The sequence below is a fragment of the Acidovorax sp. 107 genome (assembly GCF_003058055.1).
Taxonomy (GTDB): Bacteria; Pseudomonadota; Gammaproteobacteria; order Burkholderiales; family Burkholderiaceae_C; genus Acidovorax.
Genome location: NZ_QBTZ01000001.1, coordinates 59,661 through 169,875 on the forward strand (window position 1 = coordinate 59,661; position 110,215 = coordinate 169,875).

Annotated in this window: 104 protein-coding genes and 1 riboswitch (2 of these 105 only partly in view); of the genes, 54 read left to right on the plus strand and 50 right to left on the minus strand. The window is 65.7% G+C overall.

Features of this window, described 5'->3' with window-relative positions; translation table 11 throughout:
* The 3 genes from uvrA to C8C99_RS00280 form a co-directional block, all read left to right on the plus strand.
* On the plus strand, positions 1-1,926 hold the 3' end of the coding sequence (gene uvrA / locus C8C99_RS00270) for an excinuclease ABC subunit UvrA (protein ID WP_108624576.1). 3,948 nt of this gene lie to the left of the window's left edge; 1,926 of the gene's 5,874 nt are visible here — the last part of the coding sequence; its start codon lies beyond the left edge, outside the window; the stop codon is at positions 1,924-1,926.
* Positions 1,927-2,125: 199 nt separating this feature from the next.
* The gene (locus C8C99_RS00275; RefSeq protein WP_056638953.1) at positions 2,126-2,632 is read left to right on the plus strand and encodes a hypothetical protein; all 507 of its coding nucleotides are present in this window, start codon (positions 2,126-2,128) and stop codon (positions 2,630-2,632) included.
* Positions 2,633-2,844: 212 nt separating this feature from the next.
* Entirely contained in the window at positions 2,845-3,198 is a 354-nt protein-coding gene (locus tag C8C99_RS00280; protein ID WP_108624577.1) for a hypothetical protein, read from the plus strand.
* Positions 3,199-3,272: 74 nt separating this feature from the next.
* On the opposite strand, the gene ctlX is transcribed toward C8C99_RS00280, so the two are convergent.
* Positions 3,273-4,211, minus strand: a complete 939-nt coding sequence (ctlX, locus tag C8C99_RS00285) for a citrulline utilization hydrolase CtlX (RefSeq protein ID WP_108624578.1) — start codon at positions 4,209-4,211, stop codon at positions 3,273-3,275.
* Between the two features lie 126 nt (positions 4,212-4,337).
* Between ctlX and C8C99_RS00290 the strand changes: the two genes are divergently transcribed.
* The 3 genes from C8C99_RS00290 to C8C99_RS00300 all read left to right on the plus strand — a co-directional run bounded on the left by C8C99_RS00290 (position 4,338) and on the right by C8C99_RS00300 (position 7,438).
* A complete protein-coding gene (locus tag C8C99_RS00290; protein ID WP_015015737.1) occupies positions 4,338-4,769 on the plus strand; it encodes an Lrp/AsnC family transcriptional regulator in 432 nt (143 codons plus the stop codon).
* Positions 4,770-4,909: 140 nt separating this feature from the next.
* Complete coding sequence (locus C8C99_RS00295) at positions 4,910-5,872, plus strand: tripartite tricarboxylate transporter substrate binding protein (RefSeq protein ID WP_108624579.1); 963 nt, start codon at positions 4,910-4,912, stop codon at positions 5,870-5,872.
* A 72-nt stretch (positions 5,873-5,944) separates the two neighbouring features.
* The gene (locus C8C99_RS00300; RefSeq protein WP_108624580.1) at positions 5,945-7,438 is read left to right on the plus strand and encodes an NYN domain-containing protein; all 1,494 of its coding nucleotides are present in this window, start codon (positions 5,945-5,947) and stop codon (positions 7,436-7,438) included.
* A gap of 3 nt (positions 7,439-7,441) precedes the next feature.
* On the opposite strand, the gene C8C99_RS00305 is transcribed toward C8C99_RS00300, so the two are convergent.
* The gene (locus C8C99_RS00305; protein ID WP_108624581.1) at positions 7,442-8,509 is read right to left on the minus strand and encodes a PfkB family carbohydrate kinase; all 1,068 of its coding nucleotides are present in this window, start codon (positions 8,507-8,509) and stop codon (positions 7,442-7,444) included.
* A 136-nt stretch (positions 8,510-8,645) separates the two neighbouring features.
* Here C8C99_RS00305 and C8C99_RS00310 point away from each other — a divergent pair, with 136 nt between their 5' ends.
* The 5 genes from C8C99_RS00310 (at position 8,646) to C8C99_RS00330 (ending at position 13,227) form a co-directional block, all read left to right on the plus strand.
* A complete protein-coding gene (locus C8C99_RS00310) occupies positions 8,646-9,659 on the plus strand; it encodes a sugar ABC transporter substrate-binding protein (RefSeq protein ID WP_108624582.1) in 1,014 nt (337 codons plus the stop codon).
* An 81-nt stretch (positions 9,660-9,740) separates the two neighbouring features.
* Positions 9,741-10,700, plus strand: coding sequence for an ABC transporter permease (locus tag C8C99_RS00315; RefSeq protein WP_108624583.1), 960 nt, complete (start codon positions 9,741-9,743; stop codon positions 10,698-10,700).
* Positions 10,701-10,702: 2 nt separating this feature from the next.
* Positions 10,703-11,509: an ATP-binding cassette domain-containing protein gene (locus tag C8C99_RS00320; protein WP_108624584.1), complete on the plus strand. Its 807-nt coding sequence runs from the start codon at positions 10,703-10,705 to the stop codon at positions 11,507-11,509.
* A 10-nt stretch (positions 11,510-11,519) separates the two neighbouring features.
* Positions 11,520-11,972, plus strand: a complete 453-nt coding sequence (locus C8C99_RS00325; RefSeq protein WP_108624585.1) for an RbsD/FucU family protein — start codon at positions 11,520-11,522, stop codon at positions 11,970-11,972.
* A gap of 13 nt (positions 11,973-11,985) precedes the next feature.
* Complete coding sequence (locus C8C99_RS00330) at positions 11,986-13,227, plus strand: ROK family transcriptional regulator (protein ID WP_108624586.1); 1,242 nt, start codon at positions 11,986-11,988, stop codon at positions 13,225-13,227.
* A 180-nt stretch (positions 13,228-13,407) separates the two neighbouring features.
* On the opposite strand, the gene C8C99_RS00335 is transcribed toward C8C99_RS00330, so the two are convergent.
* From C8C99_RS00335 to C8C99_RS00360, 6 genes are all read right to left on the minus strand, one after another.
* On the minus strand, positions 13,408-14,217 hold the full coding sequence (locus tag C8C99_RS00335; protein ID WP_108624587.1) for an HAD-IIB family hydrolase: 810 nt from the start codon (positions 14,215-14,217) through the stop codon (positions 13,408-13,410).
* A gap of 50 nt (positions 14,218-14,267) precedes the next feature.
* Positions 14,268-16,106 carry a beta-galactosidase gene (locus C8C99_RS00340; RefSeq protein ID WP_056638920.1) on the minus strand — a complete coding sequence of 613 codons (1,839 nt, stop codon included), beginning with the start codon at positions 16,104-16,106 and terminating at the stop codon, positions 14,268-14,270.
* Positions 16,107-16,186: 80 nt separating this feature from the next.
* On the minus strand, positions 16,187-17,185 hold the full coding sequence (locus tag C8C99_RS00345) for a glycosyltransferase family 2 protein (protein ID WP_056638915.1): 999 nt from the start codon (positions 17,183-17,185) through the stop codon (positions 16,187-16,189).
* Positions 17,182-17,532: a hypothetical protein gene (locus C8C99_RS00350; protein WP_056638912.1), complete on the minus strand. Its 351-nt coding sequence runs from the start codon at positions 17,530-17,532 to the stop codon at positions 17,182-17,184. Before C8C99_RS00350 ends, C8C99_RS00345 begins: the two co-directional genes overlap by 4 nt.
* A gap of 35 nt (positions 17,533-17,567) precedes the next feature.
* Positions 17,568-18,941 carry a hypothetical protein gene (locus tag C8C99_RS00355; RefSeq protein WP_108624588.1) on the minus strand — a complete coding sequence of 458 codons (1,374 nt, stop codon included), beginning with the start codon at positions 18,939-18,941 and terminating at the stop codon, positions 17,568-17,570.
* A 4-nt stretch (positions 18,942-18,945) separates the two neighbouring features.
* A complete protein-coding gene (locus C8C99_RS00360; protein ID WP_056638905.1) occupies positions 18,946-20,574 on the minus strand; it encodes a peptide chain release factor 3 in 1,629 nt (542 codons plus the stop codon).
* 175 nt (positions 20,575-20,749) lie between these two features.
* A riboswitch (S-adenosyl-L-homocysteine riboswitch) is annotated at positions 20,750-20,829 on the plus strand.
* Between the two features lie 73 nt (positions 20,830-20,902).
* Here C8C99_RS00360 and ahcY point away from each other — a divergent pair.
* The 4 genes from ahcY to C8C99_RS00380 all read left to right on the plus strand — a co-directional run bounded on the left by ahcY (position 20,903) and on the right by C8C99_RS00380 (position 24,881).
* Positions 20,903-22,336 carry an adenosylhomocysteinase gene (ahcY, locus tag C8C99_RS00365; protein WP_056639071.1) on the plus strand — a complete coding sequence of 478 codons (1,434 nt, stop codon included), beginning with the start codon at positions 20,903-20,905 and terminating at the stop codon, positions 22,334-22,336.
* A gap of 150 nt (positions 22,337-22,486) precedes the next feature.
* Positions 22,487-23,473: a TlyA family RNA methyltransferase gene (locus C8C99_RS00370; protein WP_056639068.1), complete on the plus strand. Its 987-nt coding sequence runs from the start codon at positions 22,487-22,489 to the stop codon at positions 23,471-23,473.
* Entirely contained in the window at positions 23,470-24,321 is an 852-nt protein-coding gene (gene metF / locus C8C99_RS00375; RefSeq protein ID WP_056638901.1) for a methylenetetrahydrofolate reductase [NAD(P)H], read from the plus strand. The genes C8C99_RS00370 and metF overlap by 4 nt, the downstream gene beginning before the upstream one ends.
* A complete protein-coding gene (locus C8C99_RS00380; protein WP_056638899.1) occupies positions 24,321-24,881 on the plus strand; it encodes a septal ring lytic transglycosylase RlpA family protein in 561 nt (186 codons plus the stop codon). The genes metF and C8C99_RS00380 overlap by 1 nt, the downstream gene beginning before the upstream one ends.
* A 31-nt stretch (positions 24,882-24,912) precedes the next feature.
* On the opposite strand, the gene C8C99_RS00385 is transcribed toward C8C99_RS00380, so the two are convergent.
* Positions 24,913-25,800 (minus strand): 23S rRNA (adenine(2030)-N(6))-methyltransferase RlmJ, encoded by an 888-nt coding sequence (locus C8C99_RS00385; RefSeq protein ID WP_056638896.1) that lies wholly within the window; start codon positions 25,798-25,800, stop codon positions 24,913-24,915.
* A gap of 247 nt (positions 25,801-26,047) precedes the next feature.
* Between C8C99_RS00385 and C8C99_RS00390 the strand changes: the two genes are divergently transcribed.
* The 7 genes from C8C99_RS00390 (at position 26,048) to mdtD (ending at position 32,560) form a co-directional block, all read left to right on the plus strand.
* On the plus strand, positions 26,048-28,009 hold the full coding sequence (locus C8C99_RS00390) for a serine/threonine-protein kinase (RefSeq protein ID WP_056638893.1): 1,962 nt from the start codon (positions 26,048-26,050) through the stop codon (positions 28,007-28,009).
* A gap of 351 nt (positions 28,010-28,360) precedes the next feature.
* On the plus strand, positions 28,361-28,792 hold the full coding sequence (gene rplM, locus C8C99_RS00395) for a 50S ribosomal protein L13 (protein ID WP_056638890.1): 432 nt from the start codon (positions 28,361-28,363) through the stop codon (positions 28,790-28,792).
* Between the two features lie 11 nt (positions 28,793-28,803).
* Positions 28,804-29,196 (plus strand): 30S ribosomal protein S9, encoded by a 393-nt coding sequence (rpsI, locus tag C8C99_RS00400; RefSeq protein WP_005798582.1) that lies wholly within the window; start codon positions 28,804-28,806, stop codon positions 29,194-29,196.
* A 155-nt stretch (positions 29,197-29,351) separates the two neighbouring features.
* A complete protein-coding gene (locus C8C99_RS00405; RefSeq protein WP_056638887.1) occupies positions 29,352-30,062 on the plus strand; it encodes a DUF6776 family protein in 711 nt (236 codons plus the stop codon).
* Between the two features lie 144 nt (positions 30,063-30,206).
* Complete coding sequence (locus tag C8C99_RS00410) at positions 30,207-30,605, plus strand: polymer-forming cytoskeletal protein (protein WP_056638884.1); 399 nt, start codon at positions 30,207-30,209, stop codon at positions 30,603-30,605.
* Positions 30,606-30,665: 60 nt separating this feature from the next.
* Positions 30,666-31,031, plus strand: coding sequence for an iron-sulfur cluster insertion protein ErpA (erpA, locus tag C8C99_RS00415; protein WP_056638881.1), 366 nt, complete (start codon positions 30,666-30,668; stop codon positions 31,029-31,031).
* Positions 31,032-31,138: 107 nt separating this feature from the next.
* Positions 31,139-32,560 carry a multidrug transporter subunit MdtD gene (gene mdtD / locus C8C99_RS00420; protein ID WP_108624589.1) on the plus strand — a complete coding sequence of 474 codons (1,422 nt, stop codon included), beginning with the start codon at positions 31,139-31,141 and terminating at the stop codon, positions 32,558-32,560.
* A 32-nt stretch (positions 32,561-32,592) separates the two neighbouring features.
* Here mdtD and C8C99_RS00425 read toward each other — a convergent pair whose 3' ends face one another.
* A complete protein-coding gene (locus C8C99_RS00425; RefSeq protein WP_056638874.1) occupies positions 32,593-33,702 on the minus strand; it encodes an anhydro-N-acetylmuramic acid kinase in 1,110 nt (369 codons plus the stop codon).
* 37 nt (positions 33,703-33,739) lie between these two features.
* Positions 33,740-35,110, minus strand: coding sequence for a M23 family metallopeptidase (locus C8C99_RS00430; protein ID WP_056638869.1), 1,371 nt, complete (start codon positions 35,108-35,110; stop codon positions 33,740-33,742).
* Positions 35,111-35,314: 204 nt separating this feature from the next.
* Here C8C99_RS00430 and tyrS point away from each other — a divergent pair, with 204 nt between their 5' ends.
* Positions 35,315-36,547, plus strand: a complete 1,233-nt coding sequence (tyrS, locus tag C8C99_RS00435) for a tyrosine--tRNA ligase (protein ID WP_108624590.1) — start codon at positions 35,315-35,317, stop codon at positions 36,545-36,547.
* Between the two features lie 91 nt (positions 36,548-36,638).
* Here the strand turns inward: tyrS and C8C99_RS00440 are convergent, their stop codons facing one another.
* Positions 36,639-37,640 (minus strand): LysR substrate-binding domain-containing protein, encoded by a 1,002-nt coding sequence (locus C8C99_RS00440; RefSeq protein WP_108624591.1) that lies wholly within the window; start codon positions 37,638-37,640, stop codon positions 36,639-36,641.
* Between the two features lie 135 nt (positions 37,641-37,775).
* Between C8C99_RS00440 and C8C99_RS00445 the strand changes: the two genes are divergently transcribed.
* Both C8C99_RS00445 and C8C99_RS00450 read left to right on the plus strand, forming a co-directional pair.
* Positions 37,776-38,315 (plus strand): DUF2917 domain-containing protein, encoded by a 540-nt coding sequence (locus C8C99_RS00445; RefSeq protein WP_108624592.1) that lies wholly within the window; start codon positions 37,776-37,778, stop codon positions 38,313-38,315.
* Positions 38,316-38,420: 105 nt separating this feature from the next.
* The gene (locus tag C8C99_RS00450) at positions 38,421-38,798 is read left to right on the plus strand and encodes a DUF2917 domain-containing protein (protein WP_108624593.1); all 378 of its coding nucleotides are present in this window, start codon (positions 38,421-38,423) and stop codon (positions 38,796-38,798) included.
* 140 nt (positions 38,799-38,938) lie between these two features.
* Here the strand turns inward: C8C99_RS00450 and C8C99_RS00455 are convergent, their stop codons facing one another.
* Complete coding sequence (locus tag C8C99_RS00455) at positions 38,939-39,562, minus strand: TetR/AcrR family transcriptional regulator (RefSeq protein ID WP_108624594.1); 624 nt, start codon at positions 39,560-39,562, stop codon at positions 38,939-38,941.
* Positions 39,563-39,752: 190 nt separating this feature from the next.
* Between C8C99_RS00455 and fabF the strand changes: the two genes are divergently transcribed.
* The gene (fabF, locus tag C8C99_RS00460; protein WP_108624595.1) at positions 39,753-41,027 is read left to right on the plus strand and encodes a beta-ketoacyl-ACP synthase II; all 1,275 of its coding nucleotides are present in this window, start codon (positions 39,753-39,755) and stop codon (positions 41,025-41,027) included.
* Positions 41,028-41,057: 30 nt separating this feature from the next.
* Here fabF and C8C99_RS00465 read toward each other — a convergent pair whose 3' ends face one another.
* Complete coding sequence (locus C8C99_RS00465; RefSeq protein WP_056638854.1) at positions 41,058-41,456, minus strand: BLUF domain-containing protein; 399 nt, start codon at positions 41,454-41,456, stop codon at positions 41,058-41,060.
* Between the two features lie 138 nt (positions 41,457-41,594).
* Between C8C99_RS00465 and C8C99_RS00470 the strand changes: the two genes are divergently transcribed.
* The 3 genes from C8C99_RS00470 to C8C99_RS00480 all read left to right on the plus strand — a co-directional run bounded on the left by C8C99_RS00470 (position 41,595) and on the right by C8C99_RS00480 (position 44,910).
* Entirely contained in the window at positions 41,595-42,350 is a 756-nt protein-coding gene (locus tag C8C99_RS00470; RefSeq protein WP_056638851.1) for a Crp/Fnr family transcriptional regulator, read from the plus strand.
* A 165-nt stretch (positions 42,351-42,515) separates the two neighbouring features.
* Complete coding sequence (gene glmU / locus C8C99_RS00475) at positions 42,516-43,934, plus strand: bifunctional UDP-N-acetylglucosamine diphosphorylase/glucosamine-1-phosphate N-acetyltransferase GlmU (RefSeq protein WP_108626985.1); 1,419 nt, start codon at positions 42,516-42,518, stop codon at positions 43,932-43,934.
* A 181-nt stretch (positions 43,935-44,115) separates the two neighbouring features.
* Positions 44,116-44,910, plus strand: a complete 795-nt coding sequence (locus C8C99_RS00480) for an ATP-binding protein (RefSeq protein WP_199226265.1) — start codon at positions 44,116-44,118, stop codon at positions 44,908-44,910.
* Between the two features lie 80 nt (positions 44,911-44,990).
* On the opposite strand, the gene C8C99_RS00485 is transcribed toward C8C99_RS00480, so the two are convergent.
* The 3 genes from C8C99_RS00485 to C8C99_RS00495 form a co-directional block, all read right to left on the minus strand.
* The gene (locus C8C99_RS00485; RefSeq protein WP_146185994.1) at positions 44,991-45,629 is read right to left on the minus strand and encodes a hypothetical protein; all 639 of its coding nucleotides are present in this window, start codon (positions 45,627-45,629) and stop codon (positions 44,991-44,993) included.
* Positions 45,630-45,806: 177 nt separating this feature from the next.
* On the minus strand, positions 45,807-46,859 hold the full coding sequence (locus C8C99_RS00490) for a diguanylate cyclase (RefSeq protein WP_108624598.1): 1,053 nt from the start codon (positions 46,857-46,859) through the stop codon (positions 45,807-45,809).
* Between the two features lie 265 nt (positions 46,860-47,124).
* Positions 47,125-47,613: an Lrp/AsnC family transcriptional regulator gene (locus C8C99_RS00495; protein ID WP_108624599.1), complete on the minus strand. Its 489-nt coding sequence runs from the start codon at positions 47,611-47,613 to the stop codon at positions 47,125-47,127.
* Positions 47,614-47,757: 144 nt separating this feature from the next.
* Here C8C99_RS00495 and glmS point away from each other — a divergent pair, with 144 nt between their 5' ends.
* Positions 47,758-49,689: a glutamine--fructose-6-phosphate transaminase (isomerizing) gene (gene glmS / locus C8C99_RS00500; RefSeq protein WP_056638834.1), complete on the plus strand. Its 1,932-nt coding sequence runs from the start codon at positions 47,758-47,760 to the stop codon at positions 49,687-49,689.
* A gap of 367 nt (positions 49,690-50,056) precedes the next feature.
* On the opposite strand, the gene C8C99_RS00505 is transcribed toward glmS, so the two are convergent.
* Positions 50,057-50,353 carry a hypothetical protein gene (locus C8C99_RS00505; RefSeq protein ID WP_233247133.1) on the minus strand — a complete coding sequence of 99 codons (297 nt, stop codon included), beginning with the start codon at positions 50,351-50,353 and terminating at the stop codon, positions 50,057-50,059.
* Between the two features lie 559 nt (positions 50,354-50,912).
* Here C8C99_RS00505 and C8C99_RS00510 point away from each other — a divergent pair.
* The 3 genes from C8C99_RS00510 (at position 50,913) to C8C99_RS00520 (ending at position 53,550) form a co-directional block, all read left to right on the plus strand.
* Positions 50,913-51,452 carry a DUF1003 domain-containing protein gene (locus C8C99_RS00510; RefSeq protein WP_158274145.1) on the plus strand — a complete coding sequence of 180 codons (540 nt, stop codon included), beginning with the start codon at positions 50,913-50,915 and terminating at the stop codon, positions 51,450-51,452.
* A gap of 194 nt (positions 51,453-51,646) precedes the next feature.
* Positions 51,647-52,801 (plus strand): DUF3182 family protein, encoded by a 1,155-nt coding sequence (locus C8C99_RS00515; RefSeq protein ID WP_108624601.1) that lies wholly within the window; start codon positions 51,647-51,649, stop codon positions 52,799-52,801.
* Complete coding sequence (locus C8C99_RS00520) at positions 52,798-53,550, plus strand: S9 family peptidase (protein ID WP_056637523.1); 753 nt, start codon at positions 52,798-52,800, stop codon at positions 53,548-53,550. Before C8C99_RS00515 ends, C8C99_RS00520 begins: the two co-directional genes overlap by 4 nt.
* A 546-nt stretch (positions 53,551-54,096) precedes the next feature.
* Here the strand turns inward: C8C99_RS00520 and C8C99_RS00525 are convergent.
* The 3 genes from C8C99_RS00525 to C8C99_RS00535 all read right to left on the minus strand — a co-directional run bounded on the left by C8C99_RS00525 (position 54,097) and on the right by C8C99_RS00535 (position 56,177).
* The gene (locus C8C99_RS00525; RefSeq protein ID WP_056637520.1) at positions 54,097-54,615 is read right to left on the minus strand and encodes a hypothetical protein; all 519 of its coding nucleotides are present in this window, start codon (positions 54,613-54,615) and stop codon (positions 54,097-54,099) included.
* 18 nt (positions 54,616-54,633) lie between these two features.
* Positions 54,634-54,957, minus strand: a complete 324-nt coding sequence (locus C8C99_RS24370; RefSeq protein WP_082576700.1) for a heavy-metal-associated domain-containing protein — start codon at positions 54,955-54,957, stop codon at positions 54,634-54,636.
* Between the two features lie 311 nt (positions 54,958-55,268).
* Positions 55,269-56,177: a LysR family transcriptional regulator gene (locus tag C8C99_RS00535; RefSeq protein ID WP_108624602.1), complete on the minus strand. Its 909-nt coding sequence runs from the start codon at positions 56,175-56,177 to the stop codon at positions 55,269-55,271.
* Positions 56,178-56,290: 113 nt separating this feature from the next.
* Between C8C99_RS00535 and C8C99_RS00540 the strand changes: the two genes are divergently transcribed.
* The 4 genes from C8C99_RS00540 to C8C99_RS00555 all read left to right on the plus strand — a co-directional run bounded on the left by C8C99_RS00540 (position 56,291) and on the right by C8C99_RS00555 (position 59,479).
* Positions 56,291-57,277 (plus strand): 2Fe-2S iron-sulfur cluster-binding protein, encoded by a 987-nt coding sequence (locus C8C99_RS00540; protein ID WP_056637513.1) that lies wholly within the window; start codon positions 56,291-56,293, stop codon positions 57,275-57,277.
* Between the two features lie 84 nt (positions 57,278-57,361).
* Complete coding sequence (locus C8C99_RS00545) at positions 57,362-58,627, plus strand: aromatic ring-hydroxylating dioxygenase subunit alpha (protein ID WP_056637510.1); 1,266 nt, start codon at positions 57,362-57,364, stop codon at positions 58,625-58,627.
* Between the two features lie 4 nt (positions 58,628-58,631).
* Entirely contained in the window at positions 58,632-59,123 is a 492-nt protein-coding gene (locus C8C99_RS00550; RefSeq protein ID WP_056637508.1) for an aromatic-ring-hydroxylating dioxygenase subunit beta, read from the plus strand.
* An 11-nt stretch (positions 59,124-59,134) separates the two neighbouring features.
* Complete coding sequence (locus C8C99_RS00555) at positions 59,135-59,479, plus strand: non-heme iron oxygenase ferredoxin subunit (RefSeq protein WP_108624603.1); 345 nt, start codon at positions 59,135-59,137, stop codon at positions 59,477-59,479.
* A gap of 359 nt (positions 59,480-59,838) precedes the next feature.
* On the opposite strand, the gene C8C99_RS00560 is transcribed toward C8C99_RS00555, so the two are convergent.
* The 9 genes from C8C99_RS00560 to C8C99_RS00600 all read right to left on the minus strand — a co-directional run bounded on the left by C8C99_RS00560 (position 59,839) and on the right by C8C99_RS00600 (position 71,161).
* Positions 59,839-60,135 (minus strand): DUF4148 domain-containing protein, encoded by a 297-nt coding sequence (locus tag C8C99_RS00560; RefSeq protein ID WP_056637503.1) that lies wholly within the window; start codon positions 60,133-60,135, stop codon positions 59,839-59,841.
* A gap of 270 nt (positions 60,136-60,405) precedes the next feature.
* The gene (locus C8C99_RS00565; RefSeq protein ID WP_056637500.1) at positions 60,406-60,996 is read right to left on the minus strand and encodes a DUF2894 domain-containing protein; all 591 of its coding nucleotides are present in this window, start codon (positions 60,994-60,996) and stop codon (positions 60,406-60,408) included.
* Positions 60,993-61,661, minus strand: coding sequence for an OmpA family protein (locus tag C8C99_RS00570; RefSeq protein ID WP_056637497.1), 669 nt, complete (start codon positions 61,659-61,661; stop codon positions 60,993-60,995). Before C8C99_RS00570 ends, C8C99_RS00565 begins: the two co-directional genes overlap by 4 nt.
* Positions 61,658-64,327 carry a DUF802 domain-containing protein gene (locus C8C99_RS00575; protein ID WP_056637493.1) on the minus strand — a complete coding sequence of 890 codons (2,670 nt, stop codon included), beginning with the start codon at positions 64,325-64,327 and terminating at the stop codon, positions 61,658-61,660. The genes C8C99_RS00570 and C8C99_RS00575 overlap by 4 nt, the downstream gene beginning before the upstream one ends.
* The gene (locus C8C99_RS00580) at positions 64,324-65,124 is read right to left on the minus strand and encodes a DUF3348 family protein (protein ID WP_056637490.1); all 801 of its coding nucleotides are present in this window, start codon (positions 65,122-65,124) and stop codon (positions 64,324-64,326) included. The genes C8C99_RS00575 and C8C99_RS00580 overlap by 4 nt, the downstream gene beginning before the upstream one ends.
* Before the next feature lie 258 nt (positions 65,125-65,382).
* Complete coding sequence (gene boxA, locus C8C99_RS00585; RefSeq protein ID WP_056637487.1) at positions 65,383-66,660, minus strand: benzoyl-CoA 2,3-epoxidase subunit BoxA; 1,278 nt, start codon at positions 66,658-66,660, stop codon at positions 65,383-65,385.
* A gap of 148 nt (positions 66,661-66,808) precedes the next feature.
* Positions 66,809-68,236 carry a benzoyl-CoA 2,3-epoxidase subunit BoxB gene (boxB, locus tag C8C99_RS00590; protein WP_056637484.1) on the minus strand — a complete coding sequence of 476 codons (1,428 nt, stop codon included), beginning with the start codon at positions 68,234-68,236 and terminating at the stop codon, positions 66,809-66,811.
* Between the two features lie 41 nt (positions 68,237-68,277).
* Positions 68,278-69,948 carry a 2,3-epoxybenzoyl-CoA dihydrolase gene (gene boxC / locus C8C99_RS00595; RefSeq protein ID WP_056637480.1) on the minus strand — a complete coding sequence of 557 codons (1,671 nt, stop codon included), beginning with the start codon at positions 69,946-69,948 and terminating at the stop codon, positions 68,278-68,280.
* A 271-nt stretch (positions 69,949-70,219) separates the two neighbouring features.
* Positions 70,220-71,161, minus strand: a complete 942-nt coding sequence (locus tag C8C99_RS00600) for a helix-turn-helix transcriptional regulator (RefSeq protein WP_056637477.1) — start codon at positions 71,159-71,161, stop codon at positions 70,220-70,222.
* A 191-nt stretch (positions 71,162-71,352) separates the two neighbouring features.
* Here C8C99_RS00600 and C8C99_RS00605 point away from each other — a divergent pair, with 191 nt between their 5' ends.
* From C8C99_RS00605 to C8C99_RS00620, 4 genes are read left to right on the plus strand one after another with little or no spacing between them, the layout of a single operon-like run.
* On the plus strand, positions 71,353-71,820 hold the full coding sequence (locus C8C99_RS00605; protein WP_108624604.1) for a DUF4863 family protein: 468 nt from the start codon (positions 71,353-71,355) through the stop codon (positions 71,818-71,820).
* Between the two features lie 55 nt (positions 71,821-71,875).
* Positions 71,876-73,426: a 3,4-dehydroadipyl-CoA semialdehyde dehydrogenase gene (locus C8C99_RS00610; RefSeq protein WP_108624605.1), complete on the plus strand. Its 1,551-nt coding sequence runs from the start codon at positions 71,876-71,878 to the stop codon at positions 73,424-73,426.
* A 48-nt stretch (positions 73,427-73,474) separates the two neighbouring features.
* Entirely contained in the window at positions 73,475-75,028 is a 1,554-nt protein-coding gene (locus C8C99_RS00615; RefSeq protein ID WP_108624606.1) for a benzoate-CoA ligase family protein, read from the plus strand.
* On the plus strand, positions 75,025-75,855 hold the full coding sequence (locus tag C8C99_RS00620) for an alpha/beta fold hydrolase (RefSeq protein WP_108624607.1): 831 nt from the start codon (positions 75,025-75,027) through the stop codon (positions 75,853-75,855). The genes C8C99_RS00615 and C8C99_RS00620 overlap by 4 nt, the downstream gene beginning before the upstream one ends.
* 59 nt (positions 75,856-75,914) lie before the next feature.
* Here C8C99_RS00620 and C8C99_RS00625 read toward each other — a convergent pair whose 3' ends face one another.
* Positions 75,915-76,607, minus strand: a complete 693-nt coding sequence (locus C8C99_RS00625; RefSeq protein WP_108624608.1) for a Crp/Fnr family transcriptional regulator — start codon at positions 76,605-76,607, stop codon at positions 75,915-75,917.
* Positions 76,608-76,745: 138 nt separating this feature from the next.
* On the opposite strand from C8C99_RS00625, the gene C8C99_RS00630 reads away from it, so the two are divergent.
* From C8C99_RS00630 to C8C99_RS00640, 3 genes are read left to right on the plus strand one after another with little or no spacing between them, the layout of a single operon-like run.
* Positions 76,746-77,738, plus strand: a complete 993-nt coding sequence (locus tag C8C99_RS00630; protein ID WP_108626988.1) for a Bug family tripartite tricarboxylate transporter substrate binding protein — start codon at positions 76,746-76,748, stop codon at positions 77,736-77,738.
* Between the two features lie 10 nt (positions 77,739-77,748).
* Positions 77,749-78,714 (plus strand): 3-hydroxyacyl-CoA dehydrogenase NAD-binding domain-containing protein, encoded by a 966-nt coding sequence (locus C8C99_RS00635; protein ID WP_108624609.1) that lies wholly within the window; start codon positions 77,749-77,751, stop codon positions 78,712-78,714.
* 48 nt (positions 78,715-78,762) lie between these two features.
* Positions 78,763-80,562, plus strand: a complete 1,800-nt coding sequence (locus C8C99_RS00640; protein ID WP_108624610.1) for a feruloyl-CoA synthase — start codon at positions 78,763-78,765, stop codon at positions 80,560-80,562.
* A 120-nt stretch (positions 80,563-80,682) separates the two neighbouring features.
* Here C8C99_RS00640 and C8C99_RS00645 read toward each other — a convergent pair whose 3' ends face one another.
* From C8C99_RS00645 to C8C99_RS24300, 4 genes are all read right to left on the minus strand, one after another.
* The gene (locus C8C99_RS00645; RefSeq protein WP_056637466.1) at positions 80,683-81,159 is read right to left on the minus strand and encodes an HU family DNA-binding protein; all 477 of its coding nucleotides are present in this window, start codon (positions 81,157-81,159) and stop codon (positions 80,683-80,685) included.
* Between the two features lie 206 nt (positions 81,160-81,365).
* On the minus strand, positions 81,366-82,007 hold the full coding sequence (locus C8C99_RS00650; protein WP_108624611.1) for a hemolysin III family protein: 642 nt from the start codon (positions 82,005-82,007) through the stop codon (positions 81,366-81,368).
* A 10-nt stretch (positions 82,008-82,017) separates the two neighbouring features.
* On the minus strand, positions 82,018-82,176 hold the full coding sequence (locus tag C8C99_RS24005) for a hypothetical protein (RefSeq protein ID WP_199226267.1): 159 nt from the start codon (positions 82,174-82,176) through the stop codon (positions 82,018-82,020).
* Positions 82,151-82,282 carry a hypothetical protein gene (locus tag C8C99_RS24300; protein WP_255357408.1) on the minus strand — a complete coding sequence of 44 codons (132 nt, stop codon included), beginning with the start codon at positions 82,280-82,282 and terminating at the stop codon, positions 82,151-82,153. The genes C8C99_RS24005 and C8C99_RS24300 overlap by 26 nt, the downstream gene beginning before the upstream one ends.
* Before the next feature lie 185 nt (positions 82,283-82,467).
* Here C8C99_RS24300 and C8C99_RS00655 point away from each other — a divergent pair, with 185 nt between their 5' ends.
* Positions 82,468-83,472: a M14 family zinc carboxypeptidase gene (locus C8C99_RS00655; protein ID WP_056637462.1), complete on the plus strand. Its 1,005-nt coding sequence runs from the start codon at positions 82,468-82,470 to the stop codon at positions 83,470-83,472.
* 1 nt (position 83,473) lies between these two features.
* The gene (locus tag C8C99_RS00660; protein ID WP_108624612.1) at positions 83,474-84,259 is read left to right on the plus strand and encodes an alpha/beta fold hydrolase; all 786 of its coding nucleotides are present in this window, start codon (positions 83,474-83,476) and stop codon (positions 84,257-84,259) included.
* A gap of 6 nt (positions 84,260-84,265) precedes the next feature.
* On the opposite strand, the gene C8C99_RS00665 is transcribed toward C8C99_RS00660, so the two are convergent.
* The 3 genes from C8C99_RS00665 to C8C99_RS00675 all read right to left on the minus strand — a co-directional run bounded on the left by C8C99_RS00665 (position 84,266) and on the right by C8C99_RS00675 (position 87,607).
* Positions 84,266-85,018 carry an SGNH/GDSL hydrolase family protein gene (locus tag C8C99_RS00665; protein WP_108624613.1) on the minus strand — a complete coding sequence of 251 codons (753 nt, stop codon included), beginning with the start codon at positions 85,016-85,018 and terminating at the stop codon, positions 84,266-84,268.
* A 115-nt stretch (positions 85,019-85,133) separates the two neighbouring features.
* Complete coding sequence (locus tag C8C99_RS24340; protein WP_108624614.1) at positions 85,134-86,423, minus strand: SPOR domain-containing protein; 1,290 nt, start codon at positions 86,421-86,423, stop codon at positions 85,134-85,136.
* Between the two features lie 203 nt (positions 86,424-86,626).
* The gene (locus C8C99_RS00675) at positions 86,627-87,607 is read right to left on the minus strand and encodes a YcjF family protein (protein WP_108624615.1); all 981 of its coding nucleotides are present in this window, start codon (positions 87,605-87,607) and stop codon (positions 86,627-86,629) included.
* 235 nt (positions 87,608-87,842) lie between these two features.
* Here C8C99_RS00675 and C8C99_RS00680 point away from each other — a divergent pair, with 235 nt between their 5' ends.
* From C8C99_RS00680 to C8C99_RS00690, 3 genes are all read left to right on the plus strand, one after another.
* Positions 87,843-89,009 carry an acetyl-CoA acetyltransferase gene (locus C8C99_RS00680; protein ID WP_108626989.1) on the plus strand — a complete coding sequence of 389 codons (1,167 nt, stop codon included), beginning with the start codon at positions 87,843-87,845 and terminating at the stop codon, positions 89,007-89,009.
* A complete protein-coding gene (locus C8C99_RS00685; protein ID WP_108624616.1) occupies positions 89,006-90,514 on the plus strand; it encodes an AMP-binding protein in 1,509 nt (502 codons plus the stop codon). Before C8C99_RS00680 ends, C8C99_RS00685 begins: the two co-directional genes overlap by 4 nt.
* 524 nt (positions 90,515-91,038) lie before the next feature.
* Positions 91,039-91,686, plus strand: a complete 648-nt coding sequence (locus C8C99_RS00690; protein WP_108624617.1) for a DsbA family oxidoreductase — start codon at positions 91,039-91,041, stop codon at positions 91,684-91,686.
* A gap of 123 nt (positions 91,687-91,809) precedes the next feature.
* On the opposite strand, the gene C8C99_RS00695 is transcribed toward C8C99_RS00690, so the two are convergent.
* From C8C99_RS00695 to cphA (C8C99_RS00705), 3 genes are all read right to left on the minus strand, one after another.
* The gene (locus C8C99_RS00695) at positions 91,810-92,307 is read right to left on the minus strand and encodes a CreA family protein (protein ID WP_108624618.1); all 498 of its coding nucleotides are present in this window, start codon (positions 92,305-92,307) and stop codon (positions 91,810-91,812) included.
* Positions 92,304-94,883 (minus strand): cyanophycin synthetase, encoded by a 2,580-nt coding sequence (gene cphA, locus C8C99_RS00700; protein ID WP_108624619.1) that lies wholly within the window; start codon positions 94,881-94,883, stop codon positions 92,304-92,306. Before cphA (C8C99_RS00700) ends, C8C99_RS00695 begins: the two co-directional genes overlap by 4 nt.
* A 98-nt stretch (positions 94,884-94,981) precedes the next feature.
* A complete protein-coding gene (gene cphA / locus C8C99_RS00705) occupies positions 94,982-97,189 on the minus strand; it encodes a cyanophycin synthetase (protein ID WP_108624620.1) in 2,208 nt (735 codons plus the stop codon).
* A gap of 237 nt (positions 97,190-97,426) precedes the next feature.
* Between cphA (C8C99_RS00705) and C8C99_RS00710 the strand changes: the two genes are divergently transcribed.
* From C8C99_RS00710 to C8C99_RS00720, 3 genes are all read left to right on the plus strand, one after another.
* Positions 97,427-99,733: an ABC transporter ATP-binding protein gene (locus C8C99_RS00710; protein ID WP_056637439.1), complete on the plus strand. Its 2,307-nt coding sequence runs from the start codon at positions 97,427-97,429 to the stop codon at positions 99,731-99,733.
* Positions 99,734-99,754: 21 nt separating this feature from the next.
* Complete coding sequence (locus tag C8C99_RS00715) at positions 99,755-100,252, plus strand: DUF1854 domain-containing protein (protein ID WP_056637665.1); 498 nt, start codon at positions 99,755-99,757, stop codon at positions 100,250-100,252.
* Between the two features lie 433 nt (positions 100,253-100,685).
* Positions 100,686-101,117, plus strand: a complete 432-nt coding sequence (locus C8C99_RS00720) for a hypothetical protein (protein WP_056637437.1) — start codon at positions 100,686-100,688, stop codon at positions 101,115-101,117.
* A gap of 294 nt (positions 101,118-101,411) precedes the next feature.
* Here C8C99_RS00720 and C8C99_RS00725 read toward each other — a convergent pair whose 3' ends face one another.
* From C8C99_RS00725 to gspF, 3 genes are all read right to left on the minus strand, one after another.
* A complete protein-coding gene (locus tag C8C99_RS00725) occupies positions 101,412-101,825 on the minus strand; it encodes an EF-hand domain-containing protein (RefSeq protein ID WP_108624621.1) in 414 nt (137 codons plus the stop codon).
* Between the two features lie 211 nt (positions 101,826-102,036).
* Positions 102,037-102,963 carry a 5'-nucleotidase gene (locus C8C99_RS00730; protein ID WP_108624622.1) on the minus strand — a complete coding sequence of 309 codons (927 nt, stop codon included), beginning with the start codon at positions 102,961-102,963 and terminating at the stop codon, positions 102,037-102,039.
* 4 nt (positions 102,964-102,967) lie between these two features.
* Positions 102,968-104,200 (minus strand): type II secretion system inner membrane protein GspF, encoded by a 1,233-nt coding sequence (gene gspF, locus C8C99_RS00735; RefSeq protein ID WP_108624623.1) that lies wholly within the window; start codon positions 104,198-104,200, stop codon positions 102,968-102,970.
* Between the two features lie 241 nt (positions 104,201-104,441).
* Here gspF and C8C99_RS00740 point away from each other — a divergent pair, with 241 nt between their 5' ends.
* Complete coding sequence (locus tag C8C99_RS00740; protein ID WP_108624624.1) at positions 104,442-105,191, plus strand: SDR family NAD(P)-dependent oxidoreductase; 750 nt, start codon at positions 104,442-104,444, stop codon at positions 105,189-105,191.
* Between the two features lie 15 nt (positions 105,192-105,206).
* On the opposite strand, the gene C8C99_RS00745 is transcribed toward C8C99_RS00740, so the two are convergent.
* Positions 105,207-106,235, minus strand: a complete 1,029-nt coding sequence (locus C8C99_RS00745; protein WP_108624625.1) for an LLM class flavin-dependent oxidoreductase — start codon at positions 106,233-106,235, stop codon at positions 105,207-105,209.
* A 204-nt stretch (positions 106,236-106,439) separates the two neighbouring features.
* Between C8C99_RS00745 and C8C99_RS00750 the strand changes: the two genes are divergently transcribed.
* The gene (locus C8C99_RS00750; protein ID WP_015015652.1) at positions 106,440-106,925 is read left to right on the plus strand and encodes a CZB domain-containing protein; all 486 of its coding nucleotides are present in this window, start codon (positions 106,440-106,442) and stop codon (positions 106,923-106,925) included.
* Positions 106,926-106,997: 72 nt separating this feature from the next.
* Here C8C99_RS00750 and C8C99_RS00755 read toward each other — a convergent pair whose 3' ends face one another.
* The 5 genes in view from C8C99_RS00755 to C8C99_RS00775 are tightly spaced (at most 60 nt apart) and all read right to left on the minus strand, a layout consistent with a single transcriptional unit that may run on beyond the window.
* Positions 106,998-107,423, minus strand: coding sequence for a hypothetical protein (locus tag C8C99_RS00755; RefSeq protein ID WP_146185996.1), 426 nt, complete (start codon positions 107,421-107,423; stop codon positions 106,998-107,000).
* 40 nt (positions 107,424-107,463) lie between these two features.
* Positions 107,464-108,012, minus strand: a complete 549-nt coding sequence (gene ruvC, locus C8C99_RS00760) for a crossover junction endodeoxyribonuclease RuvC (protein WP_056637423.1) — start codon at positions 108,010-108,012, stop codon at positions 107,464-107,466.
* Between the two features lie 57 nt (positions 108,013-108,069).
* A complete protein-coding gene (locus C8C99_RS00765; RefSeq protein ID WP_108624627.1) occupies positions 108,070-109,062 on the minus strand; it encodes a phosphatidate cytidylyltransferase in 993 nt (330 codons plus the stop codon).
* A gap of 60 nt (positions 109,063-109,122) precedes the next feature.
* Complete coding sequence (locus C8C99_RS00770) at positions 109,123-109,884, minus strand: 1-acyl-sn-glycerol-3-phosphate acyltransferase (RefSeq protein ID WP_108624628.1); 762 nt, start codon at positions 109,882-109,884, stop codon at positions 109,123-109,125.
* Between the two features lie 54 nt (positions 109,885-109,938).
* Positions 109,939-110,215, minus strand: partial view of a helix-turn-helix domain-containing protein gene (locus tag C8C99_RS00775; RefSeq protein ID WP_233247134.1) — the 3' end only. It continues 635 nt past the right edge of the window; only the last 277 of its 912 coding nucleotides appear in the window; its start codon lies beyond the right edge, outside the window; its stop codon occupies positions 109,939-109,941.

Genomic DNA, 110,215 nt, shown 5'->3' on the forward strand with positions numbered 1-110,215 from the left:
AAGGTGTTTGACGACTCGGTGCAGGACGACAAGGAAAAAGGCCGCGAGCAGACCTTTGCCGAGCCCGAGGTGGAAGACCTGGTCGACACGGCCTGCCCCACCTGCAGCGGCACGCGCCTGAACGCCACGGCCCGCGCTGTGCGGTTTGCAGGCGTGGGTATCACCGACATCGCTGCGCTGTCCGTCTCCGACGTGCGCCGCTGGGTGGAGACCTTGCGCGTGGAAGGCGGCATGACAGCCCGCGAGGCCGACATCGCCCGCGACCTGGTGCCCGAGATCCAGAGCCGCCTTGAATTCCTGGAAGAAGTGGGCTTGGGCTACCTCACGCTCGACCGGGGCGCGCCCACGCTCAGCGGGGGCGAGGCGCAGCGCATTCGCCTGGCCGCGCAGCTGGGCAGCAACCTGCAGGGCGTGTGCTACGTGCTGGACGAGCCCACCATCGGGCTACACGCGCGCGACAACCAGATTTTGCTCAACGCCCTGCACAAGCTCGGCGACAAGGGCAACACGCTGGTGGTGGTGGAGCACGACGAAGACACTATCCGCCGCGCCGACCACATCATCGACATTGGCCCGAGCGCCGGTAAGCGCGGTGGCCGCCTGGTGGCGCAAGGCTCGGTGAACGACCTCACGGCCGCAGAAGATTCACAAACCGGCCGCTACCTGCTGCATGCGATGAAGCACCCGCTGCAACTGCGCCGCAGCATGGTGGCGGGCGAGGTGAGTGCCGAAGCCACGGCGGCCTTTGCCCAGGCCGAGGCGGCAGCGCCCACCGGCCGCCAAAGCGCCGCCGTGAAGAAGCGCGCCGCCCAGGCCGCAGCGCTGGCGGCCGATGCACTCACCGAGGCCAAGGAGCGCGCAGCCATGCGCTGGCTGACGGTGCATGGCGCGCAATTGCACAACCTGCAGAACGTGACCGCCACGGTACCGCTGCACCGCCTGGTGGCGGTGACAGGCGTGAGCGGCTCGGGCAAGTCCACCCTGGCGCGTGATGTGTTGCTCGCCAACGTGCAGGCCTGGGTGCAGCAGCGCAGCACCAAGGCTGGGCGCGACGCGATGGACGCAGGCAAGGCGCCACCACTGGTCGGTTGCACGGGCCTGTCTGGCTTCGAAAGCATCGACCGCGTGCTCGAAGTGGACCAGACGCCCATCGGCAAAACACCGCGCAGTTGCCCCGCCACCTACATCGGCTTCTGGGACACCATCCGCAAGCTGTTTGCCGAAACGCTGGAGGCCAAGGCGCGCGGCTATGCGGCCGGGCGCTTCAGCTTCAACACCGGCGAAGGCCGCTGCCCCAGCTGCGAAGGTGCAGGCGTGCGCACCATCGAGATGAGCTTTCTGCCCGATGTGAAGGTGCCCTGCGAAACCTGCCACGGCGCGCGCTTCAACCCCGAAACGCTGGCCGTGACCTGGCGCGGCAAGAGCATTGGCGATGTGCTGCAGATGGAGGTGGACGAGGCGGTGGACTTTTTCGCCACCATGCCTAGCATCGCGCACCCGTTGCAGCTCTTGAAGGACGTGGGCCTGGGCTACCTCACGCTGGGCCAGCCCTCGCCCACGCTCAGCGGCGGCGAGGCGCAGCGCATCAAGCTGGTGACCGAGCTGACCAAGGTGCGTGACGAGGTCGGCCGCCGGGGGCAGAAGGCGCCGCACACGCTGTATGTGCTGGACGAGCCCACCGTGGGCCTGCACATGGCCGATGTGGACAAGCTCATCCGCGTGCTGCACCGCCTGGTCGATGGAGGTCACAGCGTGATCGTGATCGAGCACGACCTGGATGTGATTGCCGAGGCCGACTGGATCCTGGACCTGGGGCCGGAGGGCGGCAACGCCGGTGGCCGCATCGTGGCAGCCGCTACGCCCGAAGAGGTGGTGGCGGCTGGCACGCACACGGGCAAGGCGCTCGCGCCGGTGCTCGCCCGCTGAGGCGTGCGGGCGTTGTGATGAGGGGGCTGAGGGCAGGGTACTGGGCCCAGCCTGGTGGATGGCGCACAGCCCTGCCGGCCCCTGTCCTACACAGTGCGCTGAACATGGCGCACGCGCTGCATGGAATGGGCTTCCTACGATGGGCTGCAGGGGATCGGCTCCCCACCTTTCATCCACATATTCAAGGACGCCCTTCACCATGAACGCTTTCAAATTCCTCAAGACCTGCACGGCCCTCGCGGCCACCTCCGTGCTACTGGTGGCCTGCGGTGGCGGCAATGACGACGACCCATCGCCCAGCAACGAGCCCGGCGTGCTCACGGTGAGCAATGCGACCGTGGACGGCCTCAACGGCGTGTACGGCAACGGCGCGCTCAACCTCACCGATGTGGACAAGAAGAACCCTGTCGGTTCGGTGCCCGAGTTGTGCACCTTCCGCTTTGACGGCGCCAACAAGGTGGGCTCGTCTGCCACGGCCTTCGGCGATATCCGCTATCGTCCCGACGCCACCAGCCTGCACCAGGTGTTCCTGACGTTCGATGGCAAGGAATACGGCAGTGGCGAACCTGCCGACACGGCCGTGGTGCGCGAGAGCGACCAGGTGCGCTTCACCGGCAAGACGCTCACCGCCTCGGATGGTTCCGGCGCCACGCTGCGTGTGAGCGGCATTGTGCCCATGCGTCCGAACCGTCCTTCGGGCTGCTGACGCCAGGGTTCAGACCCTTTCACTGCTTGTCTCCCTCCCTGGCCCCTGGGGCCAGTTCAGCCCCTGCTGCGAGTGCGGCGGGGGCTTTTTTATGGTGCACGGGCTGGGTGCACGCCTGCCGCGCGATCTCGGCGTGCAGAGGCTCGCTGGCGGCACAATCCACCGGTGCAAGTGCGGCGCTGTGGCCGCGTCGCACTCCCCACCCGCCGCCCATGCCCGCACAACCCCCTGTCCCACCCACCGTGGTGTGGCTCCACCCCGAAGCGCCCGCCAAGCCGGCAGAAGGTGCGCCTTGCAATGGCTGTGGTCTGTGCTGCCTGGCCGAGCCTTGCCCGTTGGGTGTACTGGTCTCGCGCCGCCGCCGGGGCGCATGCGCGGCCCTGCGCTGGGACAATGCGGACCAGCGCTATTGGTGCGGCATGGTGGCCGACCCAGCCGGGGTGACGGGCATCACCCACCCCTGGGCGGTGCGTGCGATGTCGGCACTGGCGCGGCGCTGGATTGCGTCGGGCATTGGCTGCGATGCCCGGCTGGACGCGCAGGCGATGCCGCCTGACGGTCGGTAGGAATGTATTGCTATCAATTAAGTAGCTTTCTTGGTATATCCGACTGGCGCTACCGGTCGATTTGACTGAAATTCTCATGTCCCCACGCTGCGCCGTGCCAGATGCACGCCCGCCAGCATGCAGCGCACCGATCCGCCCGCCTGTTCGATGGTGGGCACCGCCAGCGGCAGCAGGCGCGCGCTGTGCTCGATGGTGGCCCGCTGCGCCGGTGTGAGGCTGGCCGCTGCCCGTGCAGACAATGCCAGCACCCGGCCCTGGGTACCCTGCAGCTCCAGCGCGTTGCCGGCAAATTCTCCAATCTGGTGGGGGCTCAGCTCGATGAGCTCCCGCCCCGTTTCGCGCAGCCGCGCGCACACGGCGTTGCGCCGCGCCGGGTCGGTGATCAGGTGAAAACCGCCCAGCGCAAAGTCAGTGCCCACACACAGCATCACATTGGTGTGATAGCACGGGTGGCCCTGGGCATCGGCCGTGGCAAAGGCCATGGGCTCGTAGTTGAAGTGTGTGCAAAAGCGCTCCAGGGCCACGGGGTCGGCGCGGTTCGATTGCGCGGTGTAGGCAATGCGACCGATGTGGTCGAGCACCATCGCCCCGGTGCCTTCCAAGAACATGCCGTCCGCCTCCAGGCCCGAGTAGTCGATCACGTCCTGCACGCGGTATTCGGCCTTGAGCAGCTCGATCACATCGCTGCGCCGCTCGCGCCGGCGGTTCGGTGCATACATCGGGTAGATGGCCACATGCCCGCCCGCATGGGTGGAGAACCAGTTGTTGGGAAACACCGCGTCGGGCGTGTCCCGCTCACCGGGGTCGTCGAACAGGTGCACGCGCACACCCGCGTCCTCAAGGCGCTCTGCCGCGGCCGTGACCTCGGCCAATGCGCGGCGTGAGGTTTCGCTCATAGCGTGCTGCGCGGTGCGCACCTGAAAGGCGTTGTCGGCGGCAGTTTCGGGGTTGGGGTGAAAGCGATGCGGGCGCACCATCACTACGGCGCTGGGGGCTTGGACTGAGGCATGCATGGCGGAGCGGGGTTGTGAAAGAGGAGGGGCGACCTGGAATTTTCTTGGCAGCCCTCGCTATCCTCTAGCCTCAGAACTGGTCAAAATGACGCAGAAATTGCCTTTCTGCCAGTTCTGAAACTCACTATGACCAAGCTCGACGACACCGACCGCGAAATCATCAGCATCCTGCGTGCCGACGCCCGCACCCCGGTCGCCACGCTGGCGCAAAAGCTGCGCGTGTCACGCGGCACAGTGCAAAACCGCCTGCACAAGATGGAGGAGAGCGGCGTCATCACCGGCTACACCGTGCGCCTGCGGCCCGACTCCGAGCCCCAGCGCATCCGCGCCTGGATGAGCATTGCCGTGGAGGGCAACGCCGCCCCCGCCGTGATCCGCGCGCTGCGCGGCGAGCCCACGGTGGGCACGCTGCACACCACCAACGGCCGCTGGGACATCGTGGCCGAGGTGCGCGCCGAGAGCCTGGAGGCGTTTGACGCAGCCCTGGGCCGCATCCGCCTCACGCCCGGCATTGCCAACACCGAAACCAGCATCCTGCTGTCCACCTACAAGGCGTGACGCGGCGCCGGCGATGCACTGGCTCAAGGGCTGCGTGCTGGCGCCTTGGTGACGTTGGCTAGGGGGTTTCCGCATACCCTCCCCGCGCGGCCTGCAGTCCAATAGCGAGTCCGTGTTTTCGCTTTTTCAGGAGCCCCGCCATGCAACGTCGCCAGATCATCCAATGGGGAGCCGCCAGCCTGGTCGCCCCCGCATTCCTGGCACAGGCCCAGAGCTTTCCCAACAAGCCCATCAAGCTGGTCATCGCCTTCCCGGCCGGTGGCCCCACCGACATCACCATGCGGTCGCTGGCCGACAACGCCAGCAAGATCCTGGGCCAGCCCGTGATCGTGGAAAACAAGCCCGGTGCAGGCGGCACATTGCCCGCACAGCAGCTGCAAACTTCTCCAGCCGATGGCTACACGGTGGCGCAGATTCCGCTGGGCGTGTTCCGCCTGCCTTACACCACCAAGATCAACTGGGACCCGGTCAAGGACATCAGCTACGTGCTCAACGTCACCGGCTACGCGTTTGGCCTGGTGGTGCCCGCCGACTCGCCGCTCAAGACCTGGACACACTTCGTAGCCTGGGCCAAGGCCAACCCGGGCAAGCTGAGCTACGGCTCCACCGGCACCATGACCAGCCCGCACCTGACCATGGAACTCATCGCGCAGCAGCTGGGCATCGAGCTGCTGCACGTGCCCTACAAGGGCAGCGCCGACCTCATGCAGTCCATCCTTGGCGGGCAGATCATGGCGGCAGCCGACTCCACCGGCTTTGCGCCGCAGGTCGAGGCCGGCAAGCTGCGCGTGCTCAACACCTGGGGTGCCGAGCGCCTGGCCAAGTTCCCCGATGCGCCCACGCTCAAGGAGCTGGGCCTGAACCTGGTGCAGAACTCGCCGTTTGGCATTGGCGCCCCCAAGGGCACGCCCGATGCGGTGGTCAAGCGCCTGCATGACGCCTTCAAGCAGGCCATGGAGCAGGACAGCTACAAGACGGCCCTCGCCCGCTACGACATGGTGCCGATGTACATGAGCACGTCGGCGTACAAGAAGTTTGCGCAGGACACCTTCACCCGCGAGAAGGCGCTGGTCGAGAAACTGGGCTTGGCCAAACCCACCTGAGGCCACGCCCTTTGGAGGGGGCAATGCGTTCCGTGTGATGATCCGCAGCATTGAACGGAACTCACACACGATATGGCATCCCCCTCCGACAGCATCAGCATGGCCCTGTTCTGCGACTTTGAAAACGTCGCCCTGGGCGTGCGCGATGCTCAGTACGAAAAGTTCGACATCAAGCCCATCCTGGAGCGCCTGCTGCTCAAGGGCTCCATCGTGGTCAAGAAGGCCTATTGCGACTGGGAGCGCTACAAGGGCTTCAAGGCCACCATGCACGAGGCGAATTTCGAGCTGATCGAAATCCCACACGTGCGCCAGTCGGGCAAAAATTCGGCCGACATCCGCCTGGTGGTGGACGCGCTGGACCTTTGCTACACCAAGTCGCACGTCAACACCTTCGTCATCATCAGCGGTGACTCGGACTTCTCTCCGCTCGTGTCCAAGCTGCGCGAGAACAACAAGCAGGTCATCGGCGTGGGCGTGAAGCAGTCCACATCCGACCTGTTGATCGCCAACTGCGACGAGTTCATCTTTTACGACGACCTGGTGCGTGAAAACCAGCGTGCCCAGGCCCGCCGCCAGAGCCCTGGCAGCAACCCGCCGCCCGCGCCCCGCCGCAGCCCCGAAGAAGAACGCAGCCGCAAGGAAAGCCAGGACGCACGCCGCACCCAGGGCGTGGAGCTGGCCGCCGAGACCTTCGAGGCCCTGCTGCTGGAACGCGGCGACACCGGCAAGATCTGGGCCTCGGTGCTCAAGGAGGCCATCAAGCGCCGCAAACCCGATTTCAGCGAAGGCCGGTATGGCTTTCGCACCTTCGGCAACCTGCTCGAAGAAGCGCAGGCACGTGGGCTGCTGGAGTTTGGGCGCGATGAAAAATCGGGTGCGTACGTGTACCGCAGCCATGGTGGGCCGAGCGCTCCAGCCGCGCCCGTACGGCCTGAAGGGGCGGCCAGTGAGCGCACCGGCCAGAGCGGAGCTACACGGCACGATTTCCATGCGGTGGCGACGGCACCCGATCTGCGTTCTGACAGCGAAGAAGGGCAGGGCGCGCCGGGCCGCAGCCGAGGGCGCCGTGGTGAGGGTACGGATCGCGCAGACCGCGTAGACACTCGCCCCACGCAGCGCAATCAACACCCTGAGTCCGAGCAGGTCGATACTCCCGCTGAGCGTCCGGCCAGCCGTTACTTCAGCCAGTCCGTGGCCCCCGAGGCTGCGCTGCCTGAGCCGGTGATCGACACTACCCCGCTGCAAGAAATGCGCTCCGAAGTGGAAGAAGGTGAGGACACGCCGAAAGTCGGAGCATCCACCGAGGCCGATGGCCCGGAGGCCTCCACCCCTCGCCGCAGCCGTGCGCGCAGTGGAGATGGCGCAAAGCCCGGCGCCAGCCCCCGCAAGGCAGCCGCGCCCCGTGCACGCAGCGCGCGCGCTGGAGGGGATGCGGTAAGTGCCGAGTCCTCTAGTGCCGCGCCAGAGGCCTCTGACGCCGAGGCAGAAGGCACCACGCCCGCCAAGGCGCCCGCTGCCCGTCCCCGCAGCCGGGCCCGCAAGCCGGCTACCAAACCCGCTGAGTAAGCGTTAGCGGGCTGCGGCGGTGGCCGCGCGCCGCAACGCCAGCCTGTCCCGCACCTCTTCGTAGCGCGGCGGCGTGCAACCCGCCCGCTCCACACAGTGGCTGGCGCTGGCCAGCGCGTGGTGCAGCACGGCGCGTAGCCGGGCTTCCGTGATGGGCGCCGTGATGCCCACCGCACGCAGGGCCAGCGCTTCCTCCCCCCGCTCGGGCCCGGCCAGCAGGGCGGTGATCAACCCCGCCAAAAAGCAGTCGCCCGCACCCACCGTGTCCACCACCGTGATTGGCGCCTCCTCGCGCGCATGCACGGCCAGCCCATCACGCTGCAGCAGCCAGGCGCCGCCTGGCCCCAGGGTCAGGGCCAGCCATTGCGCCTGCGTCCGCAGCTGCAGGGTGTGGGCGCGTTCCAGCGCGGTGGCGCCCGGCACGGCCAGCGCTTCCAGGTCGTCGTCGCTCACCTTGATGAGGTGGGCGTGTTGCAGGGCGGCCATCACATTGGCGCGGTAGGCGTCGGCGTCGTCCACGGCCGACAGGCGCAGGTTGGCGTCGACCACCACCATGCGGCCCGCTGCGCGCTGTGCTGCCAGCCAGGGCTGGTAGATGGCAGCGTCTTGCGCCACCAACGCCAGGCAGCCCGTGGCCACCACCTGCAGGTCGGGTAACGCAGCGCAGGCGGCCGTCAGCGCCGCTGCCGTCACCTGGCGGTCGGCCACGCCATCGCGGTAGAAGCTGTAGCTGGCCTTGCCCTCGGCATCCAGCGCGGCCAGGGCCAGCGCACTGGGCGCACGCACTGGCGCAGGGGTGGCCAGGGCCACGCCCGCATCGTCCAGGCCACGCGCCAATTGCCGCCCCAGCATGTCGCCCGATAGCGGGTTGAGGTACTGCGTGCCCACGCCCTGCAGGCCCAGCGCGCGGGTGAGGTTGTAGACCGCGCCGCCCGCGCAGGGCTTCAGGCGGCCATCGGGCTCTTCGATCAGGTCAAACAAAGCCTCCCCCGCCGTGGCCACCCGCAGCGGCGATGCGGTGGGTGCGCTGGAGGTGGGGGCAGAACCGGCGGGCTGGATAGGGAAAACCATAAGTAAATCCACTTGATTTATTAACTTGTGGGCCACTATAGTTCGATCCCATCCACCCGACAAGAGTGGTTCACCTGCCAGCCGCGCAGCACGGGGCCGACAGGAATCTGCCATCCCAACACCCGGAGACAACGCCATGCAACGCACCCCCGCTTTCGCGCTTTCTGCCCTTGCCCTCACCGGCGCCCTGGCCTGTGGCCTGGCCCAGGCGCAAGCATCCGAGCCCGTCATCGGTCTCATCACCAAGACCGAGACCAACCCCTTCTTCGTGAAGATGAAAGAGGGCGCCACGGCCGAGGCCAAGAAGCTGGGCGCCAAGCTGGTGTCGGCCGCGGGCAAGACCGATGGCGACAACGCGGGCCAGGTCACGGCCATGGAGAACCTGATCGCCGCCGGCGCCAAGACCATTCTCATCACCCCCAGCGATGCCAAGGCCATCGTGCCTGCCATCAAGAAGGCGCAGGCCAAGGGTGTAATGGTGATCGCGCTGGACAGCCCCACCGAGCCCATGGAAGCGACGGACGCGCTGTTTGCCACCGACAACTACAAGGCGGGCGAGCTGATCGGGCAGTACGCGAAGGCCGCTGCTGCGGGCAAGAAGCCCGTGATCGCCACGCTGGACCTGTTCCCCGGCCACCCCGTGGGCGCGCAGCGGCACAACGGCTTCTTGAAGGGCTTCGGCCTGCAGGCCAACGATGCCAAGAGCAATGAGCTGTCGCGCCCCGCCGAAGTGGTCTGCATGGCCGACAGCTTTGGTGACCGCGCCAAGGGCCAGACCGGCATGGAAAACTGTCTGCAGAAGAACCCCGACATCAACATCGTCTACACCATCAACGAGCCCGCCGCCGCCGGTGCCTACAACGCGCTCAAGGCCGCAGGCAAGGAGAAGAACGTGCTCATCGTCTCGGTGGACGGCGGCTGCGCAGGCATTGCCGACGTGGGCAAGGGCGTGATCGCCGCCACCAGCCAGCAGTACCCGCTGCGCATGGCCGCCATGGGCGTGGCGGCTGGTGTGGAATACGCCAAGACCGGCAAGAAGGTCAGCGGCTACACCGACACCGGCGTGACGCTGATCGCTGCCAAGCCCATGGCGGGCGTGGACAGCAAGGATGTGAAGACCGGCACCGACCTGTGCTGGGGCGCCAAGTAAGCCGCCTCTGCTGAATAGGCGCCAGGCAAGCCGCAACGGGCCTGCCTGAGCGTCCCCTTTGTCCACCCGCACGGAGCCGCCATGTCCTCGACCGCTTCCAAACTACCGCCGCTGGCCACGCTGGGGCCGTTTATTGCGCTGATTCTCGCGTGCGCGTTTTTTGCCACGCAGAGCGAGCGTTTTCTGTCGGCGCAGAACTTCGCGCTCATCCTGCAGCAGGTCATGGTGGTGGCGGTCATCGCCATTGGCCAGACGCTGGTCATCCTCACGGCGGGCATTGATCTGTCGTGCGGCATGGTGATGGCGCTGGGCGGCATCGTGATGACCAAGATGGCGGCGGACTACGGCTTCTCGGCCCCCGTGGCGATTGCCTGCGGCATGGCGGTGACCATGCTGTTTGGTCTGGTCAACGGCCTCTTGGTCACCAAGATCAAGCTGCCGCCTTTCATCGTCACGCTGGGCACGCTCAACATCGCGTTTGCCGCCACGCAGCTGTACTCGGGCGCGCAGACCATCACCGACATCCCTGCGGGCATGACAGCGCTGGGCAACACCTTCCAGCTGGGCCAGACCGCCATCGTCTGGGGCGCGGTGCTCATGCTGGTGCTGTACCTCGTCACCTGGTTTGCGCTGCGCGAGACCGCGCCGGGCCGCCATGTGTACGCCGTGGGCAACAGCCCCGAGGCCACGCGCCTCACCGGCATTGCCACCGACAAGGTGCTGCTGGGCGTGTATGTGCTGGCGGGCCTGTTCTACGGCATCGCATCGCTGCTGTCGGTGGCGCGCACCGGCGCGGGCGACCCCAATGCGGGCCAGACCGAGAACCTGGACGCCATCAGCGCCGTGGTGCTGGGTGGTACCAGCCTGTTTGGCGGGCGCGGCGTCATCCTGGGCACGCTGGTGGGTGCGCTCATCGTGGGCGTGTTCCGCAACGGGCTCACGCTGATGGGCGTGTCGTCGGTGTACCAGATCCTGGTCACCGGCATCCTCGTGATCCTGGCCGTGGCCACCGACCAACTCTCGCGCAAAGGAGTGCGTTGATCATGAGCAACTCCACCCACACAACGAGCGCCCCGCTGGTCATGCAGGCCAAGGGCCTGGTCAAGCGCTACGGGCAGGTCACCGCGCTCGACGGCGCGGACTTTGAACTGCGCGCTGGGGAGATCCTGGCCGTGATCGGCGACAACGGCGCGGGCAAGTCCAGCCTCATCAAGGCGCTGTCGGGCGCCACGGTGCCGGACGACGGCGAGATCCTGCTCGACGGCCAGCGCATTCAGTTCAAGAGCCCCATCGACGCGCGCCGCGCGGGTATCGAAACCGTGTACCAGGACCTGGCCGTGGCCCCGGCCATGACCATTGCCGAGAACCTGTTCCTCGGACGCGAACTGCGCCGCCCTGGCTTGCTGGGCAGCGCCCTGCGCATGCTCGACAAAAAGAAGATGCTCGAAGAAAGCGTGGCCCGCATGGCCGAGCTGAAGGTGGGCATCCGCTCCATGACGCAGGCGGTGGAGACACTCTCGGGCGGCCAGCGCCAGTGCGTGGCCGTGGCGCGTGCGGCAGCGTTTGCACGCCACGTTGTCATCATGGACGAGCCCACCGCTGCCCTGGGCGTGAAGGAGGGCAACATGGTGCTGGAGCTGATCCGCCGCGTGCGCGACAAGGGCCTGCCCGTGATCCTCATCAGCCACAACATGCCCCATGTGTTCGAGATTGCCGATCGCATCCACATCGCCCGCCTGGGCAAGCGTGCGGCCGTGGTCAACCCGAAAAAGATCAGCATGAGCGACACCGTGGCCGTGATGACGGGGGCGATGGCCGCGTCTGACCTGCCCGCCGACTGCCTCGCCTGATCACACTTCCATGCTCAAAAACATCGACCCCCTGCTGACCCCCGATCTGCTCAAGGTGCTGGCCGAGATGGGCCACGACGACGCGATCGTGCTGGCCGACGCCAACTTCACCGCCATGAGTCTGGGCGCGGGCAAGCCCGTGCTGCGCCTGCCCGGCATTGGCATGGCGCGCGCTGTGCAGGCCGTGGCCAGCGTGTTGCCCCTGGCGCAGGACGTGGCCCACCCCGTGGCCTACATGCAGGTGGGCGGTACCGAGGTGCCGTACCGATCGGCCCTGCAGCGCGAAACCCTGGACGTGCTGGCACGCGAGGGCGTGGCCAGTGAGCAGGCCGAGGGCGTGGAGCGTTTTGCGTTCTACGAGCGCGTCAAAAAGGCCTATGCGATCGTTGTGACGGGCGAGCTGCAGCCCTGGGGCAACTTCCTGCTGCGCAAGGGCGTCATCGGCGACACTCTGAACGCCTGACCGATTTATCACCATGCTGGACACCGAAGCATCTCCACCTGCCGTTGACAACACCGCCGCCAGCCCCGCGCTGCTGCGCCAGCGCGGCTCCAACCATGTGGGGCTGCGCCAGTTCAACGAGCGCGTGGTGCTGCAGGCCCTGCGCACCCACGGCAGCCTAGCCAAGGCCGAGATGGCACGCGTCACAGGCCTCACAGCACAGACCATCGGCCTCATCACCGCCCGGCTCGACGAAGACCAGCTGCTGCGCCGCGAAGCGCCCGTGCGCGGCCGTGTGGGCCAGCCCTCGGTGCCGATTGGCCTGAACCCCGACGGCGCCTTTGCCATCGGCATCAAGATCGGCCGCCGCAGCGCCGATTGGCTGCTGGTGGACTTCACCGGCCACGTGCGCGAGCGCATCGTGCTCGACTACGCCTTCCCCGACATCGAGGTGCTGCTGCCCGCCATCCGCACGCACCTCAACCAGTTGCTCGACGGCCTGGGCTCGCTGCGCTCGCGCGTGGTGGGCGTGGGCGTGGCTGCGCCGTTCCAGTTGGGCGGCTGGCACCGCATGCTGGGGCTCACCGAAGCGCAGTCCGAGGCCTGGAACAACATCGACCTGGCCGAGCAAGTGCAGCAGATGACCGAGCTGCCCGTGAGTTTTGCCAAAGACACCTCCGCCGCCTGCGTGGCCGAGCTGCTGCAGGGCCGTGGGCGTGACATCTCCAGCTTTTTGTACCTCTTCATGGACACCTTTGTCGGCGGCGGGCTGGTCATCAACTCACACCTGCACCGGGGCCTGCATGGCAACGCAGGCGCCGTGGCCTCGCTGCCGCTGTCACCCGCCCAGCCGGGCCAGGCGCCCGCGCAGCTCATCAGCCAGGCCTCCCTGTGGGAACTGGAGCAGCGCTTTCGCGAACACGGCCTCGACCCCATGGCCGCCTACGACAAGCGCGTGCTGCAGGCACCGTGGCTGGAACACAGCCGGGGCTGGATCGCGCGCGCGGCTGCGGGTTTGGCGCATTGCATCGTCTCGGCCACCGCTTTTTTGGATCTGGATGCCGTGGTGGTCGATGGCGCTGCGGCCCCCGAGCTGCTGCAGGCGCTGTGCGAGGGCGCGCGGCACGCGCTGGCCGACTACAACTGGGAAGGCCTGCACCAGCCACCCCGGCTGGAGCTGGGCACCATGGGCTCGGACGCACGGGCTCTGGGTGGGGCGTTGCTGCCGCTGCACGCGTGTTTTGCGCCGGATACGGACATCTTCCTCAAGGCCTGATGGTTTGCTATTAAAATAATAGCTATTGCGGCATGTTTCACAAGCGCATGCGAGCGTTTTCAATCAAAACGACTTCCTGGCAGCCGCGCGCACAGTGATCCGTCGTGGGGTGGCTGGCTTCATCGCGTCAATCAGCCAGGGGCGGTGGCGATCCCACCCTGCCGCTTGATTTGCTCGTCGTTAGCGTCCCGCCAGAATCGCCCGCGCCACTTCCGCAAACCCCGCGCCCCGCTCGCTTTGGGTTACATAACGCGGCAGGTGCGTGAGCTGCGGCACAAACCGCGCAATGTTGGCCACGCCCACGCTGTGGGTGAAGTGCTGGAACATCGCCTGGTCATTGCCCGAGTCGCCCACAAACACCCAGCGGTCCAGATCCTGCGCCAGATCGCGACCCAGCAGCTCGCGCACGATCCAATTGGCGCCCTGCCATTTGTTGAAGTCCCCAAAGCAGCCGTGGATGTGGATGCTGCTTACCGTGGTCTGCATGCCTTCGCGCTGTAGCAGGGCCAGCACCCGCTGCACGGTCTCGGGCGCGTGCCGGTCGAATTCGGCGTAGTCAAAAGCCAGGTCGGTCTCGCGCCCAGCGCTGTCGCGGCTCAGGGCGACGCCTGGAACTTCGGCCGCCACCTGGGCAGCGATCTCGCGCATGCGAGCCTGATTGGAACTGCGCGTGGCGGCGTCCTGCTGGTAGCGCTTCACCAGCGTTGGTTGAGAGGCGAAGCCGCGGGTAAATGCCACAGCCCCGTTCTCCGCCACCATGGCGTCCACCGGCCAGGTTGAACCGGCAGGCCCGGCCATGAACGGTTCGCACCAGCCTATCGGCCGCCCGGTGATGGGGATGACCACCAGGCCCGCAGCCTTCAGGTCTGCCAGCGCCTGGAGTGCGTCGGACGTGATGGCGCCTTCGGTGGTGAGGGTGTCGTCGATGTCGGTGAGGATGCCTTGGAGCGGAGCCCGCGCCAAGGCGGGCCATTGGGTCAGCGGCTGCATGAAAGAGAACGAAGGTGTAGGGCGATCCAGTGCAAGGGCTTGGGCCGGAATCATTTCCTGGCGTATTCGGTAATGGCCTGGTAGAAGCGGTCGGACCCGTCCTTCGGGTTGTCGGGCCTCAGCTCCATGCGGTTCACGCCATGTTCGGCTCCGCCCTTGAAGCGATCGGGTATCACTGAGAAGTAATAGGGGCTGATGAAGCGGGCGCCCGCGTCATAGTGGGACTGCATGGCCGCTAGGTGCACGCCGTTCCCTTTCCATTGTTGCGGGTTGAATTCGGGCACGCCGTAATCGGTGACCTTGTTGCGTGTCATGAAATCGCGCAACCACGCGCTGTCGGTGGCGCCGCCGTACATGTTCAAGCCCTGTTTCCACGGCGCACTGCCGTTCAGTGTCTGTCCCGCGGCAAACAGCTGGGGGTTCCAGGAAGAGTTGACGTTGGGCACAATCTGATGGGAATAAAGCTTGTCTGCAGGCAGCCCGGCCTTGAGCGCCCACTGGTGGAAATCGCTCAGGAAGTCGTACACCTGCGATTCGCGGTAGCTGTTCCAGTCGCGCGCCACCGGGTTGTAGTACACATCCTGCAGGGGCTTGGGCAGGTCAAGCCACGAGCGCACGCCAGTAAGGGCTTTGGCATTCTTGAGGGACGGCAGTTCTGCCGTCCTGGTCGATACCACCCGCCCTTGGTCGCGGGGCACCACCACGAATTCCACCTCGGCTAGTTGGTAACGGCTGGTGCCGGATGTGGCGACGACCTGGGCACGGTGTCGGCCTGGAAGCAGGCCGCTGTAGTCGAAGTCATGGCGAAAGCCGGTATTCGGGCTGGCGATGGCGGTTTCGGCGCGGTACACGTCCAGCCGGTTCAGGCCGTAGGGAACAGGGCCGATAAGCCGGCCGTCGACGTACAGGTCCAGTTGTTGAATGGCCTTGTTGGGGTCCCAAAGCCAACCGGCAATAGGTAGCGTGCCGTCCGCGAATGCATCGTAATGCTCACCAAAGGAGGTGAGTTTTTCCTTGCGGATATTCTTTGAAGGCGCTTGGATGGCATCAAAGGACGCGTACGACAGCCCCGTCTGGGCGTTGAACCGTTCGATGGTCTGGTATCTGGCGCGCAGCCATTGGCGAAAGCCCGCCACCGAAGCGGGGCTGTAGTCCGTGACTTGGATGTCCTGGTAGGTACCCATGCCGCTCTCGAAATCAGGGAACATGTGGTGCAGTTCGCCCGCCAGGGTGTAGGCCACAACGCGGCTCTGTACTGCCTTGGGCAGTTTTCTGATGCGCTGCGCCACGTAGTGCAGGGCATCACGCCGGTATTTGTTGACGGGGATGGTCACATCCGTCGACAAGGTGTAGGGCATGATTCGGTAGCCGAAATAGTTCAGCTCGAGTGGTTTGCCGTCGCGCAACTGCATGAGGTTGCGGGGATCGCGCCGCAGTTCTTCGGTGATGGGGCCGATGGAGTCGAAGTGGTCGGCCGAGAAGTAGATGACCACCGGGCGCTGCACCTTGCTGATGACGCCCAGAAATTCATCCACACGCGCCGGATCAATGGCCCATCCCTTGGGGGTGGAACGGTACAGCCCCAGCAGTTGGAGTGTGGCGGTGTAACCCACCTGCACCGCGCCCTGGGGCCCGCCAGGCTCTAGCTTGTCCAGCAGCCGGGAAATGGCGGGAGCGCCGTCGAGCTTGCGTTCCCGGCAATAGGCGTAGGCTTCGTCGATGGAGCGCAGCTGAGGCTGCGCGACGGCTTCGTCGCAGAGAAACATGCCCTCGACGGTCGGTGCAATGACGAAGGGCGGGCGGGAGCCCTGCGCACTCGCGTTGAGGGCCATGGCAGCCATCAGCGCCAAACTGGCGCATCTCACGTTCTTGAACAGGAAGAGATGCATGAACGGCGCGTGGCGCAGGGATGATGGGAGGGGATTGTGCAACCCGTCGTCGCATGATCGACGCCGGTACGGCGGGGTTGTCAACGGGGGGGCGTGGAGACGTCTTCCAGCGACAGGCTCAATGGATCGGTCGGTAAGTTGCTCACGTCGTAGTGCAAAAAAGCAATCAGGCACTGTATGCCGATAAAAACGGGCAGTGCGGCAAGCATGACGGTGCCGCTGGTTGCTGGATGGCTGGTGCTGGCGCTGGCAATCCAATGCCATGCGCCAAAAGCAGAACCCGCCAGCACAAGCAGCGTTCCAAAGATGCTGTAAAGCGTGCCGACGTTGAAGTCCCGCACCAAGTAGCTATAGACATATCGTCGCCACAGCCGTGACGCATGTTTGCGCAAGAATTCGGGGAGAACCTTGCCAACCTGAAGATGAGACTGCTCGTCGGCATACACCGCGTCCATGGGCACGTCCTTGACCACGGCACGCACCGTGTTCAGGCGAAACAGCATGTCTGTTTCGAAGAAATAGCGCTGTTCCAGCTTGTCCAGTGGCAGCTCCGACAGCACGCAGGTGCGCGCGGCTGTGTATCCGTTGGTCGGATCCATGATGTTCCAGTAGCCGCAGCTGAGCTTGGTCAGAAAGGACAGCACCGCATTGCCGAACAGCCGCACCGGCGGCATACCTTGTATCGATTCTGGCCGGAAGAAACGGTTGCCCTTGGTGTAGTCGGCCTCTCCTCGCAGCAGTGGGCGCACGAAATGCGGCAGAAGCGCAGGGTTCATCTGGCCATCGCCGTCGATCTTCACCACGATGTCCATGCCATCAGCAATGGCTGCCTTGTAGGCGGTGACGATGGCTCCACCCACACCGCGGTTTTGCGGGTTGTAGAGCACACGTACCCGTGGATCGCGGTTGTGCTCTTCGATGAAGCGGCCGCTACCATCGGGGCAGGCGTCGTCCACAGCGTAGATGGCTTCCACCTCCGGGCCGATGGCGTTGATCACATCCAGTACGTGCTGGGTGACCTTGTAGCAGGGGATGGCGACCGCGATCTGTCCCGCCTGGGGTGTTATGAGCGGCATCATGCAGATTTCGCTGCGAGCGCCACGCCCAAGAGAATCAGTGCGCCGCCTGCCAGGGTCTGCAACGTGACGGCCTCACCTAACCACAAGCGCGCAAGCAGTGGCACGACTATAAAGGCCAGACCCATGAAAGGATAGGCCAGCGATAGCGGTGCAATGCGTAAGACCCAGACCCAGCCGAACGTTGTTAATGCATATAGAGCTAGGGCAACTAAGAGCCAGACATTCGACGCCCAGTCATACCAGCTAGGCGAAGCGGGGAGGCTCAAGGCGGCTTTTTTAAACAGCAATTGCCCCAACGATATACCGAGGACACAGGTGAGGGTCGCAAAAATAGTAGTGAGCTGCATTGTTGGGCAGCAAGCCAGCACGCTGCTGCCTTGCGCTAAGAGTCAGTATTTGAGCCTATCCCGAGAAACGCTGGAATCAGCACAAGCGGCATTGTAAAAAAAGGTAGCAAGTACCGATATTCCCCTGCAATCGAGAACAGCGTGATGGCGCCAAGCTGGATACCCATGGGGACGCCAACGAGCAATAGGGCGCGTTCACGCCGACGCCAGCCTGCAACCAGTGCCCACAGGGTCAGCGCTATGCCCACGAAAGGCGTCCACAAAAGCCACCTCCATTCGTAAGAGCACTCATATGCACGAAAAAGCCAAGTCTCGGCAGTCCCCCAGTCGTGCAGCCTGAAAAGGGACTTAGCTTTGAGTTGCGCCAGTACATGCACTGCATAGCTATGCGCAGGGAGGCCGCCTTGCGCAAAGGCCGACGTCAACATCACATTCAGCCGACTGCCCGCAAACCTTGGAATGTTGTGCCAAATGTTGTAGGTCAGGAACTGCCGGACCAGTGCCTTGCGGTCCTCCTTGGGCAGGCCCATCACGCGTGGACCCTGTGGGTTGAAAACGAGCGGGTCCCAATAGTCGGGGTCGTAGTACCGCACTACTTGGTCATAAATCCCTCGCCGTTGCAGCAGTTGTACCGTATCGGGGAGCACGCGGGGCTTGCTCGTCCAAAGATTCATGGGACGGGGTTGAAGGAAATTGGCTGTCTCGAAGATGGCCAATGGAAAGAGCACCCCGTGGCTGGGGATGTCGCGGCGCGTTTGGGTAGCCACAATGTTCAGGCCGATGGATGTCAGTAGGATGACTGCAATCCACACTCGGCTGCGTCGGTCGACCCACAGCAGTGCAATCGCTACCGGGGCCAAGAAGATGATGCCGTTGGGCCTTGCGAACGCGGCAAACGGCAGGGTGGCCGCGGTGACCAGCAGTCCTGCCGTGCTCATTCGGCCTGTCTTCACGGCCAGCCACAACTCGAACAGCAAGCCGGCGACTGCTATGGCGTAGTATCCGTCCGGGTACAGGGTGCCTGCGAAATACACCATATGCGGAGTGGCACAGACGAGTAACAGAAGCGCTACACAGCTCTTGCGTAAGCCCTGCTGCCAGTACCAAGCCAGAATCCGTGAAAACACAAGCACCGCCAGTCCCATCAGGATGGCAATCGGTACCTCAACCCGGCGCGTGCCTTCATAGCAAAGCCTTACAAACCAATACCACAGTGCTGGTTTGCCGGAATGCTGGTTCGCTGGATGTTCGATCTCGAGCAGGACAGCAAGGCTGTCTTCGCCGAGCACTCCAGGCCAGAATGCCAGTAGCCAGCTGCCATATATTAACGCCAGCATGCTGGCGAACGAGACGAATGGTCGCCAAGGGAAGGGCAATTGCGAGCCCCAGGTTGTGTTATCGCCGCTCATTGGCTCAATTGGCATTGCCGAGCGCCAACCCCGCATGCTCCCGCAGCGGATGGAAATGGATCTTGGGAAACCGCTCCTGCGCCAGCCGCACGTCATACGGTGACGTGCACAGATACGCCAGCGTGTCCGCCGCATCGTGCGCCAGGCGCAGCGGGTAGGCGTCGGTGAAGGCGCGCAGGTCGGCCGCGTTGTCCGCAGTGATCCAGCGCGCGCCGGTGTACTGGCAGCCTTCCAGGCGCACGTCGGCGTCGTACTCGGCCTTCAGGCGGTGCTGTACCACTTCAAACTGCAGCTGGCCCACGGCGCCCAGCAGCATATTGCCGCCGGCATCGGGCTTGAAGACCTGGATCGCGCCTTCCTCGCCCAGCTGGGCCAGGCCCTGCTGGAGCTGCTTGGTGCGCAGCGGGTTCTTGAGAACCACGGTCATGAACATTTCGGGCGCGAAGAAGGGCAGGCCGGTGAACTGCAGGCTGGCGCCGTCGGTGATGGTGTCGCCCAGCTGCACACCGCCGTGGGTGGTAAAGCCGATGATGTCGCCCGCGTAGGCTTCTTCGACCGCCTCGCGGCGCTGGGACATGAAGGTGACGACCGAGGTGGGGCGCAGCTCCTTGGCGGTGCGTTGCACCTTGAGTTTCATCCCCGGCATGTACTTGCCCGAAGCCACGCGCACGAAGGCGATGCGGTCGCGGTGGTTGGCGTCCATGTTGGCCTGCACCTTGAACACCACGCCGGAGAAACCTTCGTCCTCGGGCTGGATGGTCTTGACCACGGGCTGCTTGTTCACTTCCAGCGTGCTCACGCGCGGGCCGGGCGGCGGGGCCATGTCCACCAGGGCGTCCAGCACTTCCATCACCCCGAAGTTGTTCACGCCGGAGCCGAAAAACACGGGGGTTAGCTTGCCAGCCAGGAAGGCCTCGTGGTCCCAGGCGGGGGAGGCGCCGGTGGCCAGCTCCATGCTGTCCATGGCTGCGTCGAACTCGGCGCCGAAGCGCGCGCGCAGTGTGTCTACGTCAGACAGCGGGATGGCCTCGAAGTCCTGCGGGCGGCGCTCGCTGCCGGACTCGAACACCGTCATGGTCTTGGTGCGCAGGTTGATGATGCCGCCGAAGCTCTTGCCCTGGCCCACGGGCCAGGTCATGGGGCAGCAGGGCATGCCCAGCTCGCGCTCGACCTCGTCCATGATGTCCAGCGGGTCGCGCACTTCGCGGTCCATCTTGTTGACGAAGGTGATGATGGGTGTATCGCGCTGGCGGCAGACCTCGATCAGGCGGCGCGTCTGCGCTTCCACGCCATTGGCCGCGTCGATCACCATCAGGGCGGAATCGACGGCGGTGAGCACGCGGTAGGTGTCTTCCGAGAAGTCCTTGTGGCCGGGTGTGTCGAGCAGGTTGATCACGTGGTCACGGTACAGCATCTGCATGACCGAACTGGCGACCGAGATGCCGCGCTGCTTTTCGATTTCCATCCAGTCGGACGTGGCATGGCGGCTGGCCTTGCGGCCCTTGACGGCGCCGGCGATCTGGATGGCGCCCGAGAACAGCAGCAGCTTTTCCGTCAGCGTCGTTTTACCGGCGTCGGGGTGGGAAATGATGGCAAAGGTGCGGCGGCGCCGGGTTTCTGGGGCGTAGGACACAGGGGTTCCTGAATGGGATGGGGCGGGGCAGCGTGCCCTGCACAAGAATCTTCGGGCCGGGGCCTGCGGGAGGCCGCTAGATCGGCAGTCGCGGGATTTTACTGTTCCGTATAAGGTCGGGGATAGATTCCCCCGGTGGCGTAGCGTCGGGCGAGCACTTGCTTTTATAATCCACCGATCCGAGGAGCGTTGCAGCGTCCCCAGCAAAGGCGGGGCGTGAGGCTCGGAGTCATCTAGCAACGACGCTCATCCACTTCGCGTGCGATGAGTCGTATCGACCATCCCCTGCGCGCAGTGGCTTTTCAAACATGCTTTGGAGCACACCATCATGAACGCACGCGTCAACGCCCCGGTCAACACCGACTGCATCATTGCCGACATCGGCCTGGCCGAATGGGGCCGCAAGGAAATCCGCATCGCCGAGACCGAAATGCCCGGTCTCATGGCCATCCGCGAAGAATTCGCGCCCAAACAGTCGCTCAAGGGTGCGCGCATCACCGGTTCGCTGCACATGACGATCCAGACCGCCGTGCTGATCGAGACCCTGCAGGCGCTGGGTGCCGACGTGCGGTGGGCATCGTGCAACATCTTCTCCACTCAGGATCACGCCGCGGCCGCGATTGCTGCTGCTGGCACGCCCGTGTTCGCCATCAAGGGCGAGACCCTGGCCGAATACTGGGACTACACGCACCGCATCTTTGACTTTGGCCCCGCAGGCACTGAAGGCGAAGGCCCCAACCTGATCCTGGACGACGGCGGTGACGCCACGCTGCTGATGCACCTGGGCAAGCGCGCCGAGAAGGACGCCTCGCTGATCGCCAACCCCACCAGCGAAGAAGAAACCTGCCTGTTCGCCTCCATCAAGGCCAAGCTGGCGGTGGACCCGACGTGGTACAGCCGCAAGATCGCGCAGATCATCGGCGTGACCGAAGAAACCACCACCGGCGTGCACCGCCTGAAGGAAATGTCGGCCAAGGGTTCGCTGATGTTCCGTGCGATCAACGTGAACGACTCGGTGACCAAGTCCAAGTTCGACAACCTATACGGCTGCCGTGAGTCGCTGGTGGACGGCATCAAGCGCGCCACCGACGTGATGATCGCTGGCAAGGTGGCTGTGGTCGCTGGCTACGGCGACGTGGGCAAGGGCAGCGCCCAGGCCCTGCGCGCCCTGAGCGCCCAGGTGTGGGTGACCGAGATCGACCCCATCAACGCCCTGCAGGCCGCAATGGAAGGCTACAAGGTCGTGACCATGGAATATGCCGCCGACAAGGCCGACATCTTTGTGACCACCACCGGTAACAAGGACGTGATCCGCCACGAGCACATGCTGGCCATGAAGGACCAGGCCATCGTCTGCAACATCGGCCACTTCGACAACGAAATCCAGGTCGCTACGTTGGAGCAGTACCAGTGGGAAGAGATCAAGCCCCAGGTGGACCACGTGATCTTCCCGGACGGCAAGCGCATCATCCTGCTGGCCAAGGGCCGCCTGGTGAACCTGGGCTGTGGCACGGGCCACCCCAGCTTCGTGATGTCGTCCAGCTTTGCCAATCAGACCATTGCCCAGATCGAACTGTTCACCCACAGCGACTACTACGAAAACGGCAAGGTCTATGTGCTGCCCAAGCACCTCGACGAAAAGGTGGCGCGCCTGCACCTCAAGAAGGTGGGCGCCATGCTGACCGAACTGACCGACGAGCAAGCCGCCTACATCGGCGTGCCCAAGCAAGGCCCTTACAAGCCTGACACCTACCGCTACTGATCCCGGTGCTGCGCGCCCTGGCGATGGGGCGCGCGCAGGGTGGTCTGGCGCCGTGATGCTGAGCAATGTCTGATTGCTCATAAATTGATAGCTGTTGGCGCTTGATTCAATAGCGCTACCAGCCGATTTGACTCAAAAAGGATGGGCGCGATGCGCGCAGATGTGTTTTTGGTGGAACGTGGCCACGCTGCCACGCGCTCGCAGGCGCAGCGCCTGATTGCCTCGGGGGTGCAGTGGCGCCTGTCGCCGCTGGCGACGTGGCAGAAGGTGGTGAAGAACGGCGACGACATCCCGTCGGTGGCCGAGGTGCAGCTGCTGGACGATGCAGAAGCCAAGTACATCTCGCGCGGCGGGCTCAAGCTCGAAGGCGCGCTCAAGGCACTGGGTCTGCCGGTGGCCGGCCTGCGTTGCCTGGATGTGGGGCAGAGCACGGGCGGCTTTACCGACTGCCTGCTGCAGCAGGGCGCCGCCCAGGTGATTGGCGTGGATGTAGGCCACGCCCAGTTGCACGACCGGCTGCGCAACGACCTGCGCGTGGTGTGTGTGGAGGGCGTGAACGCCCGCTCGCTCACGGCCGACGCCTTGGTGCAGGCCTGTGAGTTGGCCCTGTCCGAAGTCATCGTGCCCGAAGAAGACAACGAGACCCAGCCCGAGGCGCCCTACAGCTGGATGCGCAACGGCGGCCTGGTGGACGAGGCGTACGACGACAGCGACGATGCCAAGGACCAGGACATTGAGGCCTTCAAGACCGAGCGCGCGCAGCGCGCCCAGGGCACGCTGCCCGTGGAACGCCGCCGCCGGCCCGAGTGCGCCGACGTGGACATCACGCCCAGCTTTGCGCTGGTGACGGGCGATCTGTCGTTCATCTCGCTCACCCTGGTGCTGCCTGCGCTGGTGCCTTTGCTGGCGCCCCAGGGTGACCTGGTCATGCTGGTCAAGCCCCAGTTCGAGCTGCAGCCGGGGCAGGTGGGCAAGGGCGGCATCGTGCGCGACGAGTCCTTGTATGCGGTGGTGGAGCAGCGCATCCGCGACTGCTGCGCCACGCTGGGCCTGGAGGTGCAGGCGTGGATCGACAGCCCGATCCAGGGTGGCGACGGCAACCGGGAATTTTTTGTACACGCAAGGAGAGCCGCATGAATGCAGCCCACACGCAAGGCACCGGGTTCCCGGTGAGTTTCGAGTTTTTCCCGCCCAAGACGCCCGAAGGGGTCGACAAGCTGCGCGTGGCGCGCCAGCAGCTGTATGCACTGCATCCGGACTTCTGTTCGGTGACCTATGGCGCAGGGGGCTCCACGCAAGAAGGCACGTTCGGCACGGTGCGTGAGATCCTGTCCGAAGGCGTGGGCGCTGCATCGCATTTTTCGTGCATCGGGGCCACGCGCCAGTCGGTGCACGAGCAGTTGGCCACCCTCAAGGCCATGGGCGTCAAGCGCCTGGTGGCACTGCGCGGCGACCTGCCCAGCGGCTACGGTGTGGGCGGGGAGTTCCAGTACGCCAGCGACCTGGTAGCCTTCATCCGGGCCGAAACGGGCCGGGACTTCCACATCGAGGTGGCGGCCTACCCTGAGGTGCATCCTCAGGCCAAGTCGCCCGAGGCGGACCTGCAGGCCTACGTGACCAAGGTGCGGGCGGGGGCGGACTCTGCCATCACCCAGTATTTTTACAACAGCGACGCGTATTTTCGCTTTGTGGAGGACGCGCATCGCCTGGGCGCTGACGTGCCGGTGGTGCCGGGCATCATGCCCATTTCCAGCTCCACGCAGCTGATGCGGTTCTCGGACGCCTGCGGCGCCGAGATCCCGCGCTGGATCCGCCTGCGGCTGCAGTCGTTTGGGGACGACACCGCCAGCATCAAGGCGTTTGGCCTGGATGTGGTGACCGACCTGTGCGACCAGCTGCGCAGTGCTGGGGTGCCCGCGCTGCACTTCTACACGATGAACCAAAGCGCCGCGACGCTGGAGATCTGTCGCCGGCTGGGGATCTGATGGCAGGGGGCGCCCGGCCTCCCGCCGCCCTGCGCGTGCTGGCCCGGGGGCTGTTTGTGCGCACGGCGCTCGGCCTGTGGCTGTTGTGCAGCGCCCTCGCGGCTGCGCACGCCCAAGGGCTGCAGGCAGAGCCGGACGCGCTGGCCCCCAACCTGCTGTCCGTGCCGGGGGAGGCGATGCTGATCGATCCTCCCGCCAAACCGGAGCCCAGCACTCCTGGCGGGTCGCCGCTCAGCCTGGAGGCGGATGAGGTGGGGCTGGCCTCGTGGTACGGGGCGCAGTTCCACCGGCGGCGTACCGCCAGTGGAGAGTTGTTTGACATGCGTGCGCTCACAGCCGCGCACCCCACGCTGCCCTTTGGCTCACGCGTATGCGTGCGCAGTCAGGCCACGGGGCGCACGGTGATCGTGCGCATCAACGACCGCGGGCCGCACACCCGCAACCGGGTGATCGACCTGAGCCGGGGCGCTGCGGAGGCATTGGGCATGGTCGGCTTGGGGCTCAAGCCGGTGGAGCTGTTTGCCCTTCAGGACGACGACAAGGATTGCCCGGCGCCTTGACGCCCGGCAGAAGGAGGGTCTACAGGGCCGCTCAGCCGCCCGATTCGAGCGTGTGGGTCGCGTGTTTGTCCTGCGCCAGCAGCTCGGCCATCTGGGGCAGGGCGTCTTTGAGTGCAGCCTTCAGCGTGTAGGGCGGGTTGATCAGGAACATGCCGCTGGCCGGCAGGCCGGGGCGCTTGGTATCGCCCGTGACGGTTTCCGTGATCTTGCTCGACTTGACGGTGAGCGTGGCGTGCAGCCAGCTCTTGCCCGCCTTGGTGGCCAGCGTCTTCAGGCGGCGGGGCAGGTCGTGGGCTTCGGGGCGCGGAATGATGGGGTACCAGAACGCATAGGTGCCGGTGGCAAAGCGCTTGAGCGAGTCGGCCGCCATGTCGAGCACCTTGGCGTAGTCGCTCTTGATTTCATAGCTGGGATCGCACAGCACCAGGGCACGTCGGGCAGGTGGGGGCAAAAATTTCTTGATGCCCTCAAAACCGTCTTCGTGCAGCACAGCGACCTGGCGGCCAGCCTCTAGCTGGGCCACGTTGCCGGCCAGCGCGCGCAGGTCGGTGGGGTGCAACTCGAACAGCTTGAGCTTGTCGTGGTCGCGCAGCAGGCGCTGGGTGATGAAGGGCGAGCCGGGGTACACGCGCAGCGCCTTGCCCTGGTTGAAGTCGCCCACCATGTCCACGTAGGCCTGCAGGGCTGGGGTGAGGGCAGGCGTGGTTGGAGCAAACAGCCGGGCCACGCCGTCGGCGGCTTCGCCGCTGGTGCTGGCATAGTCCCCGTCCAGCCGGTACAGCCCCGCGCCTGCATGGGTGTCCAGCACGGTCAGCGCCGCGTCTTTCTCGGTAAGGTGTTGCAAGGCGGCAATCAGGACGGTGTGCTTGAGCACATCGGCATGGTTGCCTGCGTGGAAGGCGTGGCGATAACTGAACATGGCCCAATGGTAACGACTGTGTTGTGCAAAGGGTCGGCGCCCCTGTCCCGGCGCGGCACAATCGGGGGGTGCACGCGGTGGCGGGGGACGTGATGTTTTTGGCAGACAGGCGGCCCTTTGTTAGCCATTTGTTGCCATATCCGGGGCGGCCATGCTTCATGATCGCGCCTGCACTGGGCCCGCTTTCCGCCGTCGCCCTTCTTGATTATTTGCTTTTGACATTGCCAGCCCGCCCCGTCTCCTGCCCATGACCGCAAGCTCCAGCACAGCCCCCGCCAGTGGTGTCAGCCATGTCGATGCGCTGCCGCCCGGCACCCGCCTGGCGGAGTTCGAGATCCTCGCGTTGCTGGGGGTGGGCGGTTTTGGCATGGTCTACAAGGCGTTTGACCACTCCCTGCACCGGGCGGTGGCCATCAAGGAATACATGCCCTCGGCACTGGCCGGGCGGGCCGAGGGGCAATCGCTGTGGGTGCGGTCCTCGTCCGACCAGCAGACCTTCCAGGCTGGTTTGGTGTCGTTTGTGGGTGAGGCCCGCCTGCTGGCGCAGTTTGACCATCCGTCGCTGGTCAAGGTTTTCCGCTTCTGGGAGGCCAACAACACGGCCTATATGGTCATGCCGCTCTATTCGGGCATGACGTTCAAGCAGGCGCGTGCCCAGATGCGCACACCCCCGCCAGAGATCTGGCTGCGCAAGCTGCTGTGGTCGGTGCTGGACGCGCTGCGCGTGCTGCACGACGGCAACACGCTGCACCGCGACATCTCGCCCGACAACATCTTCCTGCAGGACAACGGCCCGCCGGTGCTGCTGGACCTGGGTGCCGCCCGGCACGCCATCAACGACCAGGACCGCAAGCACACGGCCGTGCTCAAGGTGAACTACGCCCCCATCGAGCAGTATTCCGATGGCGACGAGGAACTGCGCCAGGGGCCTTGGAGCGACCTGTATTCGCTGGCGGCCGTCATGCACGGCTGCCTTGCCAACGACACGCCCCTGCCTGCCACGCTGCGTTCCATCCGCGACCGCATGGTGTCGTTCTCCCGCATTGCCAAAACCGTCAAGCGGCAGTTTGGCGTGGAATATTCGGCACCTTTTGTGGCGGCGATTGCCCAGTCGCTGGCCCTGCGGCCCGAGGACCGGCCGCAGAGCATCGATGCCTTTCTCCAGACCATGGAGATGACCTCGGCACCCGAAGACGTGCAGCATTTCGACTTCCGCGCGGAATTGGGCGATATCTGGGTGGAGCCTGCCGACCAGCCCGGACCCGGCGTGCCCACACCCACCGTGGACGTGACTTCGTCCCCGAAGATCGGGGGCGAGGTGCCGGCCAGGCATGCGGATGTGGCTGCGGCGGTTGCGCCATCGGATGCCAGTCGCCCCGGCGACGACTTTGGCGCGGACACGGTCATGCTTGCCGGCCCGGATACGGTGGCGGCCGATGGCGGAGACACGGTGTTCATCGATGCCGGCGACACCGTGGCGGCCGACGACGATTCGCGTTTTGAAGACCTGCCGCACCACCGGTCCCCGGGTGTGGGCGGGCCGCGCGCTGCCGACAGACGGTCTGAGCCTTTGGCGCGTGACGCAGTGCGCGGCAGTGGCAAGGCTGCTCCATCGTCACGGCGGTCGTCCTTGGTGGCGGGCATTGTGGTGGCGGCGCTGGTCGCCGTAGTGGCCGGAGCGGGCTGGCGCTGGAGCCAAGGCCGCCAGCCGCCCCGCGACGACATCATCACCGAGATGGCGGAGCGGCCTGCAGCCGCTGCCCCCGCTGATACGCCGCTGACGGAGGCCTCTGCACCTGTCGTCGGCGGGAGCGATGTGCAAGCCGCGGCCCAGCTGAGCGCGGTTGCCACCGCCAGCACAGCCTCTGCCGCCTTGCCTGCCCCCGCCTTTGTAGCGGCCTCTGCACCCAAGGTGACGCCGCGAGCCGCCAAGCGCACCGGTGCGGAGCCTGCGCCCGCGCCCATCGTGGTGCATGAAGAGCCCGTGCCTGCGCCGCCGCCTGTGGTGGCCGAGCCCAAGCCCCGCCCTGCGCCGCCGCCCCGGCAACCCTCCCCGCAAGAGGTCTGCGCCGACGCCAACTTCCTGGCCCGCCCGATGTGTATCCACCAGGAATGCCAGAAGCCGTCACAGGCCAATCAAACCGTCTGCGTGGAAAACCGCCGCCGCTACGAGGCCGAGGAGCAGCGCCGCCGCCAGACGCCGAATTAACGGGGGTGTTGCGCGCCATCCGGCGCCGAAGCCCGCGTCTTTTCGGCACAGGCTGCGTTCCCAATTGGCCCGATACCTGCAGGTGTCGCTGGGCTTGGCGGCTTGCAGTAGCCAAAAATCCCACGGATTTCAACCAGCCGTCGGCACGGAACACTGCCCCAGCCGCACCGGGCACCCGAGGGCAGTCGCAGGGGGCTCTTGCGTGAAAGTATGGCTCGTTCGTATAATGGAAGGCTTCGCAGCGCTTATGTGGTCCCGCGGCGAAGACTTCTTGCCACCTAAGAGGCTTCCTTCAGAGAAGCACCGACCGTGGAAAAGGACCCGCCAAACCCTCTTTTGAAGAGAAAACTCATGACAACTACTTTCAGCGCAAAGCCCGCTGAGGTCGTGCACGAGTGGTTTGTGGTTGACGCGACCAACAAGGTCCTCGGACGAGTAGCCAGCGAAGTTGCTCTCCGTTTGCGCGGCAAACACAAGGCCATTTACACGCCTCACGTCGATACCGGTGACTTCATCGTCGTTATCAACGCAGCCCAACTCAAGGTCACCGGCACCAAGTCCCTGGACAAGGTGTACTACCGTCACTCGGGTTATCCCGGCGGTATCACGGCCACGAACTTCCGCGACATGCAAGCCAAGCACCCCGGCCGCGCGCTGGAAAAGGCTGTTAAGGGCATGCTGCCCAAGGGCCCCCTTGGCTACGCGATGATCAAGAAACTCAAGGTGTACGGTGGTGCTGAGCATCCCCACACCGCCCAGCAGCCCAAAGTGCTGGAAATCTAAGGAGCCTTGAGATGATTGGTGAATGGAACAATGGCACCGGCCGTCGCAAGTCCAGCGTCGCCCGCGTGTTTCTGAAAAAAGGCTCTGGCAAGATCACGGTGAACGGCAAGGACATCCAGTCCTACTTCGGCCGCGAAACCTCGATCATGATTGCCAAGCAACCCCTGGCGTTGACCAACCATGTCGAAACCTTCGACATCCAGATCAACGTGCACGGTGGTGGTGAATCCGGCCAAGCTGGCGCTGCCCGCCACGGCATCACCCGCGCCCTGATCGATTACGACGCATCCCTCAAGCCCGTCCTGAGCCAAGCCGGCTTCGTGACCCGCGATGCGCGTGAAGTCGAACGTAAGAAGGTCGGTCTGCACTCCGCACGCCGCGCCAAGCAGTTCTCCAAGCGTTAAGCTATGGCCCTGCCGGATGCTGCCCTGGGCAGCATCCCCTGCAAGGCACTCCCAGTGGGTGCTTTACAGAGAAAAACCGCCTTCGGGCGGTTTTTTCGTTTATGGTGCGCTCTTTTCTTTGGGGAGAGGCCTTCCATGGCCCGCCTGTCGAGCCTATGCGCTTTCGCCTGCTTCGCCGTCGGTTGACCATCAGCGCCCCCCGGGTGGCCATCCGCAGCGCCTTGCCGTGGCCCTTTCGGTGGCTGGCCCTGGCCGTGGTGACGGGTTTTTGCGCCGCCGTGGCGTTGTGGGCCTTTGAGTTTGGCAAGTCGATTGCGGGGCTCGATACTGTCTCGCGCGACGAAGTGGTACAGATGAAGGCGGAGATCAGCCGCCTGCGCGAAGAAGGCCAGGAGCGCCAGACCGTTGCCTTGACCGCCGAGAGCCTGCTGGCGACGGAGCGCGCGGCCAAGGAGAGCCTGATGGCCCAGGTGCGCCAGCTCGAAACCGACAACCGCACGCTCCGAGAGGACCTGGGCTTCTTTGAAAAGCTGATCCCTGCGGCCAAGACCGATGGGCTGGCCATTCGCGCGCTGCAGGCCGAGGTGCTGGGCGGGATGCAACTGCGCTGGCAGGTGCTGGTGATCCAGGCGGCCCGCAATGCGCCGGAATTCAACGGGCGACTGGAGCTGGTGCTGGCGGGCACGCTGGATGGCAAGCCTTGGTCGCAGACCCAGCCGCCCCAAGGGCAACCGTTGCAGGTCAGGCAGTACCGCCGCATCGAGGGCGTGCTCGATCTGCCCCCCCAGGCCGTGGTAAAAACCGTGACCGCCCGCGTGCTGGAGGGCACCACCGTTCGCACCAGCCAGACCATGGCCATCGAATAGCGTGGCGGTGGTGATAACGCCTCCGCAAGGCCCTGACGCACTCGCCAAGGCAGCCTGCGCCGCCCATCGCCACTGCACGATCTGGCGACCCTTCAATCCGCAAGTGGGCCTGAAGGCCTGCTTGCTCTTCCAGGAGTCCTCCCCATGTTTTCGCGTAAAAAGCAGCCGCCCATCAAAAGCCTGGTGGCGCAGGGCACCAAGATCGAGGGCCATGTGCATTTTGCCGAGGGCATGCGCATTGACGGTGATGTGGTCGGCGATATCCGGGCTGTGGCGGACCAGCCCAGCATCCTGGTGATCTCCGAAACCGCGCGGGTCGAGGGGGCGGTGCACGCCGACCATGTGATCATCAACGGCCAGGTGCTGGGCCCCGTGCATGCGCGCGAACTGCTCGAGTTGCAGCCCAAGGCGCAGATCACGGGCAATGTGCACTACAAGGCCCTGGAGATGCACCAGGGCGCCGTGATCGCCGGGCAATTGATTCCCATGGCCGTGCTGATCGAGGAAAAGCCCCCACTGAAGTTAGCGTCAAACAGCCAGTGACCTGAATTCCCGAGAGCTTTGCAGTAGTATTCCCTGCAAACCCTGAACCCGGAGTACCCCATGAGCGCAGTTGCCGAAAACATCCAGTCCGAAATGCCCGCCCCCATCCTGTTCACTGACAGTGCGGCGGCCAAGGTGGCGGACCTGATTGCCGAAGAGGGCAACCCCGACCTGAAGCTGCGGGTGTTTGTGCAGGGTGGCGGTTGCTCTGGCTTCCAGTATGGCTTCACCTTTGATGAAATCACCAACGAAGACGACACCACCATGACCAAGAACGGTGTGTCGCTGCTCATCGATGCCATGAGCTACCAGTACCTGGTCGGCGCCGAGATCGACTACAAGGAAGACCTCCAAGGCGCTCAGTTCGTCATCAAGAACCCGAACGCCAGCACCACCTGCGGTTGCGGATCGAGCTTCTCGGCTTGAGGGGCGCCGTGCCAGGCAAAGACCTGCACCCTGAATGAAACAACCGCCTTCGGGCGGTTTTTTCATGCCAATGGTTCTGTTGTTTCCCCTTGAAAGCCTTGCAACCCATGCACCAGGAACCCTCTCAGAAAGTGCTGCTGTGGCTGGTGGCCGTCGGCTTCTTCATGCAGACGCTGGATGCCACCATCGTCAACACCGCGTTGCCTGCCATGGCGCTGAGCCTGGGCGAAAGCCCGCTGCGCATGCAGTCGGTGGTGGTCGCGTATTCGCTGGCCATGGCGATGCTCATCCCGGCGTCGGGCTGGGTGGCTGACCGGTTTGGCGCGCGCCGGGTGTACTTTCTGGCCATTGTCTTTTTTGTGGCGGGCTCAGTGTTCTGTGCGCTGTCGCACAGCCTCACCCAGCTGGTGGCCGCCCGGGTGCTCCAGGGGCTGGGGGGCGCGCTGCTGCTGCCCGTGGGGCGGCTGGTGGTGCTGCGCACGTTCCCGCGCGAGAAGTTCTTGCAGGCCATGAGTTTTGTGGCCATTCCCGGGCTCATCGGCCCGCTGATTGGTCCTACCCTGGGGGGCTGGCTGGTCGAAGTGGCCTCCTGGCACTGGATCTTTCTGATCAATGTTCCGGTGGGCCTGCTGGGCTGTGCTGCCACTATGCGCTACATGCCGGGGGTGCCCGTGCCGACGGTGGCGCGGTTTGACCTGGCGGGCTATCTGATGCTCGCCTTTGGCATGGTGGCGCTGTCGTTGGCACTGGATGGGCTGGCCAGCCTGGGGCTGCGGCAGGCGAGTGTGCTGGTGCTCATGATCTTCGGGCTGGCCAGCCTGGTGGCCTACTGGCTGCACGCGGCGCGGCGGCCCGACCCGCTGTTTTCGCCCCGGTTGTTCTCGGTGGATACCTTGCGCATCGGGCTGCTGGGCAACCTGTTTGCCCGGCTGGGCAGCTCGTGCATGCCGTTCCTGATTCCGCTGCTGCTGCAGGTCACCATGGGCTATTCGCCGCTGCAGGCGGGCATGATGATGCTGCCCGTGGCGGTGGCGGGTATGTCGATGAAGCGGTTCACTACCACGCTGATCACCCGCTTTGGCTACCGCCAGGTGCTGGTGGGTAACACGCTGCTGGTGGGCCTGACCATGGCCAGCTTCGGGCTGGCTGCGCCCTCGCAGCCGCTGTGGCTGCATGTGCTGCAGCTGGCGGTGTTTGGCGCGGTGAACTCGCTGCAGTTCACAGCCATGAACACCGTGACCCTCAAGGACCTGGGGCACGACATGGCCAGCAGCGGCAACAGCCTGCTGTCGATGGTGCAGATGGTGGCCATGGGCATGGGAGTGGCTGCGGCGGGTGCGGTGCTGGCGGCGTTCACCGATTTCTTCCAGCCCACGGGCACTGCCCAGACCCTGCAAGCCTTTCAGGCCACATTCGCCTGCATGGGACTGATCACGGTGGCTTCAGCCGGAATCTTCTGGCAACTGTCGCCACAAGACCGGTCCGGCACCCAGGCTGGCGCCTCGGTCGATGCCGGGGACCACGGCTGATCGCCCTGCCCAAGGCTTGTAGACCCGACGAATCAGGCCGGGTATACCGCGCCCAGGACGCGAGGGCCCACGGCGCCCGTCACGCTGGGCAGGTTGCCTGGGGCACCTTCCAGCGCTTGGCGCGCCAGCCAGGCAAACGCGGCGGCCTCCACCTGCAGGGCGGGCAGGCCCAGCGCATCGGTGGCCACCACCTGCAGGGACGGGCAGGCGGCCTGCAGCCGCCGCATGAGCTGGTCGTTGAGCGCGCCACCGCCGCATACTGCCAGGGTTCTGCTATTGTTTGGATAGCTATTGGCGCATATTGCACTAGCGCTTGCGGTGAATTCGGTCAAAGTGGCCTGCACATCGGCCGCAGCGGCCTGCGCAAAGGGCTCCAGGTGCGCGGCCAGCCAGGTGGGGTTGAACAGGTCGCGCCCTGTGCTCTTGGGGGGCGCCTTGTGTAGATACGGCTCCTGCAGCAACGCGGCCAGCAGGTCCGGCAGCACCCGGCCCGTGGCGGCCCAGGCCCCGTCCTTGTCAAATGGCTGGCCCGTGTGCTGCTGGCACCAGTGGTCCATGAGGGCGTTGCCGGGGCCGCAGTCGAATCCCAGGACGCTGCCGTCCGCCCCCAGCACGCTGAGGTTGGAGATGCCGCCAATGTTCAGCACCAGCACCGTCTCGTCCGGCCGGCCGAACACGCCCTGGTGGAAGGCGGGCACCAGCGGCGCACCCTGGCCACCCGCGGCCACGTCGCGGCTGCGCAGGTCGGCCACCACGGTGATGCCGGTCAGCTCGGCCAGCAGGGCGGGGCTGCCCAGTTGCAGCGTGTAGCCTGTGCCGTCGAACTCCTGAGGGCGGTGCCGCACGGTCTGGCCGTGGGCGCCTATCGCACGGATCGCACGGGTCGGGTGGCCGCTGCGCTGCAAAAGGGTGTGCACCACCTCGGCGTAGGCCCGGGATAGCGCATTGCCTGCGAGGGCTGCGCGGTGCAGTTCGTTGTCGCCGGGGGTGTTGAGGGCCAGCAGCTCGGCCCGCAGTGCGGAGGCAAAGGCGGCGCTGGCATGGTGCGTGACGCGCAGGCGAGGGCCCGAGAAGTCGGCCAGCACCCCGTCGATCCCGTCGAGCGAGGTGCCCGACATCAGGCCGATGTACAGATCGGACATGGCCTGCCGGGTGGGGTGCGTCGTTGGTAAGTCGGGATCAGTCTGCGCTGGCTTGCTCGATGAGCGCCGCGGCATTCAGCTGAACACGCATGTTGGCAGCGAGGCGGTCAAACGCGGGCCGTCCAGCCGCCGACACAGGGGCAGCGGCTTCGCTCTGGGCCACGATGGTCATCGGGTCCTGGTGCACGCCGTTGACGCGGAACTCGAAGTGCAGATGGGGGCCGGTGGCCCAGCCGGTGGCACCCACGGCGCCCAGTGTCTGGCCTTGTTCGACCGACTGGCCCTGGCGCACGTCAATGCGGCTCAGGTGGGCATACACCGTGACGTGCTGGTTGCGGTGCTTGATGAACACCACGTTGCCGTAGCCGTTTTGCACGCCCGCAAACTCCACAACGCCATCACCCACCGTGCGCACGGCGGTGCCCGTGGGGGCCGCAAAATCGGTGCCCAGGTGGGCGCGCCAGGTTTGCAGGATGGGGTGCAGGCGCATCTTGAAGCCGCTGGTCACGCGCGAGAACTCGACGGGCGAGGTCAGGTAGGCGCGGCGCATGCTTTCGCCGTCCAGTGTGTAGTAGGCGCCCTTGGTGGCGTTGGGTTCCTGGAACCAGATGGCTTGGTGGGTCTTGCCGTTATTGACGAACTCGGCGCTCAGCACGCGGCCGCTTGACAGCGGTTCGCCATCGGCTTCCAGGGTTTCGTACACCACCGAAAAGCGGTCGCCCTTGCGCAGCGAACGGCGGAAGTCGATGTTGCCCGAGAACAGTTCCGCCACCTGCACGGCCACCGAGTCGGGGATGTTCGACGCGTCGGTGGCAGCGAACAGCGAACTGTGGATGATGCCGCCCGCCAGACGGCTGTTGGTCGTCATCTTGGCGGTTTCGATGCGCGTCGCAAACTTGTTGTCGCTGGTGCGCTCGACGATCAGGCGGCGGAAGTTGCCGCTGTCGTCCGGCACCCAGCGCACCGTCAGGCGGATCAGGCGGTGGTCGTCGGTAGTCTCTGCCGACACGCTGCGGCCGGTGCGGCCCAGCACGTACTGGCGCACCGGCGTGTCGCTGCGCATGAAGGCAGCAGCGGCCGGGTCGGCCACGCCCATGCGCTGCAGCAGCGACTCGGGGGTGTCGCTGCTGCGCACCTGTTCGGAGCGGAACAGCGAAAAACTGGGAGCGTCGAGCTGGCCCAGCACGAGGTTTTCGGCCAGCGACTCCACCGGGTAGTTCACCACGCGCACCGGCAGTTCGGCCGGGTCGGGCGCGAAGGACGCCACGGCAAACGCGCCGCCGCCGCCCGTCAGCAAGAGGGCTGCGATAGCGGCGGTGATGCGTTTGGGGTGTTGTTGGATCGTGCGGGACAGCCGGTCAAGCAAAGCGATGCTGGCGGTGCGGACCGTAGTGAGGCCGTGAATCAAAGGTCTATCCCCAGGGTGATTGCGGTTCCGTGGCACACCCCCGGTGTGAATGCGGGGCGGGGCCAGGAGCACAGACTGTCAGGCTGCAGCCATTCGACAGGTTGATGAAAAACAGGTCGAAACGGCGGGCCCACTAGAATCCGCCTCTGCAATGTGGGCTGAAGTATAGCGGTGCATGCTGTCTAGACATCCCAAAAAACCCTTATGAATCAATCTGCTGTTACAACAACCCCGGTCTCTGATGGTGTAAGACAAGCCCTCGAAATCTCGCTGCGCGGTGTGCAAGAGCTGCTGCCACAGGACGAATGGGTCAAGAAGCTGGCGCGCTCGGAGGCCACCGGCCAGCCGCTGCGCATCAAGCTGGGCCTGGACCCCACGGCCCCCGACATCCACATCGGCCACACGGTGGTGCTGAACAAGATGCGGCAATTGCAAGATCTGGGCCACCAGGTCATCTTTCTGATCGGCGACTTCACCAGCCTGATTGGTGACCCCTCGGGCCGCAACAGCACGCGCCCGCCGCTCACGCCCGAGCAGATCAAGGTGAACGCCGAGACTTACTACAAGCAGGCCAGCATGGTGCTGGACCCGGCCAAAACCGAGATTCGCTACAACAGCGAGTGGAGCGAGCCCCTGGGCGCGAGCGGCATGATCCAGCTGGCTTCCCGCTACACCGTGGCACGCATGATGGAGCGCGACGACTTCCACAAGCGTTTCTCCACCGGCCAGTCAATCGCGGTGCACGAATTTTTGTACCCGCTGATGCAGGGCTACGACTCGGTGGCGCTCAAGAGCGACCTGGAGCTGGGCGGCACGGACCAGAAGTTCAACCTGCTCATGGGCCGCCACCTGCAGCAGGAATATGGCCAGGAGCCGCAGTGTGTGCTCACCATGCCATTGCTGGTGGGCCTGGACGGCGTGGACAAGATGTCCAAGTCCAAAAACAACTACATCGGCATTGCCGAGGATGCCAACACCATGTTCGCCAAGGTGCTGTCGATCAGCGACACCCTGATGTGGGACTGGTTCACCCTGCTGTCGTTCAAGAGCCTGGCCGACATCGCTGCGCTCAAGGCCGAGATCGCTGGCGGGCGCAACCCCAAGGACGCCAAGGTGATGCTGGCCAAGGAGATCACCACGCGCTTCCACAGCGCTGCCGCCGCCGGCGCGGCAGAGCAGGACTTCATCAACCGCAGCAAGGGCGGCGTGCCCGATGAGATCCCTGAGGTGAGCCTGTCGGGCGCGCCGCTGGGCATTGGTGCGCTGCTCAAGCAAGCCAACCTGGCCCCCTCGACCAGCGAGGCCAACCGCCTGATCGACGGCGGCGGTGTGCGTGTGGAAGGCAGCGTGGTCAGCGACAAGGGGCTGAAGCTGGCCGCCGGCACCTACGTGGTGCAGGTGGGCAAGCGCAAGTTTGCACGGGTGACTTTGGCCTGATTTGGGGTTAAAACAGCCGCAAGCGCTAGAAGAATATGCGCTGGCAGCTATCAAAATGAAAGCGCTGGGGCCGTAAGGCCCAGCGCTTTTTTCATGAGCCGTCCAGGTTGTCGTTCAGGTCCGGGTCGGGCACATCGCCAATCGCCTGGCGTGTGGCCTCGGCCTGCACCTGCAGCCAGGCGCAGAAGGCCTTGATCTCTGGCCGCTGCGCGCTGCGCGGCCCCACCATGAGCCAGTAGGCCAGGGGCGAGTCGATGCGGTGGCCGGGCAGCACCTCCACCAGGTCGCCCGCAGCCAGGGCATCGGCAATCAGCGGCATGCGGGCCAATGCCAGGCCCTGCCCGGCCAGCGCGGCCTGCACGATCTGGTGGGCGTAGTTGAAGTACAGCCAGCGCTGGGGCTGCAGCTTGGTCAGGTCGCGGGTGTCGAACCAGCGGCGCCAGCTCAGGTATTCCAGGTAGTGCGTGCGGTGGGCGTCGCCCGCCTCGATCAGGGTGAACTGCGCCACATCGGCGGGGGTGCGCAGCGGCTTGCCGCTCTTGAGCAACCAGGGGCTGGCCACCACGGCCAGTTGCTCGCCAAACAGGCGGATGCCGCCCTGCGTGGCCCCGGCGGGCATGGCGTAGCGCAGGGCCAGGTCCACGTCCGACGTTTCCAGGTCCACCTGCACATCGCTCGCATCAATGCGGATGTCGATGCCCGGGTTGTCGCGCTGGAACTCCTCCATGCGCGGGATCAGCCACATGGACGCAAAACTGGCCCAGGTGGTGATGGCCACGCTGCGGCGCCCGGCCGTCTGGCGCACCAGGCGCACGGCGGCGTCCATGCGCTCCAGTGCCGGGCCCACGGCGCGCTGCAGTTGCGCGCCCGCGCTGGTCAGCTCCACCGCGCGCGTGTGGCGCAGGAACAGGGGCACGCCCACTTCTTCTTCCAGCGCCTGGATCTGGCGGCTCACGGCCGATTGGGTAAGGGCCAACTCGTCGGCCGCCGCGCGGAAGTTGAGGTGCTTGGCCACGGCCAGGAAGGCGCGCCAGTGCCCTGCGGCCACGGGCCGGGTGCGCAAGACGGCGGGGGAGTATTCGGCAGAGGTCATGGCGGCATTCCTGCAGAAGATGATTCATGCGTTGATGGAATGAATAGCGTAGCGCGTTTTCATTGGACTGTGTGCACCGCAAAGCGCACTATCCAGCCATTGCAACGCCGCTTTACCGCATCCAAGGAGCCCGTCATGTCCCCCCGCAACGTTCTGGAATCGCAACAATCCGTCCACGCCGCCCAGGCTGGCCGCCGTGCGGCCGGTTGCTGGAAACTGGCCTCGGGCCAGGCCCTGTCGCTGCACCCGCAGACCCATGGGGTACTGCAGGTGGCACAGGGGCAGGCGTGGGTCACCCTGCGGGGGGCTCTGGCAGACATGCCGGGTGCTGCCGTGGACCACGTGCTGCAGCCCGGCGAGCAGTTGACCATTGCGCCGGGCCAGCACGTGGTGATGGAAGCCTGGAAGGCCGCCGGCTGCGCTGAGGCCGTGAGCTTCCGCTGGGATGCCGCAGCAGCCCCCGCCTCGGTGCAGCCCGCCAGCCCCGTCGCCCGTGACTGGGAATGCGGCGTGGTGCAGCCGCTGCGCGACCTGGTGCATGCCCTGGGGCAGGGCGGACATGCCCTGGGGGCGGCGCTGGTGGACGTGGCGGGCGCAGGCGGCCGGTTTGCCGTGGGCCTGGCCCGTTTTGCTCTCAACCGGATAGCGCCACAGTGGCAGCGCAGGCCGGCTTGAGGACTACATGCAGGAAAAGCATCAATAGGTGCCGTGCTTTTCATTGGACGTTGTTCTGCAAGCCGCGCACCATACGGTCTTATTAGGGTTAACCCGGAGAAAGCCATGACAACCTCTCACGCTCTTCATCTGTCTGCCTCGCGCCGCGCCATGGGCACTGTGGCCGGTGACGCTGGCACCGTGGCCGCAGGCGCAGCGGCCACCCTGGCCCCCAAGGCCGCGATGACCCTGCGCATTGCCGAAGGCCAGGCCTGGGTCACGCTGGGCAAGGGCCTGGGCGACGGTAGCGACCTGATTCTGTGCGCGGGCCAGTCGGTGCCCGTGGCTGCAGGCCAGCCGGTGGTGATTGAACCCTTGAACGGGCGCCGCCTGCAATACCGCTGGGTGAGTGGCGATGCCGCCGATGCCCGCCCTGCCGCGTGGTGGCGCCGCGCGTCCGTGGGCAACGGGGCTCCCGCCTGGGACGACGCCTGCTGCGCCTGACCTGATCCGACCGAGGCTCGCCCGCCTCGGTCGGGGCATGAATGGGAACTCCAAAGAGCTGCTGGTGCTTAATCAATAAGCGCCAGTGGCTCTTTTTTTAATAGCGTTTGGCATGGACGTGCGCTGGCGGCACGCGCGGCTCAACCCCCGGGTTCCTCGCGCGGCGCTTCGCCCAACAGCCCGATCAACTGGGACTGCAGCGTCGTCAGCAGTTCATTTGACAACGCCGGCTGCGCCGCCGCGGTGGCCCGGGCCAGCACCAGCCCGCCGACCATGGTGGCCAGGATTTGCATGGCGCGTGCGCGGTCTGTGGGTTGCTCGGCCGTGCCACCTGCCTCGGCGCCGTTGTCTGCCAGCAACTGCGCAAACCGCCCGATGTTGCGCTCGATGCCCTGGGCAAACACTTCCGACAGCGCGCTGCCGGCCCGCGCGGCGTCCACCGCCAGCGCAGCCGCCGGGCAGCCTGTGCCCGGCGAGTCGCGGTGCTGGGGCGAGAGGTAGCTCTGAATGCGCTCGCTGATGGTGGTGTTCGGGGTGGCGCCGTCCAGCGGGGCGATCGACCAGTCGAACGCCCGCGCGCACGCCTCTTGCACCAGCGCGTCCTTGGAGGCGAAATGCCGGTACAGCCCGCCATGCGTGAGACCGGCGTCGCGCGTGATGTCGGCCACGCCCACGCCGGTCAGCCCCCGCTCGCGGTACAGGCGGGAGGCCGCGTCCAGAATGCCTTGCCGGTTTTCAGCGGCCTGTGCTTTGGAAACCTTCATGCTGTCTCGTAATGATGGTGGTCGTACGCAAAATGAAGTCATGCCTTTATGATGACGATCGCAATCATAAAGGCGCTACCCCTTCAGGGTGGCGCATCTGCTGAACCATCCTGTGGAGCTGAATCATGAAGATAACCAATGTGACCCGTTGCGCGCTGAAGCGTGCCTTGTGTGGTGAGGGGGTCGCGTAATGCGCCGGGTTGTGGTCACCGGCATGGGCCTGGTGTCGCCGCTGGGCTGCGGTGTGGAGCTGGTCTGGCAGCGCCTGCTGGCCGGGCGCTCAGGCCTGTCGCGCCTGCCGGACGCGGTCACGGACGGCATTGCCGCCAAGGTCGCAGGGCAGGTGCCGGATGTGGTGCAAGACCCTGAAGGCGGTTGGGACGTGGACGCCGTTGTCTCGTCCAAGGACCAGCGCAAGATGGACCGCTTCATCCCCTTCGCTCTGGGGGCCGCGCAGCAGGCGCTGGTGCAGGCGGGCTGGCCGCCCGTTGACGAGCGGGCGCGTGAGCGCACGGCCACGGTCATCGCCTCGGGCATCGGTGGCTTCGGTGCGATTGCGGAGGCGGTGCGCACCACCGACACGCGCGGGCCGCAGCGCCTGTCGCCGTTCACGGTGCCGTCGTTCCTGGTGAACCTGGCGGCGGGGCAGGTGTCGATCCGCCACGGGCTCAAGGGACCGCTGGGCGCTCCGGTCACCGCGTGCGCCGCCAGCGTGCAGGCGATTGGCGACGCTGCGCGCCTGATCCGCAGCGGTGAGGCCGATGTGGCCGTGTGTGGCGGCAGCGAGGCCGCCATCGACCGTGTGAGCCTGGGCGGTTTTGCGGCGGCCAAGGCGCTGGGTACGGCGTTCAACGACACACCCGAGCAGGCATCGCGCCCGTTCGATGCGCAGCGCGACGGCTTTGTGATGGGCGAGGGCGCAGGCATGCTGGTGATCGAGGCGCTGGACCACGCCCTGGCGCGCGGCGCGCAGCCGCTGGCCGAGCTGGTGGGATACGGCACATCGGCCGACGCGTACCACATCACCTCCGGCCCCGAAGACGGTGACGGCGCCGCGCGCAGCATGTGGGCCGCGCTGGCGCAGGCGGGCCTGACGGCGCAGGACGTGCAGCACCTGAATGCCCATGCCACCTCCACCGGAGTGGGCGATCGGGGCGAGCTGGCCGCCATCCGCCGGGTGTTCGGCGCGGGGGCGCCGGTAGCCATCAGCTCCACCAAGTCGGCCACCGGGCACCTGCTGGGCGCGGCCGGTGCGGTGGCGGCCATCTTCACCACGTTGGCGCTGCGCGATCAGGTGGTGCCGGGCACGCTGAACCTGCACACACCCGATGCCTTGGCCGAGGGGCTGGACCTGGTGGCGCTGCAGCCCCGGCCCATGGCGCTCACGCACGCCATGCTCAACGGCTTTGGCTTTGGCGGCGTCAATGCCACGCTGATCCTGCGGCGCTGGACCGAAGCTGCATGATCGGCGGAGCGCAGCGCGCGAGGCGGCGGGTCAGAGCACCAGCTCGCCCCGTACAACCTCGAACGCAGCGATGGCCGCATCCCCGTCCAGCGACTCCATGCGGGCCAGTGCATCCACATCTTCCACGGTGCTGAAGGCCAGGCTGAAGTGCTGAAACCGCCGACCCGCCAGCGGGCCGTGGTGCAGCACTTCGATGTTGATGTGGCGGGGGTCGTTGCGGATGCGCTCGATGAGTTTGAGCACCGCCTTTTGCGGACCTTCCAGTTGCTGGCAAAAGCGCTGCCCGTCAAAGATCAGCAAGCCCGTGATGTCCAGCTCCGCGTTGACCTGGCGCGCGCGCCCGGCAATCTCGGCCACCACGCTCAGCGGTTGCTCGGGGGCGATGGTGCTCACGTAGAGGACCTCGTACAGGGCAGGGGATAGGTTCATATGTGAGGCCCAATGTAGGTGGCACATGGTGCCTGCGCAATGTCAAAAGACATAGAGGCGACAGCAGAACCAATTGGTTTGCGGCGCATTTGCAACGCGATGTGTTTCGGTGGATTCCGTACCTAAAATCGCACCCTCATGAACGTCACCTTGCCCGCCAAAGTTTGCCCTCCGGCCTGCCGCGATTGCCGATTGCGCAAGACGGGCGCCTTCACCGCCGTGACGCCCGAGGTCTTGGCGTTCATTGAAGGCTTTCGCAGCGACACCCTGGCGGTGGAAGCCGGCGGTGCGCTGGTGCGCGAGAACCAGACCAACGCCAAGCTGTTCACGCTGTATTCGGGCTGGGCGTTTCGCTACAAGACGCTGAGCGATGGGCGTCGCCAGATTCTCAACTTCTTGCTGCCCGGCGACCTGGTGGGGCTGCAGCAGGAGTTTGGCGAGGTATCGGCTCACGGCATCGAGGCGCTGACCGACTGCTCGCTGTGCGTGTTCCAGAACGACAGCCTGTGGGCCGTGTTCCGCGAGCATCCGCGGCTGGGCTACGACATCACCTGGCTGTCGGCGCACGAGGAGGGCCATGTGGACGACAACCTGCTCACCGCCGGCCGCCGCAACGCCACCGAGCGCGTGGCCATGCTGCTGATGCACCTTTACCGGCGCCTGGACCGCATCGGTCTGGTGGAGGAGGGTTCGGTGGGCTTTCCGCTCAACCAGCAGCACATTGCCGACGCCCTCGGGCTGTCGCTGGTGCACACGAACAAGACGCTGCGGCGCCTGGCCCAGCTGGGCCTGCACGAGCTGAAAAACGGGCGCCTGCGCCTGCTCAACACGCGCGCGCTGGCGCGCATTGCCGAGTACTACGACACACCGCCCCGGCTGATGCCGTTGCTGTAGCGCCGTCATTGCGGCAGGTTTGGGGTCAAACAGGCCGCAAGCGCCAGTCAATCATGCGCCGGCAGCTATGGTTTACGTAGCATATTGCGTCCCGTGGGCCGCAGTCGATAATCCACGCAATGCCCGCGCGCCGGGCGTGTGCTGCGCAACCCCCCTTCCATTTTCATGACCCCAATCGACATCCTCATCATGGCGGCCGGCAAAGGCACGCGCATGAAAAGCCGCATCCCCAAAGTGCTGCAGCGCCTGGCCGGGCGCCCGCTGCTGCACCACGTGCTGGACCAGGCCGCGCGCCTGCAGGCCCGCAGCGCCGTCGTCATCACCGGCCATGGCGCTACAGAAGTAGAAGCAGCTACCGCAAGCGCGACTGGCACTACCGGCACTTTTGACCTGAAATTCGTGCGGCAGGAGCCGCAGCTGGGCACCGGCCATGCCGTGCAGCAAGCCGTGCCCCACCTGCGTGACGACGGCACGGCCGTGGTGCTGTCGGGCGATGTGCCGCTGACGCAGGCCGAAACCCTGCGCGCCCTGGTGGCGGCTAGCGAAGGCGACAAGCTGGCCCTGCTGACGGTGACCCTGCCCGACCCCACGGGCTACGGCCGCATCATGCGCAATGCCGATGGCGCGGTGCAAGGCATCGTCGAGCACAAGGACGCCACCGACGCCCAACGCGCCATCACCGAGGTCTACAGCGGCATCATGGCCGTGCCCGCACGGCGGCTCACGCCCTGGCTGGCGCGGCTGACCAACCACAATGCACAGGGCGAGTACTACCTGACCGACGTGGTCGCCATGGCCGTGGCCGACGGTGTGCCCGTGGTGGCCCACCGCATCACCGACGCGCTGCAGGTGGCGGGCGTCAACAGCCCGCTGCAACTGGCCGAGCTGGAGCGCGCGCACCAGCTGCGCCAGGCCCGCGCCTTGATGGAGCAGGGCGTGCGCCTGGCCGACCCCGCCCGCTTTGACCTGCGCGACGACACCCGCACCGGCGTGCGCGGCGAGCTGGTCTGCGGCCAGGACGTGGAGATCGACGTGAACTGCGTCTTCACCGGCCGCGTGGAGCTGGGCGAGGGCGTGAGCGTTGGCGCCAACTGCTGCATTGCCAACGCGCGCATCGCAGCGGGCGCAGTGATCCACCCTTACACCCACATCGACGGCGAAAAGGCTGGTGCCACGGTGGGCGAGGGCGCGCTGATTGGCCCCTTTGCCCGCCTGCGCCCCGGCGCGCAACTGGGCCGCGAAGTGCATATCGGCAACTTTGTGGAAGTGAAGAACAGCACGCTGGCCGACGGCGCCAAGGCCAACCACCTGGCTTACCTGGGCGACGCCACCGTGGGCGAGCGCGTGAACTACGGCGCGGGCAGCATCACCGCCAACTACGACGGCGCCAACAAGCACCGCACGGTGATCGAGGCCGATGTGCACATCGGCAGCAACTGCGTGCTGGTGGCGCCCGTGACCATTGGCGCAGGCGGCACGGTAGGCGGCGGCAGCACCATCACCAAGAGCACGACGCCCGGTGCGCTGAGCGTGGCCCGGGGCAAGCAGGTGAGCATTGCCAACTGGTCCCGCCCGAAAAAATGAAGCACCCCCTGAGTCGCTTCGCGCCTTCCCCCTCCAGGGGGACGACAGCCTTTGCTGCGGGGCGGCCCTTGCTGGCTGTCCTCGCCTGCGTTTTCGTCTTCGTGCATAGCGCGTTGGCGCCTCGTTGTGCCGTGCATGCTTCTGTGGCCTGCGGCGGGAGATGAAAGTGGCTGGTGCAGACATGACCCCCGAACAGCTGCGCGCTGAACTGGCCCGCAGCCAGCAGCAGGTGGCCGATATGGCGGCTGCGCAGGAGGAATTCTTGCGCGCCGTCTCGCACGACCTGCGCGCGCCGCTGCGGCATGTGACCTCGTACGGCACCCTGGTGCGCGAGGTGCTGGGCGACTTGCCGCCCGAAGTGGTGCAGGGCGCCGAGGTGCAAGAGGCCCTGGGCTTCCTCGCCACCATGGACCATTCTGCGCGCCGCATGGGGTTCATGATCGACGGCCTGCAAGCCCTGGTGCGCACCAGCCGGGTCCCGCTGCGCCTGCAGCCTGTGCCGCTGGCCGATGCCGTGGCCCAGGCGCGCGCCACGCTGGCACCGGCCGAGGCCGGGCGCGCTGTGGAATGGCGCGTGGGCGCCAAGCTGCCCACGCTACAAGCCGACCCCGCGCTGCTGCAGGATCTGCTGGTGCAGCTGCTGGGCAATGCCCTCAAGTTCACCCGCCCCGTGGCGCACGCTTGCATCACGGTGTCGGCGGATGCAGCACCGGCGGGCCAGGTCGCCTTCACGGTGCAGGACAACGGCGTGGGCTTTGACCCGGCGCGTGCGGGCAGCTTGTTCGGCGTGTTTCAGCGCCTGCACCGCGAGACGGAGTTCGAGGGTGTGGGCGCGGGGCTCGCACTGTGCCGCGCTATTGCGCAGCGCCACGGCGCAGAGGTCAGCGCAACGGCGGTGCCGGGCGCTGGTTGCACGGTGCGGGTGGCCTGGCCCATTGGCGCACCAAGCTCCGCGCAGGAGCCGTTGCCGGGCTAACGCCTGTTGTCACCGACGGGCGACCGGCCATGAAGGCCACACACAGGGTGTGGCCCCTGCCGGCCCACCCTACCGTTCGATTACGAAGCGGCTCCGTACAACCCTGTGGCGCGCAGCGTGGCGCGTTGGTCGCCTGCCCTGATCCGTAGCGTGACCTGCAGCGTGTCTCCGGCATCCCATCCCCAGGGCGGGCAGTCTGTGAGAGCGCCCCGCAGGGTGCGTTCAGGGAACCAGCGGGGCGGCGCGAATCCGGCGGCCGTCACGGCGCGGTTGCTGCTCCAGTCCTTGACGCTGTTCAGGGTCTCCATGAAATAGGCTTCTCGCAGCTTCGCCTCCACCACGTACCCGGAGAAGCGGGTCGAAGCCCAGTACGCAGGGAACTGAAAGTCCCACATCGATACGCTATCGCCCAGCAATTCCCTTTGTCCCATGCCAGCGGGGCCCCGCTTGGTGAGCGTTGCCGACTCGACCTCCAGCCCTGGCGGAAAGCCATCCGCCCCAGCACGAATGGAGATAAGCACGATCAGGTCGGCGCAGGGGGGCTCTTCCAGTCCCAGCATGACCCGAGGCATCGTGTCCACGTACGGATTGACTTGGAGTTGCAGCTTGTACCGCTGCGCAAAGTCCAAGGGCGGCGCAGCGGGCACCTGGGGGGATGGGGCTGAAGCGCATCCGGTCAACGCGCTCAGTGCGCTCAGTGCGCTCAGTGCGCTCAGCATGGCAGTGAAGGCTACGAGTCTGCGCAGGCAAGCCATGGTCAGCGTCTTTCCCGGGCTTTAGCGTTCCTATGCCTGCCAATGCCATCGCATGCCAGGTCGGTGCGGGGACCTCTGCCTGCTTGAGCCTTCTGGCATTGCAAGCACTTTCGGTCCGGGTCGTTGTGCCTGGATAGGCGGCTACACCGCTGGCGCAAGCTCGTGCTCCATGTGCCCCGCCACCTGATTGCGCCCGCCGTTCTTGGCGACGTACAGCGCTGCGTCGGCGGCGTCGATCCACGCGCGCAGGCTGCTGTGGCGGTGGTCGGCCGGGGCCACGCCGATGCTGCTGGTGATGCGCAGTTCGGGCAGGCTGCGCAGGCGCACGCCTTCGGTCTGCTCGCGAATGCGCTGGGCAACGGCCAGGGCGTCGCGCGCATGCATGCCGGGCAGCACGATGGCGAACTCGTCCCCGCCGTAGCGCCCTGCGCAGTCGCCGGCGCGCACGTTGCCCCGCACCACATGCGCCAGCGCGCGGATGACCTCGTCACCCACGGTGTGGCCGTAGGCGTCGTTGATCTCCTTGAAATGGTCGATGTCCAGCATCAGCATGCAGGCGGGCTCGTCGGTGGTGTGGTGGCGGCGCAGTGCGGCCTCTGCCTGTTCTTGCCAGTGGCCACGCCCGAACAGGCCGGTCAGGGCGTCCACGCGGCGCAGTTCGTCCAGCATCTGGTTCTGGCGCGCGGACTGCCGGATGAGCTGGTAGCTCACGGCGCTGACCGACAGCGTGTGCAACGACATCACCGGCAGGCAGGCCACCATCACGCGCATGGAGGTCTCGGGCGCCCAGTGCAGTCCCATGACCGCAGTGCTGGCGATACCGGCCGCCAGCATCACCCACAGGGCGCGCACCCACAGCCCACGGATGCCGGTGGTGATCTTGTCCACCATGGTCAGGGTGAGCAGCATCACGCTGGGCAGCAGGTTGAAGTGCATCAGCGGTACCAGCGCAGCGACCAGCGCCGAGTCGATGAGCAGGTTGCGCACCTCGGCAGCGTACGGGTCAGCCGCGCGGCGTGTGAGCAGGTAGGCCACATGCGGCCACACCAGCGTGGCCAGCAACAGGGACGTCCACGCCATGGGGGATGCCTGGCGCTCCCACAGCACCGTCGCCACCACCATGCCGCCCAGCCCCATGCCCAGGATGCGCAAGGGGTAGATGCGGCGGGGCATCTGGCGGCGGGGCGTCGGCATGGGTGTGCAGGGGAAGGGCGGTGCTGCCACGCGGGCATCCACCGGCCGGGTAGGTAGAAAGTGCGGCGGAGCTTACAACGCACCGCCAGGCGATACCAGCAAGAAATGACCGTGGCCCTTTCCCCTCAGTCGCATGGATGACGTGGATGGAGGGTTGGGGCTGTGCTGCCGGGCCTGGAGGGGCGGTCTGTTTGGCGCGGTGGTGAGAGGGCGCGAGTGTGGGTTGGATGTGGTTTGCTAATAAATTAATAGCGCTCGGGGCATATCACACTAGCGCTACTGGCACTTTTGTCTCGAACTTTGCCCGCCGGGTCGCAAAGAACGCCTTCACATTGCGCACGTTGGCGTCGCCGGTAAACAGCCGCTGCGACAGCGCCAGGTAGCCCGGCATGTCCCGCGTGTGCACCACCAGCACAAAGTCGGGCCCGGGCGAGACGCGCCAGCACTGCTGCACGGCGGCCTCCTGCACGGCGCGGGCTTCGAAGGCGTCGAGTTGCTCGGCCCCCTGGCGGTCCAGCGACACCTCCACGATGCACGCCAGCCCGTGGCCTTGCAGGGCCGCCAGCCGGTCGGGCTGCAGGATGGCGACCTGTCGCTCGATCAGCCCTGCATCGTGCAGGCGCTTGACGCGGCGCAGGCAGGTGGGCGGCGACACATGCACCTGTTCGGCCAGGGTCTGGTTGCTTTGCGCGGCATCGGTCTGCAACAGGTTGAGCAGTTGCAGGTCTATGGCATCGAGTGATATGGATTCCATTAAAAGTCAAAAATTGAACAAAAATTTCACCATTGGAGATGGGTGGAATTAAAGTTCATATTTTTGTAAATATCAATCAATAATTTTTTGAAGCGCTGCCTACCATCGCCGCATCTGATCACATTCCTTCCAAGGGCAACCACCATGTGCGGTATCGTCGGCGCAGTCTCCACGCGCAACATCGTTCCCATCCTCGTGCAGGGCCTGCAGCGGCTTGAATACCGGGGCTATGACTCGTGCGGCGTGGCCGTGCATGCGTCCAGCCTGGACGCTACGCGCCCTGCCGGCCTCCAGCGCGCCCGCAGCACCGCCCGCGTGGCCGAGCTGCTGGAACAGGTGAGCACCGAGCACATCGACGGCGCCACCGGCATTGCCCACACCCGCTGGGCTACGCACGGCGCGCCCGCCGTGCACAACGCCCATCCGCATTTCAGCCATGGAACGGGCGCGGACGCCCATGCCCAGGCCGCAGGCCGGGTGGCGCTGGTGCACAACGGCATCATCGAGAACCACGAAGAGCTGCGCGCCCGCCTGCAAGCACGCGGCTATGAGTTTGCGAGCCAGACCGACACCGAGGTCATCGCCCACTTGGTGGACAGCCACTACAGCGGCGACCTGTTCGACGCCGTGCGGGCCACCGTGGCCGAACTGCATGGCGCCTACGCCATCGCCGTCATGCACAAAGACGAACCCCACCGCGTGGTGGGCGCACGTGCAGGGTCCCCGTTGATCCTGGGCGTGGGCAAGGACGCCACCGGCGCCTCGTCATCGCGTGAGCACTTTCTGGCCAGCGACGCCATGGCCCTGGCGGGCGTCACCGACCAGATCGTCTATCTGGAAGAGGGCGATCTGGTGGACCTGCAGCTGGGCCGCTACTGGATCGTGGGCAAGGACGGCAACGCGCTGACCACCGGGCAGCGCCCCGTGCGCACCGTGCAGGCCCACAGCGGCGCCGCCGAGCTGGGGCCGTATCGCCACTACATGCAAAAGGAAATCTTCGAGCAGCCCCGCGCGATTGCCGACACGCTGGAAGGCTTGGCCGGCATCGTGCCTGAGCTGTTTGATGGTGCGGGCCAGCATGGTGAGCCTGGTGCAGCCGCCTGGCGCGTGTTCAAGGAAATCGACAACGTCTTGATCCTGGCCTGCGGCACCAGCTACTACAGCGGCTGCACCGCCAAATACTGGCTCGAAGAAATCGCCGGCATCCCCACCCAGGTCGAAGTGGCCAGCGAATACCGCTACCGCACCAGCGTGCCCAACCCGCGCACACTGGTTGTCACCATCAGCCAAAGCGGCGAAACCGCCGACACCCTGGCGGCATTGCGCCACGCGCAGTCTTTGGGCATGCAGCACACGCTGACCATCTGCAACGTGGCCACCAGCGCCATGGTGCGCGAGTGCAAGCTCGCCTACATCACACGTGCGGGTGTCGAGATTGGCGTGGCCAGCACCAAGGCCTTCACCACGCAGCTGGCAGGCCTCTTCTTGCTGACGCTGGCGCTGGCGCAAAGCAAGGGCCGCCTGAGTGAAGAGCAGGAGGCCGCCCACCTCAAAGCCATGCGCCACCTGCCCGTGGCCCTGCAGGCCGTGCTGGCGCTCGAACCCCAGCTCATCAGCTGGGCCGAGGACTTTGCGCGCATGGAAAACGCCCTCTTCCTGGGCCGAGGCCTGCACTACCCCATCGCGCTGGAAGGCGCGCTCAAGCTCAAGGAAATCAGCTACATCCACGCCGAAGCCTACCCGGCCGGCGAACTCAAGCACGGCCCCCTGGCCCTGGTGACCAGCGCCATGCCGGTGGTGACCGTGGCGCCTAACGACGCCCTATTGGAAAAGCTCAAGAGCAACATGCAGGAAGTCCGCGCCCGCGCAGGCGTGCTGTACGTGCTGGCCGATGGCGACACCCACATCGAAAGCAGCGAAGGCATCCACGTGATTCGCATGCCCGAGCACTACGGCGCACTGAGCCCGCTGCTGCACGTGGTGCCGCTGCAGCTGCTGGCGTACCACACGGCCTGCGCGCGGGGGACGGATGTGGACAAGCCCCGTAACCTCGCGAAATCTGTGACCGTGGAGTAAGGGTCACAGGGTGGCTGGCATTCTGCGGAGCCAAAAGTGAACGTGAGTAGAGAGGCTGAATACAGTGAGTTGCGCAAGCTCTGGAACGTGGGTTTCACCTCTGAGACAGCCTATTTGCATGACATGGCTTAGCCATAGGGACGCTTGCGGCGCCCCTCGCCTGTCCCCGGCCGCACCGGCGTCGGCTTCGCGCGGTTCAACGCCGCGTTCAATGTTGTCTCTGAGGAAAGCCAGCGCGGCCTCGCTTCACCCGGTCGGGTCAGCGTGATGGTGATAGCACTCAGCGTATCTCAGTAGCCAGGTAAGGTTGCAAGACGCACAAGGCATATCCCGGCCTGTGCACACAGATACCGACAGGAGTCTGCACTCAGGCCTCTGCTCGAGACTGAGGGCCTGGTGCTTCGCATTGGGTGGTCAGCAGATCGCGCCCCCTCGGCGTGATCGCCAGCACGCGTGCGTGGAGGATTCCCGAGAGAGGGTGTGGAAGCATCACGGCCACCAGACCGGCTGCGCGCAATACGCGCAGTTTGTCGATGCTCGCTTCTTCTTCCACCGTAATGGGCAGAGAAGCTTGGGCGATCTCCCGCAGGTATTCAAAAGGCACAGGCATCTCCTCAGAAAATGTCACGGAGCGTGAGATTTTTAAGGAGTTGTCTGCTTTCAAATGTATTAATTGGTTGGCCCTGTAGCTCTCATGGCCAACCGAACTGTTCGGTCTTCGTCGTAACTACGAATTCGCATGGGGCACTTCTGTTAAACGCACACCCGGTGCTCGTCGCTGCACAGCTGACTTTTCACCGATTGGGCAATCTACGCCCAGGTCCGCCGTCTCGTACTCCTTGACGCTGATGTGTCGGGACGCCCAGTGGCCGGATGGGGCAAATATCTCTGGTCGGCGTCTACCTGGGAGCACCTGCGATGGGTATTCAAACGCTGTCGCGAAGTTCTTCGACGCCCGCGGCTTGCGCCCGTGGCCGCAGCGCCCTAGCGGCGCGTTGGCTTCGACACCGTAGATCCGAGACCGGAGGACTGCTTTGCAAGGTGAAGAACGAGCGATACCCGCGCCCCGGAATGCAGACATGGATTACCGGCTTGCACCTACAACCGGTTCAACGGCGCTTGGCGAGGATGTGCGACCAACACCTCGGAATCCATGGAGTCTCCACATACTCTCGACTACACAGTGCTGGCGCTCCGATCCGGTCAATCCTCAAGGAGCATTTGTGGGCAACGTCAACGATCACATCACGCAAGTTACCCATCAGAACATCGAGAACATTCTTTGCGCGGAGGATGATCGAAGGAAGCAAACTCAGCGTCCTTACCGGGCGATAGCAAAGGTCACGCAGGCATGCGGCACCGTCGGGTTTCTGGTCCTCAATGCCGTCCTCTTCATTGGCTGGATCGTAGTCAACGAATTCATCGTCAGGTTCGACCCTTTTCCGTACACCTTGCTTCTGTTTTGGGTGTCGCTCGAAGCCATTTTTCTGTCCGTGTTCATTCTCATCAGTCAGAACATGGCTGCAGCTGAGAGCGAGCGCAGGCACCATTTGGACCTGCAAATGAATCTTCTCTCGGAAAGAGAAATCACCGCACTCATGCGGCTTGCGCTGGACATATCAGAGAAGGTTGGCGTCCCTGATGAAAAAACGGAGGAAGTACGCGCTTTCGCTCACGAGACAGACCCCTCGGGGGTGCTCAACCAGATCATTCGTGCGGAACATCGTCATCGAGTGGTCGTCGCAGGGGAGAGCAGGCGCTAGAACTGCGCGACAGTTGTCCGCTGGACGTCAAGGCGTTTCAGCAGATTCCATGCGTTCTCGCCGATAGCTTGTCGGACTCGGTTTGATCGTTCGTCCTACATGGACGATTTCATTCCAAAAATAAGATGACACCGTGACGACGAAACTCCTTGCAGTCCCTTGTCGCTCTTGACTGTCATCTGCGGAGGCTTCCCATGACCGACGAAACTGCCCAACCTCATTTTTCGAGCGCTCGGGCACCAAGCAGTCACGAGGCGCAGCAAATCGTTATGCCTTTCACCAGTGGGTTGACAGGACATACCAGTCTTCATGAAACCGCGACCCGGGCCGAGGTGGCGCGTCGTATAGCGCGAATAAAAGGATGTCCGGTCAGTGAGGAGCTTCCCCAATCGGAGTGGAAGATGCGCCCTTATCTGATTCCCTGTGAAACATTGGTGGGAATGGAGTGGGTCGCTAGTTTGGGGCTTCACGGGGCGGACGATTTGTTTGGCGGGGTGGTGCCTCACGCTTTCATCGCCTCCAAGGCAATTACCCATCCATTGTTTTCAGCTACTTCTGAACGTCCTGAGGGATGGCGCTTCGATTTCCACCAACGGGTACGCGAGGCCGTCCTGCCCGGTTACACGGCATTCTGTCGTTCCGATGTGATCCAGGCCGTGCTCGCTTTGTTGGCGCTGGGGCCGGTTCGAGTGAAGCCAGTGACAGAAACCGGCGGCCATGGACAAGTCGTGGTGAAGAACGTAGAAGAGTTGAATGCCTGCCTTTCGAAATTGACGGATCAAGCGTTGCGCAGGCATGGTTTGGTGCTCGAACACAATTTGTCTGCAGTCGATACGCTCAGCGTCGGGCAAGTACGCGTTGCCAGCATAGTGGCGAGCTATTACGGAAGACAGCACCTGACTGAGAACAACGAAGGTGCCGTGAGTTATGGCGGGTCCGACTTGACAGTCGTTCGCGGGGACTTCGATGCGCTATTGCGTGTACTCGCTCCAGGAGCGGAACGCACTGCGGTGGAACAGGCCCTCACCTACGACAAGGCAGTGAGGGTTTGTTTTCCAGCGTTCTTTGCCTCGCGTATCAACTACGACGTCGCGCAAGGAACGAATGCTGCTGGCCAATGGTGCTCTGGCGTCCTGGAGCAGTCTTGGCGAATGGGGGGCGCGACCGCCGCCGAGATCGCTGCGTTAGAGGCTTTTCATGAGAATCCAAGCCTCACGCTGGTTCACTCCAAATGCGTTGAAATATTTGGCCCACTGGTGCCGTTGCCCTACGGCGCAGTGACGTACTTCCGCGGAGACGATCCCGACGTTGGACTGTTGACTAAATATGCACTAGTGGAGAGTCGATGACTACACGACATCGAACCGTCCAGATTCCCACTGGCGACCGGACTATCGCTGGAACCTTGGTGGCGCCGGATACGATCGTTCCTGGCGTTTTGCTGGTGCACGGATGGGACGGCAGCCAGGAGCAGTATTTGGCTCGGGCCCATGCCATTGCCACGCTGGGGTGCATTTGCCTGACCATTGACTTGCGTGGCCATGCAAATGACAGGGCGCATCGGGACACCGTGACGCGTGAGGACAATCTCCACGACATGCTGGCGGCGTACGACATGCTTGTGGGCCATCCCGCAGTGGATGAAGAATCTGTTGTGCTCGTTGGTAGCAGTTACGGCGGCTACTTGGCGGCCGTCCTCAGCGCTCTTCGGCCCGTGCGTTGGATGGCTTTGCGCGCTCCGGCTCTGTACAAAGACGACGACTGGCTGACATCAAAGCAGCATCTTGACCGGCAGGAAATCGCCCGATACCGCACGCAAGAACTTTCAGCCGACAGCAACAAGGCTCTTGCGGCCAGCGCGGCTTTCAAAGGCGATATCTTGCTTGTGGAGTCTGAGCTTGATCACATAGTCCCCCACACGGTGATCGAGAACTACCGAGCCGCGTTCCTCAAGGCCCACTCCATGACGCACCGGGTGATCCGTGAAGCGGACCATAGTCTGTCAAAGGCGGAGTGGAGCGATGCGTACACCGCCATGCTGGTGAATTGGATGTCGGAAATGCTGGGTCATGCGAGAGAGGGCGCGGCTGCCTCCTGATGTCTGCGGCTGCGGGCGGAGTGCCTGCGGCCGTATAGGTACTTCCATGATGAACTCTGCGCATGGAACAAAGCAGCCAGTGTCAGAACGATCCTACGTGAACTTGCGGATGGCGATTGCACAAAGCACGATGGAGCGGGCCTACTCTGTTGCTCTTGACTGGAGAATGCAAGATGCCCCTTTGGATCCTGTTGGTAGGGCTTCAGGCTGCTGTCCTGACATTGACAGGGCTCATTGCGGCCTTTTTGCGTTATCTGTGACGGATGGCGTGAGGCGACATTCAAGAGGTACTCATTGCACCCCTGCGACCTGGGTAAATGGCCAAGCCATGGACCACGAGGCCCTTGCTTGGGTCGCTGAAGCTCAGTCAAATTTTTGACCGCGCCGCAAACCCGCGCGGCGCGAGGAAATCGTCAAGACCGGAGGCAAGCCTTAGGTCTCTGAACGGCTCCACGCGATGCTCTGGCACCGCAATATCCCAAGCTTGGGCCGCCCACACTGATGGGGTTGAGTGGCAAGCGCCCCCGAGGGCGCTTGCGAGAGGGACTACTTGGATGGCATGGCTGCCTGGCGGTCCACCATCATCTGCATCATCTGTTCCATCATGGCCATACGGCGTTCCATGTGGGCGTGCATGCCCATCATGCCGCCCATGCCCGAGCTTCCAGCGGCAGCCGGCACGGCGGGTTTAGCCTGAGCCCCTTGTTGCATCATGCCCATGCCCATGCCCATGCCCATGCCCCCCGAGTCACCCGAGCCCATCATGGCCATGCCAGATTGCATGAGCTTCATGTGCTCATCCATCAGCGCGGCGCGTTCGGCCGGAGTCTTGGCCGCCTGCATTTTTCTGTGCATGTCCTGCATCGCCTTCATTTGATGATCGAAGGCATCTGGAGTGGGCGCGGCAGTGGCAGCTGGCGCGGTCTGGGTGACCGCGCCGGCGCTCTGCGTGCTACCGGCGGGGTGGTGGCCTGCGTGTTCGTCCGCAGGCTTTGGAGATTGCGCGACGGCACAGCCCGCCACGAGCAGGGTTGTCAACAGCCCAGCGACGATGTTCAAACGCATGATGGTCTCCTTGTGATTTCAACTGCAGCATGACGATGGTCGTCCCGCACCGTCTTGATTCATGTCAGCAGGGGTTGCGGACCGAGACGCGCAGCAGCAGCCACTGGTTGCTTGTCGCGACGAAGGCGCCACCGCTGCGTCGGCTCTGTATCCGGCACGCTCAATCGCGGAGCGGACAAGCTCCGCTGTCTCGTCTTTGACGTGCCCCGCAATGCGTATCTGCCGTGCAGCCACATCGATGTCTGCTTCGAAGCCCTCCGGCAATCGAGCCTCCGCTATTGCGCGACGGATGCGTTGGGCGCAGCTGCTACACGTCATATCAGGGACATTGAACTCGACCATTTGAGCCTCCTTCGGTTGATTCGCTTTCAAGTATTGACCTTGTCACGATGAAAGAGTCAAGCGGCCTTGGGAAAAACAGTGGAGTGGCTGGGCTGCGCAGCCGCCTTACGCAGTGCATATAACGTGCAGGCCGTGGCCGCACAGTCCGTCGGGCCTTTCGCTTCAGTACATCGATATCGATCAGAAGCCAGAAAAGGCGCAGGGCGGTGGTGTCGCGCCCGTGTGTTTCGAACCGCTCATGAGCAGTGTCTATCGCAGTGGCCCGGGTGCAGGCGCCTTGTTGCTCATGCATCCTCTCAATGACTCACCCGTCATTCGCTTTCCGCAAACATCTCCACCAGCAGACTCCGCAGCCACTGGTTGCCCGGGTCGCGGTGGTACTTCGTGTGCCAGAACAGGTTGATCGCCACCTGCGGCAGCTTCGCCGGGTGGGGCGCCGAGGCCAGCCCGAAGGGCTCGGCCATGCTCTGCGCCATCTTCTCGGGCACGGTGGCCACCATCTGCGTGGCCTGCAGGATGTGGCCGATGGCCACGAAATGTGGCACCGTCAGCCGCACATCGCGGGCCACGCCCATGCGCTCCAGCAGTTCGTCCACCTTCCCGTGGCCCGTTCCTTCCGAGACCACGACCACGTGCTCCGCGCGTGAGAACTCCGCCAGGCTGATGCGGCGCTTGTGCAGCGGGTGCCCCTGGCGGAACAGGCAAACGTAAGGCTGGCGGAACAGCCTGCGCTGAAAGAACCCCGCCTTAAGCTGCGGCAGCAGGCCCACGGCCAGGTCCACCTTGCCGGCTTCCATGGCGTCCTTCAGGTCGGTGGCGGTGTTGCGCACCGTGGTCAGGCGCACGCCCGGCGCCACCAGCGCCAGGCGCTCCAGCAGGCGCGGCAAGAAGTAGATCTCGCCGATGTCCGTCATCGCCACCTTGAACACGCGCCGGCTGGTGCCGGGGTCGAACCCCAGCTTGTGGTTGAGCGCGCCATGGATCATGGCCAGCGCGTATGAGACCGACTCCGCAAGCTGGTCCGCATAGGGCGTGGGCTGCATGCCCTGGGCGGTGCGCAAAAAGAGCTCGTCGCCCAGCAGGCGCCGCAGGCGGGCCAGGGCGTTGCTCACCGCCGGCTGCGTGAGGCCCAGGTTCTCCGCGGCCTGCGACACCTTGCGCGTGACCAGCAGCTGCTGGAACACTACCAGCAGGTTGAGGTCGATGTCCTCGAGTTCCACGCAATACCTTTATTGATCTGGGTGATGGACTGTATTCACGCCATTCTATTGGCTGATTTTGTAATCACGGGAATGATCGCTGCCATCACAACGACAAGAGCGAGACAACCCTGATGGAACTGCGTATCGAGCCGCTGGGCCGCGTGCTGCCGGTGGCGCCGGGAGCCAACCTGCTGGAAGTGCTGCGCTCGCACCAGATTCCCGTGTCCTACAGCTGCATGGCCGGGCGCTGCGGCACCTGCCGCTGCAAGGTGCTGTCGGGCGATGTGCTGGACTCCGGCCCGGCCTTGGGCAGACCCCTGGGCGGCCAGGATTCGTATGTGATGGCCTGCCAGACGGTGCTCAGCGGGTCCTGCACCATCGAGATCCCCGAGCCCGACGAGGTGGTGGTGCACACTGCGCGCACCTTGAAGGCCACGGTCACGGCGGTCGAAGCACTCACACACGACATCCGCCGTGTGCGCTTGCGCTCGGCCAAGCCGCTGGATTTTTCACCCGGGCAGTACGCACAACTACAGTTCGGCCCGGGCCTTGCACGACCCTATTCGATGGCTGGCTTGCCACATGACGACGAGCTGGAGTTTCACGTGCGCCTGGTCGAGGGCGGGCAGGTCTCCGGCCATGTGGCCCATGTGCTGGCCGTAGGCGACGCGGTCCGCGTGAGCGGCCCGCTGGGCTCGGCCTACCTGCGCCGCAAGTACGAGGGGCCCATGCTCTGCGTGGCGGGCGGAACGGGCCTGGCGCCCATCCTGTCCATCGTGCGCGGCGCGCTGGAATCGGGCATGGACAACTCCATCCACGTCTATGCTGGCGCGCGCTCGGCGCGCGACGTGTACGGCCTGCAGTGGCTGGCACAGCTGCAGCAGCGCCATCCGCACCTGCAGGTGCATGTGGTGGTGGCTGCGGCCGACGCGCCCCCCGGTCAGCGCACGGGCTTGGTCACCGATGCCATCGCGCGCGACTGGCCGCGCCTGGACGGCTGGCGCGCCTACCTGTGCGGATCCCCGCCCATGGTGGAGGCGGCTTCGCTGCTGGCGCGCCAGCGCGGCATCGCGCCGGAGCACCTGTACGCAGACGCGTTCTATGCGAGCACCCCCTGAGCGACTGCGCGGTGGAGCGGCATTGCTGCGGCCTCTTGACGCCCACACGCGTGCAACGAACAACCAGCCCAAGGAGACAATGACATGAGTGCACCCCATCCCATCTTTCCGTTGCGCCCCGTCTGGGAGGGCCCCGGCACCCACCGCGTACCGTTCGCGGCTTATACCAATGAAGAGCTGTACCGCCGCGAGCTCGAGCGGTTTTTCTACCGCAGCCACTGGTGCTATGTGGGCCTGGAGGCCGAGGTGCCGAATCCCGGCGACTTCAAGCGCACGGCGATCGGCGAGCGCTCGGTGATCCTGGTGCGCGGCGAGGACATGCAACTGCATGTGGTGGAGAACGTGTGCGCGCACCGCGGCATGCGCTTTTGCCGCGAGCGCCATGGCAACCGCAAGGAGTTCGTCTGCCCCTACCACCAGTGGAACTACCGACTGGACGGCGCACTGCAGGGCGTGCCCTTTCGGCGAGGCGTCAAGCAGGACGGCAAGGTGCACGGCGGCATGCCGGCGGACTTCCAGCTGGAGGAGCACAGCCTCACGCGGCTCAAGGTGGCTACGCGCGGCGGTGTGGTGTTTGCCTCGTTCGACCACGATGTCGAGTCGCTGGAGGACTTCATGGGCCCGGTGATCCTGGGCTATTTCGACCGGATGTTCAACGGCCGCCAGCTCAAGATCCTGGGCTACAACCGCCAGCGCATCCCGGGCAACTGGAAGCTGATGCAGGAGAACATCAAGGACCCGTACCACCCTGGCCTGCTGCACACCTGGTTTGTCACCTTCGGCCTCTGGCGGGCCGACAACAAGTCCGAGCTGAAGATGGATGCGCGGCATCGTCATGCGGCCATGGTCTCCACGCGCGGCGAGGCGAAAAAACAGTCTGACGTATCCAATGTCTCCAGCTTCAAGGCCGGCATGCAGCTGGAAGACCCGCGCTTCCTCGACATCGTGCCCGAGCCCTGGTGGGGCGGCCCCACGGCGGTGATGACCACGCTGTTCCCCAGCGTGATCCTGCAGCAGCAGGTCAACAGCGTCTCCACCCGCCACATCCAGCCCGTGGGCCACGATGCCTTCGACTTCGTGTGGACGCATTTCGGCTACGAGGGCGACACCGACGAGATGACCGAGCGCCGTCTGCGCCAGGCCAACCTGTTTGGCCCCGCTGGCTTCGTCTCGGCCGACGATGGCGAGGTGATCGAGTTCTCGCAGCAAGGCTTCGAGCAAAAGCCCTTCCACCGCGCGCTGGTGGAGCTGGGCGGCCACGAGGTGGGTGATACCGACCACATGGTCACCGAGACGCTGATCCGTGGCATGTACGAGTACTGGCGCGGCGTGATGGAGAAGGAGGACTGACGCCATGGATACCCACGACACCCCCATCGCATTCGCCGACTACTTCGCGGTGCAGCAGCTCTATGCCGAATACGCCGCTGCGCTCGATGCCGCACGGTGGGACCGCTGGCCGGGCTTCTTTACCGACGATTGCGTCTACCGCCTGCAGCCGCGCGAGAACCACGAGCGCGGCCTGCCGCTGGCCACGCTGTCGTTCGACAGCCAGGGCATGCTCAAGGACCGCGTCTACGGCATCCGCGAGACGCTGTTCCATGACCCGTATTACCAGCGCCATGTGATCGGTGCGCCCATCGTGCGTGCGGCTGGCGAGGGCCGGTGGGCGTGCGAGGCCAACTACGCGGTTTTCCGCACCAAGCTCTCGGAACCGTCCACGGTGTTCAACGTGGGGCGCTATCTGGATGTAGTGCAGCGCACGCCTGAGGGTCTGCGCTTTGCTCGCAAGGAATGCATCTATGACAGCGAAATGATTCCGAACTCCATCATCTACCCTATCTGAGAAAGCGCTCCATGACCCCTCTCGATACGCATTGGACCGAAGCCACCGCGTTGGGCGACTTGCCCGAGGATGACGTGATTGGTGTGTCCGTGGATGGCCGTGACGTGGCCCTCTACACCGTAGCTGGCGATGTTTTTGCCACCGACAATCTCTGCACCCACGGCAATGCGCGGCTGTGCGACGGCTTCCTGGAAGGGCACGAGATCGAATGCCCGCTGCACCAGGGCCGTTTTGATGTGCGCGACGGCCGTGCGCTGTGCGCTCCGCTTACGCAAGCATTGCGCACCTACCCGGTCAGGATCGATCAGGGCAAGGTGTACTTGAATCTTGAAGCGGCGCCACGCGGCGTTACCTAAGCCACTGGGCAGAATCGCCCCCGGAGTTCGCTGAGGCGGGTTGGGTCGCGTCAGGCGGCCCCCTCTATGTTTCGACTGCGCGTGAGCTGCTTCCGCGGTCCGGTCTGTGCATCGGATTCAGGCGCATTGCGAGTCTTGCTCAACATGAAAGCGACAGTGCAAGCGTGCCATCACGCTCCAGTTGCTTGATGCACTGGATTTCGACTGACCTCCCGTGTCTGAGGTTGCCAGGGATGGAAAAAAAAAGCTCCCGGAAGGGGAGCTCGGATGCTGGCGATGCGGCACAGTGAAAACACTTCCACAGGATCGCGGCACTCGCCAGGTGCCGCCACCGCGGGACCGGTCCGCATCTGCTTGAATTACATGGCGTTGCCGATTTCGCCGTGGGAGATCTGGCCCGTACGCACTGCTTCTGCTGCTTGGGCGCGGATGGCCGAGCGGTCGGCGGTGGATTGGTAGGTAGCAACACGTGAGCCGGCGGGCTCCATATTGTGCGTTTTGGCTTCCACTACCGCCTCAGCACGCACTTCGGCGCGGGTGCGTTGGGTTTCAAACTGGGTGGCGAATTGCGAAGCATCGGCTTCATCTGCGTGTGCGCCAAACGAGGCGAAAGCGGCAACAGCGGCGATAGAGAGGAAGCGTGTGGTCTTGTTCATGATGAAAATCCTTGAATGAAAAATGCGTCTCAAAAAAGCCGGAGCGAAGAGCCCACAACACAGGCTGGAAACTGCTTCACACCGGGTTCGGTGAGTCGCCTTGCGGGTTCGGCTCATCGATGGGGTGAACTGTACGCCGACGTTGTCTAACAAAAAACCATATGGTCGCAAATTGACTGTTTTGGTATTGGGAATGATTCGAAGTGCGCTCTGCCCTGGCGCTGTGATCGTTGGCTCGGGGCCCCCACGCACCGATAGGCCTGTGGGTCGCTAGGGCCTACTGCGCGTCTTGCGCGTCGAACGAGGGGTGGGGCTCGGAGCCCTGTGGCTCGCCTGGTCCAGCCATAACAAGGTGTCCATCTGCGCCATGAAGTGGCGCAGATAGCCCGGAGACAAATTGCGCATCAGGTTGAGTGAACGCAGCACGAGCTTGTGCGCATTGAGCGGCCCGGCGTTCTCTGGCCCCCGGTGCAGGGCCTGGACCACCTGTTGCTCGGCAGCGATGTCAGACCAGACCCTGCTGAACTGGCGCACGCTTTTGAGGGCGGGCAATGGAGCATTCTCCGCCGCAAAGGGGTCGTCCTTGGAGGCGTTGTACCGGGGGGATGTCAAGGTTTGGTTCAGCTGTGCCAGCGCAGAGCCCGCGGGGGTGGGGCGTGGGTGACTCTGTGATGAAACTGTGGGCGGCGGGCTCTGGGGGTAGCTCGCCAGCGCGGCATCGAGCTTGTGCTCCAACAGCCGTTGTACGGCCCCGGACTGGCCAGGCAGGCGGCGCGCCAGCACCTCCAAGTAGTGAAAGCGCGCGGGGTCGTTGTGGTGCGCGCCCACTGCACGCAAGGCCTCTACGCGGGGATCGCTCATGGTGCGCGGGGTGACTCGATGGGCTGGGTGTTGGCTGTCTTGGGGACTGGCGCCATCTCTACCCGGCGGTTCTGTGCTCGGCCTTTTTCGTCGCTGTTGTCGGCCACGGGTTGTTCAGCGCCAAAGGCGGCCGCGAACACCTGAGACGATGGCATGCCCTCGTCAATCAGGGCCCGGGTCACTGTGAGCGCACGCTGGGCCGACAGCTCCAGGTTGTCCGCAAAACGTTTCTGGCTGCCGCGCAGCAGCGCGGTGTTGTCTGTGAAGCCGCTGACCATCAGCATTTCGTTGCGTTCGCGCAGATAAATCCCCAGCGGCTGCACCAGGGTCTTGAGCAACTGGCGGCCTTCTGGGCGCAGTTCGTCTGATCCCGTGGCAAACAGCACGCTGCCACTGATGCCAATGCGTCCATTGTTCACCGTCACACGTCCGCTGGCCAGCGGAATGGCCAACGCTTTTTCGAGCGCCATGCGCCTCTGCTCTTCCATCTGGCGCTTTTGCACTTCCTGCTGGAGGCTGGCCACCAGATCAATCTGTACCACCAGGACACCCACCAAAATCAGCACGAACGCACCCAGCAGTCCGGCCATCAGGTCGCCGAAGACAGCCCAGACCGGGGCGGTCTGGTCGGTGGCATCGTCCAGGGTATCGTCCACGCCGGTCACGCAGGCACCCCTTGTTCTGCCGTGGCCCGGCCATGGAGTCGGCGCAGGTCTTCCACGATGCCTTGTTGTGCGCTGATGCTCAGGTCAATCACCTCCCGCGCCTGTGCCACGTAATAGGCCAGTTGCTCGTCGCTGCGGCCCATGGACTCGCGGATGGCGCCCTCCATGTCTTGCAGGCTCAGCATGAGCTTGTCATTGCTGGCGCTGAACAGGCCCACGCCGTGCTGGAAGGATTCCCCCAGGCTGGACAACTCGATGGCGCTGGCCGCCACTTGCGCAGCCACCTCATCCACCTTGCCCGCCTGTGCGCCCAGGGCCTGTGCAAACTGCTGGCCCGCTTGCTCCAGCACCTGGGCGGCCGAACCGACCAGGGCGTCAATGGCCGCGCGCTGCTGCACAGCGGCTTCGTTCACGGATTGCAGCAGGGTGCCCAGTTGCTGCGTCATGGCCGTACGCTCGGCCAGTGCGAGGTTGTCGCGTTCGCCCAGGCGTGTCATTTCCTGTCGCAACTGGGTGATGACTTCGGCTGCCGCCTGTGGCACGTCGGAGGCGGTTTGCAGCAGGCGCGTGAGCGGGGCTTCCAGCGCGGAGCCCAGGGTGGCCAGGTGCTCTGACACGGCGGCTTGCAGGGTCTCCAGGCGGTCCACGGCCGCCTGCCCGCGCGTCGCTTCGGCATCGCGCAGTGCGACAAGTTCATCGCGCCACACTTGGGTCAGTGCCTCCATGCGCTGGCCCTGGGCTTGCACCCACTGGGCTTCGGTATCGATGCGTGTGCGCAGCAGCGCGTCGGATTGCTCCATCAGCGCAGTGGTGCTGCCCAAGGTGCGTTCCACCTGGGTGTTCAGTCGCTGGCTCACCTGTGTGGCGGTGTCCTCCAGCGTCTGCACCAGGGCGCGCTGTTGTTCCACTGCCTGGGTGGCAGCGCGCTGCCATTCGGCGCTGAGCGTGTGCGCCAGGCCCTCCAGGGACTGACCCCAGTCCGCCAGCCGTTGCGCATCGGCGTCGCGCTGTGCCTGCTGAGCGTCGGCGACGGTGCTTTGCAACGCAGCCAGCAAGGCCTCTGAGCGTTTTTCGAAGGCGCTGTTGGAGGACTGCAGGCGGTGTTCGATCTGCTGGGCTGCTTGGGCGAGTGCCGTGCTGGTGGCCTGGTGCTGTTCGGCCGTCTGTGCACCGGCGCTCTGCCATTCGCCGCTGATTTTCTGGGCCATCTGGTGCATAGATTGGGTCCAGTCGGCAAGCCGCTGCGCATCCGCAGACCGCTGTGCACCGTGGGCTTCGGCCACTGTGGCTTGCAGCGTGGTGACCAGTGCTTGGGCCTGCTGTGCAAAGGCCTGGGTGGTGGCCTGCAATTGCCGGTCCATCTGCTGTGCTGTGCGCTCCAAGGCCTTGCCCACCTCCTGCTGTTGGGTCAGCGTGTGGGTGCCTGCACGCTGCCATTCAGCGGCCAGATTGCGGGCCATGTCCTGCATGGAGTGCTCCCAGCCTTGCAGTCGCTGGTGGTCCAACTCCACCTGGGCGGCCTGTTGCTGTGCGGCTGTTGCGTGCAGGGCATCCACCAGGGATTTCGAGCGGTCGTCAAAAGCCCGCGTGAGTGTTTGCAATGCGCTCTCGAACTGGGTTGCCAGCGCGCCCTGCGTGCTCGTCTGCTGGTCGAGCGCCTGGGCCCAGGTGTCGGCCACCTTGCGTGCGGTGCCCTCCCATTGCGCGCTGAGGTTTTGCAGCTGCTGACTGGTGTGTTCTCGCAACCGCTCGTGGGTGCGCTGGGACTCTTGTGCCAGCGTCGCCATGGCCTGTTCCACCACCGGGCGCATGGCGGCAGTGGCCTGCTGGGCACTGGTGCTCAGGCTGTCTTGCAGCGATGCGCCCACGGCCTGCGCCAATTGGGTGTAGGCGGCAGAGGCCTCTTTGTGAAACCCCTGCTGTTGCGCCCGCAGCTGGTCGTTGAGCTGGCTGTGGCGGCGCTCCAGCCCCTCCATCATGGCTTGCAGGCGGTCGGCAATCAGCGGCAGGGCCTGGGCCTGCGCTTGCAGGGCCTGCAGTGTGTCCTCCCGCCGTTGAGCGGAAGAGAAGGAGCGGAACAGCGTGGGGATGTGCGCATCCAGCTGGCGGACCGCCTGCAGCCGTTCACGGCGGCTCAGGGCGGACAACAGGCCCAGCGCGGCCGACGTAGCCACCCCCGCGACGGACGTCCCAAACGACAGGCCCAGTCCCTTGATGGGCGCAGCCAGTGCGTTGCGGATGGATTCCAGGTTGCCAGAGGCCTCCAGGGCGAACACCGCACCGTGGAACGTCACCACCATGCCCACAAAGGTGCCCAGCATGCCCAGCATCACCAGCAGTCCCACCAGATAGGGCGTGAGCGCGGGGCCCGGCAAGGCCACCCGCTCGCCTTCGATGCGTTGCCGAACCGGGTGGCGCAGTGCTGGGTCCAGGCTTTCGAGCCAGGTATCCAGCGCTGGGGGCTCTTGATGGGCCTCTAGCGCGCGCGTCAGCGAGGCGGTGGCCGCCCGATAGCGCATCAGCTCCCAGGCTCCCAGCAGGTAGGTGGCGGCGATCATCACCGTCATTGCCAGTGCCAGCGGGCTGTGGCCTATAAAACCCCAGCCCACCCAGCCAGCGGCCGCAAGGCCTGTGGCAAAGATGGCTGTCATCACACTCTTGTTCATTCCTGTTGTCCTGTTGTGTCGTTCTGGGCCGCTTCCAGCAGTCCCGTGATCGGTTCCATGCGCGTTTGCAGCTCTGCGGTGAGCAGGGCCTGCATGTCGCGTTCGAAGGCCCACAGCCAGCCTCCTGCCTGCCGCCAGCGCGCAGGCTCATCGGTCAGTCCCTGGGCGGTCAGCCGGTGCTGGTGTTGCCGATGGCGGTGCGCCAGGCGGCGCTCCAGGTGCGCGGGGAGCAAGGCCCACAGGCGTTGCTCGCGCGGCGCCAGCATGTGCTCCATGACAGCGTCCAGCGCTGCCACCTGGCGCAACCTGGGGGGGCCTTGTGTGATCGCCTGGCGCAACTGTGCCCGCAGGGGCTGCAGCCGCAGCTCCATCTGCTTTTGCAGGTCCAGATAGCGTGGCGCATGGGTGGCGAAATCCGTCTCCACCATCGGGTCCGGCAGTTCCACGGGCGTGTTGTCCGCCCGGGCCCGCAGCGGTTTGGGTGCAGTGGGCCTGGTGGTCAGCTGCACTTCGAGGTCGGCCTTAACCTTCGCTACCAGGCCGGTGAGTGCCGTCATGTTCAGCACCACGGGTGGGCGTTGTGCACTGGCTGCCTGCGATGGCAGGGTCTCGATCGCGTGCAGCGCCCGGCTGAGCTGGACGGCGTCCACGGTTCCGAGCCATTGGCTCAGCTGCTCAGCCACATCGGGGGGCTTGGCTGCTGGTAGCGGAGGCGCGGCCCGCTCGCTGGCTTCCCGCGTCCATTGCTGGAGCAGGACCACGAGGGGTGAGCTGTTGAGTCGGTGGTGTTGGGTCATCCCGCGAAAGGCTGTGCACTGGGTGGGCACGGCCGAGAGGGATGGTCCGGCGGCACGTGCAGGGGGGAACGGGTCCCCATAGGCAAAGCCCGCTATTTTCGCAGGAACGCAAGGCTGATCGGCCGGTCAGCGTCCGGCGTTGCAGCTGTTACATGAGGGAAAGGGCGCGATGTAGCGCCCAGAGGCCCGGCCGGTGGGCCTTTTGGAGGCTCCAGGGCTTGAATTAGAGAGAGGCCTCAGGCCAAGGCCTTTGCGGCCTCAATACGTTTCCAGGTGCAGTCGGCCTTCGCGCTGCAGCGTCGCGCCCAGGACCTCCCAGCTCAGCCCTGCCTCTTGTGCAATGTCACGCAGTGCCATCACCACGCCTTCTTCCATGCCCTTGAGGCCGCAGACGTAGAAGTGGCTGTTGTCGTCGCGCAGCAGGGCCAGCAGGTCGGCGGCGCGTTCGCGCATCAGGTCTTGCACGTAGCGCTTGGGTTGCCCGGGCGTGCGGGAAAAGGCCAGGTTGATGTCGATGAAGTCTTTGGGAAGGCTTTGCAGGGGGCCGAAGTAGGGCAGTTCCTGCTGCGTGCGTGCACCGAAGAACAGCAGAAGCTTGCCGCCTTCAAACTTGCCGCTGTTGCGCAGCCTGCGCCGCCACTCGGTCATAGCGCGCATGGGAGCGCTGCCGGTGCCGGTGCAGATCATCACGATGTGCGATCGCGGGTGGTTGGGCATGAGGAAGCTGCTGCCGAACGGCCCCACCACCTGCACCTTGTCGCCCACCTTCAGGTCGCATACGTAGTTGGAGGCCACGCCGCGCACGGGGTTGCCATCGTGGTCCACGGTCACGCGCTTCACGGTCAGCGCTAGGTTGTTGTAGCCGGGGCGTTCACCATTGCGTGGGCTGGCCACCGAGTATTGGCGCGCGTGGTGCGGTTTGCCCAGCGCATCGGTGCCGGGCGGGATGATGCCAATCGATTGCCCTTCCAGCACAGGGAACGGCATGCTGCCGAAATCGAGCACCACATGGTGGGTTTCGCTCTCAAAACCTGCCTCGGTGCAATTGAAGTTGCCGACCACGGTGGCCGTGGTTGGGTTTTTGGGCGGGAAAAGATTGGTGTACGGATGGGCTGCGGACCAAGGCGGCACCGTGGCTCCGTACTGGGCAGACCGAAACACCTGCGTGCCCGGCTCTGCAGGGGCCTCAACGGCTTGTTGTGGTGCTGCCGCCGCTGTGGCGGGTTCTGCGCCTGCTGCAACCAGTTCGTGGGGCGCAAGCTCGCCGGGCAGTTCTTCCCAGCTGAACTGCTCTTCAATGCTGTAGGCCCTGCCCACCGGCACCGCGCGCCAGTTGTCGATGGAACCTGTGGGGCAGGGCGATATGCAGGCCATGCAGCCATTGCACACATCCGCCCGCACCACGTAGTTGTTGTCGTCGTGCGTGATCGCGTTGACTGGGCAGGTGGCCTCGCAGGTGTTGCAGCGTATGCAGATCTCCGGGTCGATCAAGTGCTGCTTCAGGATGCCGTTGTCGATCAGCGTGTGGGTTTCCATAGTCGTTCTTCGTGCAATGTCTGTCGACGGGTGCGGTGACCTTGCATGCGTGGGCTGGCTTCAGTCGATGCAGAGCAAAACTGCTGTGCCTGGCCGCAGGCGCCGAGATACCTCTGGGAGAGGCTGGCGCTTGGCGGCTCATCAGGGGTCAATTGAAACGCACGTACTCGAAATCAACCGGCTGGCGGTTGATGCCCATGACCGGGGGGGCGATCCAGCCGGCAAATTTGCCCGGATCTACCACGCGGCCCATCAACGACGCCACGAACGCGAAGTCTTCGGGCGTGGGCAGCCATTCGGCTTTGCGTGCGGTCCATTCCGCCTCGCTCACCACGCGGCCGTCGGGCGACATCTTGATGCCGGCCAGCGCGCCGATCTGGCGATTGAAGGCCTTGTGGGGGACCACCAGGCGGGTGGGGACCCCCGCCTTCTCCAGCACCTTGTTCCACCGGCCCACGCCCGCCATGGAGTCCTTGATGAAGTCGTCGCGCAGCACTTCGTTCAGCGCGTTGAGCATGGGCACTTCTTTTTCCAGCAACTGGCCGTCCTTGACCTCCAGCACCTTGTACGTCTGACTCTTGAGAACGTGGTCGTCGGTGCGTTTGCCTTCTTCGTAGCGGCCCTTGAGGCCCGAACTGTAGAACGTGGCGGCGTTGCTCGACTGGTCTGCGCCGAACAGGTCGATGGTCACGCTGTAGTGGAAGTTGAGGTAGCGCTGGATGGTGGGCAGGTCGATGGCGCCCGCTGCACGCACCTGGGCAGGGTCATCGGTCTTGAGGTCGTTCATCACCTGCGCAGTGCGCGAGAGCACGCGCGAGATGCCGCTCTCGCCCACAAACATGTGGTGGGCTTCTTCGGTCAGCATGAACTTGGTGGTGCGCGCCAGCGGGTCAAAAGCGCTCTCTGCCAGGGCCGAGAGCTGGAACTTGCCGTCGCGGTCGGTGAAGTAGGTGAACATGAAAAACGCCAGCCAATCCGGCGTCTTTTCATTGAACGCGCCCAGGATGCGCGGGTTGTTCTCGTCGCCGGACTGGCGTTGCAGCAGCGCTTCGGCCTCTTCGCGGCCGTCGCGGCCAAAGTGCTTGTGCAGCAGGTACACCATGGCCCACAGGTGGCGGCCCTCTTCCACGTTGATCTGGAACAGGTTGCGCAGGTCGTACATGCTGGGCGCCGTCAGGCCCAGGTGGCGCTGCTGCTCGACCGAGGCGGGTTCGGTGTCGCCCTGGGTCACGATAATGCGGCGCAGGTTGGCGCGGTGTTCGCCGGGCACGTCTTGCCAGGCCTTTTCGCCCTTGTGGTCGCCAAAGTGGATTTCGCGGTTCGTATCGCCGGGGTTCAGAAAGATGCCCCAGCGGTAGTCGCGCATCTTCACGTGGCCAAACTGTGCCCAGCCATTCGGGTCCACGCTCACGGCGGTACGCAGATAAACCTCATGGTTGGTCGATCCCTCGGGGCCCACGTCGTCCCACCAGTGGATGAAGTTGGGCTGCCAGCCTTCGAGCGCGCGCTGCAGCGTGCGGTCTTCGCCCAGGTTCACGTTGTTGGGAATCTTCTCGCTGTAGTTGATGCTGCTCATGGGGTGCTCCTCTGGATGGAAAACGAATGCAGGGCAGGGGGTCAGACGCGCGTCTGGTCAAACCCGGCCTTCTGGCCGGTGCCGTAAACCTTGAGCGCGCCCTTCTCGCCCACGGCGTTGGGGCGGTTGAAGATCCAGTTCTGCCACGCGGTCAGGCGCCCGAAGATGCGGGTGTTCATGTTCTCCTTGCTGGCAAAGCGCAGGTTGGCCTCCAGGCCGGTCAGCGCGTCGGGCGACATGGCGGCGCGTTCTTCGATGGCGATGCGGATTTCGTCGGCCCAGTCGATGTCGTCGGGGGCGGCCGTGACCAGGCCCAGTGCGAGCGCCGCATCTGCATCCAGCGATCGGCCGGCGGTTGCGCGGACGGCTTCCAGCGGGCCTGCCTCTTCATAGAAGCGGCGCTGCAGGCGGCTTTGGTCATTCACCATGGGCAGCAAGCCAAAGTTGAATGCGTTCAGGGTGAGCGTTGGTGCCTGGTCGGGCGCGTCGGGCAGGGCCAGCATGTAGGTGCGGTCTGCCGCCAGGGCCAGTTCCGCGAGCGAGCCGGCAAACGCCGAGCCCGTCTCGATCAGCGCGAAGAGGCTGCGCGAGGACACATCCAGACGGGCAAAGGTGCGCCGCAGTGCGCCGATGGTCTCGCGCACCAGCCAATGGTCCTGATGTGCGAGCAGGACGGCATCGCTGGCCAGCACGGCTTGTGCGTCCCCCTCGGTCTTCAGCAGCCAGGTGCCAATGTCCAGCTCGTTGGTGCGCAGGTTCAGGATGGCGTCGTCCAGCTCGCGGGCCATTGCCAGCGGCCACCAGGTGGCGCCGGCTGCTTCAATGGCAGTCGTGTCTGCGGGTTGCGCCCCTTGGGGTGCCTTGATGTACAGCGTGGCCGTGCGCCGTGCGCGGTCGATGTCCACCGTCACGTGCTGGTAGCGCATGCCGTCGGCATGGTCCTGCCGCTCCACGCGGGGCAGGGCAATGCCTTGTGCGCCGCTGGGGCGGGTGCTGGTCTGTGCATGGGCGGCAGCGCGCTCTTGCACCGTGGCGGCAAATTGCGCGGGCTTGGCGATACGGTCCACCAGGCGCCAGTCCACCGCGCGCTGGCCACGCACGCCCTCCACGCTGGTACAGAAGATGTCGGCCAAGTCGTGCCGCACGCGGCGCTTGTCCGTGACGCGTGTCAGTCCACCGGTGCCGGGCAACACGCCCAGCAAAGGCACTTCGGGCAGCGATACGGCAGACGACCGGTCATCGACCAGGATGATTTCATCGCACGCCAGTGCCAGCTCGTAGCCGCCGCCTGCACAGGCGCCATTCACGGCCGCAATGAACTTGAGGCCTGAGTGTTTGGAGGAGTCTTCAATGCCGTTGCGCGTTTCGTTGGTGAACTTGCAGAAGTTGACCTTCCAGGCGTGGCTGGATACCCCCAGCATGAAGATGTTGGCGCCCGAGCAAAAGATGCGGTCCTTGCCGCTGGTGACGACGACGCTGCGCACGTGGGGGTGCTCAAAGCGGATGCGGTTGAGCGCGTCATGCAGCTCAATGTCCACCCCCAGGTCGTAGCTGTTGAGCTTGAGCTTGTAGCCAGGACGAATCCCGCCGTCCTCCGCAATGTCGAGGGACAGCCGCGCAGTGGCGCCCTCGACCGACAAGGTCCAGTGGCGGTACTGCGTGGGGTCAGTGCGGTAGTCAACGCGTTCGGGAGCGTGGGTAAGGTCTGCCATGGGATCTCCGTGGAGAATTAATGCAATATAGTGCTTGTGATCTGCTGTTGATGTGCATCATCATGCATGTTTTGCGGTGTGTCAATGCATTTTTTTGCCGATGGAAGTCGCGCTGATGTGCAGCGCCGCTGAGAGCTGCGCGCGGGGCGGGAGGGGGGTGAGCGCGAACTGCACAGGCCGCCGTGATGGCGGCTCTGTGCCGTGCCGGGATGACAGTGAGTGCTGCGGCGCCGGTGTCCGGGCTGCAGCCGTTCAGAGGGAGTGCAGGGTTTTACGCTGCGCGGGCCATGGCCTTGCGCACACTGGCACTCAGGGCTTGCAGGCTTTGCTCGGGGGTCTGGCCGGAGGTGTCCACCGTGATTTCGGCCTTGGAATAAAAAGCAGCGCGTCCGTCCAGGATGCGCTTGAGGTCGTCCATGGCCTCTTTGCTGGCGGCCATCGGGCGCATGTCGCCCTGGGCCACCACGCGCCCCATGTGTTCTTCGGGCGCAGCCCGTAACCACACCGTGGTGCAGTGGGCCAGCAGCTCGTTGAAAGTGGCGGGGTCCGACACAATGCCGCCCGGCGTGGCAATGACCACCTCGCTGTGGATCTGTATCGTTTCTTCCAGCGCCCTGCGCTCGTAGCGGCGGTAGGCGGTGGTGCCGTACAGATCATGGATTTCGCGCACGCTGCACCCGGCAAGGGCCTCGATGGCGCGGCTCAGTTCAATGAACGGTACGTCCAGCTCGCGCGCCAGCAACGGCCCCAGCGTGGATTTGCCAGCCCCCCGCAGACCCACCAGCGCAATGCGGCGGTGCCTTGCGACGTCGTTGTGTCCACCGCTCAGCAGCTCGTGCAGCGCCAGGCGGGCGCGGCGCAGTTCGGGCTCGCTGCGGTGTTCCAGCAATTCGCGGATCAGCAGCCATTCGGGCGATTGCGTCGTGAAGTCGCCCACCAGCTCCGCCAGCGAGCAGTGCAGTGCATGGGCCACCTGCTGCAGCACCAGGATGGAGGCGTTGCCGGTGCCGTACTCCAGGTTGGCCAGGTGGCGTTCAGACACGTCGGCGGCCACGGCCACCGCCTTGCGGGTCAGGCCCCGCTGCGCTCGCAGGTTGCGAACGCGCTCGCCCAGAGCCACCAGAAGGGGGTTCTTGGGCTCCTCGGCCGATGGCGGCGCACCCTCCTGCGCGGAGGCGGGTGCCAGCAGCCCCGCCGTTTCTGTTTCGTTCATACCCATCCTTTTCATGGAGCACCCTGGCCTTCTCAGGGAAAACGCCATGCATGCACTATAGTGCTTGACATGAATCTTTGAGGTAACTATGGTTCATCAATTGGCAAAATACTGCATGTTTTGGATGCGCGCAAGGCGGTGGATCAAAAACGGTGCAGATTGGGCCCCGACTCTAGCTGCACCCACTGCCCATGTCCGACAAAACTGCATTTCACCAAGCCCTGGCTGATCTGACCGCCCAGCTCGCTGGCAAACCGCTGGATGCCGCTCTGGCGCAATGGCTTAACACTGCACACGGCCCCACCAGTGCGAGCTACCAGCGCTTGCGGGAGGCGTGTCTTCAGGGCGTGCGCGAGGGGTGGTTGTGTGAACGCGAGGGCGCTGGCATTCGCTACGGCCGCGTGTTCAAGCCCGAAGATGCCTTGCACCGGTTTTCTGTGGACGTGGTGGACATGCAAAACATTGCAGGCCCCCACCACACCCATCCGCAGGGCGAAATCGATTTGATCATGCCGCTGGAGGGCGAGGCGGTGTTTGACGGCCACCCTGCCGGATGGTGCGTTTACCCGCCCGGCAGTGCCCACCACCCCACGGTGGCTAACGGCAGAGCGCTGGTGCTGTACCTGCTGCCCGAGGGGCAGATCCAGTTCACCCGCTAGTGCTGGCGCCTGCGCTGCTTCCACATGGACCTTCTCGCTCTGAAAGACCGACTGCATGACTGAATTGCTCGCCAACCACGTTGCCGGCCGCTGGCAACACGGAACAGGGCCCGGCACCGAATTGCGCGACCCTGTGCTGGGCACCGCCCTGGTGCGGGTGGACGCCACGGGGTTGAACCTGCCCGAGGCCTTTGCATTTGCCCGCGAACAGGCCGGGGCTGCGCTGCGCGCCGCCACCTACCGTGAGCGGGCTGCCATGCTCGGCGCGGTCGCCAAGGTGTTGCAGGCGCACCGCGACAGTTACTACGACATTGCCACTGCCAACTCCGGCACCGTCAAGACGGACTCCGCGGTGGACATCGACGGCGGAATCTTCACCCTCGGCCAATACGCCAGATGGGGTGATGCGCTGGGCGATGTGCGCGTGCTGCGCGACGGGGACGCCATCAGGCTGGGCAAAGAACCGGTCTTTCAGTCGCAACACCTGCAGGTGCCCCGGCCTGGGGTGGCGCTGTGCATCAACGCGTTCAACTTTCCCGCCTGGGGGCTCTGGGAAAAAGCCGCGCCCGCCTTGCTGTCGGGCATGCCGGTCATCGTCAAGCCCGGCACATCCACGGCGTGGCTGACCCAGCGCATGGTGCAGGACGTGGTGAACGCCGGGGTGCTGCCCGCCGGCGCCCTGTCGGTCATCGCGGGAAGCTCGGCGGGCTTGATGGACGCGCTGCAACCGTTTGATGTGGTCTCGTTCACCGGTTCTGCCGAGACGGCGGGCGTTGTGCGGGCGCATCCGGCGGTGGCGCAGCGTGCGGTGCGCGCCAACATCGAGGCCGACAGCCTCAATGCCGCGCTGCTGATGCCTGATGAGGCGCCCAGCAGCGCCGCCTTTGACTTGCTGGTGCGCGAAGTCGTCCGCGAGATGACTGTCAAGTCCGGTCAGAAGTGCACCGCGATCCGCCGCATTCTGGTTCCCGCCGCGTTGTACGCTGCGGTGGCCGAGGCGGTCAGTGCCCAACTGGCCCGCGTGGTGGTGGGCAACCCCCGCAACCCGGAGGTGCGCATGGGCTCGCTGGTGAGCCGCGCGCAGTTCGATGGGGTGCAGGCAGGCATTGCCGCCCTGGCCGTCCATACCGATGTCCTGCACGACGGCAGAACCCGGCCCCTGGTTGACGCCGACCCTGCCGTGGCGGCCTGCGTCGGCCCGGTGCTGCTGGGTGCGCGCGATGCCGACCGGGCCTCCATCGTCCATGACGTGGAGGTGTTTGGCCCGGTGGCCACTTTGCTGCCCTACAACGACCTGCCCCATGCGCTGGCCCTGGCGCAACGTGGCCAGGGCTCGCTGGTGACCTCGCTCTACGGCGCCGATGACAAGTCCCTGGCACAGGCCGCCATTGCACTGGCGGCGAGCAACGGCCGGGTGCATGTGGTGACGCCGGCCGTGGCCACTGCGCACACGGGCCACGGCAATGTCATGCCGATGTCTCTGCACGGCGGACCCGGCCGGGCTGGCGGTGGTGCCGAGCTGGGCGGCTTGCGGGCGCTGGACTTCTACCACCAGCGCAGTGCGGTGCAGGCCAGCCCCGAAGTGCTCGCGGCGCTGGGCTGCTGACCCCCGAACCCACCCACAAAAACAACGCCATCGCGACGGAGACACGCCATGAACAGCCTTCCAGAACAGTTCAATTTTGCAGAGCATCTGTTCGCCCTGAACCGCGCGCGGGGTGACCGCATTGCCTACATCGACGATCAGGGAAGCCTGAGCTACAGCGCGCTGGAAGACCGTGCACGGCGGCTGGCGGCGGTGCTGGCCAACGCCGGTGTGCGGCGCGAGGAACGCGTGCTGCTGCTGATGCTGGACACCAGCGACTGGCCGGTGGCGTTTCTGGGTTGCCTCTATGCCGGTGTGGTGCCGGTGGCGGTCAACACCCTGCTCAAGCCCGACGACTATGCTTACATGCTGACGCACTGTCGCGCACAGGCGGCGCTGGTCTCTGGCGCATTGCTGCCGGTGCTGAACGAGGCGCTGGCCCTGGCGCCCCACCACGAAGTGCGCGCTTGTGTGGTGTCGCAGCCGCAGGGCACGTTGGCTGCGGGGGCAGTGGACATGCAGGCCGCCATTGCCAGCACCCCCGCGCTGACTGCGCCCGCGCGCACGGGGCCTGACGAGCCCGGGTTCTGGCTCTACTCTTCCGGCTCCACGGGCAAGCCCAAGGGCACGGTGCACACCCAGGGCAGCCTGTGGTGGACGGCCGAGCTGTATGGCAAGGCGGTGCTGGGCCTGACCGACAAGGACGTGTGCTTTTCGGCTGCCAAGCTCTACTTTGCCTATGGGCTGGGCAACAGCCTGACCTTTCCGTTGTCGGTGGGCGCCACGGTGGTGCTGATGGCCGAACGCCCCACGCCAGACGCTACGTTCGAGCGCTGGACGCGCCACCAGCCCACGGTGTTCTTTGGGGCGCCCACCGGGTTCGCCGGCATGCTCGCCTCGCCCCGCCTGCCTTCCCGCAGCGCGGTGGCGCTGCGCATGTGCTCGTCGGCCGGCGAGGCGCTGCCGGCCGAGATTGCACAGCGCTTCAAGGACCATTTCGGTTGCGACATCATTGATGGCATTGGCTCGACAGAGATGCTGCACATCTTCCTTTCCAACCGCCCTGGCGATGTGCGCTACGGCAGCACGGGCAAACCGGTGCCGGGCTACGAGATATCCCTGCGCGGCGAAGACGGCAGCGAGGTGCCGCAGGGCGAAATCGGTGACCTCTACATCCAGGGCCCCAGCGCTGCGCTGATGTACTGGAACAACCGTGCCAAGACCCGCGAGACCTTCCAGGGCGCGTGGACCAAAAGCGGCGACAAGTACGTGCGCGATGCCGAGGGCTATTACACCTACGCCGGGCGCAGCGACGACATGCTCAAGGTCAGCGGCATTTATGTGTCCCCCTTCGAGGTGGAGGCCACGTTGATGCAGCACACCTCTGTGCTGGAGGCGGCCGTGATCGGCACGCAGGATGCTGACGGCCTGACCAAGACCAAGGCGTTTGTGGTGCTCAAAGACGGGCAGGCGGTCACACCGGATGAACTCAAGGCCTTTGTGAAGGAACGCCTGGCGCCCTACAAGTACCCGCGTCTGATCGAGTTCCTGCCCGAGCTGCCCAAGACAGCCACCGGCAAAATCCAGCGCTTTCGGCTGCGCGAACGGGAGCAGCGGGCGTGAATGCCAACGTCGCTGCACCTGGCCCCGTGGCGGGCGTAGAACGCTTGTCCGTGGTATGGCGCAACCGCACGGTCCACATCGAGTACCAGTGGATAGCCCCCGAGCGCAGCGACGCCCCCTTGGTAGTGTTCCTGCACGAAGGCCTGGGCTCGGTGGCGATGTGGAAGGACTTCCCGCGCCAGCTGTGCGATGCGGGTGGGTTTCGGGGGCTGGTGTTCTCTCGCCCTGCCTATGGCCGGTCCACCCCCCGGGGCGCGGACGAGGTGTGGGGCCCGGATTTCATGCACCAACAAGCTCACGAGGTGGTGCCCGCATTCCTCGATGCACTGGGAGTGCAGGAGGCCGCCTGGCTCTTCGGCCACAGCGATGGCGCATCGATTGCCCTGCTGATGGCTGCGCGCTGGCCGCAGCGCGTGCAAGGTCTGGTGGTGATGGCGCCGCACCTCTTTGTGGAAGACGTGACGGTGCAGAACATCGAACGCGCGCGGGACGCCTACGAACAGACCGACCTGCGCCACAAGCTGGGGCGCTACCACGACGATGTGGATTCCGCCTTCTGGGGCTGGAACCGCATCTGGCTGGACCCTGCCTTTCGCGCGTGGAACATCGAGCCCGAGGTTGCCCAGATCGGCGCACCCGTGCTGGCCATCCAGGGCTGTGACGACGAGTACGGCACCCTGGCACAGATCCGGGGCATTGCCCAGCGCGTGCCGGGCACCCGGCTGCTGGAGCTGCCGGACTGCGCGCACTCTCCGCACCGCGACCAGCCGGAAGCGGTAATAGCCGCTGCTGTTGCCTTCATCCAAGCGCACCACACTCCTGCATAGCTGCGGACGGGGCGGTGGCAGGGCAGTAGCCCGTGCCCCAGCGAGTCCAAAAGAAAGCGCTATTCCACCTGGCGCCGCAGCCCTTCCAGGTCGGTGACGGTGATGCCGCCGTATTCAATCTCCAGCAGGCCCGCGGCCTGCAGCCGCTTCAGCGCCGCGTTGCAGCGCTGGCGTGACACGCCCGAGAGGTTGGCAATTTCTTCCTGCGACACCTGCAGGTGCGTGTCGCTGCCCGGGTGCAACCAGGGGTGGAACAGGCCGGCGAGCGCGCGGGCCACCTGGCTGTCGGTATCGAGCAAATGGTGGGCCGTGAAGTTGCCCAGAAACCAGTGCATGCGCTCGTTGATCTGCTGCAGCAGAAAGTGGTCAAAGCTGCGCTGCGTGGTGTGCAGCCATTCAAAGGTCTCCGCCGGTACCAGCGCAACGCGGCTAGGGCGCAGTGCGATCACGTCGGCCGTGCGTGGCGTGCCGCGCAGCAAGGTGCCCTCGCCAAACCAGCTCCCTGCCGACAGCCCGCCCAGCGTGACCGAGCGGCCATCGCCTGAGGTCACCGTCCACTTCAGCAGCCCCTCGATGGCGCCATACCAATGCACCGGGGTGTGGCCGCGCCTGCACAGCGCGCCGCCCTGGGGCACTTCGACCTCTCGCGCATCGTCCATCACCCGCTGCTGCGCGGCGCTGTTCAGGGCCGGGAACCAGGCGGAGTGCCGCAGCAGATCGGTGAGGGTAGGGGGAGCCAGTTTGACCAACATGGTGAGAGTGTCTCCTGCGCCCCCGGGTGCTGTACAGGCGCGTGCGCGTATTCCCTGAGTCCAAATGTCATCGCGATGACTGAGTGGCGCGGGGCTACAAAAAATAATGACCGCTCCATCCACAGGAGACACATGATGATGCACACGCGCCGCCAGTTCATGCACCACGTCGGTTGCGCCTCTGCGCTGGGGGCCTTGTCGCCGCTGGCCGCTTGGGCGCAGACCATCGACCAGGTCAAGATCTTCTACGGCTTTCCTGCAGGCAGCGCGGGCGACAGCGTGGCGCGCAGGGTGGGCGAGAAGCTAGCCGCATCGCCCTACACCCGCAACCCCGCCGTGGTGGAGAACAAGCCCGGCGCGGGAGGCCGCATTGCGCTGGAGTCGCTCAAGGGCGCGCCCGCCGATGGCAGCGTGCTGACGCTGTCGCCGTTTTCGTGCACGTCCATCTATCCGCACATTTACAGCCGCCTGAGCTACGACCCGGCCAAGGATTTTGTGCCGGTGTCCATCGGTGCCGTCATGCACCACGGTCTGGCCGTGGGGCCGCTGGTGCCCGCCTCCGTCAAGACGGTGAAAGACTTTCTGGCCTGGGCCAAGGCCAACCCCGGGCAGGCGAACTACGGCTCACCCGCAGCGGGCTCCACGCCGCACTTCATCGGTGCGCTGCTGGGCTTGAACCACGGCGTGGACCTCAAGCATGTGCCGTACCGCGGTTCTATCCCGGGGGTGACCGATGTGGTGGGCGGGCAGATCGCGTCGATGGTCACACCCAGCGGAGACTTCATCCCCAACCACAAGGCGGGCAAGCTGCGGCTGATCGCCACCTCGGGCCAGGCGCGGTCGCCGTTTTCGCCCGAGGTTGCCACGTTTGCAGAGCAGGGCTTTCCAGAACTCACGACCGAGGAATGGTTCGGCTTTTACGCCCCGGCGCGCACGCCAGCGGCGGTGGTGGCAGCCGCCAACGCCGCCATCAACACCGCGATCAAGGACAAGGCCGTCGTGGACAGCCTGGCCGTGGTGGGGCTCATCGCCAAAGGCTCTACGCCTGCAGAGATGTTGGCCTCGCAACATGCCGAATACGAGCGCTGGGGGCCGCTGGTGAAGAAGGTCGGCTTCACGGCCGAGTCCTGAAAGGTCCCGCATGGCACACACCGTGAAGCGCGTGGCCGTAGTGGCCACCGGCACGATTGGCGCAAGCTGGGCTGCGTACTTTCTGGCGCGGGGCCTGGACGTGGATGCGACCGACCCATCGCCCGGGGCCGAACAGCGACTGCGGGACGCCGTTGCTGCGCATTGGGTGGCGCTGGCGCAGCAAGGGCTGGTACCCGGCGCCAGCCCGCAGCGCTTGCGCTTTCACGCGCGGCTGGAAGACGCCCTGGCGCAGGCCGATTTTGTGCAAGAGAACGGACCCGAGCGGCTCGACTTCAAGGTGGACCTGTTCCGCCGCATGGATGCAGCCACCCCGGCGCATGTGGTGCTGGCCTCCAGTTCCTCGGGACTGGCGGTAACGGACATGCAGAAGGATTGCACGCACCCCGGTCGCGCGGTGCTGGGCCACCCGTTCAACCCGCCGCACATGATCCCGCTGGTCGAAGTGGGCGGCGGCGAGCGCACCACGCCCCAGGCGGTGGCTGATGCCATGGCGTTCTATGCCCACATCGGCAAGCGTCCCATCCAGGTGCGGCGCGAGATCAAGGGGCACATTGCCAACCGCTTGCAGGCCGCTCTGTGGCGCGAGGCCTTCCACCTGGTGGACCAGGGCGTGGCCACCGTGGAAGACATCGACACCGCCATCTCGCAGGGCCCTGGCTTGCGGTGGGCGCTGATGGGGCCGTTCATGAACCTGCACCTGTCGGGCGGCGACGGTGGCATCGCCCACCTGCTGGCCCACCTGGGTGGCCCCATCGAGAGCTGGTGGCAGGACCTGGGTACCCCGTCCATGACCGAAGCCTTGCAGCACCAGGTGACCGAAGGTGTGGCACAGGCGCTGGGTGACAGGCCGGCCAGCGATCTGGCCCGTGCGCGAGATGCGTTGCTCATCGAGCTGCTGCGTGCCAAGCAGGCGTCAGGGCTGCTCGGCCAACCAGACCCTGATCTCGACGCCTGAGGCATAGCCCCTCAGTTTTTGAACCTCCATCGCTCCCGAGAACCCACCATGTACCCAGCCTTTCTTGATGACGAGCGCCAGATTGCTCCTGCGCGCGCTGTGCGCACCCAGTTTGACGATGGTTCTTTCACGCTGCGCTCTCCCATGGCGCTGCAACCCTATGCCCGCTGCGTGGGGGAATGGCTGGAGCGCTGGGCCGAAGAGACGCCTGATGCCCTGGCACTGGCTGAGCGGCGCGACAGCGCAGAGGGCTGGCGCAGCCTGACCTATGCCCAGCTGCGCCGCCAGGTGGGCGCCGTGGCGCAGTCGCTGCTGGACCTGCGCTTGCCCGCCGGGCGGCCGATTGCCATCCTGTCCGACAACGCGGTAGACCATGCGGTGCTCATGCTTGCGGCCATGCATGTAGGCATCACCCCCTGTTCACTGTCGAGCGCATACGCACGATCCCAGGACTACAGCCGCCTGCACGGCATGCTGTCGGTGCTGGAGCCCAGCCTGGTCTACGCGTCCGATGCCAGCATCTATGCGCCAGCCCTGCAAGGCTGGGACAGCGCCGCCGTGCGGGTGTTCAGCCGCAACGCGTCTGCGTGTCCGGGGGCGTTGCCTTGGGAGCATCTGCTTGCCGGGCAAGAGACACCCCAGGTGCAGCAGGCCATGCAGGCGTTGCTGCCCGATGACCATGCCAAATACCTGCTCACCTCCGGCTCCACTGGTCGGCCCAAGGTGGTCATCAACACCCACCGCATGCTCTGCGCCAACCAGCAGATGATGGCCCAGGCATGGCGCTTCTTAGAGCATGAGAAGCCGGTGTTGGTGGACTGGCTGCCCTGGAGTCATACCTTTGGCGGCAACCACAACCTCAACATGGTGCTGTGCCACGGCGGAACGCTCTACATCGACGAGGGGCGGCCGATGCCGGGGCTCATCGACAAGACGGTGCGCAACCTGCGTGAGGTGCAGCCCACCATGCTGTTCAATGTGCCCCGGGGCTTTGACATGCTGCTGCCGTTTCTGGAGGCCGACGACCGTCTGGCCGCCGACGTGCTGGCGCGCATGCGGCTCGCCTTCTATGCGGCGGCGGCGCTGGCTCCATCGACCTGGCAGCGCCTGCAGGCCGTTGCCCGGCGCGTGCGCCCCGCGCGGCCGCTGTGGCTCACTACCTCGTGGGGCTCCACAGAGACGGCGCCCGCTGTCACCACCGCCCACTGGCACCTGGAGGGCGCGGGCTGCATTGGCGCACCCTTGCCGGGGCTGGAGCTGAAGCTGGTGCCCAACGGCAGCAAGCTGGAGATGCGGGTGCGGGGCGTGTCGGTGTTTGCCGGCTACCGCAATGCGCCGCGCGAGACGGCCGCCGCATTCGATCATGAAGGTTTCTACCGCATCGGCGATGCGGGGTATCTGGTGGACTCTGAGCAGCCAGAAAAAGGCGTGGTCTTCAACGGCCGTGTAGCCGAGGATTTCAAGCTGTCCAGCGGCAGCTGGGTGTCGGTGGGCACCTTGCGGGTGGACCTGGTGTCGCAACTGGCACCGCTGGTGCAGGACATTGTGCTCACCGGGCATGACCGCGATGAGGTGGGCATGCTGGTGTTCCCGTCTGCGGCCGGTGCGGCCGATGCTGCGCGGCTGGAGCAAGCGCTGCAGGCCGTGATGCGTGCGCGCCGCGATGCCGGCGCCGGGTCTTCGCAATGCCCCACGCGGGCCATGGTGATGGAGACGGCGCCCGATGCAGATGCCGGGGAGATCACCGACAAGGGCTACATCAACCAGGGGGCTGTGCTCTCGCGCCGCGCTGCGGCGGTGCAGGCGTTGTATGCCCATCCTGCAGCGCCAGGGGTCATCAGCGCCTGATTGCGCAGGGGCCAGGACGTGCGTGGGTGCGTCGTCGCGCAGGCGTTGCAAGCTCCACCAAAGAAAAAGGGGCCTTGCGGCCCCTGGTGCTGACGCAAGCGCCTTGCGGCGCCGGGTGCATCAGACGGTTGCGTCCTTCAGCTTCTTCAGTGCGCGGGTCTTGATCTTGACCGAAGCAGGCTTGGCGGGGAACCAGCGCTCTTCACCCGTGAAAGGGTCCTTGCCAAAGCGCTTCTTCTTGGCGGGCACTTGCTGCAGGCCGATCTTGAGCACGCCAGGCAGCGTGAACTCGCCAGAGCCCTTCTTGTGCACCGAGCCCAGGATGGCGGCTTCCAGCGCAGCCAGCACGGCCTTGGTGGCCTTGGGTTCCACGCCCGACTGTTCAGCCAGGTGGGCGACCAGCGTGGTCTTGTTGAACGCGGTCTTGATGGGCTTCAGGGCGGCAGCAGCGGCCACGGGCTTGGCAGCGGGGGCTGCAGCTTTCTTGGCGGCTGGCGCAGCTTTTTTGGCTGCAGGGGCTGCCTTCTTGGCGGCGGGTGCTGCGGCCTTGACGGCCACTTTCTTTGCGGGAGCGGGAGTTTTCTTTGCAGTTGCCATGATGTTTTTTCGTTGATTGGAATGACGATGGGCCCTGCCTCTGCGAGCGAGGACCTGCGTGATTTTAGGTGCGATAACGCCGGGCGCGATAGGGCCTGCATGCTGCAGGTGTTTGCAGCCGTTGCATCGAAGCGGTATTGCCTGCTGGTGCAGGGCCCGCGAGGCGGTCGCAGGCGCGTGCGCTGCGACCGTTTTTGTCTGCGTGGTTAGGTCGCCGTCTGCAGGCCCAGCACCGCGATCACGTGGCAGCCCGTGCCTGCAATGACGCAGCCATGCCACACAGCGTGGGCATAGCGCACCACGGCGTCCATCACGAAAAACACCACGCCAGCTGTATACGCAGCCCCGCCGATCACGAGCCAGGCCGCACTCACGGCGGGCACATGGGGCATCAGGGGCAAGGCCTCCAGCAGCGCCACCCAGCCCATCGCCACATACAAGACGGTGGAGAGCCAAGGTGCTGCGCGCCGCATGCGCAACTGCAGCCAGCAGCCCGCCAGCGCCGCAAGCCACACCAGCACCAGGGCCGTGATGTGGTGCCTGTGGCCCGGCGCACTCAACGCAAAAGGGGTGAAGCTGCCCGCAATGAACAGGTGGATCGCCGCATGGTCCAGCCGCAGCGCCCATTGCTTGGCCCGCCCAGGCGGCAGTGCGTGGTACAGGGTGGATGCGCCATATAGCAGCGCCATGGTGGCTACAAACACCAGCACACCTACCATCGCTGCGGGATGCGCGGCGGGGGCTGATTGCAGCAGCTGCGGCACGGCGAGGCAGGCGCCCACCAGCGCAGCGCCGTGCAGCGCACTGTTGGCCACCTCTTCATGCAGGTCCTGCGGCCGGTCGCTCACGGCGGTCTCGCTAATGGTGGGCAGGCGTGTGCAGCCGCTCGCGCCACAACTGCCAGCGCGCGCGTTGCAGAGCCAGAAACTCCACAGCGCCCCAGGCCAGCGCGCAGCCCAGCATCGCCCAGCCCATGGCCCAGCGGTGGGCCTCAGTCTTGCGCGGTGGCGGGTACATCGTCGTGGTCCCAGCCAGCAGTGCGGGGCAGGTCCAGGCTCAGCCACCCGCGTTCATCGAACAGCTCATCAAGCAGCCGCTGCAGTCCGAACAGTTTCCAGAGCATGGTGCGCCTCTTTCAAAGGGTGGTAACTGCAGGCAAGTTAGCGCCCTTGTGTGACGGTTTCGCGTCGGTTCGCACAAACGCCACAGGCGGGGCATGCAGCTATCCGAGCCGTCCGGCGGGCGCTATCCTCGCCGCTTGGCACGCGCCCTGGCGTGCTCCACCCATCGAATCCTTCCCCATTCAACATGCTGCCCGAGCTTGCGGCGCTGGAAAAAATCCTGGAGCTGGGGGCGCCCCATCTGCAGGTGCAGGTCGTCCAACAGGTGTCTGTGGCATCGGGCCCGCAATTTCCCATCTATGCCATCGGGCTGGGCAACCCGGCGCTGGACGTGCCTGCCGTCGGGTTTTTTGGCGGCGTGCATGGGCTGGAGCGCATTGGTGCCGAGGTGGTGATTGCCTACTTACAAAACGTAGTCATGCGGCTGCAGTGGGACACCACCTTGCACCAGCAGCTGGAGCGGGTGCGCCTGGTCTTCATGCCCATCGTCAACCCCGGCGGCATGTGGTCTGCCACGCGCGCCAACCCGCGCGGGGTGGACCTGATGCGCAACGCGCCCGTCGATGCCGTGGACCCGGTGCCCTGGGGTATTGGCGGGCAACGCGTGAGCGCGGGGCTGCCCTGGTACCGGGGGCGGGCTGGTGAGTCCATGGAGGCAGAAAGCCAGGCGTTGTGTGACGTGGTGGCGCAGCAGCTGCTGGCGCGGCCGTTCAGTATTGCGCTCGACTGCCACTCGGGTTTTGGCGTGAAGGACCGGCTGTGGTTTCCTTTTGCCCACACCCGCCGACCCATTCCGCACCTGGCCGAGCTGCATGCGCTGCAGGACATTTTTTTGCAGGCGCACAGCAACCACCAGTACATCATCGAGCCGCAGAGCGCGCAGTACCTCGCCCATGGCGACCTGTGGGACCACCTGTACCTGCAGGCCTGTCGCGATGTGCCCGCGCACACCTTCTTGCCGCTCACGCTGGAGATGGGCTCTTGGCTGTGGATCAAGAAGAACCCGCGCCAGCTGTTCTCGCGCAACGGCATCTTCAACCCGCTCATCAACCACCGCCAGCAGCGCGTACTGCGGCGGCACCTGTCGCTGCTCGACTTTCTGTCCCGCGCGGCCTGCAGCCACGCGCGTTGGGTGCCAGCACCCGATCAGCGTGCACAGCGCCGTGCCGATGCCCTGGCGGCGTGGTACTGAGATGCCAGTGCGCCCGCCACGCCAATGGATCTTGCTGCGCGGGCTGACGCGTGAGGCCGCGCACTGGGGCGCGTTTGCCGAGGGCTTTGCGCAAGCAGTGCCGCGCGATGACGTGCTGGCGCTGGACCTGGCGGGCAACGGCGAGTTCCACCATCTGGCGTCACCCTGGTCGGTACAAGGCATGGTGCAGGCCTGCCGCGCAGAGTTGGCGCGGCGTGCCGTGGCACCGCCCTATCACCTGCTGGCCATGTCGCTGGGGGCGATGGTGGCCACCGAATGGGCACGCGTGGCGCCGTACGAGGTGGCAGGCTGCGTGCTCATCAACACCAGCTTGCGGCCGTTCAGCCCGTTCTGGCACCGCCTGCAGCTGCACAACATCGCGCCGCTGCTGCGGCTGGCGTGGCGGTGGCGATCTGCCGAGGCCGCCGAGCAGGTGGTGTGGCAGATCACCAGCCGCAGCGCACCATCCGCCGCCGCGGGCGTGGTGGCGCGGTGGGCCGCTGTGCGCAGGCAACGGCCCGTGTCGGCCCGCAATGCCGTGCGCCAGCTGGTGGCGGCTGCACTGTACCGCGCGCCCGCAGCGGCACCTGTGGACCGCGTTTTGCTGTTGGGCAGCCAGGAGGACCAGCTGGTGTCCCGCCAATGCTCGCAGGCCATTGCGCAGGCTTGGGGGTTGCCGCTGCAGTCGCATCCGTGGGCGGGGCACGACCTGCCGCTGGATGACCCGCAGTGGGTCATCGATGCTGTGCTGCAGTGGCTGTCCCGCAGCGGGGCAACGGACGGGTAGTGGAGGCTATGGCGTGAGGCCGTTCAACCCACCCTGTGCCACCAGCTCGCGGTACCACTCCGCATAGCCCGCGCTGCTGGGGTGTAGGCCGTCGGCGGCGTTCAGCTCCTGGCTGCGGGTCACGAACGGGTCCTGGTCGCGCGGCTTGAGCAAGCGCACGTAGTGCACCTGCTGCGCGCTGGCCACCTCACGCGCCAGGGCATGCAGCGCCTCGGACCGGCGTGACATGGCCCATGACAGGGGCGGTACAAAAAAGGGTGCGTGGCCCACGTTGCCACAAGGCATCAGCACCACCTGCTGCCCCTTCTGGCGTGCCAGCGCCACCGCTTGCTGTACTCGCTCGCGCAGTGTGTCCTCGGGGGTGAAGCGGATAACGTCATTGCCACCCGCCAGCACCAGCACCAGGTCATAGCCGCCGTCAGCGCGCTCCAGCTGCTGCACTACATCGCCAAACTTGGCGCCGTTGGCCGCCAGGTTGTCGATGCGCCATTGGGGATGGTCCTGGCCCATGCGCCCGGGCAGGCTGTTTGCTGCAGTGCTGGCGCCGGTGCCCACCGCCGTGCTGTCGCCCACTACCAGCACGCGCCGCGTCGGGTGCGGGGGCTGCGCGGTATAGGGGCGAGCGTCGCGGGCCAGGTCGGCTGCGGTCCACATGCGCCAGGGGGCGCAGCCGGTCAGCAGCAGTGCGCCTGCAGCCACCGCAGCCAGGGTGGCCCATTGGCGGGTGGCGCTTTGGCGTGGGGGAGTCTGTCGCGTCATCGTGCGGTCGCCCAAAGTTGCTTTGGGCTCAGCGTACCTACAGACAAGGCGACCCAGCGTCGGCGCCGGGCATGGGCGGGCGTAGGACTGCGCTACGCCGGGCGGCCATGGGCCGTCACTGTTTGAAAACGACGGCTTCCAGCGCCATGGCACGGATGGCTTCGGCCGCAGTGTCGGCCTCGGCGCGTGTGGCGTACGGGCCCACGCGAACGCGGATGCGGCGGCTCTTGGCGTTGCTCAGCTCCTGGCGAAAGGCGGGCAGGCCTTCGTTGAGCAGGCGCGCCTGTGTCTTGCGGGCATTGGCTTCCTCGGCAAACAGGCCCACGTTGATGTAGTAGCCCGGGGCTGTGCCCACCGTGGGCAGCGCGGTGTCGGCGGTGGGCGCTGCTGCAGCTGGCGCCTTGGGCTTTGTAGTGGCTACGGCGCGGCTGGCAGCATCGCGGCGTGCGGGGGCGGTGACACTGGCCGCAGGCGCGGGTGCGCGGGTCGATGCTGCTGGCGTGGCTGGCTTGGGTGTGGACGCTTTGGCGGCCGGGGTGGATGCCGTGGGCGATGCGGGCTGTGCAGGCGCTGGAGGCTCGGCCGATTTTTGGACGGCAGCGGCAACGGGGGGGGATGTGACTGCCACAGGCGCGGGGGGTGCAGCGGCAGCAGGGGTGGCGGGAGCAGCTGACTCTGGGGTTACCTCGGCGGCGGGCGCCGGTGGCGTTGTGGGCGCGTCTTCGGCCTCGGGCGCTCGCAAGACCCCTACGGGCTTGGTGGCTGATGCCGCCTGGGCGGCTGCCGTGGCCTGCGCCACGGTGACGGCGGGCTCCAATGCCAGCGGTTTCACGTCCGACGGAGACAGTGCCAGGTAGGCGATCAGTGCGGCCAGGCCCAGCACCACATTCGCCAGCACCAGCACCTGCAACCGCTTGCGCGAGCTGGCCTGCTTTTCGAGCAGCGCACAGGCTTCGGGCACGGTGCGCGACGCGGCCAGCGCGCGCGCAATGCGTTTGCGGATGTCGGCGTACAGGATGGCGTTGCCATACAGCCCCGGCACAGCAAAGGCCAGCACCGCAAAGGCGCCCAGCACGCCCAGTTCGATGCCCACGGGCCAGTGCAAGAACGAGCGGCCTACGCCAAACACGATCAGTGCCAAACCCTCGGCCGCCGCCACATAGACCAGCGCAGCGCCCCACAGCTGGCGAAACAGCATCCAGTTCAGGGTGCACAGGCAGGCGGCCCAGTTCCAGGTGGTGGTCGTGCGGCCCGTGTCGTCAAAGCGCTCGAACACCTTCAGGTAGTAGTCCGTGTTCACGGGCCCCAGGGCCAGGCGCGACATGGCGGCCATGGCGTTGTCGGACGGTGAATCGAGCGACATGGCCGGGATGATGGAGGCGACAGGATCCGTGTGGTCGAGCATGGTCGGATTCTGTCATGCACCGGGCGGTGTGTTACCTGCCGAATCGCAAGGTGCTGCGCGGCGGCAACGGGTGCGCGCAGCGTGGTGGTGCGCTGCGGGGCGTCCGAGCAGGCCACTACGTGCCTGTGGGACGGGTTTTGAGTCAAATCGGCTGCAAGCGCTAGTCGAATATTCGCAAGCAGCTATCAATTAAATAGCGTTCGCTATTTGCCCCGTACCAGGGCCATGATCTGGCCCGCGTCCAGCGTCGCTGCCTTCTGCTGAATTTGTGGCAAGTACTGCGTTTGCAGCTGCTTGGCGGGCGTGAGCAGGCCCTGAAAGGTCTCGCGCAGCATGGCCGTGCTCATGACCCGGCCACCGGCGTAATAGCGCTTGGCCACCTGCCCCAGTGCGTAGGTGGTGGCAAACGAAAACGCCATGCCCGTGGCAGCGCCGCCCAGCCCGCCGAGGGTGCGACCCGCCACCTTGCCCAGCAGGCCGCCCAGCAGCTTGCGGCCAAACTGCTCCAGGTATTGCGACGTCATGCCCACGCCGGCGGCGGCGATGAACTCCTTGATGTGGCCTTGGTCCAGCTCCACCCCGTGCGCCTTGCCGATGCCGTAGACCATCTTCACCTGCAGTGGGATGATGGCCATCGACGCCCATGACTGCGGCAGCAGCTCCAGCGCCCCGTTGAGTAGCGCGTAGTTCAGGATGGATTGGTCCAGCTCTGCATCCGAGGCATTGGAGTGGACAGTGGCGGCTGCCGCCAGGGGCGCTGCCGCAGCGCTGGCCACGGGCACCGCCATCGGCACGGCCTTTTCGGCCACGTCCACTAGCGCATCGGCTTGCTGGTCAAATGCCGCCGTCTGCGGGTCGCCCAGCTGCAGCGCCGCCTTGAGGCGGGTCAGAAACTCGCGCTCCGCTGCCGTCTGGCGGCCATCCACATCGCACACGCACACGGCCATTTCGTAGGCCAGCTGGCGGTGCATGGGCTCGCTCAGGCCTTGCACGGCGGCCTGCACACTGGTGCGCTGCAGCAGCACGTCCTGGTAGATGCGCGGCAGGTCGGCCACGCCCCCGTCGCCCGCGAGCGACTGGGCAATGCGGCGGATCTCTTCGCGTTCGGCATCGTCCTTGTTGCCATCAGCAAACGCGGCCAGAAGGGCGATGGTGAGGATGGATTTTTGCTGGTCCAGGGTCATGGTGTTGGTGTGGGCAAAGAAGGCAGCGCACGGCGCGCTGTGGTGTCTGGGTGAGGTGCAGTCTAGGCAATGCGGTTTCAACGCCACAGCGTGTGGGGGATTGATGGCGCGGGCACCACATTGCGCCAGCACTTCGGGTTTTCCCTTGGGTAGTTCGGCGACTGTGCGGACGGCCTGGGCTTGCCTACAGTGCTTGTCATCGCGCCGTCGTGGCGCACATCAATGGAGGATGGACATGGGTGCAGCGATCGTGGGTTGGGCACATTTGCCGTTTGGCCGGCTGGACGGCATGGGCCTGGAAGACCTCATCACCCGCGCGGGCCGCGAGGCCCTGCAGCACGCGGGCATTGACGGCACGGTGGTGGACGGCGTGTGGCTGGGCAACCTCAACGGCGGCTTCACGCCCGATGTGTTTGCCTCGTCGCTGGCCCTGCAGTGCGACGACGCCCTGCGCTGGAAGCCCGCCACACGGCTGGAGAACGCCTGCGCGTCGGGCTCGGCCGCCCTCTATGCCGCGTGCGATGCGATCGAAGCCGGCCGCGCCCGGGTCGCCCTCGTCATCGGGGCGGAAAAGATGACCGCTGTCTCCGGCGCCGAAACCACGCGCATCCTGGGTGACTGCGGCTACTCCGGCGAGGCGGGCAACCCGCCCGGTGGCTTTCCGGGCATTTTTGCGTCTATCGCGCAGGACTACTTTGCCGCGCATGGCGACCATTCGGCCACCCTGGCGCGCATCGCGGCCAAGAACCACGCCAACGGCGCGCTCAACCCCTGGGCCCACATGCGCAAGGACCTGGGCTTCGAGTTCTGCAACACCGTGTCCGACCGCAACCCGATGATTGCCGCGCCCCTGCGCAAGACGGACTGCTCGCTGGTGTCTGACGGTGCGGCGGCGGTCATCCTGGCGGCCGATGATGCGGTGGCCGACTTCCCCCGCGCTGTGCGCCTGCGTGCGCGGGTGCAGGTGAACGACTACCTGCCCATGGCGCGCCGCCGTGTGGTGGACTTTGAAGGGCCCCGGCGCGCCTGGCAGCAGGCGCTGCAGCAGGCCGGGTGCGCGGTGCACGACCTGTCGCTGGCCGAGGTGCACGACTGCTTCACCATTGCCGAGCTGCTCACGTACGAGGCCATGGGCCTGGCGCCCGCAGGCCAGGGCCACCGTCTGCTGGAAGATGGCACCGTGCTGCGCAGCGGCCGCCTGCCCGTCAACGCCTCGGGCGGGCTCAAGGCCAAGGGCCACCCGATTGGCGCCACGGGCGTGTCGATGCATGTGGTGTCGGCCATGCAGCTCATGGGCGAGGCGGGCGACCTGCAGGTGCCCGGCGCCACGCTGGCGGGCGTGTTCAACATGGGCGGATCGGCTGTGGCCAACTACGTGAGCATTCTGGAGCGCGCCCGATGAACATTGCCCACCTGCTGCGCCGCAGCGCCTTGCTGCACGCCCACCGGCCCGCGCTGCTGCATGGCGACCAGGTGCTGTGGAGCTACGGCACGCTGGCTGCCCGCACCGCTGCGCTGGCGGCCCATCTGCGCACGCGCTGTGGCGTGGCCCCCGGCGACCGCGTGGCCATCTACGCCGCCAATGCGCCCGAATACCTGGAGGCATTGCACGCCATCCTGTGGGCTGGGGCCGTGTCGGTGCCGGTCAACTACAAGCTGCATGCCAAAGAACTCGCCTACGTGCTGGCCGACTCGGGCGCGCGCGTGGTGCTGACCTCTGAAGCGCTGGCCCCCGCCGTGCACGAGGCCGGGGCGCCGCAGGACGCGGTGCTGGTCTTTGGCTCCGACGCATACCGCGCCGCAGTCGCCCACACGCCCATGGACGTGTGCGACCGCGCACCGCATGACGTGGCCTCGCTGTTCTACACCTCGGGCACCACCGGCCGCCCCAAAGGCGTGATGCAGACCCACCGCAACCTGCTGGCCATGACGGCCTGCTACTTCACCGATGTGGACGACATCCTGCCCGGCGACGCCATGGTCTACGCCGCGCCCATGTCGCACGGCGCGGGGCTCTACAACTACGCCCAGGTGTTGCGCGGCGAGCGGCATGTGGTGCCGCGGTCGGGCGGGTTCGAGCCTGCCGAGCTGGTGCAGTTGGCGGCCAGCGTGGGCCAGCTCACCCTGTTTGCCGCACCCACCATGGTGCACCGCCTGGTGGACCATGTGCGCGCCACGGGCGCCGATGTGTCGGGCTTCAAGACCATCGTCTACGGCGGCGGCCCCATGTATGCCGACGACCTGCGCAACGCCCTGGCCGTGATGGGCAACCGTTTTGCACAGATCTACGGCCAGGGCGAAAGCCCCATGACCATCACCGCCCTGTCGCGCGCCCAGCTGGCCGACCGCGACCACCCGCGCTGGGCTGAGCGCATGGTGTCGGTGGGCGTGGCGCAGTCGCTGGTGGAGGTGCGCGTGGTCGATGCCGCAGGCCAGCCTGTGCCGACCGGAGAGACCGGCGAGGTGGTGGTGCGCGGCGACACCGTGATGCCTGGCTACTGGAACAACCCCACTGCCACAGCGCAGACGCTGCGCGATGGCTGGCTCTACACCGGCGATATGGGCGCGCTGGATGCCGATGGTTTCCTCACGCTCAAGGACCGGTCCAAAGACGTGATCATCTCTGGCGGCAGCAACATCTACCCGCGCGAAGTGGAAGAAGTGCTGCTGCTCCACCCCCAGGTGCGCGAGGTCGCCGTGGTGGGCCAGCGCGATGCGGAATGGGGCGAGGTGGTGGTGGCCATCCTGGTCGCAGAGGAGGGCGGTGCAGTGCCCGGGGCGGAGCTGGATGCGCTGTGCCTGGAGCACATTGCGCGGTTCAAGCGGCCCAAGGAATACCGGTGGGTGGAGGCGCTGCCGAAGAATGCCTATGGGAAGGTGTTGAAGACGGAGTTGCGGGGGATGTGAGCAAGTGGCGGCTTGCTGGGCTGAGTGGCTTTGGCGGATAGTGGTCATATGATTCACTGCGAAAGCACTTCATGCATCACCCGAATCATTCCAACGAAGAAGGAAGCTCCTCTTACAAGAGCAAGAGCGCCAACCATCATTTCAAGAGGGAGTCGAGGCTGATGATCTGGTTTGCCGTTGGCGTGCCAGTCATCTTGCTGCTTGGAGCCTTTCTGCTAGGTCCTACGCTCCTCACTTTCATAAGTAGGTAGAGGCGTCGACGCGTGGGTTGCACCCGTGGCGAAAAGTGGCGGGCGGGGCTGCGTGCCTCAATACCGCATTCCTGTCGGCATCTAGCCCGGATGTTTGGCGTAGATTGGGTCAAGCAGCTCATGCGACAGCTTGCCGATAGGTATGCCAACAGGGCCTTGAAGGACTCAAGAGCGTGCTCGTCCAGGCGAACGTGAGTTTCCGGTACACCCATCACAATCGCGGTTTTCAAACCCGTCCTACTATTCGCCATCTCTCATCAGTAGACCCCTCCCATGACTACCACCCTCAAAATCGATTTCGTCTCTGATGTTTCCTGCCCCTGGTGCATCATTGGCCTCAAGGCGCTGGAGCAGGCGGCGGACCGGCTGCAGGGCGAGGTCGCGCTGGACCTGCACTTTCAGCCGTTCGAGCTGAACCCGCAGATGGGGCCTGAGGGCCAGGACATTGGCGAGCACCTGCAAGAAAAGTACGGCGCCACGCCCGAGCAGAGCCAGAAGAACCGCGAGGCCATTGCGGCGCGTGGCGCGGCGCTGGGGTTCACCTTCAGCATGGACAAGCGCAGCCGCATCTACAACACCTTTGATGCACACCGCCTGCTGCACTGGGCCGAAGAGAAGGGCGTGCAGGCCGCGCTGAAGAAGGCGCTGTTCAAGGCGTATTTCACCGACGGACAAGACCCGAGCAACCCCGAGGTGCTGGTGCGCGTAGCGAGCGAAGTGGGGCTGGATGGGGCCGAGGCGCGTGCGCTGCTGGCCTCAGACCGCTACGCCGACGAGGTGCGCGAGCGCGAGCAGTTCTATCTGCAAAACGGCATCCATTCGGTGCCCGCGATCATCGTCAACGAGCGCCATCTGATACAAGGCGGGCAGCCGGTGGAGGTGTTTGAGCAGGCGCTGCGGCAGATTGCCGTGCAGGGCTAAATGCTATCTATTTGATAGCTTATCAGGCATATTGCACTAGCGCTACTGGCATCTACGATCAAAGAAGGGGCCTGAGGCCCCTTTTTGATGTCTGACCGATGCCCCGGCCACACCGGGCTACCGTCACTTGCGCAGCGGAATGGCGGTGGCGCGGTCCACGGGAACAGCGGTCACGCTGTTCTGGGGGGAGCCGTCGATGAGCTTCTCTGAGTAGGTCAGGTACACCAGCGTGTTGCGGGTTGGGTCCACCATGCGCACGATGCGCAGGCGCTTGAACAGGATGGACATGCGTTCGCTGAACACTTCCTCCTGCTTCTTCAGCGGCTCGGGAATGCTGATGGGGCCGACCTGGCGGCAGGCAATGGAGGCCTCGGCGCGGTCTTCGGCCAGGCCCAGCGTGCCCTTGATGCCGCCCACCCGGGCGCGCGATACGTAGCAGGTCACGCCCTGCACGCCGGGGTCGTCGTAAGCCTCGACGATGATGTCGTGGTCGCGGCCGATCCACTGGAAGGCCGTGTCCACCGTGCCGATCTTTTCGCCCGATGCGGCCTGCGCTGCGCCACCCGTGAGGGCGGCAAGCATCACCACAGCTGCAGCGGCCAGCGTGCGCGCGGCGGTCATGCCGTGGTCTCGCCTTCGGTGCAGCGCTGGGCCAGGTGGGCCAGGGCTTCTTCCACCTGGTCCACCAGCACCAGGCACAGGTCGCCGGGTTGCAGGCGTGCCAGCGCGGCGTCGATGGCGATGAACTCGCCACGGATCTCTTCCACATGCGTGGTGCGCGGCGCATCGGCCAGGCCTTCGCGCAGCAGGGTCATCACTTCGCCGTCGGCGCGGCCACGCTGGGCGGCGTCCTGGTACAGGATCACGTCGTCAAACGCGGCGCCCAGGATCACGGTCTGTTCGCGGATGTCCTCGTCGCGCCGGTCGCCCGCACCGCTGATGACCACGCTGCGGCGCTTGCCGGGCAGGGCGTCCACAGCCTGCACCAGGGCGCGCATGGCGTCGGGGTTGTGGCCGTAGTCGGCGATCACGGTGGCACCGCGGTAGTCCATGATGTTGAAGCGGCCCGGGGCGTTGTCGCTGTCGTTCACAAAGCCCGACAGGCCCCGGCGGATGGTCTGCCAGGGCATGCCCACGCCCCAGGCGGCGGCCACAGACGCCATGACGTTCTCGACCTGGAAGCCGATCTTGCCGTTGCGCGTGATGGGCACGTCGCGCAGGTGGATGGTCTCGCGCCACGAGCCTTCAGAGGCCACGATGGAGTCGCCATCCACATACACGGTGCGGTGGCCCTGGGCGCGGTGCGTGACCATGACGGGGTGGTGGCGGTCACTGGCAAAGTAGATCACCTTGCCGGGGCAGGACGATGCCATGGCCGCCACGATGGGGTCGGCGGCGTTGAGCACGGCGTAGCCCGTGGGCGCCACGTTCTGCACGATCACGCGTTTGAGCACGGCCAGGTCTTCCACCGTGGTGATGTAGTTCAGGCCCAGGTGGTCGCCCGCGCCGATGTTGGTGACCACGGCCACCTGGCAGCGGTCAAAGCCCAGGCCTTCGCGCAGGATGCCGCCCCGCGCGGTCTCGAACACGGCGGCGTCCACCTCGGGGTGCAGCAGCACATTGCGGGCGCTCTTGGGGCCGCTGCAGTCGCCGCTGTCGATCTGGCGGCCATTCACGTACACGCCGTCGGTGTTGGTCATGCCCACGCGCAGGCCCTGCGCGGTGAACAGGTGCGCAATCAGGCGGGCGGTGGTGGTCTTGCCGTTGGTGCCGGTGACGGCCACGGTGGGGATGCGGCCGTCATCGCCGTAGGCGAACAGCTTGTCCACCATGGCCTGTCCCACGTTGCGGGGCTTGCCGTAGCTGGGGGCCAGGTGCATGCGCAGGCCGGGGGCGGCGTTCACTTCGACAAAGCCGCCGCCTTGTTCTTCGAGCGGGCGCAACACGGTTTCGGCCACCATGTCCACGCCGCAGATGTGCAGACCCACCATCTGGGCGGCTGCCACGGCACGGGCGGCGACCTCGGGGTGCACGTCGTCGGTCACGTCGGTGGCGGTGCCGCCGGTGGACAGGTTGGCGTTGTTGCGCAGGATGACGCGCTGGCCTTTCTCGGGCACCGAGTCGGGCGTCAGGCCCTGCATGGTCAGACGGGCCACCGCGATGTCATCCAGGCGAATCTTGGTCAGCGAGGTGGCGTGGCCTTCGCCGCGGCGCGGGTCCTGGTTGACCACGTCCACCAGCTGGCGCACGGTGTGTTCGCCATCGCCCAGCACCTGGGGCGGCTCGCGGCGCGCGGCGGCCACCAGCTGGTCGCCCACCACCAGCAGGCGGAAGTCGTGGCCAGGCAAGAAGCGCTCGACCATCACGGTGCCGTAGTCGGCAGCGTTCTTGTAGGCCTCTTCAAGCTGGGCGCGGTCGGTGATGTTGACGGTAACGCCCTTGCCCTGGTTTCCGTCCTGGGGCTTGACCACCACGGGCAGGCCGACCTTGAGGGCGACTTCCCAGGCTTCGTCCACGGTATCCACCGGCTTGCCCAGTGGCACGGGCACGCCAGCGGCGTGCAGCAGGCGCTTGGTCAGGTCCTTGTCCTGGCCGATGGATTCGGCCACGGCGCTGGTCGAATCGACCTCGGCCGCCTGAATGCGACGTTGCTTGGAACCCCAGCCAAACTGCACGAGGCTGCCGCGTGTGAGGCGGCGGTAAGGAATGCCACGGGCCACGGCGGCTTCGACGATGGAGCCGGTGCTGGGGCCCAGGCGCTCGTCTTCGTCCAGCTCGCGCAGGTCGGCGACGGCCTTCTCGGCATCGAACGTGCCGTTGCCCAGCGCGGCCTGGATGAGCTGCTGCGCGTCTTCAAACGCCTTGCGGCCCACGGCTTCTTCGCTGTACTCGACGACCACCTGGTAAACGCCTGCATCGGTGGTGGCGGTGGTGCGCGCAAAGGTCACGGGGCAGCCTGCCTGCGCCTGCAGGGCCAGCGCTGCGGTCTGCAGCACGTGGGCCAGCGACACATCGCCGCCACCGGTTTCGGGGTGCAGCGCGCCGATGGCGGGGAACAACGCCCGCAGGCGGGCTTCGAATCCGGCCATCTGGCCCACAGCGCGTTCGTTCTCGGCGCAGGTCACCACGGCCTCGATGGCCATGTGGCGGCTCCAGAGGTTGGGGCCGCGCAGGGCCCGGGTGCGGGATACATCCATGGAAGTCTCTTTCAGTGGTCCATCAGGGCACAGGGGCCCTGTTCAGGTCGTGGGATGTGGGGTGAAACAACAAACAAGGGCAGATGCGCGAGGAGCCATCACGACCGCAAGGCGGCGGTGGGGACCAGCTCGGGCTCGAAGGTCTTGATGCCCGCGCCGATCAGGTCGGGCGCGATGTCCAACGCCCAGGCCGTGCCGATGGCGGCCAGCAGGGCGTCGGTGTCGGGCACCACGGCATTGCGGCCAAAGGTCAGGTCGGACAGGGCACCCAGCACGTGCTCGGCACTCCCCGTGGCCAGCACCACGCGGCCGTTCTTGATGAAGACAGCGCGGCCGTTGTCCTTGGCGCGGTGCTCGACGATCACGGGCAGCGTGCCGTCCTGCGCATACAGCACTACATCTCCATCAGACAGCGGGGCGAGGTCGGCCACCTGCCGGATGGCGGCGTTGAGCACGGCAGCGCCTTCGGCCAGCACCACATCCACCTGGGTGCGCATCACCTTGGTCATCTGGTCCTGCTCGTGCACGTCAAACTCGGCCAGCGTTTCCACGCCATCCATGTCGGTGACCACGCCCACCTGGCAGCGGTCATAGGCCAAGCCGTCGCGCAGGATGGTGCGCGCGTCGCTTTCGATCACGGCGGCCTGCACCATCTTGTTCATCAGCAGGCGGTGTGCGGCCTCCCAGTGGGCGCAGTCGGTGGCTTCCACAAGGCGGCGGTCCAAAAAGAGTCCATCACGGCAGGCCAGGCCGGTGTGGTGCCCGCTCAGGTGCAGCAGCCAGGCCACCACGCGCGAGATGGTGGCGGTGTTGCGCGTGCCTGCCACGCCGACCAAGGGGATGCGGCCTGCGGGGCCTTCGTCATCGGCGTCGGAGGGGAACAGGTGCTCGGCAATCGCCTGGCCCACGGGGCGCGGTGCGCCCACGGCGGGCTTCAGGTGCATGAGCAGGCCAGGGCCTGCGTTGACTTCGACAATGGCGCCGCCCTGTGCGTGCAGGGGCTTGGAGATGTCGCGCGCCACCATGTCGATGCCGGCGATGTCCAGTCCGACCACCTTGGCGGCGAGCTGGGCGATGTAGGCCACTTCGGGGTGTACATCGTCGGTGCAGTCAACGGCCACGTTGCCGTTGCGCTGCACCACCACCTGCCGACCGGCTGCGGGCACGGAGTCGGCTTCGAGGTCCTGTCGCTTGAGCTCCAGCTGTACCTTGGTGTCGGTGGCCAGGTCGATGATTTCGAGCGGGTACTCTTCTTCGTAGCCCCGGCGGGGGTCGGAGTTGAGCTGGGTGTCGATGAGTTCCTTGACGGTGGAGCGGCCATTGCCGGTGATGGTGACCAGCTCGCCGCGTGCGGCAGCCACCACCTTGCCGCCCACCACCAGCACGCGGTGTTCGTCGCCGGGGATGAATCGCTCGACCATCACGTCGCTGCCCTCGGGGTAGGCTACGTGGTAGGCCGCCTCGATGTCTTCCTGCTTGCGCAGGTCCAGCGTCACGCCCCGGCCATGGTTGCCGTCGGAGGGCTTGACGACCACGGGCAGGCCGATGTCCTGTGCTGCTTCCCAGGCTTCTGCCGGGCTGTTGACCACCTGACCTTCGGGGATGGGCACGCCGCAGGACTTGAGCAGGCCCTTGGTCAGGTCCTTGTCGCTGGCAATGCCTTCGGCAATCGCGCTGGTGTACTCGGTCTCGGCCGTCCAGATGCGGCGCTGGCGGGCGCCATAGCCCAGCTGCACCAGGTTGCCGTCGTTCAGGCGGATGTGCGGGATGCCCCGGTCGGTGGCGGCGGTGACGATGCAGGCGGTGCTGGGGCCGAGGTACTGGTCGTCCACCTCGGTGCGCACGCGCGCCACGGCGGCCTGTACGTCAAAGGGCTCGTCGTTGACGGCCGCCATGATGAGCGCGTGGCCCTGGGCCAGCGCCACGCGCGCGACGCTTTCGTCACGGGCGCGGAACACCATGCGGTACACGCCGCGCTGGGAGGTAGAGCGCGTCTGGCCGAAACCCGTGGGCATGCCCGACAGGTTGAGCAGCTCGATCACGATGTGCTCCAGCACATGGCCGCACCAGGTGCCCTCTTGCAGGCGCTGCAGGAAGCCACCGCGCTCGCCCACGCCGCAGTGGTGTTCGATCAGCGCGGGCAGCCAGGCCGTTAGGCGGTCATTGAAGCCTGGGATGGTGTTGGAGGGATAGTCCTCCAGTTCGCCCAGGTCCAGCCAGACTTCCAGGACCGGCCGGTAGGTCCAGATATTGGGGCCCCGCAGATAGTTGATGCGAAGCAGTTGGATGTCGTTGAGTTTCGCCATGGATTGCAGCGGTTGTGGTTCCGGCCTTGGTGAGGGCTGTGCGGTAGGGGGACGAAAGGGAATTTTGTGGACGATGATTGTGCGCCAGTCCGGGGCCTGTGCGCAGTGTCAGCCAAATAGCTGCCACAGACGTTACAGGAGGATGCCGTCGCACCGTGGCGTGCAGTATCGGTGAGAATTCCTGCTTTCGCGAGAGCAGCCACCGCAGGCAGCCGGTGGCGGAAAACCCAACCAAAAATGCAACATCACCATTCTGTGGACGCCTCAGGTGTCTTTTCTGGCCCCGTGGGAGCCGATTTGCGGGCCATGCTCGCTTCCAAAGAGAACGTGTTGGCGGCTTTGCCGGTTGACCTGAGCGCCACGCTGCGCTTTGCGGCGGGTTGGGTGGTGGTGACGTCCGAGCGGCTGCTGGCCTGCGAGCCCGGCACCACGGTCTGGCGCAGCTGGCCTCTGGGTGAGGGGTTGGCTCTCAAGCTGCATGACCACGGCGGAGTGGGCTCGCTGGAGTTGCACAACCCCGACGAGCGCCTGGCCCAGTGGCGCTTTACCCTGGCGCACCATGCGCAGGCGCTGCGCTTGGTGCAGCGGTTTGAGCAGCAAAGCGCCCGGGGCGACAGCGGTGCCGAGGACGAGGCAGAAGAGCCTGTCTGCCCCACCTGCCACACGCCGCTGCCGCCGGACACCGAGGAGTGCCCCGCCTGTGCCCGCGCCCAGCCCCCCCAGACGTCCACCTGGGTGCTGCTGCGTCTGTGGCGTTTTGCGCGGCCCTACCGCAAACAGCTGGCGGCCGGTTTTGCGCTGACGCTGGCCTCCACCGCCGCCACGCTGGTGCCACCCTACCTCACCATCCCGCTGATGGACGACATCCTGATTCCGTTCCAGAACGGCAAGCAGATCGAGCCTGGCCTGGTGTTGCTGTACTTGAGTGGTCTGCTGGCTTCCGCCTTGGCTGCCTGGGGCCTGTCGTGGGCGCGCACTTACATATTGGCGCTGGTGTCCGAGCGCATTGGCGCCGACCTGCGCACCACCACGTACGAGCATCTGCTGCGCCTGTCGCTGGACTACTTTGGCGGCAAGCGCACCGGCGACCTGATGGCACGCATCGGGTCGGAGACCGACCGCATCAACGTGTTCCTGTCGTTGCATGCGCTGGATTTCGTGACCGACGTGCTCATGATCTGCATGACGGCGGCCATCCTGTTCTCCATCAATCCGTGGCTGGCATTGGTCACGCTGGTGCCGCTGCCCTTCATTGGCTGGATGATCCACACCGTGCGTGACCGCTTGCGCACCGGCTTTGAAAAGATCGACCGGGTGTGGTCCGAGGTGACCAACGTGCTGGCCGACACCATCCCCGGCATCCGCGTGGTGAAGGCCTTTGCGCAAGAGAAGCGCGAAGCCCAGCGTTTCCGTGACGCCAACCAGCACAACCTGGAAGTGAACGACAAGCTCAACAAGACCTGGAGCCTGTTCACGCCCACGGTGTCGCTGCTGACCGAAATTGGCCTGCTGGTGGTCTGGGCCTTTGGCATCTGGCTGGTGTCGCGCAACCAGATCACGGTGGGTGTGCTTACGGCCTTCATCGCCTACATCGGGCGCTTCTACAGCCGGCTCGACTCCATGAGCCGCATCGTATCGGTCACCCAGAAGGCGGCTGCGGGCGCCAAGCGCATTTTTGACATCCTCGACCATGTGAGCAACGTGCCCGATCCCGCGCAGCCGGTGAAGGTGGACAAGGTGTTGGGCGCCATCAGCATGCAGGGCGTGGGCTTCCGCTACGGCAGCCGCGCGGTCATCAAGGGGCTGGATCTGGACATCCGCCCCGGCGAGATGATCGGCCTGGTGGGCCACAGCGGCTCGGGCAAGAGCACGCTGGTCAACCTGATCAGCCGCTTTTATGACGTGAGCGATGGCTCCATCCAGGTCGATGGCATCGACATCCGCCGCTTTGCGGTGGCCGACTACCGCCGCCACATCGGTCTGGTGCTGCAAGAGCCCTTCCTGTTCTTCGGCACCATTGCCGAGAACATCGCCTACGGCAAGCCCGAGGCCACGCGCGAAGAAATCGTGGCCGCCGCCCGCGCCGCGCACGCGCACGAGTTCATCCTGCGCCTGCCGCACGGCTACGACTCGCTGGTGGGCGAGCGCGGCCAGGGCCTGTCGGGCGGCGAGCGTCAGCGCATCAGCATCGCCCGCGCGCTGCTGATCGACCCGCGCATCCTGATCCTGGACGAAGCCACCTCGGCCGTGGATACCGAGACCGAAAAGGAAATCCAGAAGGCGCTCGACAACCTGGTGCAAGGTCGCACCACGATTGCCATTGCCCACCGCCTGTCCACCCTGCGCAAGGCCGACCGCCTGGTGGTGATGGACCGGGGCGAGGTGGTGGAGGTGGGGCCACACGACGAGCTGATGGAAAAGCAGGGCGCCTACTGGCGGCTGTACGAAGCCCAGGCCCGCCGCGCCGAAGAAGACGCGCAGGCGGCGGGCGTCATCATCGACAGCAGCCTGCTGCACCCGGCCCACCCCGCCGGCAACCCCTGAGACGCTGTGAGCGACCCTGCCATGAATGCTTCCCTGACCCCGTCGTCGTCCACTGCTGCTTTTCAACTGGTGCGCAACCCGCACGGCCGCCTGGTCCTGACCCTGGCCGACGGCACAGCCCATGAGGGCGTGACCCCCGTGCGGGCCTTTCCCATTGCCGCACCGGGCGAGGGGCTCTCCCTGGTGGGCGCCGACGGCCATGAACTGCTGTGGGTTCCCCGGCTGGAGGCTGTGACGGGCCCCGCCCGGCAGCTCATTGAAGAGGAGCTGGAAGTGCGCGAGTTTGTGCCCACTATCCAGAAAATCCTCGCCGTTTCGAGTTTTTCAACGCCCAGCACCTGGGATGTGGAGACTGACCGAGGCCCGGCGCGCCTCGTGCTCAAGGCCGAAGAGGACATCCGCCGCCTGGGCGGACGCACCCGGTTGCTGATTGCCGGGGGTGACGGCTTGCAGTTCCGGGTCAAAGACACCACGGTGCTAGACAAGCACTCGCGCCGCTTGCTCGAGCGCTTTCTTTGACCGGTAGCGGCGGGGTCTGACCGGCTCCGCTCTCTCGGTGGCCCGGGCCCTGTCTTGCGGCCTGGAGGGGAAAGGGGGCTGGCGCGCCCCTCTCGCACCTCCCTTGAGCACGGCCCAAGCCGTGCACCTTGCTGCCCGTTCACACCCAACGGGTGACGATCTGTAGGCCGCGCGGTCTCCCGATGGCGTGGCGCTGTTGCGGCGCCTGCACGCGCCCAGCACCCCTTTCAAACCTATTTCGGATGGCTATTGGGCACCTTCAGGTGGCCTGTGAGGCGCTGGGCGGCTTCAGGAGGGTGGGTTTTTCTAGGGAAAACCCTAAATTTCGTTCAATCGGTGAAAAAGACCTAAATTCACCCTTCTTTTTGCCGTAATGAATGTACGAAGAGGCCAAAAGACCCTCTCACCTTTTGTTCAACTACGGGCCAATGTCATGCAAATGCCACCTGTCGATCGATCGCCGTCCTGGCGTCCTCCGGGCGCTGATTTGTATTCCACTGGCGCCTCGGGTGCGCCTCCGGTGCGTCCCATCAACGCTCCCAATCCTGTCGAGTCCATGGACCGGATGGGCGAGGGGGCGATCGTGCGCGAGCCGGACAAACCCTCGGCGCCCGAGGCGCCCAACCGGGACTGGACGGCGGTCAAAAAGAAAGACACCGTCGAGGAGCCGCCGGAGCCTCCCAAAGAGCCTATCTACAAGCAGCTGCTGGAGTTCATCCAGTCGATGTGGCGCGCCAGCGGCAGCGCGGTGGAGGTGGCGCAGGACGTCAACAAGATGACCCTGCAGGAGCGCCTGGCCCAGCAGGTCAAGAACGAGCCGCTGACCTACACCGACCCCAAGGTCAAGCGCACCGGCGGTGCCTGAGCAGCAGGCGCAACCGGGCTGCCGGCCGTGAAGAGGCTTTATTTCGCGCAGTGGCAGGCCCGGTGCGGGTCTTGATGGCATTGCGCAGCGGTGGATTGCGGAGCAAAGGCGCCGCCTGTCGTTTGCGGGGGCATGCACGGTGTAGGGACACTGGCGGCATCTCCCAGATTCACACGGCAGTTTTGCTATTAAATAAATAGCTATTGGCGCATATTCCAATGGCGCTTCAAGCCGATTGGGCTCATTTCTCTGACTTTCAGGCCTGACAGCCTGCTAACCTGCCAATGCCGTTTCTCAAGGGCGGGCCTCTGGCGCTGGCGGTGCCGTGGGAACTGCGGGTGTGGCCGCCGCTTGTGCTGCAGCACGCTGGCGATCACGCTCGGCTCGGTATTTGGCGGCGAAGGCGCGCACTTCTGCATACGACACAAAGCCATCGCCGTCAGTATCGGCCTCGTCGAAGGCCGCCGCCAGGCGCGGAAACAGTTTCACTTCTGAGCGGCTGAGCTTGCCGTCGCCGTTGAAGTCCAGCATCTTGAATTCACGCTGGGCCTTTAGTTCGCCCGGGCTCACCGCCGCCGGCTCTGTGGCGGCATGGGTCTCCGCCTGAGCGGCAGAAGCGGGCACGGGTGAAGGCGAGGGTGTTTGTGCCATGGCTGCACAGGCTGCCAACAGGGCCACCGTCGCCAGGACGGATCGTTGCAGCCCCATGGATGCCCGGTGAGTGCGAATACGCAAGGGGTTCTCCTTCGAAGTCTCAGCGTCCATGGTGGCACATGAGGGGCGATGGCGGCGGTTTGCAACTGGGGCTTTGCAGGGTTTCACCACGCGTTGCAAGACTTTGCAGAACTTTTCGCAGGGCATGGGCGCCGCATAGCAGCGGCTGCCACTGCAACCCACCCCGTAGCGGGGACTTCAGCGGTCAGGCCCCCGCGACCCGCACCGGATTGGAGATGCCGCTGTTCACATGGCCCGCAGGCACGTGGCGTGCTGCCGAGGTGACGTGGCCGGTCTGGTCGTCAAAGAAGAAATCGGGCTCGAACTCGCGCAGAAACTCACCCTTGGGCAGGCCACCCAGGAACATCGCCTCGTCCACCGCAATCTTCCAGTCCATCAGCGTGCGGATGGCGCGCTCGTGCGCGGGGGCGCTGCGGGCAGTGACGAGCGCGGTGCGGATGCGCATGCCGGTGCCACCGGCTTCGCCCGCCGACTGCAGGCGATGCAAGGCGGCCAGCAGGGGTTTGAACGGGCCGTCGGGCAGGGGCTGCTCGGCCTTGTCGGTCTCATGCTGCTGGAAGGCGGCCAGCCCTTCCGCCTGGTACACGCGCTCGGCTTCATCGGAGAACAGCACCGCGTCGCCGTCAAAGGCAATCCGCACTTCGTGGGGGTTGGAGTCGCCGGCCTGCACCGACTCCGTCACCACGCGCGCTGCGGGGTAGCCCAGGTGCAGGGCCTCGCGCACATCGGCCTCGTTGGCGGACAGGAACAGGTGCGCGCCCAGCGGCCGCAGGTAGCGAAACGGGTCGCGCCCCTGGGTGAACACACCGCGCTGGATGGTCGGCAGCCCATGGGCATGGCAGGAGCGGAACACACGCATGCCGCTCACCGGGTCATTGCGCGACAGCAGCACCACCTCCACGCGCTGGTGCTCGGAGGTGTTGAACGCGAGCAGCTTGCGCACCAGCGAAAACGCCACGCCCGGCGCTGCGGGCACGTCGAGCCGCTGGCGCTGCAAGTCCACATAGGCGCGGTCGTTGTCGTGCTCGAAGACGCGGTTCTCTTCCTCAAAATTGAACAGCGCGCGCGAGGAGATGGCGACTACCAGCTTGTCGTCGAGCGTTACAGCCATAAAGTCACTTCACAAACTGGTTGAGCTGGATGATCGGTAGCAGCACGGCCAGCACGATCAGCATCACGATCAGGCCCATGCCCACGATGAGCAGGGGTTCCAGGATGGTGGCCAGCGCCATGGCGCGGCGCTGCACCTCGGCCGAGAGCTGGCGCGCCGCACGCTGCAGCATCACCGGCAGTTGCCCGGTCTGCTCGCCCAGGCGCGCAAACATCGACAGCAGGCCCGGAAAGCGCTTTTTCTGTGCCAGGGCCGATGCCAGCGGAGCACCTTCGCGCACCAGCACCAGCGCGTCGAGCGCGTCGGCACGCAGCGCGCGGTTGTTCAGCGTTTCGGCGGCGGCCTGCAAGGCCTTCAGGATCGGCACCCCGGCGCCAGCCAGCATGGCCAGCGTGCCGGCAAACCGTGCTGCGTTGTAACCGCGCGCCAGCTTGCCCACCAGGGGCAGATTGAGCCAGGCGGCATCGAATTTCTCGCGAATATGGTCGATAGTGAGCGCCCATCTTGTTCCAATTGCTATCAAAATGAAAGCGATCAGCATCACCCAACCATAGCTGCGCACAAAGGCGCTGAGGCCCAGCATGGCCACCGTCAGGAACGGCAGCGCACGCTTGGTGCCTGCAAACACGCTGGCCACCTGCGGCACCACATAGCCCACCAGGAACAGCACGATCACGATGGCCACCAGGGTCACGATGGCCGGGTACAGCGCGGCGCCCACCAGCTTGGCCTTGAGCGCCTGGCGCTCTTCCAGGTCGTCGGCCAGGCGCTCCAGCACCAGGCCCAGGTTGCCGCTGTGCTCGCCCGCACCGATCACGGCGCAGTAGATGTCAGAGAACTCGCGCGGGTGCTGCGACAGCGCGCGGGCAAAGGTGGCGCCCGCGTTGACCTCGGCGCGCAGCGCGGCGACCAGGTGGCGCTGGCGCTCATCATCGGCTTCTTCGGACAGCGCGGTGAGCGCGCGCTCCAGCGGCAGGCCCGACGACACCAGCCCGGCGATCTGCCGGGTCCAGATGGCCAGCCCGGTCGCACTGAATACCGGCCGCGTGAACAGGCGCTGGCCCAGGCTGGCGGACCGGCCGTCCAGCGACTGGCCCGTTTGCACCATCTCCACCGCCAGCGGCACCAGCGCCTGGGCCCGCAGCAGGCTGCGTGCGGCCTTGGCGGTGTCGGCCTCCAGGAGGCCTTTGCGGGTCTGGCCTTGGGCGTCCAGGGCTTCAAAGGAAAAAGCAGGCATGCAGATGCGGGCGTGGGTGATGGGGCGTCAGTTTGGAAATCAGGCGGTCCAACAACGGACAGACATCCGCCGCGGGCCCCGCAGCCCCTGATGGTAGCCGCTACCCAAGGCCAAGCGCTGCCCGCCTGCACCCTTGCCTGGGGCATGACGCAGGTCAAGGTGCTGACGCACTGCGCGCGCAGAATAAAAAGTGATCTGTGGCATCGGGTTGCAGGCGTTTTGAACGAACAAGGGGTCTTTCATGCTGAAGAACAAGGTGGCATTGGTAACGGGCGCGTCGTCGGGCATCGGGCGCGCCATTGCGCTGGTGTGGGCGAGCGAAGGTGCCAAGGTGGTGGTGTCCGACGTGAATGTGCAGGCAGGCGAGGAAACCGCCGCGCTGGTGCGCGCGGCCGGGGGCGATGCGATCTTTGTGGCGGCTGATGTGGGCAAGCCCGGGGACTGCGAGGCGCTGGTGCAGCGCACCGTCGCCCACTACGGCCGCCTGGACGTGGCCTGCAACAACGCGGGCATCGGTGGCCCGCAGGCGCCGACGGCCGACTACCCGCTGGACGGCTGGGCGCAGGTCATCAACATCAACCTGTCGGGCGTGTTCTACGGCATGAAGTACCAGATCGCCGCGATGCTGAAGAACGGAGGGGGCTCCATCGTCAACATGGCATCAATCCTCGGCGTTGTAGGGTTCGCCACGTCGCCTGCCTACTCCGCCGCGAAACACGGTGTGCTGGGCCTCACCAAGGCGGCGGCGTTGGAATACAGCGCCCAGGGTGTCCGCATCAACGCCGTGGGGCCCGCCTTCATCCATACGCCCATGATCAGTGGGCTGGAGCAGGACGCCGGCATCAACGCCATGCTGGTCAGCGCCCACCCCATCGGCCGCCTGGGGCAGCCCGAGGAGGTGGCCGAGCTGGTGGCCTGGCTAGCGTCCAGCAAGGCGTCGTTCGTGACCGGGGCGTATTACCTGGTGGATGGCGGTTATCTCGCGCGCTGAAGCGCGAACAGGCGTTCAGGCCGGCGTGGCGGCCTGGCCGAGCGTGGCGTGCGCCCGGGCCGCGATGTCCAGCGAGCGCAAGCGCAGCGCAGGGTCGTACACGTCGCTCACCAGCATCAGCTCGTCGGCGCCGGTGGCCTCGCTCAGGCGCGCCAGCCCCGCACGCACCGTGTCCGGACCGCCGATCACGGCTGCGGCCAGAAAGTCGCCAATCGCTGCACGCTCCTGCGGTTGCAGGCGCGCGGCGTAGCCTTCGATGGGCGGGAGCAGGCGGCGGCGGTCGCCCGTCAAGATGCCCAGCACCCGCTGGTAGGTGCTGCTGGCCAGATAGTCGGCCTCTTCGTCCGTCGGGGCAGCGATCAACGGCACGCCAATGGCCACATAGGGCTTGGGCCAAGCGGCCGAGGGACGGTACAGATTGCGGTACAGGTCAATGGCCTGGTGCAGCAGGCGCGGCGCAAAGTGCGAGGCAAAGGCATACGGCAGGCCCCGCTCGGCCGCCAGTTGGGCAGAAAACAGGCTGGAGCCCAGCAACCAGATCGGCACATTGGTGCCCGCGCCGGGCATGGCGATCAGGCGCTGGCCGGGTTCGGCAGGGGCCAGCAGGCGCTGCAGCTCGGCCACGTCGCGCGGAAAGTCTTCTTCGGTCTCCACCCGGTTGCGGCGCAGCGCACGCATGGTGGTGGGGTCGGTGCCCGGCGCACGGCCCAGCCCCAGGTCGATGCGGCCGGGGTACAGCTCGGCCAGCGTGCCAAAGGCCTCGGCCACTACCAGCGGGGCGTGATTGGGCAGCATCACGCCGCCCGACCCTACGCGGATGCGCGAGGTGCCGCCGGCAATATGGCCCACCAGCACGGCGGTGGCGGAACTGGCAATGCCCGCCATGTTGTGGTGCTCGGCCAGCCAGTAGCGGGCAAAGCCCAATTTTTCGGCATGCTGGGCAGTGCGCAGCGCAATCTGCAGCGCGTCGGCCACGGTGCCGCCTTCGCGGACGGCAACCAGGTCAAGCATGGACAGGGCGGGGCGGCGGGGAATAGAGGTCATCCCCGGATTGTCCGGCGCGCGCGGCTTTTGCGCAGGCGGTGGGCGTAGAGCTGGCAGTGGCAGCAGGGTTGCCTGCGCCGATTTTTACCAGAGGGTCATTTTTTGGTAGCCAAAACGGCGGAGGCACCACAGAATGTTTCAAGACATTTCCGCGCTGGCTGCCATCTTGCGCTGCGCGGGCCAGTCGCGCAAAAGGGATGACGCATGGGTTTTTTCAGCCGCTTGTTCAAGATCCGGGAGCAGGACCCCACCAGCCCCGAGACCACCTGGGCCATGGAAGACAACGGCAGCGAACTGGTGCTGGACGCTGAGTACGCGGCCACGCTCATGACCGAGATCGACATCGATGCCGCCATCGCCAGCCACGAGCGCTGGCGCCTGCAGCTGCAGGACATGGTCAACGGCCGCTCCGACGAGGTCATGCGGCCTGAGCGCATCTGCCAGGACGACCGCTGCGACCTGGGCCGCTGGCTCTACGGCACAGGCCGGGTGCGTCTGGGGCATTACCCCGCGTTCGACATGCTGGTGGCGCGGCACAAATACTTTCACCAGCAGGCGGCCGATGTGGTGACGGCCTTCCAGTCGGGCGACCAGCCCAAGGCGGCGCAGCTGCTCAACGGCAGCTGCCGCCACGCGTCCAACCAGGTGCTGTTGCTGCTCAAGGAGCTCAAGCGCGGATTGGGGCGGTAAGCCCTGCAGATGCTGGAGACGCCGCCCTCAGAGCGTAACCACGTTCTAGCGGCCCGGCCCGTGGCCTACCGCTTACCGTCCGCCGGGCGGCTCCGTGGCGGGCGGGGGGACAGCCAATTGCCACCCGAATTCGGTAGCTACATCCATGCGGTGTTGTCCATCCAGCGTGTAGTGGATCTGCGTACCCATGGGTGCGTCCAGTTCGGGGAGCAAGGCGTGCAGCGCTACCCGAGCATGGTCCAGTACCGGGGCGGTGATGTCGATGCGGATGAATTCCGCGATGCGCTTGCCATCCGTGCGCGCCGCGCCCAGCGAGTCGCCCCAGCCGATCACCATGCCGACTCCCCGGGCGCGCAGAGCCTGGTCAATCCGGTCTTCGCGCTGGTGCAGCGGGTCCACGGTGTGCCGGGTGAGCGGGATTTTCACGAACAGGAATGCCGGCCGATCATCGGGCGTGGAGAGCACGGCTGGGGTGGGAGGAGGGGCGGAGGCGCTCATGGCCGGCTGAGGTGGGTTCGTGGGGCGCGCAGAGGGTCGCTCAATAGCTGCGCCCATCCTTGTACATGGCATGCTGGCGGCGGTTCAGGGTAGCAGCTTCGCCCAAGCGGCCCATGGCCGCCCCGGCATGCGCATGGGTGATGGCCATGCCCAGGCCGTCGGCCGCATCCGTGCCCGGCAGGCCCGGCAGCTGCAGCAGGCGCCGCACCATCTCCTGCACCTGGCTTTTGGCAGCGCGGCCGTGGCCGACTACGGCCTTTTTCATCTGCAGCGCGGTGTATTCGGCCACGGGCAGGTTGCTGGCCACCAGGGCGGTGATGGCGGCGCCGCGTGCCTGGCCCAGCAGCAGGGTGGACTGGGGGTTGACGTTGACGAACACGATTTCGACCGAGGCCACATCGGGTTGGTAGCGGGCTGCGACCTCGGTGATGCCGTCGAACAGGATCTTCAGGCGCCCGGGCAAGTCGCCCAGCGCGAGGGTGGTGGTGCGGATGGTGCCGCTGGCCACGTAGCTGAGTTGGTGGCCGTCCATGTCCACCACGCCGAAGCCGGTGGTCTGCAGGCCGGGGTCAATACCAAGGATGCGCATTTGCTCTCGTTTTTATAGCTATTGGGGCAATGGGGATTAGCGCTATCGGCCGATTTTCTACAAACCGAAGTACCAGCGTGCCGAATGGAAGAACACGGGCGCTGCAAAACACAGGGCATCCACGCGGTCGAGCAGGCCACCCGCACCCGTGACGGACATGCCCTGCATGCCCCAGCTGGTGATGCCGCGGTCGCGTTTCAACGCCTTCATCACCAGGTGCCCCAAGCTGCCCGCCACGCAGGCCAGCAGGGCCATGCCGAGCGCCTGGCCGGGCTTGAAGGGGGTGATGAAGGTGAGCAGCCCGCCCGCGAGGCCGCCGGCGGCCACGCCGGCCAGCCAGCTCGTCCACTGAAAGCTCTGGCTCACCTGCGGTGCCGCCGGCTTGTGCGGAAAGCGTCGCCCCAGCAGGTGCTGCACCAGCATGCACGTCTGCACCACAAACACCAGGAAGAACACCAGAAACGCGCCCTTGTCACGGTAGCCCGGAAAGTCCAGCAGCAGCAGCGCGGGAACGTGGCTCATGCCGTACACGCAGACCATGATGCCCCACTGCAGCTTGGCATTGCGCTCCAGAAACCGCTGCGGGTCGTTGGCCAGGGCACTGACCACCGGCAGCGCCAGGAACACATACACGGGGATGAACACCGTGAACAGGTCGAAGTGCTTGCTGCCCACCAGCCAGAACTGCAGGGGCAGCACCACAAAGAACGCCAGCACCAGGCTGCGGTGGTCGCCCCGGCGCGTGGGTGACAAAGTGATGAACTCGCGCAGCGCAAAAAAGCCCACGATGGCAAACAGCACGGTGGCCACCGTCTCGCCCAGCACCCAACCCACCCAGAACACGGTGGCCATGACCCAGGAGGTCTTGAGCAGCCCCCAGAACCGCTTGGCCTCCAGGGCCTGGGCTTCGGCTTCGGGGTCGTCGCTGGCGTGCTCGCGCAGATTGCGCACAAAGGCCCACACCGTGACGATGGACAGGATGCCGAACACGACCAGGAACAAGGCCCCGATCTGCTGGGTGGCGGTGAGGTTGCGCAGAAATTGGTTCATGTCAGCGCGCTCCCGCGAGAGCGGCGTTAGGCAAGGGCAGGGGCTTCGGACGGGTCATGGTCAGACTTCCCGCAGCGCAATCACGGCGCGGCGCGCGCGGTCCAGGAAGGGCCGGCGCTCTTCACCCGCTTCGAGCTGGATGGGCGTGCCAAAGGTCACCGAGCACAGGATGGGCACGGGCACCACTTCGCCCTTGGGCATCACGCGCTGCACGTTGTTGATCCAGGCGGGCACCAGCACCACCTGCGGAAACATCTGGGCCAGCTTGAACAGGCCGGATTTGAATGCCTGGGGCTCGTCGCCATGGCCGCGCGTGCCCTCTGGAAAGATCACGATGGAGTCGCCACTCTCCAGCGCGCGCACCAGCGGGGCCAGCGGGTCGGATTCGGGCAGGGCAGCGCGCAGCTCCTCAGGCGTGGGCGCGCGCGGCGGGACTTCGGGTGAGGGGTCGGGGCCACCGGCGGCCGCAGTGTCTGCATCGGCTGCTGGGGCCTGAGCTACGGTGGGATCGGCGGCCGCGGGCGCTGCGGGCCGCGCTGGCGTGGCCTGTCGGTCCACATACACGGCGTTGAACACGGCCGTGGTGATCCACTGCCGGAACGGCGTCTTGGTCCAGTAGTCCTTGGCGGCGATGGGCCGCGTGATGCTGCGCAGCTCCTCGGGCAGCGCGGCCCAGATCAGCACCATGTCGGCATGGCTCTGGTGGTTGGCGAAATAGATGCGCTGCTCGGCCTTGGGCGGGCAGCCGTACCAGCGGGCCTGGGAGCCGGTGAGAAACCGCACGATTCCCAGCAGGAGGAGACTCATCAACTTGGCAAGCATGGCGGGGATGATACGGGCGCTGGGCCCGCATGCCCGGCAAGGGCCGGTGCGGCGCTACACCCAGATGCGATACGCCCAGAACGCCTCGTCGCCATAGATACCGTTGTACAGCGCTTGTGGCGCGTACCCGGTGATGCGGCGCGTGACGCGGCACAGGTGCGACTGGTCCGAGAACCCCGCGCCCGCCGCGACATCGGCCCATTGGACCGAGCCCTGCGCGGCGTCGACGGCGATGGTGTCAAAGAACGCCTGCTCGGCCTTGCCAAAGCCGCGCAGCTCACGAAGGGGCAGCCCGGCCCAGCGCTTGATGCGCCGCTCCAGCTGGCGCAGG

Excerpts from the sequence above, each read along its gene's own strand:
- C8C99_RS00275 (WP_056638953.1), top strand. The coding sequence starts at position 2,126 with ATGAACGCTTTCAAATTCCTCAAGACCTGCACGGCCCTCGCGGCCACC.
- C8C99_RS00280 (WP_108624577.1), top strand. The coding sequence starts at position 2,845 with ATGCCCGCACAACCCCCTGTCCCACCCACCGTGGTGTGGCTCCACCCC.
- ctlX (WP_108624578.1), bottom strand. The coding sequence starts at position 4,211 with ATGCATGCCTCAGTCCAAGCCCCCAGCGCCGTAGTGATGGTGCGCCCG.
- C8C99_RS00290 (WP_015015737.1), top strand. The coding sequence starts at position 4,338 with ATGACCAAGCTCGACGACACCGACCGCGAAATCATCAGCATCCTGCGT.
- C8C99_RS00295 (WP_108624579.1), top strand. The coding sequence starts at position 4,910 with ATGCAACGTCGCCAGATCATCCAATGGGGAGCCGCCAGCCTGGTCGCC.
- C8C99_RS00300 (WP_108624580.1), top strand. The coding sequence starts at position 5,945 with ATGGCATCCCCCTCCGACAGCATCAGCATGGCCCTGTTCTGCGACTTT.
- C8C99_RS00305 (WP_108624581.1), bottom strand. The coding sequence starts at position 8,509 with ATGGTTTTCCCTATCCAGCCCGCCGGTTCTGCCCCCACCTCCAGCGCA.
- C8C99_RS00310 (WP_108624582.1), top strand. The coding sequence starts at position 8,646 with ATGCAACGCACCCCCGCTTTCGCGCTTTCTGCCCTTGCCCTCACCGGC.
- C8C99_RS00315 (WP_108624583.1), top strand. The coding sequence starts at position 9,741 with ATGTCCTCGACCGCTTCCAAACTACCGCCGCTGGCCACGCTGGGGCCG.
- C8C99_RS00320 (WP_108624584.1), top strand. The coding sequence starts at position 10,703 with ATGAGCAACTCCACCCACACAACGAGCGCCCCGCTGGTCATGCAGGCC.
- C8C99_RS00325 (WP_108624585.1), top strand. The coding sequence starts at position 11,520 with ATGCTCAAAAACATCGACCCCCTGCTGACCCCCGATCTGCTCAAGGTG.
- C8C99_RS00330 (WP_108624586.1), top strand. The coding sequence starts at position 11,986 with ATGCTGGACACCGAAGCATCTCCACCTGCCGTTGACAACACCGCCGCC.
- C8C99_RS00335 (WP_108624587.1), bottom strand. The coding sequence starts at position 14,217 with ATGCAGCCGCTGACCCAATGGCCCGCCTTGGCGCGGGCTCCGCTCCAA.
- C8C99_RS00340 (WP_056638920.1), bottom strand. The coding sequence starts at position 16,106 with ATGCATCTCTTCCTGTTCAAGAACGTGAGATGCGCCAGTTTGGCGCTG.
- C8C99_RS00345 (WP_056638915.1), bottom strand. The coding sequence starts at position 17,185 with ATGATGCCGCTCATAACACCCCAGGCGGGACAGATCGCGGTCGCCATC.
- C8C99_RS00350 (WP_056638912.1), bottom strand. The coding sequence starts at position 17,532 with ATGCAGCTCACTACTATTTTTGCGACCCTCACCTGTGTCCTCGGTATA.
- C8C99_RS00355 (WP_108624588.1), bottom strand. The coding sequence starts at position 18,941 with ATGAGCGGCGATAACACAACCTGGGGCTCGCAATTGCCCTTCCCTTGG.
- ahcY (WP_056639071.1), top strand. The coding sequence starts at position 20,903 with ATGAACGCACGCGTCAACGCCCCGGTCAACACCGACTGCATCATTGCC.
- C8C99_RS00370 (WP_056639068.1), top strand. The coding sequence starts at position 22,487 with ATGCGCGCAGATGTGTTTTTGGTGGAACGTGGCCACGCTGCCACGCGC.
- metF (WP_056638901.1), top strand. The coding sequence starts at position 23,470 with ATGAATGCAGCCCACACGCAAGGCACCGGGTTCCCGGTGAGTTTCGAG.
- C8C99_RS00380 (WP_056638899.1), top strand. The coding sequence starts at position 24,321 with ATGGCAGGGGGCGCCCGGCCTCCCGCCGCCCTGCGCGTGCTGGCCCGG.
- C8C99_RS00385 (WP_056638896.1), bottom strand. The coding sequence starts at position 25,800 with ATGTTCAGTTATCGCCACGCCTTCCACGCAGGCAACCATGCCGATGTG.
- C8C99_RS00390 (WP_056638893.1), top strand. The coding sequence starts at position 26,048 with ATGACCGCAAGCTCCAGCACAGCCCCCGCCAGTGGTGTCAGCCATGTC.
- rplM (WP_056638890.1), top strand. The coding sequence starts at position 28,361 with ATGACAACTACTTTCAGCGCAAAGCCCGCTGAGGTCGTGCACGAGTGG.
- rpsI (WP_005798582.1), top strand. The coding sequence starts at position 28,804 with ATGATTGGTGAATGGAACAATGGCACCGGCCGTCGCAAGTCCAGCGTC.
- C8C99_RS00405 (WP_056638887.1), top strand. The coding sequence starts at position 29,352 with ATGCGCTTTCGCCTGCTTCGCCGTCGGTTGACCATCAGCGCCCCCCGG.
- C8C99_RS00410 (WP_056638884.1), top strand. The coding sequence starts at position 30,207 with ATGTTTTCGCGTAAAAAGCAGCCGCCCATCAAAAGCCTGGTGGCGCAG.
- erpA (WP_056638881.1), top strand. The coding sequence starts at position 30,666 with ATGAGCGCAGTTGCCGAAAACATCCAGTCCGAAATGCCCGCCCCCATC.
- mdtD (WP_108624589.1), top strand. The coding sequence starts at position 31,139 with ATGCACCAGGAACCCTCTCAGAAAGTGCTGCTGTGGCTGGTGGCCGTC.
- C8C99_RS00425 (WP_056638874.1), bottom strand. The coding sequence starts at position 33,702 with ATGTCCGATCTGTACATCGGCCTGATGTCGGGCACCTCGCTCGACGGG.
- tyrS (WP_108624590.1), top strand. The coding sequence starts at position 35,315 with ATGAATCAATCTGCTGTTACAACAACCCCGGTCTCTGATGGTGTAAGA.
- C8C99_RS00440 (WP_108624591.1), bottom strand. The coding sequence starts at position 37,640 with ATGACCTCTGCCGAATACTCCCCCGCCGTCTTGCGCACCCGGCCCGTG.
- C8C99_RS00445 (WP_108624592.1), top strand. The coding sequence starts at position 37,776 with ATGTCCCCCCGCAACGTTCTGGAATCGCAACAATCCGTCCACGCCGCC.
- C8C99_RS00450 (WP_108624593.1), top strand. The coding sequence starts at position 38,421 with ATGACAACCTCTCACGCTCTTCATCTGTCTGCCTCGCGCCGCGCCATG.
- C8C99_RS00455 (WP_108624594.1), bottom strand. The coding sequence starts at position 39,562 with ATGAAGGTTTCCAAAGCACAGGCCGCTGAAAACCGGCAAGGCATTCTG.
- fabF (WP_108624595.1), top strand. The coding sequence starts at position 39,753 with ATGCGCCGGGTTGTGGTCACCGGCATGGGCCTGGTGTCGCCGCTGGGC.
- C8C99_RS00465 (WP_056638854.1), bottom strand. The coding sequence starts at position 41,456 with ATGAACCTATCCCCTGCCCTGTACGAGGTCCTCTACGTGAGCACCATC.
- C8C99_RS00470 (WP_056638851.1), top strand. The coding sequence starts at position 41,595 with ATGAACGTCACCTTGCCCGCCAAAGTTTGCCCTCCGGCCTGCCGCGAT.
- glmU (WP_108626985.1), top strand. The coding sequence starts at position 42,516 with ATGACCCCAATCGACATCCTCATCATGGCGGCCGGCAAAGGCACGCGC.
- C8C99_RS00480 (WP_199226265.1), top strand. The coding sequence starts at position 44,116 with ATGACCCCCGAACAGCTGCGCGCTGAACTGGCCCGCAGCCAGCAGCAG.
- C8C99_RS00485 (WP_146185994.1), bottom strand. The coding sequence starts at position 45,629 with ATGCTGAGCGCACTGAGCGCACTGAGCGCACTGAGCGCGTTGACCGGA.
- C8C99_RS00490 (WP_108624598.1), bottom strand. The coding sequence starts at position 46,859 with ATGCCGACGCCCCGCCGCCAGATGCCCCGCCGCATCTACCCCTTGCGC.
- C8C99_RS00495 (WP_108624599.1), bottom strand. The coding sequence starts at position 47,613 with ATGGAATCCATATCACTCGATGCCATAGACCTGCAACTGCTCAACCTG.
- glmS (WP_056638834.1), top strand. The coding sequence starts at position 47,758 with ATGTGCGGTATCGTCGGCGCAGTCTCCACGCGCAACATCGTTCCCATC.
- C8C99_RS00515 (WP_108624601.1), top strand. The coding sequence starts at position 51,647 with ATGACCGACGAAACTGCCCAACCTCATTTTTCGAGCGCTCGGGCACCA.
- C8C99_RS00520 (WP_056637523.1), top strand. The coding sequence starts at position 52,798 with ATGACTACACGACATCGAACCGTCCAGATTCCCACTGGCGACCGGACT.
- C8C99_RS00525 (WP_056637520.1), bottom strand. The coding sequence starts at position 54,615 with ATGCGTTTGAACATCGTCGCTGGGCTGTTGACAACCCTGCTCGTGGCG.
- C8C99_RS24370 (WP_082576700.1), bottom strand. The coding sequence starts at position 54,957 with ATGGTCGAGTTCAATGTCCCTGATATGACGTGTAGCAGCTGCGCCCAA.
- C8C99_RS00540 (WP_056637513.1), top strand. The coding sequence starts at position 56,291 with ATGGAACTGCGTATCGAGCCGCTGGGCCGCGTGCTGCCGGTGGCGCCG.
- C8C99_RS00545 (WP_056637510.1), top strand. The coding sequence starts at position 57,362 with ATGAGTGCACCCCATCCCATCTTTCCGTTGCGCCCCGTCTGGGAGGGC.
- C8C99_RS00550 (WP_056637508.1), top strand. The coding sequence starts at position 58,632 with ATGGATACCCACGACACCCCCATCGCATTCGCCGACTACTTCGCGGTG.
- C8C99_RS00555 (WP_108624603.1), top strand. The coding sequence starts at position 59,135 with ATGACCCCTCTCGATACGCATTGGACCGAAGCCACCGCGTTGGGCGAC.
- C8C99_RS00560 (WP_056637503.1), bottom strand. The coding sequence starts at position 60,135 with ATGAACAAGACCACACGCTTCCTCTCTATCGCCGCTGTTGCCGCTTTC.
- C8C99_RS00565 (WP_056637500.1), bottom strand. The coding sequence starts at position 60,996 with ATGAGCGATCCCCGCGTAGAGGCCTTGCGTGCAGTGGGCGCGCACCAC.
- C8C99_RS00575 (WP_056637493.1), bottom strand. The coding sequence starts at position 64,327 with ATGAACAAGAGTGTGATGACAGCCATCTTTGCCACAGGCCTTGCGGCC.
- C8C99_RS00580 (WP_056637490.1), bottom strand. The coding sequence starts at position 65,124 with ATGACCCAACACCACCGACTCAACAGCTCACCCCTCGTGGTCCTGCTC.
- boxA (WP_056637487.1), bottom strand. The coding sequence starts at position 66,660 with ATGGAAACCCACACGCTGATCGACAACGGCATCCTGAAGCAGCACTTG.
- boxB (WP_056637484.1), bottom strand. The coding sequence starts at position 68,236 with ATGAGCAGCATCAACTACAGCGAGAAGATTCCCAACAACGTGAACCTG.
- boxC (WP_056637480.1), bottom strand. The coding sequence starts at position 69,948 with ATGGCAGACCTTACCCACGCTCCCGAACGCGTTGACTACCGCACTGAC.
- C8C99_RS00600 (WP_056637477.1), bottom strand. The coding sequence starts at position 71,161 with ATGAACGAAACAGAAACGGCGGGGCTGCTGGCACCCGCCTCCGCGCAG.
- C8C99_RS00605 (WP_108624604.1), top strand. The coding sequence starts at position 71,353 with ATGTCCGACAAAACTGCATTTCACCAAGCCCTGGCTGATCTGACCGCC.
- C8C99_RS00610 (WP_108624605.1), top strand. The coding sequence starts at position 71,876 with ATGACTGAATTGCTCGCCAACCACGTTGCCGGCCGCTGGCAACACGGA.
- C8C99_RS00615 (WP_108624606.1), top strand. The coding sequence starts at position 73,475 with ATGAACAGCCTTCCAGAACAGTTCAATTTTGCAGAGCATCTGTTCGCC.
- C8C99_RS00625 (WP_108624608.1), bottom strand. The coding sequence starts at position 76,607 with ATGTTGGTCAAACTGGCTCCCCCTACCCTCACCGATCTGCTGCGGCAC.
- C8C99_RS00630 (WP_108626988.1), top strand. The coding sequence starts at position 76,746 with ATGCACACGCGCCGCCAGTTCATGCACCACGTCGGTTGCGCCTCTGCG.
- C8C99_RS00635 (WP_108624609.1), top strand. The coding sequence starts at position 77,749 with ATGGCACACACCGTGAAGCGCGTGGCCGTAGTGGCCACCGGCACGATT.
- C8C99_RS00640 (WP_108624610.1), top strand. The coding sequence starts at position 78,763 with ATGTACCCAGCCTTTCTTGATGACGAGCGCCAGATTGCTCCTGCGCGC.
- C8C99_RS00645 (WP_056637466.1), bottom strand. The coding sequence starts at position 81,159 with ATGGCAACTGCAAAGAAAACTCCCGCTCCCGCAAAGAAAGTGGCCGTC.
- C8C99_RS24005 (WP_199226267.1), bottom strand. The coding sequence starts at position 82,176 with ATGTACCCGCCACCGCGCAAGACTGAGGCCCACCGCTGGGCCATGGGC.
- C8C99_RS24300 (WP_255357408.1), bottom strand. The coding sequence starts at position 82,282 with ATGCTCTGGAAACTGTTCGGACTGCAGCGGCTGCTTGATGAGCTGTTC.
- C8C99_RS00655 (WP_056637462.1), top strand. The coding sequence starts at position 82,468 with ATGCTGCCCGAGCTTGCGGCGCTGGAAAAAATCCTGGAGCTGGGGGCG.
- C8C99_RS00660 (WP_108624612.1), top strand. The coding sequence starts at position 83,474 with ATGCCAGTGCGCCCGCCACGCCAATGGATCTTGCTGCGCGGGCTGACG.
- C8C99_RS00665 (WP_108624613.1), bottom strand. The coding sequence starts at position 85,018 with ATGACGCGACAGACTCCCCCACGCCAAAGCGCCACCCGCCAATGGGCC.
- C8C99_RS24340 (WP_108624614.1), bottom strand. The coding sequence starts at position 86,423 with ATGCTCGACCACACGGATCCTGTCGCCTCCATCATCCCGGCCATGTCG.
- C8C99_RS00675 (WP_108624615.1), bottom strand. The coding sequence starts at position 87,607 with ATGACCCTGGACCAGCAAAAATCCATCCTCACCATCGCCCTTCTGGCC.
- C8C99_RS00680 (WP_108626989.1), top strand. The coding sequence starts at position 87,843 with ATGGGTGCAGCGATCGTGGGTTGGGCACATTTGCCGTTTGGCCGGCTG.
- C8C99_RS00685 (WP_108624616.1), top strand. The coding sequence starts at position 89,006 with ATGAACATTGCCCACCTGCTGCGCCGCAGCGCCTTGCTGCACGCCCAC.
- C8C99_RS00690 (WP_108624617.1), top strand. The coding sequence starts at position 91,039 with ATGACTACCACCCTCAAAATCGATTTCGTCTCTGATGTTTCCTGCCCC.
- C8C99_RS00695 (WP_108624618.1), bottom strand. The coding sequence starts at position 92,307 with ATGACCGCCGCGCGCACGCTGGCCGCTGCAGCTGTGGTGATGCTTGCC.
- cphA (WP_108624619.1), bottom strand. The coding sequence starts at position 94,883 with ATGGATGTATCCCGCACCCGGGCCCTGCGCGGCCCCAACCTCTGGAGC.
- cphA (WP_108624620.1), bottom strand. The coding sequence starts at position 97,189 with ATGGCGAAACTCAACGACATCCAACTGCTTCGCATCAACTATCTGCGG.
- C8C99_RS00710 (WP_056637439.1), top strand. The coding sequence starts at position 97,427 with ATGCAACATCACCATTCTGTGGACGCCTCAGGTGTCTTTTCTGGCCCC.
- C8C99_RS00715 (WP_056637665.1), top strand. The coding sequence starts at position 99,755 with ATGAATGCTTCCCTGACCCCGTCGTCGTCCACTGCTGCTTTTCAACTG.
- C8C99_RS00720 (WP_056637437.1), top strand. The coding sequence starts at position 100,686 with ATGCAAATGCCACCTGTCGATCGATCGCCGTCCTGGCGTCCTCCGGGC.
- C8C99_RS00725 (WP_108624621.1), bottom strand. The coding sequence starts at position 101,825 with ATGGGGCTGCAACGATCCGTCCTGGCGACGGTGGCCCTGTTGGCAGCC.
- C8C99_RS00730 (WP_108624622.1), bottom strand. The coding sequence starts at position 102,963 with ATGGCTGTAACGCTCGACGACAAGCTGGTAGTCGCCATCTCCTCGCGC.
- gspF (WP_108624623.1), bottom strand. The coding sequence starts at position 104,200 with ATGCCTGCTTTTTCCTTTGAAGCCCTGGACGCCCAAGGCCAGACCCGC.
- C8C99_RS00740 (WP_108624624.1), top strand. The coding sequence starts at position 104,442 with ATGCTGAAGAACAAGGTGGCATTGGTAACGGGCGCGTCGTCGGGCATC.
- C8C99_RS00745 (WP_108624625.1), bottom strand. The coding sequence starts at position 106,235 with ATGACCTCTATTCCCCGCCGCCCCGCCCTGTCCATGCTTGACCTGGTT.
- C8C99_RS00750 (WP_015015652.1), top strand. The coding sequence starts at position 106,440 with ATGGGTTTTTTCAGCCGCTTGTTCAAGATCCGGGAGCAGGACCCCACC.
- C8C99_RS00755 (WP_146185996.1), bottom strand. The coding sequence starts at position 107,423 with ATGAGCGCCTCCGCCCCTCCTCCCACCCCAGCCGTGCTCTCCACGCCC.
- ruvC (WP_056637423.1), bottom strand. The coding sequence starts at position 108,012 with ATGCGCATCCTTGGTATTGACCCCGGCCTGCAGACCACCGGCTTCGGC.
- C8C99_RS00765 (WP_108624627.1), bottom strand. The coding sequence starts at position 109,062 with ATGAACCAATTTCTGCGCAACCTCACCGCCACCCAGCAGATCGGGGCC.
- C8C99_RS00770 (WP_108624628.1), bottom strand. The coding sequence starts at position 109,884 with ATGCTTGCCAAGTTGATGAGTCTCCTCCTGCTGGGAATCGTGCGGTTT.